Here is a 115,343-nt window from a genome sequence, read left to right as displayed (position 1 = left end):
TAGGTCATAACGTGCAGATAGGCTATTTTGCGCAGAACCAAGCAGAATATTTAGACGGTAATAAAACCGTTTTAGATACAATGATTGATGCTGCCAATGAAAGCAATCGTTCTAAAGTGCGAGATATTTTGGGTGCATTCTTGTTTAGAGGCGAAGAGGTAGAAAAGTACGTAAAAGTATTATCTGGTGGTGAACGTAACCGTCTGGCATTAGCAAAACTATTGCTTCAACCATTAAATGTTTTAATAATGGATGAGCCTACCAACCACTTGGATATTAAGTCTAAAAATGTGCTGAAAGATGCGCTTAAAAAATTTGAAGGCACATTAATTTTGGTATCTCATGACAGGGATTTTCTTCAAGGGTTGACCGAAACGGTTTATGAGTTTAAAGACCAAAACATCAAGGAATATTTAGGAGGTATTGATTACTATTTAGAGCAACGCAATATTGAAAATCTCAGAGAAGCCGAAAAGCGAACAGTTGTTGAGGATAAGCCTAAAGAAAGTAATAAAAAAAGCTACAAAGACCAGAAAAAAATAAAGTCGCTAAATAACAAACTTAGCAGCATTGAAGCTAAAATCAACCAGCTTGAAAAAGCCATTAAACAAGACGACTTTAAACTTGAAACAGATTACGATAATACAGCTTCTGACCCTAATTTCTTCGATGCGTATCAAAACAAGAAAAAAGAATTAGAACAATTAATGGAAGACTGGGAAGATATAACGCTGCAAATAGAAGAATATTCAGCACAACATTAAGATTATTTTAACGGCTACACATAATGATAACAATAACTTTGCAAGTTATTGATGACCGCTTTCATTATGACCAGAAAAATTATTCTTTCCATTTTAGGTATCGCTTTAATTGTAGGTGCATTTCTTTTTGCAAACTATCTTATTGCTAATAAAAACAAACCAAAGCCAATAATACCAAAGGTGGTTAAAACCGTTTTGGTAGATACAGTTAAAAATTCAACCATTCCTGTGGTAATTTCTGCCAATGGAAACCTAACAGCAAAACAGCGCGTAGAATTATATTCTGAAGTGCAAGGTGTTTTCAAAACAGGAAATAAGTTATTCAAACCAGGTCAAAAATTTAAAAAAGGTGAAACTTTAATTCGTATTGATGCATCAGAATATTATGCAAGTGTTCAATCTGCTAAAAGTAATTTGTACAATAGTATCGCTGCAATTATGCCAGATTTGCGATTAGATTTTATAGATGTTTATCCAAAATGGCAAGCCTATCTAAACAATTTCGATTTAAATAAAACCACACCAAAGTTGCCAGAAATTTCTGGTGAAAAAGAAAACTATTTCATTACAGGACGTGGTATTGTTAGTGCGTATTACAACGTTAAAAATTTAGAACAACGCCTAGCCAAATATAGAATATCAGCACCATTTACAGGTATTCTTACAGAAGCCTTGGTTACAGAAGGTACTTTAATTAGAAGCGGACAAAAACTTGGTGAATTTATAGATCCTTCAGTATACGAGATGCAAGTAGCAGTGAGCAAATCTTATGCAGATATCATTAAAGAAGGCGCTAAAGTTGAGTTAAGCAATTTAGAAAAAACTAAAACTTATCAAGGCACCGTGGCTCGTGTTAATGGTAGTATTGATGCAACAACCCAAACAATTACGGCATTTGTAGATGTTAAACACCAAGATCTAAAAGAAGGTATGTATTTAGAAGCTAACCTTGATGCTGAGGAGGTTGAAAACGCGATAGAAATTGACAGAACTTTGTTGCTAGATAGTCAAGAAATATATGTTGTTAAAGACAGTCTTTTAGATGTAATTACCGTGAAACCAGCGCATTTTTCAGACAAAACAGTAGTATTAAAGTCAGTGCCAAATGGTACCATCATTTTAAGAAAACCTGTTCCTGGTGCTTATGCAGGTATGCAAGTTAAGGCGGCCACAACCGATACCGTAGAATAATGAGAAAAATAATTGAATATTTTATAAGGTACCACGTTGCAGTTAACGTTTGTATACTTGCATTCATCATTTTTGGTGTTATTGGCGCTTTATCATTAAAGTCTTCTTTTTTTCCATTGGTTGAGTCTAAAATCATTAATGTTGCCATTACATATCCAGGTGCTTCACCTCAAGAAATAGAAGAAGGTATTGTGCTTCAAATTGAAGATAATCTTAAAGGCTTAAAGGGTATTGATAGGGTTACTTCAACATCCAGAGAAAACAGCGGAACAATTACTGTAGAGATCGAAAAAGGTGAAAACCTAGATTTTATGTTATTGGAGGTTAAAAATGCAGTTGATCGTGTGCCTTCTTTTCCAACAGGAATGGAACCTTTAGTGGTTTCTAAACAAGAAGCCATTAGAGAAACAATATCTTTTGCAATCAGTGGAAAAGAAATTCCGTTAGCTACCCTGAAGCAATTAGCAAGACAGGTTGAAACCGATTTAAGAGCTATAGATGGTATTTCTCAGATTGAAATCTCTGGTTTTCCGGATGAAGAAATAGAGATTGCTGTTAATGAAACTGATTTACTAGCATATAATCTTACTTTTAACGACGTAGCCACAGCTGTAAGTAACTCAAATATTTTGGTAACAGGTGGTAATGTAAAAACCGTTGCTGAAGAATATTTAATTAGAGCAAATAACAGAGAATATTACGGTAAAGAGTTGGCCAATATCATTGTAAAAGCGTCGTCTGATGGTAAAGTAGTACGCTTAAAGGATGTGGCAATTATTAGAGATCGTTTTTCTGAAACACCAAATGCGACTTATTTCAATCAAGAATTGGCTGTGAATATTTCGGTAACAAGTACTAATAACGAAGATTTAATAAGCTCTGCTGATAAGGTTAAGGCCTATATTGAGGAGTATAATCAAAAATATGAAAATGTCCATTTGAGTGTCGTTAGAGATTTATCTATTACGCTAAACCAAAGGACACAGCTGTTAGCAGAAAATGCTGTTGTTGGTATGCTCTTGGTTTTAGTGTTCTTGTCTATTTTCTTAAATACCAGACTGGCATTATGGGTGGCTTTTGGTCTACCTATTTCATTCTTAGGAATGTTTATGTTTGCAGGTCAGTTTGATGTTACAATAAATGTATTGTCTCTCTTCGGAATGATCATCGTTATTGGTATTCTGGTAGATGACGGTATTGTAATTGCCGAAAACATATATCAGCACTACGAAAAGGGAAAAAAGCCAATTCAGGCTGCTATTGATGGTACATTAGAAGTAATTCCACCAGTCGTTTCGGCCATAACAACAACTGTTTTAGCGTTCTCATTATTTTTCTTTTTAGAGAGTAGAATAGGCGAGTTTTTTAGTGAGGTTTCGGTTATTGTAATACTAACCTTAGTAGTCTCGCTTGTAGAGGCATTAATTATTCTCCCTGCGCATTTAGCACATTCAAAAGCCTTAAGAATTAAAAAAGAAGAGCTGCATAGCAAAAAATCATCCAATGGATTCTTCTCCTTTATGCGAGGACTCAACCGTTCTGGAGACCGCTTTATGTCATATCTGAGAGATAAGGTGTATGCACCAACATTACGATTTGTAATGGAATTTAAATTATTGGCACTTGGTATTTTTGTCGCACTTTTAGTCCTAACTTTTGGTTCTCTAGGTGGCGGAATTATTGGTGTGACCCTTTTTCCTAGAATCGCAAGTGATTCTGCAAATATTGAGTTAGTAATGCCTGCTGGCACCAATGTAAGAGTTACAGATTCCATCATTTCTATGATCGAAGAAAAGTCGTTTATCGTTAATGAAGAACTCACGGAAAAGTATCTAAAAGGTACCGGAAAGCAATTGTTTGAAAATACCATTGTATCCATTAACAGTAGCTCGTCAGCCAATTTGAGAATCAACTTATTACCAGGTGAAGAACGACCAGATGAGATTCAATCTTTTTTAATTACAAAACGATTAGAAGAATTGGTGGGACCAGTGATCGGAACCGAACGATTAATTTATGGTTCAGGTGGAAACTTTGGTGGTAGTCCTGTATCTGTATCATTACTAAGTAATAATATTTCAGAATTAAAGGCGTCTAAGGACGAACTTAAAAAATATTTGCAGTCTAATCCGTTGTTAAAAGATATTGGTGATAATGATCCTGCTGGAATTAAAGAGATTAGATTAGAATTAAAGGAAAGCGCTTACTTGTTAGGCTTAGATTTAAGAACAGTTATGGCGCAAGTACGTTCTGGATTTTTTGGTGTCCAAGCGCAGCGTTTTCAGCGTGGGCAAGACGAAATTAGAGTCTGGGTGCGTTACGATAAAAACAATCGTAGTTCTATTAACGATTTAGATGATATGCGTATCGTAACACCAACAGGTGAACGCGTAACGCTTAAGGATATTGCAACGTATAGCATAGAACGTGGAGATGTAGCCATTAATCACTTGGAAGGGAAACGTGAAATTCAAGTGTATGCAGATTTAAAAGATCCAAGCGCAAGTGCTACAGATATAACTGAAGCCATTAAAACTGAATTTATACCACAATTACAATCTAAATATCCAACCATAAATGCCTCATATGAAGGACAAAATAGAGAAGCAGGTAAGTTAACAAGTTCATTAGGAGTTGCAGGTCCAATAATTTTGATATTAATCTATATTACAATTGCGTTTACGTTTAGAAGTTATTCGCAACCGTTATTATTGATTTTATTAATTCCGTTTAGTTTAACAGCCGTAGCTTGGGGACACTGGTTGTTGAATTTTCAGGTGAATGTGTTGTCGCTTTTAGGAATTATCGCTTTAATAGGAATTATGGTTAATGACGGTTTAGTACTTATTGGAAAATTTAACAATAATCTAAAAGAGGGAATGACCTTTGATAACGCACTTTCCGAAGCAGGTAAATCGCGTTTTAGAGCTATTTTCCTAACGTCATTAACAACCATTGCAGGCTTAGCACCATTATTATTAGAAAAGAGTAGACAAGCTCAATTTTTAAAACCTATGGCAATTTCTATTTCGTTTGGTATTGCTTACGCTACTGTTTTAACATTATTGGTATTGCCATTATTCTTATCGTTTAGTAATAACGTTAAGAAAAACACTAAATGGTTGGCCACTGGAAAAGATGTTACTAAGGAAGAAGTAGAACGTGCTATAAAAGAACAAAAAGAAGGTAATGAGCATTAAACAATTCTATATAATATTAGCAGCCTTATGTGGGCTAAATCTACAGGCTCAAAATATATTAACAAAAGAAGAAGCGGTTTCAAGTGCCTTAGAAAATAATTATGGTGTACAAATCGCCAAGAATGATGTGGCTGTTGCAGAAAATAACACCAGTATTTTAAATTCGGGTTATCTGCCTACAATTACGGGTAATGCTGGTGCAACGTATAATTTAGATAATACGGAAGCGGAATTCTCAAATGGTGAAACCACTGTTTTAAATGGTGCTGAGAGTTCTAGATATAATGCTAGCGTTAATCTTAACTATACCTTGTTTGATGGTTTAGGTAGACGTTACAACTACAAACGTTTAAAAGAACAGTACCAATTATCCGAATTGCAAGCACGAGAAACTATCGAAAACACTATTATTCAAATGTTTTCGGTGTATTACAATGTGGCACAGTTATCCGATAACTTAAACACGTTAGAAAAAGCTATAAATGTTACCAAAGATAGATTGGTTAGAGCTGAGTACCAGTTTGAGTATGGACAAAACACAAAACTCGAAGTCTTAAACGCAGAAGTAGATATCAACAATGACAGTATAAATATCATCAACATAAAACAACAATTAAAAAATGCTAAGCGAGACTTAAAATTGGTGTTAGGCGAAACATTTACAGAAGATTACAATGTAGAAACCGAAGTGGAATTTACATTACAATTTCAAAAGGATAGTTTATTTCAACAAGCAAGAAGACGCAATGTAGCCTTACTGCAGACAGAAAAAAATATTGAAATTAGTAAGTTAGATATTAGTTCTGGTAAGTCAGCCTATTTACCTACTGTAGGACTCACAGGTACTTATGGCTGGAACACAAATAATAATAATGCAGCCGCCTTCGTAGCCGTGCTGACTAATACAGGTTTGTCAGGTGGTTTAAATTTAAGCTGGAATTTATTTGATGGAGGTGCAACCATCAACAGAGTAAGAAATGCAAAGATTAATCTTGAAACACAACAACTTCAAAAAGAAAATATTCTATTAAGCATTGAGCGTGATTTTAATAATGCATGGGATGATTATATGAACAAACTCGATATTTATAACATTCAAGATAAAAATATTATTACCGCTCAGAATAATTTTGATAGAACTCAAGAGAAATTCAAAATTGGTCAAGTCAATTCTATTGAATTTAGACAAGCACAAATCAATTTATTGAATGCAGAATTAAGCCGAAGTCAAGCAAAATATGATGCCAAATTGGCTGAGTTGACTTTGCTTCAAATTAGTGGTGAGTTGTTGAATGTTCAATTTTAAAAACGGTTAAAAATGGAAGAACACTTTTTTCAATGTCCTTATTGTTGGGAGCAAATTTCTATGCTAATAGATGTGTCTCAAAACCAGCAAACTTACATTGAGGATTGTGAAATTTGTTGTAATCCTATTCAAATATCAGTAACTGTAGAAGCACAACAAATAGTCAATTTTCAAGCTGAAAACCTAGAACAGTAGAAAGTGTTAAATATCTGTAAATCAGTATTTTAAAAATTTACACTATGTAGTTCGTCGAAAAAATTTGCAGTTCACAGCATAAGTATCTATATTCGAATAGTTTATGTGCCCCTCCACAAAATCTAGCTATTATGAAAACTTTAAAATTAACCCTACTATGTTGCTTGCTTTCTGCATTTACATTCGCCAACGTATCTCAAAGTCAAAAAGACGCACTAGTAGCACTTTACAACACAACCAACGGAGACGCTTGGAACACATCTTGGGACTTAGACCAACCAATAACTGAGTGGTATGGCTTAACCATTGAAGACGATAAAGTTGTAGCTATTAATTTAAGCTTCAATAATCTCAATGGTGAGTTACCCAGCGAAATTTCAGAGTTAACATCTCTTAAAACATTAAACCTGGCCTTTAACAAGTTACAAGGTGAATTACCTAAATCATTAACAAATATGAGTAATTTAGAGACGCTTCAATTGTTCTCTAACAACTTTTCAGGTGCTTTACCATCGGATATAGGTAGAATGGAAAGCCTCAAAACATTAGAATTGTATAATAATAATTTTTTTGGTGAGATTCCTAGTTCTATAGGTGATTTATCTAACCTAGAATATTTGATATTAAGTAGTAACCAATTAATAGGTAGGCTACCTGCAAGTATCTCTAATCTAAAATCCTTAAAGGTCTTAAGTTTATTTGACAACAGTCTCTTAGGAACCGTTCCGTCTTCAATAGGTGAGTTAAAACAACTAGAAGAGTTGGTTCTATCTAATAATGCGTTTTACGGAAATTTGCCAGGTGAACTAGCTGAGCTATCAAATTTAAAAACATTGTTATTAAGTAATAATGGCTTTAAAGGAAATTATGCAGCTTTAAAGGATAAATTACCAAATATTGTTGACTTTGATTTAGACGAAGTAAACATGAAAGGTGCGCTTGCAACATTAGATACTGAAGAGGATGACGATTAATATTACGGTTTGCCATATAAATGAGTTAGAAAAAGTGTTCAAATAAAATGAGCACTTTTTTTAGTATAAAAACTTGTCAATACTAAAAAGCGTTGTATATTTGCAGTCCAATATCGCGGGATAGAGCAGTAGGTAGCTCGTCGGGCTCATAACCCGAAGGTCACTGGTTCGAGTCCAGTTCCCGCTACAACAAGCCAAATATTCAATTCGATATTTGGCTTTTTTAATTGACTTATCCGGTTTAAACGAACGTATCAACTTAGAAATAGTTTACATTGTGCCCCAAATGAAAAATAACTACCAAAGTATATATTCATCCGTTTTGCAACATAGTTTATCTAAGCTATTGGCTTTTTGATTATACGGAATCAGAACGTCAAAAGTTAATCAGTTGATGCTTAATGATTTTCATTAAGTACTTCTGTTAAGGAAGTCTAAGTAATATGCTTAACACAAAATATATCTAACATCTTCTCTTCAATATTGTCTATGAAGGTTATAATTATTTAGTATTCAGTCATCTAAATCCAAAAAAAAATCGTATTTTATATTGAGCGCAAGTATACCAAATATTAGGAGCACAGTAACACTAATTGTGCGGTACAGTTTCCCACTAATTAAATAAATGTTAACATGAAAGATCGGCATAAAAATAACCAGCGCACAGGAAAACTATACGGTTTCGAAGAAGAATATTTTTCAGAAATATTTAACTCTAGTCCTGCCGCGAAGGCTCTATCAGAGTATGAAAGTGGCGTCATTTTAGATGTTAACGAATCCTGGGAGAAATTTACAGGTCACAATCGTTCAGAGGTACTTGGTAAAACAGGCATAGAACTAAACATTATAAATCCAGCACATTTAGAAAACCTGCAAGAGATGCTCAGCGAGTCGGTTTTGATAAGGTCATACAGAATAGAAATCAATCGCAAAAGTAACGAGAAAGCCTATGGGCTTGCAACGTTTCAATTATTGGAAAATGAGAATTCCAAGTTAGTGCTAACCTCTATTGTTGACATAAGCGATCTCGTAAAATCTACCAAAGAGCTTAAGGTATTAACAAATTTTTCAGATCGTCTTTTAGAAAGCGTTTATGAGGCCGTTTTTATACTCGACAAAGACCTAAAGTGTATAAGAATCAATAAAGCTTTTAAAGAATTAACTGGTTACACAGAAAAAGACGTAATTAATAAAAAAGCACCTTTCCCACATTGGCCACCAGAAGAATATGACAATATTAAAGAATACTTTTCAATATTTTTAGCAGGTGAGCTAAGTAGAGACCAACTTACCTTTAAAAGAGCTGATGGAGAGCGCTTTCAGGTTCGTATTTCTACAACCGAAATCTTAGATGAAAATAATGAGCTTTTAGGTTATGCCTCAACAGCTGTTGATATTTCTGAACAGGTTAAGCATCAAAATTCTTTGATCGCTAAATCAATAAAAGCTAGGGAAAAAAAGAATTCCATCTTAGAATTACTCAATCTAAAAGACGAAAATTTTGATGAGTTTTTAAAGGCGGTGACCAAAATCTCAGCTAATGTACTAGACGTAAATCGCGTTAGTGTTTGGAAATTTAGTGATGATAAAGCTAAAATAAAATGTCTAAAAGCATACCATTCGGAAGAAGAGGAATTTTTAAACCATGATGTTCTAAAGACAGAAAATTACCCTAACTATTTTGATGAATTGCATGAACAGAAAATAATATCGGTATATGATATTGCTACAGATAATGTCATCAACAAAGAATATAAAGCTCAATATCTAAATAAATTTAATATAAAGTCAATGCTCGATGCTTTCATTATGGGAACGGAACAGCCTTTTGGCGTGATATGTTTTGAACAAATCGGACAAAAAAGACAATGGATTCCTGAAGATGAACAATTTGTAACTACAATTGCAAGTGTTATTTCTCTAGCCTTAGAGCACAACCAGCGTAGAAAAGTTCAACAAGAACTTGAGCATACAAACAAAAAATTAACATCATCTTTAGCAGAACTTAACAAACTAAAACAAGATTTAGAACACCAAAATGTGTATTTGAGGGAAGAGATTGATTTGGTCTTCAATTATGAAGAAATGGTTTATGGCAGTGCTATATTTAGTAATGTACTAACAGAAGTAGAACGTGTTGCAAACACTGACGCTACAGTCTTTCTGTATGGTGAAACAGGCACAGGTAAAGAATTAATTGCAAGAGCTATTCATAATAATAGTGATAGAAAACAAAAGCCATTAATAAAGGTAAACTGTGCTGCAATACCAAGCGAATTAATTGAGAGTGAGTTGTTTGGGCATAAAAAGGGATCTTTTACTGGTGCATTTAGTGATAAGATTGGAAAATTTATGCTTGCAGATGGTGGTACGCTTTTCTTAGATGAAATAGGAGAATTACCTTTAGAAATGCAGCCTAAACTACTTAGAGCTATACAAGAGTTTGAGATAGAACCTATCGGAGATTCAAAGATCCATAAGGTAGATATAAGGATAATCACCGCTACCAACAGAAACTTAAAAGATGAAGTAAAAAATAAGCGGTTTAGAGAAGACTTATATTACAGAATTAATGTATTTCCTATTCATGTACCGCCTTTAAGAGAGCGCCAAGAGGATATACCTATTTTAATAGAGCATTTTGTCAACAAGTTCTGTAAGAAGTACGGAAAAGATATTAAACTTATTTCGCAAGAAACCAGAGATGCTCTCTACAACTATGATTGGCCAGGTAACATAAGAGAATTAGAAAACCTTATAGAACGTTCAGTGATTTTAAGTAACAAGAGCTCCCTATTTGTGCCAGGATTTATTACCTCAGATAATGAAAGTCCAATAGATTTAACAGCGCTAAGCCTTAATGAGGTACAACGGTTACACATTAAACAAACATTAAAAAAATGTAATTGGAAAATAGATGGTCCCAATGGTGCAGCAGAGGTTTTAGATATAAAGCCGAGTACACTTAGGGATAGGATGAAAAAGCTGGGAGTCATTAAATCCTAAAATCCTAATCACGGTATTTCGTAAATTGTATTTTACAGCAACAAAAGCCCACGACACATCGTGGGCTTCGTTTTTTAATTAAAAAAAATAAATATCTGTAAATCAGTTGATTAATAATTTTTAATTGTTAAAATTTTATTATTGGCACAGCATTGGCAATAGAGACTACAAACAAATTATTTATACGTGCCAATTACAACAATATATGATTTTGAAACCGTGAGACTATGGATCGATGAAGGGATTCTGTTTTGTCAATTTTTGAATACAAGTATGAGCTATAAATTGATGGAAAAGGATGTTGTCAATTATCTAAAAACCATACATCAACTTACTGAGGGTAGAAGTGTTCCTATGGTAGTAGATCTGAGAAATGTGGTAGGAAGTTTTTCCGTAGAGGCGGTTAAATTAATTAGCAACAATGAAGCCTTTCAACAAAATACAACACGTCAAGCATTTGTAATAAATACATTACAGAGTAAACTGCTAGTGCTCGCTTTTAAAAGAATTTATGAACCTCACAAACCATTTAGAATTTTTGAAGATGTAAATAAAGCTATGGAGTATTGTGCAGAGGATAATGATATAGGAAAATGAAAGTACAAAAACTTGAAAAAATAAAATTCGAAGAAATTAGTCTTGAGGTTTTAAAGGTGCTAGGGTCGCACTTAACATTTACCATTACAGATAATGTTGGTCGTGTAATTTATGCAAACGATAACTACTGCAATCTTATCGGTAAACCAAAAAATTCTATTCTTGGCTACGGAAACGATATTTTAAAGTCTCATCTGAGTACTGATAAGGTATATAAGGAATTGTGGAGTGCCATAAATAACGGTCATTCTTGGAAGGGTGTTTTGTGCCATAAATCTAACGATTCTAAGAATCTTTGGTTAGAAACGGCACTATATCCTATGCAGTCCCAAAACGATAATCAGAAATATATTTCTATTTACGAAAACATTACAGATTATTACGAGCTTCAAAATATTTCTGACACAAGAGTAAGGGAAAATAGAGTCGCAATTAAAAATATTAGTGACATAACTATAGCCATCAATAGTAGAGCAAAAATCTTAAGAGCAACAGATAACGAAATAAGTAAAGACTACGATAGTATTGTGGGATCTTACGTATATGATTTCTTAGATAAGGATTATCACGATGCTATCAGGTCTAAAATAAAAGAAGTCTTTTCTAATAAAATGCCTTTAGATTTTCAATTTACATCTTGCGCCAGTAGTTCTGGTAGTCAGCTTTACATTTCAGATATAGAGCCCGTATTTAACAAGTCTGGAGAAGTTACGCATGCTAATATCACTACAGAGGTAAAAACAAAAGATGTAAGAATTTTGAAGCGACTTAAGGACATCGAAACCAAATATAAAGCTGTTTTAAAGTCGTGTGAGTTTGGTATCATCATTGTCACTGATGAAGATGGTACTATAAAAGAATGGAACAAGGGTGCACAACTAGCATTTGGTTATACAGAATCAGAGGTTATAGGTAGGTCTTTGACTATGCTCATTTCAAAAAAGTATCTAGAAGAAGGCATAAAAGAACTCTTAAAAATTAAAGAAACCACAGGTGGTCATACAAGAGGTGAAACCACTGAACTAGTTGGGTTTAAAAAAAATGGTGAAGAGTTTCCGGTCGAACTGACTATTCACGAATGGTATTGTGGCAAGGATCGTTATTTCTCCGCTATAATGCTCGATGTTTCTAAGCGAAAAAAGCTAGAAAAACGTTTAATACAAAAAACACAAGATTTAGAGTTGTTTTTATACCGTTCTGCACACGATTTAAAAGCTCCTATATCCTCTGCAGAAGGCCTAATTGAGTTAATAAAACATGAAGATATAGATGACAGTACCAAAGAGCTTTTAGAAATGCTCAGCACTACATTAGACCAAGGAAAACTTCTATTTGATAATCTTGCCTTTGCTGCCTCTATTTCTGAAAAGAAAAATGAACTTAACATTATAGACTTTGAAAAGGAAATTAACAAAGTATTAAAAATGTTAAGTGGGCTAGATAATTACGAGCATATCGATTTTCATATTGAAATTGAGCAGACCAAAAGATTTTTATCAAACAGAGAATTGTTTTGTTCAATATTACAGAACCTCATTCAAAACGCCATCATTTACAGTAAAGCACCAAGTGATGATTTTTGTCCCAAAATTAATATCGATGTAAAACAGATAAATAATCAGGTACAACTAATCGTATCAGACAATGGCGTTGGTATAAGTGATAAAAATAAAGATAAAGTTTTTGATATATACTATAGAGCCAGTAACGAAGGTAAACAAGGTACTGGACTTGGTCTATATATCGTAAAATGTATTGTTGAAGACTTGCAAGGCTCTATTTCAGTAGATAGCCAATTAGGTGTCGGTACAACTTTTAAAATAGCAATCCCAAATCAAAAAAAATAAAACCGAAATGATTAGAAACGTTATGATAGTAGACGATAATAAAATCGATCTATTTGTCACAAAAAAGATTATTGAAAAATATAATCCAGAGATAAAAACCAGAAGTTTTACTAATGGTGATTCTGCACTTTACTTTCTTGAATTATGCCATAAAGACTGTGGGTCTGATGTGTTGGCTGTACCAGAACTGATACTGGTGGATATAAATATGCCACAAATGGATGGTTTTGAATTTTTAGAAAAGGTAGAAAGACAATTTAATGGACAAAGCACAAAATTTAAAATTTATATGTTAACCTCATCACTGTATGCAGAAGACATATCCAAAGCTAAAAATAATACGCTATGTGCTGGTTACTTGTGTAAACCATTAACAGTAGAAAAGTTTGCTAAGGTGTACGAAGAACACTTGAGCAACATGCAGTATAAGAAAACATCTTGAAGAAAACTTTAGACATGACAAAAAAAACTACCATAATAATAATAATAATGCTCTTGCTATTATTTCAAGAGCAGGTTATAGCGCAAATAAGTAATCTCGGCGATTTTAAAATTGTTTCAGGTACAGAAGTAAGCTTCACGTCTAATTATGAGAACTCAGGGAATCATAATTCTGATGGTAATCTTTATCTCAATTCAAATTTTGTAAATAATGGTACTACGACTGCAAATGGTGGGACAACATTTTTTAAGAGTATTACCAACGATAATCAAGAAATTACAGGGTCAACAAATCAAATCAACTTTTACAATCTAGAGGTTGATATGACATCACCATCAGCAAAAGGATTGTCTATTGCAGATGCAATAGGATTACATCTTGGGAATTCTCTACATATTAAAAATGGTGATTTAAGACTTTTGGGTGAGTCACAACTAATTCAGGCTAACTCAGGATTAGACATCAACACCATTGGATCTGGAAAATTACTTATAGATCAACAAGGTGATAGTTCGGTTCACAGATTTAATTATTGGTCTTCACCAGTAAATCGCACAGGAGATTTCTCTATTTCTACGTGTGTTTTTGATGGTACAGATGCCAGCCTAAATCCATTCAGTCCGCAACCTGTGGGTTTTAACAATGGATTTCCTTACAATGGTTTACCATCTGTTACCGATGGCAGCGGAAATGTTACTACACCACTTACCATTAACAAATATTGGCTTTACACATACGCTATGGGTAACGGAACGTATGCAGATTGGTTGTCTATAGATGAAAATTCAGCCCTCAGCCCAGGACAAGGGTTTACAATGAAAGGTACTGGTGCATCTTCATCTCAACAGAATTACGTATTTTATGGTGATGCAAACAATGGTGATTACAGTTTTAGTATAAACTCTGGTGAAAGTGCTTTATTAGGCAATCCGTATCCATCAGCTTTAGATGCTCAGCAATTTTTAACTGATAATGCTAGTGTTGTTGATGCGCTTTACTTTTGGGTAGATGGAGGGTCTAACACACACTATTTAACGGATTATCTGGGTGGTTATGCCGTAAGAAACCTCACAGGTGGTGTAACACCATCTGTAGCATCGTCTTTAATAAGCGGAATCGGTAATTCAGGGACAGTAACAGCTCCTTCTCAATACGTATCCGTTGGTCAGGGCTTTTTTGTTCAAGCCTCAAACTCTGGTACAATTCAGTTTAATAATGCCCAAAGAATTTTTAAAACCGAAAGCGCTTCTGAAACCACATTCTATCGAAATAGCGAGAGTACGACTTATACAAATAAATACATAAGAATTGGTTACGAAGATCCTGAAGGTTTTCATAGACAGTTATTATTGGGCTTCATGCCCAACTCACAGGCAAACGAGAATTTCAACCATGGTTATGATGCTCTAATAAATGGATTAAGGGAAGATGATTTATTCTTTGTAATAGAAGATAATATAAACAGTCCATTTGCCATTCAAGGTGTTGGAGATTTTAACGAGCAAATGGAATTTGATCTAGCACTAAAAGTTTCCGAAACAGGTATTCACAGCATAATGATAGATGCTCTTGAGAACTTTGATCATCCTATATTTCTGCGAGACAATTATACGAATACCGAATACGATTTAACAGACGCTAATTATGAATTTAATCCGCAACAAGGGGATTTCTATAATCGCTATTCGCTAGCTTTTCTGCCAATGAGTGCTTTAGATGTAGAAGAGAATACTATGTCTAAACCCAAAGTGTACTATAATGGTGTAAATGCAATTGAAATTTATAATTACCAACGAGCAACTATCGATAAAATAGAGATTTATAATACACTAGGACAATTGGTTTTAACGAAGGTAAATGGTATAAACGATAAAGAAAGGATTAGTATTCCGTTTACCGAAAGTAAAGGCGTTTATGTCATTTTATTAAAAACAGAAAATACCCAAATAACTACAAAAATTTTAACCTACTAATTATGAAAAAGCTTAATTCTAAACTAATTTTAATCAAATGTTTGGTTTTGATGTTAACCAGCTATAGTGCTATGGCACAAGTTGGTATCGGAACTTTAACACCAGATGCATCTTCGATGCTCGATATTAATTCTACATCAAAAGGATTACTAGCACCAAGAATGACGAGTGTTCAACGATTGGCTATTACAAGCCCTGCAAACGGCTTATTGGTATTTGATACTACAGATAATGCCTTCTATTTCTATGATACCAGTCAATGGACTAAAATTGATTCTAAAGTCAGAAATAATCATAAATTAATTAAATCTGTCTCCGACTTGAGTGACGAGCTAACCAATGGTGGAGGTACAGAGTATCTCTTAGATGAAAACACCTTCTATGAAATAAATGGAATTATAAATTTAGCTTATCCTATAAATCTTAATAATGCCTTTGTATCTGGTATGGACACGTATGAGGACGTCTTAGTTAAAACCGGTGGAACCATGTTTTCTAGTACAAAAGGTGGTGTGATAAAGAACGTAACCCTTTCTGCTCCTAGTGGGACGGTTTTTGCACTTAATGGAACAACTTCTGAAAATCTAATTGTAAGAGATGCTGTTATTGCAAATTCTAATGCAGTTGGTACCATTTCTGGTTTCAAAATGGTATTTTTTAGTATCATTCAATTTCTAAATAATTCTGATGGGCTTACATATACAGATATTACTGATCTTTTAATTAGTAATACAGGATGGCAATCCAATAATTCTGGAACTTATGAAACGTACACAGGTACTTTTGAATTTATTCAAAAGCAAGGCGGTTTTATGGTTTTGAATGGAGCTGCTTCGGGTATAGACGTAAGTAGTAATCCAACCGTATTAAATGCTGTTTTATCAGATGTCAGTTTTTCGGGTACGAGTACGCAGTATGTTGATGGGTATACCGTAGGGTCATATACAGGATATAACTTTAATAATGCATGGAACGTAAACTGTCCTGGAATACCCGTTGAATCTGATGAGGTTAGTGGTGGTAATATTTATTATGACGGTACTATTACAACAGGTTTTGTTCAAAATATTACAAATAATAGTCCTTTAAATTTGAGTGGAAACGGTAACTCTAATACCACGACCTTGGTAAATGATTTAAGAACGATGTCAACTCAAGACAACAGAATAACCTATACGGGTAAAGAAACGAGAACATTTCAAGTAAATGCAGCTTTATCCATTAGAGGTAACTCTGGTGTTGGTGATTTTTATGCTTTTTTCATCAGAAAAAATGGTTCAAACACATTAACTGAGACTAATACACTAATGCGTGTAAATAATACGTCCGATATATCTAGTAATTCAATATCAGGAACTGTTGAGCTTGCGCCAAATGATTACATCGAAATTTGGGGACAAAGACTTACAGGATCGGGAACAACTTCCATAACAGTGTTTTCTTTGAATTTGAGTATCAAATAAACTTACTTAAATTGATTGTAGAGTTATAGTATAGATATTCTTACAGCAATTTTAAATTTTGTGTTAGTTATAAAGCTCCATTTTTGGAGCTTTATTTTTTATCAATAGTAATGATGCCTATTAAAAAAGTTTGTGGCTCTTATGTTTATCATCGTGTAAATAACAAAAAAGAATGACTAAAATCATGCTAAATTTAGATAATGATTATTAAATTTAGTTATGAAAAATATATTATTACTTACTGATTTTTCAGATAATTCTGTTAATGCTTTACGCTACGCTTTAAAGTTGTTTAGCGGTACTACTTGCAATTTTATCGTATTACATGTTGAAGTTGCCAATACCTTTTTAACGGATGATTTAATGGCAAGTGGAAATAAAAGTATTTACGATTCACTGGTTAAAAAGCCTAAGAGCAGATTAAAAAAAATTGTTACAGATTTAAAAGCTTTATCTAATCATGAAGATTATAAATTTGAAATGCTTATTGATCATGATGTATTTATAGATTCAATTAATCAGGTAGTAGCATCTAGAGCCATTGACTTAATCGTTATGGGAACCAATGGTGTTACAGGTGCTAAAGAAGTAATTTTTGGCAGTAATACTATTAATGTTATTAGAAAGGTTGCTTGCTCTACACTAGCTATTCCCGAGGATTTTGAATATGCCTCACCAAAAGAAATTTTATTACCGCTAGATTTGAATAATTCTCTTAGTAGTGATGCGTTTTTAAATCTTTTAACCTTTGCAAAAAAGCATTCTAAAAAATTACATATTTTAAGGATAAAGCCAAACAATGAAGTTTCAACAGAGGAACTTAAAGATCAAAAACACATTGAAACCTATCTAAGCAGTTTTAGCTACGAATATCATGTTGTTAACGACGCGTCTATGGATCATGTCGTAAACTCATATACACAAACACATAGTATAAATTTAATTGCTTTAATGGTTCAGAAAGAAAGTCTTTTCGAAAGGTTCTTTACCGGTTCATCAACAACGGCGATTAGTAAAAAACTAAGAGCCCCTTTGTTAGTCTTTCATGTTTAAATAATAGCTTAATTATTTTGAATTTAGAAGAAAATACTATTCATAATAAAAACACGTGGTTTCATAAATACCAGGCATATTTAGGTGAATTTGTGTACGGAGGTATTGATGGAGCTGTAACTACTTTTGCTGTGGTTTGTGGTGCTGTGGGTGCTGGTTTAGACAATACCATTATCATAATTTTAGGCTTTGCTAATTTATTGGCTGACGGTTTTGCCATGTCTGTTGGTGCTTATCTTTCATCTAAATCCGTAAAAGATAATTACAATAAACATAAGGCGATAGAGTATTGGGAAGTAGAAAATGTTCCTCATTTAGAGCGAAAAGAAGTTGAAGATATTTATAGAGCAAAAGGCTTTGAGGGTGAGCTTTTACAACAAGTTGTTGATACTATTACAGCAGATAAAGATCGTTGGGTAGACGTTATGATGAAAGATGAGTTAATGATGTCTGAAGAGACCAAGTCGCCTTTAATGATGGGATTTGTAACGTATGTGTCTTTTATTTTTATAGGCTTAATTCCGTTGTTAATCTACGTTTGGGATTACTTTAGTACGTTTTCAGGAAATCTTTTTCTTTGGACGAGCATCTTTACCTCAATAGCTTTTATAGTGATAGGGTTTTTAAAAACCTATGTTACTGAGACCAGTAAGCTAAAGGGTATTTCAGAAACCTTAATTCTTGGTGCTTTAGCTGCAGTGGTTTCATATTATGTTGGCGATATATTAGAAGGTTTAATTCTAAAAAACTAACGTTTTAGCTTATTTTCTTTTGTTTACTCAATGCGATTGGGTTTAATAGCTGCTCAGTTTCTAAGGCTTCAATCATTAATTCTATATAATCATTTACGGTTTTGTCTATAGATTGTGGGTCTACTATGTTTATTGAACCTTTCCACAGCAATTCTCTTTCTTTGGTTGGGCAGATACAGAACACAGAGGTTTCTGCATGATATACTTTATATTCTTCATAATACTCAGGATTGTAAAAACTATCCTGATATCTTAAATAATCTTCTTTAAATTTTATAAAGGTTTCATCGTATACATCAAAGTTTTTGGTATATGCTATTTTATCTTCAGAGCCTACTATTTTTGAAAAAATGATAGTGTCAAACCCACTTTGTAAAAGTTGTTGTTCCAAACTGTCTAATTCATTTTGGTTTAGCTTTTCGGTTTTAAAAGATTTAGGAAAAACTTCAAAACTTGTGTAAGCATCTGTACCTCGCATTAAGAATTCTTCTTTGAGTTTATTCTCAAATTTTTGCTTGGCCTCAATATTAGATGTAATGCCAACAACTAAAACTTTAGAAGGAGCATAGGATTCTATCTCCGGATTTTTCCAGCTATCGCTTAGTTGCGTTGAGGTACAGCTACTTACAAGTGCTGCTAAAAGTAGAATGATAAGTGTTTTCATAATGGTCTATTTCTTATCTAATAATCGGTTTTGCTTACCTTCTTTCATAACCATTTTTATAAGGTTAAAAAGTTTAGCTTTTGTGGTTCTGTAGCGTTTTCTAAACTCTTCTACGAGCTCAGTAAGATTGCGATGTTCTTTTTTATAGGCTGTTTCTTCTTTAATCTGGTCTATACCGTCTACCATAATTGATAGTTCTTTTTCATGAGACTTAACAGCGTTGATTAAAGTCTCGGTTTGTTCAACAATTTTAGTGAGTTTATCGATTAACCGTTTACTTTCTTCAAAATGATTGTTGTCTAAAATCTGAAGTGTATACGAACGAATCAAGTCTTCAAAAAACCATTGCTCTTCTTTACAAAATTCTAATTCTGAAAGCCATTTTTTAGATTCAAAGTGCATTTCATCAGCACTTAACCATTTGGTGTGTTTGGCATTTGTATGTATCGTTTTCATAATTCAAAAGTTTAAAATAGCAGAGTGTAGAGTTCAAAAAAAACATACACTCTGCTTAATTAAGAGATTTTAGATAACTTCAACCTTTTTCGGTTGTTGTGTTTTAGCCTCTTCTTTTTTAAGAAGATTAAGCTTAAGGATACCATTTTTATAGGTGGCCTTAACCTCTTGGTCTGTATTAACAGATTTAGGTAGGGTTATAGATCTTTTAAAAGAGTTATAGCTAAATTCTTTGCGTGTAAAGTCTTCTTCTTTTTCTTCTGTTTCATGTTTTTTCTCACCACACACGTTAAGAATATTATCATCTATAGTGACCTCAAAATCTTTTTTATTGAAACCAGGAGCTGCAAACTCTATTTCAAAATCATCATCGTGTTCCTTAACATTCATAGCTGGCATTAAGCTATCTTCTTCAAAAAAGTCGTTGTTAAAGAAATCGTCGCTGCTTAAAAAATTTTTTAAGCCTTCATTTGTCCAACTAGGGAACAAGCGTCGTCTGTTGTTAAATTTAATTAGTGACATAGCTCTAAATTTTTAGTGTTAAACTTCGATTTTACTGTTTCTAATTTACTGAGCTAATGGTGATTCTGAAATGATTTTAATCAGTTTGAAGCGTGTTGTTTTTAAATTAAATAATTAACTTTTCTACATCAGTCAATTTTGGAATTTTCACATGCCAACCATAAGTACTTTTAATTTTAGTCCTAAAAACATCTAAGGCTGTAGGCTCTCCATGAATAAGATAAACCATTTCTGGAATGTTTTTAATATTCTTCATCCAATTAAGTAAATCCTCTTGATCTGCATGTGCCGATAAACTTTCAATAGTTTTTATTGTGGCTTTAACTGGATAGTATTTTCCGAAAAACCGAATTTCGTGTACACCTTCTTTTAGTTGTCGTCCTCTGGTACCTTCGGCTTGGTAACCAACCAAAAGTACAGTAGTTGAAGGTTCATCTATAAGCTGTTGTAAATATGTGAGTACGCGTCCACCTGTAACCATACCACTACCCGCAATTATAATTTTAGAGCGTTTATCATCTATAGTTTCCCAAGTTTCTCTGTAAGACTGTACGATGTTTACATGATTGCACATCGCGTAGTATTCTTCAGTTGTTAACCTATGCCAGTTAGGGAATCTTTTAAAGACATTGAGAACATTGTTGCCCATTGGACTATCTATAAAAATAGGAATGTCTGGGATTCTTCGTTGCTTATATAATTGCCATAGAATGAACATTAACGTTTGCAAACGCTCTACCGCAAAACTAGGGATGATGAGATTACCTCTTTTATTAATTGTTTCTTTGATGATGTCTTCTAAAATAGTTTCTACGTCCTCTTCTGGATGTAACTTGTTGCCATAGGTGCTTTCAATAAATAAGTAGTCTGCCCATTCTGGTGTTTTAGGGTTTTTGAGTAAGTAATCGTTAGTGCGTCCTATGTCTCCAGAAAATACAAACCGTTTACCATTAATATCCAATTCTATAAATGTGGCACCAATGATATGACCATTGTATTGAAAGCGATATGAGATGTTTTGAGTCAATGAAATCCATTTATCATCTTCTTCTGTATGAAATAATTTAATAGTCTGTTCTGCTTCTTCAACGGTATAAAACGGTAAAGCAGGCTTGTGTTTGGTGTACTTTTCTTTATTGGCTTTTTCTGCTTCTTCTTCGTGAATTTTAGCACTGTCTTTTAGAATAATTTCGGCAATAGCAAGTGTAGGTGCTGTACCAACAATTTTACCTCTAAAGCCTTGTTTTAAAAGTCTTGGTAAATAGCCAACGTGGTCTAAATGTCCATGCGTTAAAAGTACAATATCAATGGACTTAACATCGATAGGAAGATTAGACCAGTTAAGTTCTCTCAACGTTTTTAGACCTTGAAACATACCACAGTCTATCAAAATATTTTGCTCTGAGGTTTCTAACAAAAATTTTGACCCTGTGACTACACCAGAGGCACCTAAAAAATTAACCTTTACAAACTTTTCCATGTCTATTCAGTTTTAATTGTACAGAGATCTGCGATTTCTTTTAGTATTTTATCTTTTCTGGCATCAGAAATTCCTAAATGATCTAGGTAGAATTTATCGTGTGTCAGCTCTCTGCATAAAACCACATTTCTACTTAACAAAAATTGTTTTTCTCTGTCAGAAAGTAATGTAGAGACCGTAATAGGATATAATCCTAAACGGTCAATACGGTCTTTTAATCCGTCGTTTTCAGGATAATCCCAACTTAATAAATAGAGCCCACAACACTTACTGTATTGTATGGCATCTTCTGAAAATCTTGTATTAGTAACAACCCAACCTTTGGTTAGTATAGTTCCATTTTTGGCATTCGCATTCCAATGTGCTTTAACATCTTGGTAGCGCGAGTTAATGTATAAAGGTATTTTTACATTACAATTAATGCCTTGTTCACCATGAAATTTACATTCAATGATTGTAGTTTCGTTGTCTTTGTGTGCAACAACATCAATCTCGTGTGTTACACATTTGCCTTGTAAAATTTCACCAATTTTTACTTTACAGCCAGAATATTTTAAAATCGCACCAACAAATCGTTCAAAAGGAAAACCTGTTGGTCCTAACTCATAAATTGCCTTTTTGAGTTTGTATTTTGAGGCGTAATGGCTTTTCTTTTTCTTTAGTAAAGCAAATGCTCTATTATATATTTCTTTGGTAGAAATACCTTGGTAAAGCTCGTCTCTAACTTTATCTATGATCTGGTCTATAGTCTCTTTATCCGCACCAGTTCGTTTTAAGGAAGAACGTAACTTATTAAGTGAAAATTTTACTCTATCACCTGATGATTTGGTTATAATTATGCTTTCGTTTTCCATTTTTATTCATTTAAAAAAGCTGCCAAAACATGATTGGCTCTGGCAGCTTTACTGACTAATAAAATTTGTTGGAAACTAATTCAACTTAAAATAATCACGAACCCAAGCGATTATCTGATTGTTGGTCATGCTATCAGTTTTTACAACATCCTTTACTTTTGTGTTTAGTGCATTATAGTTTTTGTCTAATTCTTTTTTGAACTTTTCATTTGTGCCAGCAGGTCCAAAAATGACTAATGAATCGGTATCTTTTATTTCCTCGACAATATTTTTGAAATACTTTTTAAATTGTTGTTTTTCGCGTTCTAAAAACTTACTGTCCTTTGTAACATCTTGTGGTCCACTTTTAAATCGCTGACCAGATCCTCCCTTGGCTTTAAAATGTTCAATTTCGGACGATATGGTTGAGAAACTTTCTTTTCCATTGTCTATCGTTACGATGTGTGCCTTGTCTTTGTCTATCCAAACTCCTGTATACTTCATGATGGTGTATTTTTAATTTCTGAGGTCGTGCATAGCTAAAATTGGGACATTGAGATGAAATGATATTTCCTTAACCAATGGATTAGAAAGTATGCTTCCAAAAAACTTATGTTTTTTATTTATAAAGGCTACCATATCACTATCTCTACTTTCTACAAATACATTAATTGCAGCAATTACCGAATTGTACGATAATGTACGATTCTCAAATGACGTATCTTCTAATATTTCTTCTAGAAGTGCTTTATTTTCTTTTTGATTGTCATCTAATTCATCTTGCTCTTTTACATGCAATATAATGATTGAAGCTTCAGACTTTTTAGCAATATCAGTAAGGTAAACCAACTCTCTGCGTTTGTATGGCACTTCAAAACCTGTTGGAAAAACAATTTCTTTAGGTAGCTTTATTTCAGCTTTCATTGGTACTACAATTACAGGGCAATTACGAACCTTTTCCATTACATAAATTGCTGTACTACCAAAGGCAGTAGCTCCAGAGTGTGTTTCGCCTTTAGTACCCATAATGATCATTTCAATATCCTTTTTATCTACGATGTCTTTAATGGCATCAATAGTGTTGTTAAACATTGATACTGTTTTGAAATGATGTTTTGGATTCTTTTTTTTACTCAAAACCAGTTTATCTAAAACTTTGGCCAATCCGTTTTCAGAGTCCCATTTTTTAGACTCATATATCTCGCTTCCGGTTTGTGGTTTCATTAAACTTTCAACTAAATTTCCAGTAGCAGAAAATACATTGAGGATATAAAAATCTGTGGGCTCATTTTTGTATAGCTCGGTAGCATAATCTATAGCATGCCAAGCATTGTCCGAAAAGTCTGTTGGTAATAATATCTTATGCCTCATGATGCTTTGTTTTAAGTTGTTGTGTTTTGAGTTAATCGTTTACTAAGCTGAGGACGGAATTACAAAAAACGGAATTGTAGCATGAAAGCCTATCTTTTTTATTACAGGTTCATTTATAATGCTTTCTATAAAACTGTGTTCATAGTTTATCATTACTAAAATGTCTATGTTTAGCTCTTCTATAAAGTCCTTTATAGCATTTTCTTTCTTTGTATAATCTGGCATCCAATGAAAACTATGCGGATTATCTTCTAGATAAGCTTTTAGCATTGCCAGATTGTAGTCTTGCTGATGGCTAAGGTTTTTCTCTTCGTTAATATGTAATATTCTAATCTTAGAATCGTGAAGCTTTGAAAGGTTTTTAAGAGCTAGCAACTCTTCACCATAAAATCGATTAAAATCTGTTGGAAACGCTATTTGTTTCGGTGCTTTAAAATCATATTCATGAGGAATCAAAAGGATAGGACAGGATTTTACATGTTTAATGATTTTTACGGTATTACTACCCATAAAGATTTCTTTGGCTCCCGTAGCACCTTTGGTTCCCATTATAATAAGATCTATATTATATTTTTCCGATGCCATATCAATGGCATCATCCATGGCATCAACACTTAGTAAGGTTTCAAAACTATGGTTAAGGTTATCGTTTGTCTTTTCTGCCGTGTTTTTAAGTTCTAATAAATCTTGCTTTGCATTATCTGCAATAGTTCGCAGCAATTTGTTTGAAATATTAGACATTGTAGAGGCTTTCATTTTACATGAATGCAGAAAATAGAATTTACATTCTTCTTTCTCGTAAAGCTTAAGCGCATAAACAGCGGCACACCAAGCATTGTCCGAAAAATCCGTAGGTAATAGTATTTTTTTCATAGCGAGTAGCTTTAGTTTATTAGTAAAAGTTATAGCAAACTTTTATATTTTGAAATGATAAAAATCAGTCTTAATTATATCTGTGATGGAATAACCATAAACGGAACATTAAGATGAAAACCGATATGTTTTATGTTGGATTTAAAGAATAGATTTTCAAAAAATGAATGCTTATTGTTAATCATCACCAATAGGTTGATTTTTGTTTTTATTTGAAATTCTGTAATAGCTTTTGGTATATTTTGGTTTTTGATATTATGAAATAGGTGCGCAACACCTTTAAACTTTGTTTCTAGTTTTTGCCTATTTTTTTCTTGTTTATCTGTTAAGGCTTCACCATAGTACACATGCATAATATTAATACGAATGTTGTAAAGAGTTGCAATGTCTATGAGTGGTTGTATGTGTTCATCTTTAAAATCTATTTCATAGTCTGAAGGAAACAAGAGTTCGTGTGGTTTTTCAAAATTAAAATCGCTAGGAATTGCAATTACAGGACATTTAGCATTGTTAAGTACGTGCATGGTGTTAGAACCAAACAAAACTTCCTTAACACCAGATGCACCTTTGGTTCCCATAATTATAAGATCCATAACGTTACCTTCGTACAATTCGCTGATCTCTCCTGTAAGTGTGTTAAATGACGAAATGGTTGTAAATTGATGATTAGGATTAGGAAACTCGGTTTCTATTTTTTCAACTAATTCTTGCAGTCTTTTTTTGCTGGTTTCCTTAACCGTTTCCATAAGTTGAAACTGAGGTGTACTGTATTGCATAAATTCTACCTGATAAACAATAGGTGTATAGGTATTTAATAAAATGAAATTACATTTTGTGTTTTTATACAATTGTAATGCGTATGCAATGGCATTCCAGGCATTATCAGAGAAATCCGTTGGTAAAAGTATTTTTTTCATGACGATAGATTTTTTAAAAATTAATAACGTCTAATGTTTTGCAGCGCCAAAAACGGAATGTCTATTCTCAGCGTAATTTCATCGAGTTTAGACTTAAAGAATATATTTTCGAAAAATGAATGTCGCGTATTAACCATGACTAACATATCTACATTATTTTCATCTACGTAATTACAAATCGCATCTGTAATACTTTGGTCTTTAACCGTCTTAAAATTGATTTTATTTTTACATAACTCATCCCTAACAAAGCTTTGATTGTTTTGTTGTCTCATGGATAGTTTGTCACTTTCTGAAACATAAAGCATATCTATGACGGCTCTGTATGGTGCTGCTAGTTCGCAAAGTAATTTTAGCTCTCTTCTTTTATAAGGGATTAGGTAATTGGTAGGAAAGAGAATATGTCTTGGTTGAATGCCAACATAGTGCTCTGGTATGGCTAAAACGGGACATTGTACGTATCTTAAAACTTGTAATGTGTGGCTGCCAAAGGTCAACTTTCTGTCGTTAGTGTTGCCACGAGTGCCCATAACAATAATGTCTATATTTTCTTCGTCTACAATCTTGTCTGCCTCATCTACTAACATATTATTAGAAGAAATAGTAGAATAGCTATGTCTTGGATTTGGAGAAATATCCTTTATTTCTTTTAAGATTTTATCGAGATTTGATTGCGATTTCTCTGCAACGTTTTGTGTAACTTTTACAAGAGTTTCCGTCTTAATGCGTTCTTCGTCTTCAAAAATTTCATCTTGGTAAGCATGCATTATAAAAAATCTGCTCTTATCGTATTTAAACAACTCGCAGGCATATTTCAAGGCATTCATTGCATTTTCGGAAAAGTCCGTAGGAATTAGAATATTTCTCATGATAAATCGTTTTATAGCTCTTTAAAGCTAAGGCGTTTAGCGCCATTTTACAATGACATTTATCATACATTTTTTATAAGGATAAAGGTAAAAAGAAACAGGAAGCATTAACTTCCTGTTTCCGTAAAGTGTTTAATTCTATAATTCACCTCTTATTTCAAATAACCCTAAATTCCTCTGACTACAAAGAATTATAATGGATCGCTTTTTATTCAACCAAAGCATTAAACACTTTTTTTACATTCATAAGCCCTTAATAAAATATGAATGCTTTTACTAAGAATTTCTGCGCTTTTATTGTAACAGAATAAATGTAACTATTGCCCCTGTTTTACAAAATGAGGAATATCAGTTTTGGTACAAAATTATTGAGAACCCATGTGCCAAAAAAAGCCAGAGGTTGTTCTGGCTTTTTCCGTGATTAATAGCATGTGATTTTAAATTTCCCTATGTTTTAATATCACACGATAAACATAAATAACCTTTTAACTTTATAAAATGATAAATATCAATTTTGGCTAATATGGAATTACTTTATAAACGATATTTAATAAAAATAAACCCACTAAAAATAAAAGCATATAAATGAGTTGCACCATTTTAACGTTTGTGAGTATCAACCACGACACGGTTTTATTTGGAAAAATAAAGAGTGCTAAGCCAGAAAACAGAAATGACCATCCTATTAATGTAATAACTAGTTTGTAGTTTAATTCCCAATAGTTATGTAAGATTACTGTCGTTAGTCCCAAGGTTATACAAATAAAAGCTGCTAGGATTAAAAACTTTTCATCTTTTAGATTATTAAAAATCTGCTTTATGCGTTTGGGATTAAAGCTTAAAATGAAAAAGAAAATTATAAGATACCAGCCCCAAAATTTTGTAAAGAATAGTGAATTTTCCATGGTTTTATTAATTTTTTTCGTGTAAGACCAATAGTGGTTTATTTATATGATAGCTTATTTTTTCAACTCTACTGTGAAAGAATATTTGTTGAAAATAGTTGAGGTTCTTTGCTACCATACAGATAAGATCTATGTCCCTACTTTCAACAAAACACTGAACAGCATCTTCTATTTTTTTATTGGATAAGTAGTGAAAGCTACTTTCAGTATTGTTAAAATAGTCTTCTAATAGGGTTTTATGTTGTTCTTGATCGGCTGTAAGCTTAGTTCTGTCTTTATTAATGTGAAGAAACCTTACAGAGGTATTAAATTGATCTATAATTTCGCTTAATGGATGGAGAATATTTAGATTATACCCTAAATTTAAATCAGTCGGAAATGCAATTTCCTTTGGCGAAACAAACGTGGCATTTTCTGGTACAGCTAAGGTGTTACATTTTACTTTGGTAATAACATCAGCTGTATTTGTACCGAGTATAATTTTTTTTAGACCAGTAGCTCCCTTGGTACCCATAACTATAAGATCTATCTGCTTTTCTCTTATAGTTTTAGATATAGTTTCAATAAAAAAACCATTATCGGTAAGTGTGAAGAACTTATGTTTTTTATTGTTAATATTAAGTTTTGATATACGTTTTAGTAAACCACGTAATTTATTCTTAATAGGTTTTGTATATGTATCTTCAAGATAGTAAGAATCGTACGTCATCGATTCGTTTAAAGGAATAAAGTTGTTTAAACTGTTAACATGTAGTAAGTAAAAATCACATTCAATTGTATCAAAAAAATGAATGGCATACTTAATTGCATTCCAAGAGTTCTCAGAAAAATCCGTCGGTAAAAGCACATTTTTCATGATATGAATAATTTAATATTTTAAAAGTAGGCGCTAAAACCGATTTATAAAATGATTAGAATCATTTTAGATAAGTGTAGCTATTTAATTTTTTTGAGCCCATCAATATCCAAAACGACGATGTTTCTTCCTTCAGATTTAATTAATCCTTGATTTTTAAAATTGGTTAAAGTCCTGATAAAGGTTTCTGTAGCGATACCAGCAACACTTGCCAGGTCATTTCTAGATATTTTTATTGGGTCATTTGGTCTGCGATTTATTCTTTCAGCAAACTGAAGAATAGTATTGGCTGTTTTTTTATTCACAGAACTGTAAGCCATTTCTAATAACTGATTCTTAAACTGAGACAAATCGTCTGTTAGATGATCAATTAATGCAATGGCTAGTTTATTGTTATTCTTTAAAATTTCTGACAATTGTAATATTGATAAGCCAACCAATTTGGTCTTTTTTATAGCTGTAGCGGTTTCTTTATGTGGTAAATTATGGGTAAAAGATGTATAACCAAACAAATCATCTTCTTTGTACAAACTTGTAGCTAGTTCTTTGCCTTTAGTATCTAATTTATGGCATTTTACAGCACCTTTGGTAATGAGATAAATAAAATTAGAATGGTCGCCTTCTCTATAAATGATATCTCCTTTGTTAAATGTAAACTCATTGCCATAATCGTCAAAGAAGTTCTTTAAGTCATTGAGGTTGATTAGTTCATCCTTTTCAGAGTAATTATGAACGTTATCTTGTTCTTTCTCCTTAAGGATACTGGCTTTAGCTAATCTGCTTTTAATGGCACTTACCAACTCATCTTCGGTAAAAGGTTTAGTAATGTAATCATCTGCACCAAGATTCATACCTTTTCTAACATCTTGGTGTTCTGTTTTTGCAGATAGAAAGATAAAAGGAATATGTTTTGTCTTGTTGTTTTTGGTTACCTCATTTAAGACTTCATAACCATCGAGTTCTGGCATCATTATATCACAAACTATAATGTCTGGTATATTAATGTTTATAGATTTTAAGCCAAGTTTTCCATTTGGAGCAGTAAGGACCTCAAAGTCTGAAAGCTCTAAAAGCTCAGCTATGTTTTCTCTTAAAACCGAATCGTCTTCTATAAGTAAAACTTTAGTCATGCTTTGCCTTGTTTGGGATTTTTAGTGTTACTAATGTTCCTTTGTTCTCTAAACTTTCAATTTTTATACTTCCTCCCAAATTATCGAGATGTGTTTTTACAATGCTAAGACCAATTCCTGTTCCTTGTAAGTTGAGCACATTTTCGGCTCTGTAATAGCGCGTGAAAATATTTTTTAATTCTTTTTGTGGTATACCAATGCCTTGGTCTTCGATTTCAAAAACAGTATTGTTTTTATCTTGGTGAATTCTGATATCTATTTTTGAATTTTCACGAGAATATTTTACTGCATTTTGTAAAATATTAGATAAGATGATTTCAATAATCCTTTCATCTTGATACATTGACATACCATCGATATCGTTTGGGTAGTTAATACGTTGTCCTTCTTTTAAAAGCATGTTAGAACTATAAATTACTTCATTGATTACTTTGCTTAACCTAAAGTCTGAAAACGAGTAGTTATATGTGCCAGTTTCTAATCTTTCGATAGATAAAAAGTCATTTAATATGGTGTTTAGGTAATTTACTTTATCTTTTAAGATAGCCAAGTGTTTATCTCGTTTTGGTTGCTCCTCAGTTAGTTTGTACTTTTCTAAGAGCATTAAAGATGTCGCTATACCACTCAAAGGTGTTTTAAATTCATGGGATACAAGCGACAAGAATTTTGTTTTTAACTCGTTGAGTTCTTTCTCTTTGCTTAATGCTTCTTGTAGTTGCAGTGTTCTTTCTTGTACTGTTTTTTCTAGCTTTATGGTATAGTTTTTTTGCTCAGTAATATCAACAATTATAGCAACAAAAACTTTTTTATCTTTCAATAGAGAAAGCTGTAAATGTACCATTACAGGATAGGACGTACTATCTTTTCTAACATGAATAGTTTCAAAATCTATCTGCTCTTCCTGCTTCTTTAGAAGTTTATTAATGTATTTTTTTCTAAAAGTTGCTTCGTCTGTACCTAGTTTTAAATCTACTGGAGTCATGGATTTTAGCTCATCTAAAGAGTAACCTATATTTTTTAATGCACCTCTGTTTGCATTTATAAAGTGGAGCGTTTCAGCATCAAAAACATAAATTTCATTTAAAGACTCATTAAAAATTGTAGCTAAATGATTTTTTTCTTCTTCGGCTCTTACGCGCTCAGTTACGTCATTTTGTACACCAATAAAATGGGTTACAATACCTCTTCTATTTGTTATAGGAGTGATGTATAAATCATTATAAAATATAGTACCATCTTTTTTGTAATTTCTAAGTGTTGCAAGACAACTTTCACCATTTTTGATGGCCTTTCTTATCTTGGCTAATGCTTTTTGGTCTCTATCGTCGCCTTGAAGAAATCTACAGTTTTTATTTAAAATTTCTTCCTTAGTAAAACCTGTCAGCTTTTCAAAAGCTGCATTGTGATAGATGATAGGATTATCTGGTTTTAAAGCATCGGTAATTACAATTCCATTATTTGCAGAATCTAAGGCCTTGGTTCTAAGCATAAAGTTAAATTCGCTCTCTTTTTGTTTAGAGATGTCCTTAACCAAAGCCATAACATAGGTTTTGTTGTATATGCTGTATGGGTTGAGCTCTACTTCTATTGGTATAACATTGCCATCTTTTTTTAGGCCATAAACATCTGTGGTCTTACCCATTTTGCTGCGCTGATATTCTTCTATAAAGCGTTCTACATTTTCACTATGTACTTTACGGAATTTTGTGGGAATAAGAACCTCTATTGACTTGCCTTTGATTTCGTCTTTGCTGTAACCAAAAATAGTTTCTACCATACCATTTGCTTCCATGATATGCTGCTTTTCGTCAACAATAATAACAGCTTCAGAGATGGCATCTAGAAGAATATTGAATATTTCTTGGTCTTGTTTAATCATACCAAACAAGTGATTAGTGTATCCTTTAAAGATACGTAATTAAAAGCGATTATTTTATGATAATGATCAATATCATTCTTTATCTCGTAAGATTTAAATACCTTAGTTTATTGCTGATTTTTATTAAGATGAATAAGGACTTTTTAATACATTTAGGATATGTGTTTTATGCCATTGCCAAGGCAGATGATAACTTGTCTTTTGAGGAATACGTAAAATTATCTCAAAGTCTAAAAAAGCGATGGCATCATCTTACTGAAGCAGAAAGAGAGCTGATAAAAAATCAGTTTAATGCATTGCAAAAAGAAAACATGTCTGCCCAAGATAGTTTTTCAGTTTTTATTGATTTTCTACACAGAAATCCTAAATTGTTTACAGAAGAATTAAAAAAACTTATCCTTAAGACTGGTAATGAGATTGCTTATGCATTCGCCAAAATCAATAAATCTGAACTAAACTTTATGGCAAAACTGAGCCTTGAGTTTAAGAAATTACCACAATAAATACTTTGGTTTTAACTCGTAAGATTGACCAAAATCATTTTATAATACCTTCCTCAATATTAGCTTTATAGAGTTAATCTTTAAAGCAAATAATCATGAAAAAGTTGATAGTAGTTCTTGTTGTTTTTATGATGTTACCATTAACTGTAATATCCCAAGATATAAAAAATATTGATTTTATTTCACCATTTTATGATGGACTAGCAGCTATTGAAAAGAGAGGAGAATGGGCTTTTATTGATGAGACAGGTAACATAGTTGTTGACTATAGAAATGATGTTGTCTTAAATCGTTTTGGTGATGAGAGCTACCCTATTTTTAATTCAGGTAGATGTCTTATTGTAAAAAAAGAAGAAGGTATATCTTACTTTGGTTTTATTGATAAGGTTGGTAATACAATCATTGAGCCTCAATTTTTAAATGCAACAAGTTTTAATAACGGAATGGCCATTGTTTTACAATTACATAAAAATGTTATTGGAAATAATGACGTTTTAGATAAACAGATGATAGACTATTGTTACACAAAAAATGTCATAAACATCAATGGCGAAGCAATAATGTACCTTTCTGAAAAACCAACGCATGTAACCTTATCTAAAGATTACATTAGAGTTCCACCTAAGATTGATGCAAAGTTTATCTCTGATAAGCTAATAGCTGTAAAGAGTGATAACAACTCTTGGTCAATAAGAAAATTAGAATCTTCTCAGTAAAATATTATGAGTAATAAGGAATCTCTTAAAATCATAGATGTAACACCAAAAAATGTAAACCAAGAAACCTTATTCTGTATAAAGGATATTAAAAAACCAGGTTTTGAAAGTAAGCGTAAATGGTTTATGAAGCGTTATGATGAAGGGTTACGGCTTAAGATTTTAAAAAATGAAACCGATAAAATGATTGGTTTCATCGAGTTTGTGCCAATATCCAAAGCTTGGAGACCTGTTGAAGGTGATAATTTCCTTTTTATCCATTGTATGTATGTGTACTCCAAAAAAGATAGAAACCTTGGTTTTGGTAAATTACTCATTGATGAAGCAGAAAAAGTTGCCAAACAGCTCAACATGTCTGGTGTTTGTGTAATGACAAGTGATGGCTCTTGGATTGCTAACAGAACCATATTTGAGAAGCATGATTTTATAGAAGTAGATAATAGAGGGCGTTTTGAATTACTATCTAAAAAATGGGATAAAAATGCAAATCATCCCAAGCTTATAGATTGGACTGAACACCAAAAACAATATCAAGGCTGGCACTTGGTTTATGCAGACCAATGTCCATGGCACGAAAAATCTGCTTTTGATCTTTTTAATACAGCTTTGGATTTTGGTATTGATTTAAAGCTGAGCAAAATTGAAACTGTAGAACAGGCAAAAAAAGCTCCTTCTGGTTTTGGTGTTTTCAATTTGCTTCATAATGGTAAGCTTTTAGAGGATCATTATATCAGTGCGACACGTTTTAAAAATATTCTACGAAAAGAGCTAGGATAAATTAATAAGAAATATTTCTTGATGAGATTGCTATTTACAATTGTTGTGAAGTGTAAAAGTGTAAAGAAACGCTTCTAAGTTGATGAATATCATTGTGCTAGATCAATGATTTCCTTTCCTTTGGTTAAAACTTAAAACATGTTGTTAACCATTACCATACTACTGTTTTTATCATTAATTATATACCTATTGTTAGTGCCAATGGTTTTGGTTGTAGACACAAGTAATGATCAATATTATGTTCAAATGAAAGGTGTCGCTAGGGCTGATGTGATTAAAGATGATAAAGAGATTTTTATAATAAAACTAAAGCTATTCTTTTTAAAATTTTACATCCATCCATTAAAAGCCAAAAAAGAAAAGAAATCAGAAATAAGAAAAGCAGGAAAGGTTGATAAAAAAATAAAGAAATTAAGTTTTAGAACAGTAGTAAAAATAATGAGATCCTTCAAAGTGCAGAAGTTTTATATGAACATAGATACAGGTGATTGTATTACAAACTCAAAATTGTATCCAGTATTTGCTTTTTTAAACTACCAGTTTGGTGGGTTTCATATTAATTACAAAGGTCAAAACGCATTAGTATTGGCTGTTGAGAATAGACCAATACGCATTATTAAATCATTTTTTAACATTTAAAACATCAAATTATGGAACTACATTTAGAAGAATTATTAGGACAAGTGACAGATTTTATGAAAACGGAAGCTAATGCAGATACTGTAATTGGTAAAGAGTTTCAACTAGGAGAATTTAAGTGTGTGCCAGTAATAAAGGTAGGCATGGGATTTGGTTCTGGTGGAGGAGAAGGCACAGAGACTAAAGGAAAAAAAGGAGAAGGTATGGGAGCTGGTGCAGGTGTAGGAATAGAGCCTTTAGGATTTTTAGTAACAAGAGAAAATGAAATTTCTTTTATCGAAGCTGGTAAAGCTCATGGTCTTTCTGCTGCTTTTGAAAAAGTGCCAGATTTAATTGAAAAATTTGCTGATTATAAACATCACGAAGCTATGGCTAATTAAAGATTTTCATTATAAAATCTGAATTTAAAAACTGGGTAGATCAATGCTGATCTATCCAGTTTTTTTATTTAAATCCTGATCATAGCAATACTTAAAATATGAGTACAGTTTATTATAATAAAGGTTAGAATTTTTAATCCTAAATGCTGGTTTGTTGGTTTTCAAATATTTGAAAATAAGTAATCTAAAATGATTTGCGTCATTGTGCAGATATAACGTAAATAATACTTTAGGCAACGTTTAATAACGAGTATTAATTTAAAATATAATATCATGAAATGTTCAAGATTTAATTTAGTAAGCGTGTTGTTTTTAGTAATTACAACTAACGCTTTTTCTCAAAATGATTGGGCAGTAGAATTTAGGCCAAATCTAGATTTTCCAACAAAAGATATTGGAGAAATAGAACCTAAAACTGGTTTTGGTTTTGAAGTTGCTGTTTCTTACAGTTTTACGGAACACCTTGGGGCTTATGTAGGTTGGGGCTATAATACATTCAAGACTACTTCAAACCTTACTGAATTCGACAATGATGTAGATATGACAGGTTACTCTTTTGGACTTCAATTTTTTCACCCGTTTTCCGATGAGTCCAAATTTTCCTATGTAATAAGAGCTGGTGGTATTTATAATCATCTTGAGTTTGAGGATAAAGATGGCAATATTTTTGAAGACACAGGGCACGGTTTGGGTTATGAGTTTGGCGTTGGTATCGACTATACATTTTTAGAGACATGGCATGTACGCCCTCAAATAGGATATAGAGCATTGTCTAGAGATATTGAGTTTGGCGATATTAAATCTGATGTTGACCTCAATTATATTTCTTTTGGGGTTGGTATTTTAAAAACATTCTAAAGTGAATAAATGAGACATGCTATTGCCATATTATTAATTGTCCATGGTTTAATTCATCTAATGGGTTTTGTAAAAGCCTTTTATTTAACTGATATAAGGCAGCAAGTATTAGGTATTTCAAAACCCATTGGGTCGTTATGGCTCATAACTTTTATACTTTTCACAGTTTCATTAGTTCTATATCTAACTAATAAAAAATGGTTTTATATTGCTTTTTTAGCAATAATTCTTTCTCAAATCTTAATAATTATGGCTTGGCAAGACGCCAAGTTTGGTACTATTGCTAATATTATAATCCTTCTAGTCAGTCTTTCTGCTTTGGGAAATAATCAGTTTCAGAACATGGTTGACAAAGAGGTTACAGCGCTTTTAAAAAACGAAGGAATAAACGATTCTAAAATTATAACTGAAAATAATCTTGAAGCTCTACCACATATTGTTAGAAAATGGCTAAGCACTTCAGGCGTTTTGGGGCGCGAGAAAACCGAAACAGCCTATTTAGAACAAAGAGGGCAAATGAAAACATCGTCCGAAGGTAAGTGGATGAGCTTTGAGGCCAAGCAATATTTTAATATAAATAATGCTTCTTTTGTGTGGTGTACTAATGTAAAGGCCATGCCATTTATTAATTTAGCAGGGCGAGATAAACTTATTGATGGAGAAGGAGCAATGCTTATTAAATTGGCAAGTTTATTTCCAGTTGTAAACGAAAAAGAAAACCCAAAAATTAACTCTGGAGCAATGATTCGTTTTTTAAGTGAGATGTGTTGGTTTCCGTCTGCTGCATTGAGTGAGCATATATCGTGGCAAGAGATGGATAATAATAGGGCTAAAGCCACACTTACTTACAAAGAGCAGTCAGTTTCAGGTATATTTTCTTTTACTGAAAAAGGTGATTTACTGTCATTTGAAGCCAATCGATATTATGGTGGAAGTACAGATTCCAAAGAAGAAAAGTGGTTAATACACATGGAAGAATACAAGTTATTTAATGGTCTGAAAATCCCCAATAAAAGTAAGGTGTTATGGAAATTTGAAAAGGGTGATTTTCATTGGCTTACAGTAGAGATTACAGATCTAAAATACAATCTCCAATAATTTGAACGTTTTCAAATTCTGTGTGTTCATTGTTTTTGAGCCTCTTTCTTTTCTTGGCGCTCTAACTTTCTAAAATAGCCACGTGTTAAGAAATTATGCTTCAAAGCCTCCATGTTTTCATTAAACTTTTCGGTACCCTCGTTAATGTTCTTAATTGTAGATTTTAAATCATTAACCAACGCTGTATCTCTTACAATGTAGTCGTATGCTCCTTCGCTAGAGTTTAAATCACTTACAACAGTATTGATGTTGTTTAAAATTGAATTGATCTCATTACTGGATGTTTCAAGATTATTTACAATATTTTTTAGCTGCTTTCCTGAAATTGAATCATTCAATACCATGCCCAAAACAGAATCATCGTTAGTTCTTAAGGAAGAAATAATATCGGTTAACTCATGTATGGCATTTGTTGCGCCTCTACTTGCAGTTTTAAGATTATAGACGGATTTTTTAAGATCTTGTGCCATTATGGTGTCGTTTAATAACATGCCAATAGTGCCTTCACCTTCTAGCATCTCAGACGTGATTTTCAATAAATCAACAGTTAATAAAGCTGCATTTTCTGAGCCAACACTCAAAGTACTAAGGATATCATCAGCACCAATTTTACTGAAAGATTCAATAACATCACCATTCTCAATAACGTTAGCCGTACCCTTTCCAGGAACAATATTTACAATCATATTACCCACCAATCCATCCGAACCTATGGTAGCTATAGCATCTTTTTTAATGTGTTTTATGATTTTTTTATCAATACCCATATCTATTTTTATGGTAGAATCATTTATCATGTTAATGGCTCTTACGGTACCAATATCAATGCCAGAATATCTAACGTTGTTACCGTTTTGTAGACCATTTACATTCTGAAAATATGCACTAATAGTAAAGGTTTTTTTAAACATATCTTTTCCTTGACCAATCATATAAACAGCAACAATAAATAAGATGGTGCTGATAATAACAAATATGCCAAGTCTTGTTTTTTGTGATGCTGATCTTTTCATCTGTTTCAAATTTTCTAGAACCCTTGATTCTGTAATTTATTATTTCCTTTAGTAGTATTGTTTGCTCATCAAATGCCTATTATAGACTTTCATGATTCATGTTTAAAAAACGCTTTGACCTTTGGGTCTTCTGAAGCAGAAAGCTCTTTAAAGGTACCTTCTGCATAATCTTTTCCATCGATTAGTAAAATCATCCTATCTGAAATAACTCTAGCACAATCCACATCATGTGTAATGATGAGTGCTGAGGTGTTATATTTTTTTTGAATGCTCTGCATTAACATAATGATTTCCTTTGCCGTAATAGGATCTAATCCACTTGTTGGTTCGTCATATAGTATAATTTTTGGTTGAAGGATTAAGGTTCTAGCTAATGCCACGCGTCGTTGCATTCCACCAGATAATTCGGAAGGCATTAAATCTATGGCACTAGCCAAACCTACATTTTCTAATGCTTTAATAATCATACTTTCGGTATCTGTATTTTTTTTTAATTTTTTTGAATGACGACGCAGCGGGAATTCCAAATTTTCGCGAACGCTCATAGAATCATACAATGCACTGCCTTGGAACAAAAATCCGATATCAGCTCTTAAAATATCAAGCGCTTCTCTGTCTAGTTTGGTGATATCGTGTTTCATTACAGAGATTGTACCACTGTCAGCTTCCATAAGACCTACCAAACACTTTATCATTACCGACTTGCCAGAACCAGATTTTCCCATGATAACGAGATTTTCACCTTGGTGTAACACAAGATTAAAACCATTCAATACATGATTGTCGCCAAAGCTTTTGTGTAGATCTTTGATTTTTAGAACAATTTCTTTTTCTGATATGTCTGTATTTCCATTCATAAGTCATAAAAAATATCGGTAACAAAAACAGCTATAAAATCTATAATAAACAGTAACAATGATGCCAACACAACTGCAGAGTTTGCCGCTTTTCCAACGCCTGCTGTTCCCTTTGTGCTGTAATAGCCTTTATAGCAACCCACAATACCTATAGCTAATCCAAAAAAGAATGTTTTAATGGTTGCCGGAATAATATCTCCAAATTCTAAAGAATTAAAAACCTGATTGAAATAAAGCGTAAAAGACACGTTACCTTTTACATTTTCTACCAAAAACGAACCGAATAATGCCAAGGCATCACCAAAGATTACGAGCAAAGGAAGCATTAAGGTTACTGCCAAAACTCTTGTAACTACTAAAAATTTAAAAGGATTGGTGCCAGAAACTTCCATAGCATCTATCTGTTCTGTAACTCGCATAGAGCCCAATTCTGCACCAATACCAGAACCAATACGACCAGCACAAACCAGAGCAGTAATAATTGGACCTATTTCTCTAATTATTGAAATGCCAACCATTGATGGCATCCATGATACTGCACCAAATTCCATTAAAGTTGGTCTGGTTTGAAGCGTTAATACTAAACCAATTATAAATCCTGTAATGCCTACTAAAAGTAGTGAGCGATTTCCCATATTATAACATTGGTGAAGCAATTCTTTAAGCTCATAAGGTGGTTTAATGACTTCTTTAAAATATCTAATAGTAAAAAATGAGAGGTCACCAATCTCTGTAAAAAAAGATCTTAATTGTTTATTTATGGAAGTAATTTGTTCCATAGTATACTGAGCTTAGTGGTAGAGCACTACGAATTAACCAGTTAATTCATTGTTGTTTACCTTGTTGTTTTCCCAACAATCTAGATTGTAAATGGTAGTTTCTGCAATGTTGGTTAGAGCTTCATTGGTTAAAAATGCCTGATGGCCAGTAACCAATACATTTGGCAAGGCTATTAACTTTAATAGATTATCATCGTCTGGTATATTATGAGACAAATCTTTAAAAAAGATACCTTTCTCATTTTCATAAACATCCATAGCATAGGCAGCAATTTTCTTGTGGTCTAAAGCCTGTATAAGATCATCTGTATTAACAACAGCACCTCGAGCAGTATTAATGAGGTATACATTTTCCTTCATTACATCAAATAAGTCTTCATTAATCATATGATGAGTTTCACTATTTAGTGGTACATGAAGCGATATGATGTCTGACTGCTCGCATAAATTTTCTAGAGGAACATATTGCAATCCATAGCGTTCTGTTAATAGATTGTTTTCTTCAATATCACTGCCTAATAATTTACATCCAAATCCATGCATTATTTTAGCCATAACAGAGCCAATTCTACCAGTGCCAACAATACCAATTGTTTTACCATTAAGGTCAAAACCTGTAAGGTGATTTAAGTCAAAATTAAAACGTCTAATATTGTCGTTTGCCTCAATAAGTTTACGGTTTAATGCTAAAAGTAGTGTCACTGCATGTTCTGCAATAGCGTTTGGTGAGTATGCTGGTACATTAGCTACTTTTATACCTTCTCGTTTGGCAGCTTTTATGTTAACATTGTCATACCCAACAGAGCGTAAGCATATGTACTTAACACCAAAACTTCGAAGTTTTTCTAAGGTTAAGAAGCAGGCTTCGTCTGCAGAAAAAATAGAAACAGCATCATAACCTACAGCACTAATAGCTGTAGAGGATGATAAAGCTTCTTTTGTAAATGTCATAGAGTGCTTTTTATGGTTGGCTTTTTCTAAATAAGCTTTCTCAAAATCTCTGGTGCTGTAAACAAGAACTTTCATGGTTAAAGTTTTTTATGTCAATTGTAACATCGCAACCCATTATTTTTTAAATGTTTGGGTTTCGTTGCTTATGCCGGAATCACCATAAATGGTGTCTGTAAGTGCATTGCAATTTTTGAAATCGTTGGTTTAAAGAACAGATTTTCAAAAAATGTATGTTTGTTATTTATCATCACAAGTAGCTCAGACTTATGTTCTTGCTGATATTCATAAATAACATCTGCAATGTCTTTCTCTTCTAAAATGTCGTATGTGGTGTTATAATCTGTAAATGTTTCTTTGATGAATTCTTTATGTATTCTTTGAAGAGATGTGAGTCCTAATATTGAAATATGCAGAACATTTATATTACTCTTGTGTAATTTTAATATTTTTAGAATTGGTTGAAAATGCTTGTTTTTGAACGCAAGATTTAAATCTGAAGGGAACAATATATTTTCCAAGCCAACAAATTTATAATCATCTGGTACAGCAATGACTGGGCAACAACGTTTGTTTATGACTTGTGTAGTATTGCTACCAAAAACCACTCTGTCTGAATCTGTTTCACCTTTTGTACCCATTACAATGAGATCTATATTGTTATCAGATACTGTTTTAGAAATGCGGTCAGGTAAAAAACCTTTCACAACCTCCACGTCAAATTCTTGGTCATTACCATATTTTCGCATTAACGAAAGTGCAAATTCGTAAAGACGTTCTTTAGATTCTTCCTGAAGAATTTTATGTATATCCTTTCCGATGAGTCCTTTTTCTATTTGATATTCATATGAAAAAATGACTGGAGGATAGCAATGCAAAAAGTGAAATTTACAGTCTTCATTTTTATACAATTCTAAAGCGTAGATAATAGCATTTTCAGAATTTTGTGAAAAATCGGTAGGTAATAAGATAGATAACATAATCAAAGGGTTTTATTGTTCTTAGTATTTAAAGTTATGACTAAGATTTAAAACTTCCCATGATATTTGTCAGCTAAAAAATTAGTAAACAATAGTTTAAGTTTGACTTTTTGTGTAATAAAAATGAGACTGTCTGAAAAGTTAATGCTTTGTCAATCTGAACTCGTTTCAGATTCTAAAATAATTTGAAAATCAGTTCATTGAGATTCTGAAATGAATTCAGAATAACAGATTAACACACTTTTCAGACAGCCTCATTGATTATTGCTTTAATTATAACAATGCTAAGCCGAATAGGTTTGTTTTACAACAGCATTAGAAGATCCAAATTGATATTCTGGACTGTGAAGCATTTTGTGGTAAAGATGTTCGTTTACCTTAACTGGGATTTCGAGATTAGGGAATTTGATATGGTAAATATTTCCCTTTTGATTAACTAATCTAACTTCAATAGGTTGTTTCTTCATAATCTAATTGTTTTAAAAATTAAACCATAAAAATTATTACACCTGCTTTTTTTCGATTGTCTTAGTTTTCTTCTCTTTTGGTTCTGTGTTTTCTGGTGGGATAATATATCTGTTCTGGTTGTTAAAAAAGTTTTGTCGCATAGCTTCCATTTGTTTCATTATTTCGTCCATATTTTGGAAACCAGGTGGTACACGATTAGAAAAGAAATCATCTTTAAAAAAGTCATCAGAAAAAAACTGTTTCATTATCGAATCGCGTTCTGCGAAATCATTTAGGTTAGGAGACTGTAGCATAGAAAAACGCTTTTGCATCATGGTGTGCATTTGGTTAAAAATGCTATCACTTTCTACATCTTTTATATTCCCAGAAGAGGACCAACTATAAATAGAATCGTAACGAATTATATTGCCATTTTCGTCTACTTCTTTATTGACTTTCCAATTACCTTTTGGTCTTTGAAGGCTGTCTTTTTGAATTTCTATATCTGAAGAATTTTTAGAAGAATTCTCAGTGTCTTGTGCGTTACAACTTGTAGCTAAAATTGCTACAAATAAAAAGAGCATTACTTTTTTCATTTTTTACAATTTTAAATTAGACTTCAGTTTCTAAAAATCAAAAAAAATGCCATTTCAGTATGAACTTACATTTTGTCAGTATGTCTTATTTTTGCAACTATGACAGATAATTTTGTGAACGAATTTTTTGGTATTGGCATACAAAATGGTAAAACACCGGAGAATCTTGGAGTACTATGGCGATCAGCACAAAACTTAGGCGCCAGTTTTATTTTTACCATTGGTAATAGATATGCTAAACAAGCGTGTGATACACATAATGCTGTAAAATCAATGCCTTATTTTCATTACAATACGTTTGATGAGTTTTTTAATAATTTGCCTAAAGGTGCCAGGTTAGTAGGTATAGAATTAACAGATGAAGCAGTAGATTTAGAGACATTTCATCACCCAAGAAGATGTGTCTATCTTTTAGGCGCAGAAGACCATGGACTCTCCAAACAAGCCATAGATAAGAGTCATTTTTTGGTGAAATTTAAATCGCAACTAAGCCTTAATGTATCTGTTGCTGGTAGTATCGTAATGTACGATAGAGGTATTGAAAAGCCTAGGTCTTAGCGCTTCTATTTCTCAGCATAAAATAAAGAATAAGCACAATAGCAATAATCGAAATTATCCAAACCCACCAGTTATTGCTAACTTCTAGATTAATTGCTGTAGTATCACCTATTAAAACCAAACCAGCCCAATATTGAGGTGCAACAGTTCTGCCTTCTGCAATAGAAATATATTTAAGTTTTGCAGCTTTAAGTGCCTCATCTTTCTTCATACCTTTTGAAATATTTTTATAAAAATATTCTAGAATCTGAGTGCTCGACTGTTCATCGATTTTCCAAAGACTGGTCAAAATACTTTCACTGCCAGCATAGTTAAAAGCATGTGCTAACGATATCATGCCTTCGCCAGGTTGATAACTTGGTTTACCTGTTTCACAGGCTGTTAAAATGGCAAGATTAGAAGCTAGATTCTGGTTGTAAATTTCATAAGTGTATAATGAGTTATTCTCATCATCCGTGTTTTTTGCAAAGATTAATCTCGAAAATTCAGGAGAAATGTTATCCGATTCTGCATGTGTGCCAATATGTATGATTTTGTGTTCTCTAGCATTTTCCGTAAAAATACGTTTTGAGGCTTTTTCATTTAAAAACGAATTACCGTCAAATAACCTCGAATAACTTTTAGCTAAATCTTTTGCGAAAGGCTGTGGTATTAGCTTCAAATATCCGTAATCCAACTCTACCGAATCCTTTATGGTAATTTTGTAGTTGGTTTTCATAGCTTCGTTAAACTCTGGTGCAAAACCAATAAAATTAGAATCATAGCCAATGGGTTGGCTATTTTTATCTACAAGAAATAAGCTATAATTATATGAAATAGTATGCTTAGCCAATAAACTATGAGTACTAAAATCTTTATAATTCTCACAATTTTTTGAGGTCAACAACTCAAAGCTTAGGTTAAAAAGTTCCTTGTCTGGTATTATTATAACAGCTTCTGTTTTTAGTTCATTTTCAATAGGTTTCCAGAGGATGCTATATAACGCTGATTGAAGTTGAAACGTAGGTTGAAGCCTTTCTGTAGTATCATTGAGTTGCGATATTAACGTTTTAAGATATTCTGACTTTAACTCAACCATATTAACCGAGGAAGAACTCACTACAAACGCAAAGAGCCTATCTTCAATAAACATATACCTTACAACAGTTGACGATTCCGGAATGTTCTGTTTTATATTATTTAATGATTGTGAAATTGAAGCATATTTTAACTTGTAATATTTAGGAAAGTCTTCTTCTAGTTCGCCTAAAAAGTTCAACCATTTCTTTTCATTATCTATATAAGTATTCATAGATGAATTTTCGTCTAAAAAGCTATTAAGATTTTTTTTAAGATTCTTTTCTTCCTCTAAAATTTCTTTGGGTAAACTGGCAGTTAATTGTGTTGATTTTGAGTTGAGTCTATTTCTAATTTTATGATAAATCATGGATTCGTGGTGACCTAACAAATTTTCGAGGTATTTCTCATTTTTTGTGAGTTGATAAAGTTCTAAATTTAATTTTTTAGCAATTTTGAAAACATCTGCATTATCTTGTATTAAGATGGCTACTGCATTATCTCCAGAGAACATAGACTTCCGGTTTTCTAAGAGTTTTATTGCATTTTCAATTTCTGAAAGCTGTGCCTTTAAAAAAGTTTCATCTTTTGTAGAGTTTAATTTTAGGCTAGTCTTTACTTTGATTAAAATAGCACTCACTTTGTTGCTTTCTGCATTTAACGTGTTGAGTTTGCTATTTTTGATAAAATCTTTAGAGCTGATTAGTTCTAAAGCTTTATCGCTATACAGTAGAGCGTTGGTGTAATCTTGGCATTGGTAATAAATATCTGCTAAATTCAATACCTGGTAATATTCTAAAAGTGTTTTTTCACCTTGATTGGTTTTAATATAGTCCAAGGCTTCATTTGCCATAGACAGTGCTTTTTCTTTGTTGTTTATTTCTGTGTAGAAATTAGAGGCATTAATTGTGAAGTTTAAATATTGCTCATCATAATAGTTTCCCAGAGAAGACTTATAGTGGTTTTCACTTTTTATAAAATAGTTTTGAGCTATGTCATAATGCTTTAGTTCTGAGTGAATTAACGCTTTGCCATAATAAGCGTCTGCCAACCAAAAATTATAATCACCATTATTGTTTTCGAGGTGTTCTATACCTTCATTTAGTAATCTTTCAGCTTCTTCGTAATTCTTGAGAGCCACTTCTACCTTTCCAAGAAGGACTTTTCCTTTGGCTATTTCCGGGCTTTCTGGTGGAAGGCTTTTAATCTTCAACTTAAAAGCGTAGTTGAGTAACTGTTTAGCTTTTTTATAGTCACCAATATCTTTGTACAGGCCTGCATAATTTTCTATAGCCTGAAACAAGAATTCTTGGGCATGAGTTCGTCTTGCATCGCTAATATCTTCTTTTAGAAAAGCATTAAGATTATTTACTGTAGTACGCATAGCGCTAATAGAAGCATCTATATCTCCTTTTATGTTATAAATACCAGCAATGTTATTGTTTAATGATGCGGATCTGTAATATTTATTCCATGGTGTTTGCTCGAGAGATTGTAATGTCTTATCTGCATTTTTGTAATAATAGATAGCACTATCAAATTTAGAAGCATACCACATCATGGCTCCCAAAGAATTATAGGTTATATAATAGCTGTCTTCTGTTGAGGTAGCGTCACTTTTTAATGAACTCAAAGCTTTTTTGTGATATTTAGTAGCAGTTGTTAGATCTCCCAAGCGTGAGTAAAACACACCTAGGTTACTTTCAATCATAGCTAAATCTTTACCCGTCGCTTCGGGCATTTTCTTGGTAATCCTCAAAGCTTTTAGATTATAATCTTTTGCAGTTTCAGAATCACCAATAGATTCATAAAAAGATCCTGTTTCTAATGCTAATTGTCTGAGTACTTTTTTGTTGGTAGTTAATACTTTAATTTTAGCTTCAAAGTCTTCAATAATTTTTATTGCTGATTTTGTGTTGTTGAGTTTAGATTCAATTTGACCCAAATAATAAACATAATCTGTTAGCTCATAAAACTTTTTAACTCCTATGAGTGAATCCATCTGCTTTTTTGTGAATATTTCGGCGGCTTTATACTCTTTGTTTTTTAAAAACTCATCTAATGTTTTTAGATTGTTTTCATGAGAATTTTGAGAATGTAAACAACTAAAAATACTCACTAATACCAAAAGTAAAAGTGTTATATAATTACATTTGTACATTTTGTTAGTTCAGTTTTTTGAGTAGGTCTTTTGCTTTGGTAAAGTCAGATTTGCTCAGGTATTCTATAGCTTTTTCTTTGTTGTTGTTTTTTAAATATGCCAAACCTAAATAATAGAAAGCATCATTTTTAAAGACAGAATCATCATTATTTGCTACTTCTTTTAAATAAGAAATCGCATCACTTTCTTTTTTATCAGCTAATAAGGCAGAACCTATAAAATAGTTTAAAGTATCGTTCTCAACTTTTGTTTTTAACTGCTTGGTCCATGTATTTAAGGCCTCTTTATAATGGCCTTGCTTATAAGATACCATCGCTTCATAAAACTCGTAATTATCTGTACTGCTCATCGTTGTTGGTAAGCCAGGATCTGGTGAATAAAAATCAGTATATAATTGATCGTTGGAATTTCTATTTAAAAACCAAAAACTTCCTGTAGCAATGATTAAAGCAGCAGCAACTGCAATTTTCCTCCATTGTAAAGATTTTACTTTTGGATTAAATTGAATAGTTTCTTTTTCCTGAGTTGTAATATCTTCATGAAATTCATTCAACTGTTCCTTTAATGCTTGTGTTTCTATACCTGTTAAAACAGTTTTGATATCTTCAACTTTTGCAGCGAATCCTTCTTCGTTCTGTAATCGGTTTTCAAAAATTAGTAAGTCTTCTTTAGAAAGCGAATTGTTCAGATAGGCTTCAATACGTTCAAATTCTTCTTGTGATATATCTTTTATATCCATTGCTATTAATTATTCTTTAGGGCTATTTGTCTCAATTTTTGCATACAACGGTATTTTTTATTTCGTGTTGAGGCAGCATCCAATTGCAATTCCTTGCCAATGTTTTTCATTGATTTCTTTTCGAAATAAAACTTACGTAGTAAACTTTTGCAAGCATCACCTAAATTTTTGAAGGCATGCATTACATCTTCTAATCGTTTATCTTTTAAAATGTCATCATCCATGCCATTGTTTTCTTCATCTTTTATTTCAAAATACGACATTTGAGATGCTACAATTGTTTTTTTATAGCCTTGAGAGCGCAATACATCCATCCATTTATTCTTGGCTATGGTGTATAAATAGCCGTTAATAGACGACTCGTTTTGAGGAATGAATTTATCTTGTTTTACATTTTGCCAAACCACCAAAAAAGCTTCTTGATATATGTCTTTTGCATATTCTTTAGTGCCATTATTTTTTAAAACCAGAATTTCTATTTTCGGGTAGTTATTGGCGTAAATGCGTTTTAGTGTAATCGTATCATTACGCTTTATGGCATCAACCACTTGTAGTGTATTGTTGGTTTTTAATGTTTCCCTCATGTTAATAGCTAATCATGAGAAAGATACGATTATTTCATTTTAACACAAATAGCTGTTAGGTCAAACAACAATTTAATCAGATAAAATAATTCTATCTGATTAAATTCGTTATTAAATCTGTTTTAAAATCATTATCATTCACCAACAATTATGGTAACTCTAGCTGTAGCAACAACAGCTTCACAGTTGGCTATTGCATCATCTAAGTAAATTAGCGAACCACTTCCAGTACTAGTATTTGCATGGTAAACACCTGGCGAATATTCTGTTAGATGGCTAGAGCCAGAACCTACATTATTTCCAGTTGGCAAGTTAGATTCTGGTGTCCAAGAATATGTTCTTCCTACATTAGATGGTATAGGGTCTGGAGCATAATCTAAAATTTCTACATGATAGCTAATAGCATCTTCAACAGCATTTATTTCAAAATAATTAACTATGCCATAACCGCCTGCACCTTCCCACCATCTGCATTCAATATCTACCTCATAAATTATTACCTCAGGTTCTGTTGTAAAAAAGTATGATGCTTGTGATGTACCGCCATTGCCGTCTCTTGCTTCGACATAGCCTTCGTATAATGTTTCAGGTTCTAGACCTGAAAAGCTATAGGATAAAGTCGTTCCTCCGGATGCTATTTCTTGTCCTTCTAAAATTATAGCATAGGTAACATCGTCTCCATCTGGATCTAGAGATTCGGTCCATTCTATCGTTGCACCATCAAATCTAGTTTCTATTGTATTTGCTGAGAAAATACCTGGAGCTGTATTGTTTATATCATCACCATTATCAGAACATGTCATTAATAGAAATGCTAAGAGAATAAAAAGGTAATTGTGTTTTTTCATAATGATTGATTTTGAGGTTTATTTTCTTTCTTTTTAATCGAAAAGTGCTAATAATGTCATCATAATTTCTTTTTTGAGATTGTGTTCTTGCCAAACCAGGTACCTCCAATAACCAATAATAAAATACCAGACAGTTGCACGAAGTTAAAACTAGAAGTTGGTGCATCCATATCAAATTCAAAAACAGATTTTCCATAAGCGTCCTTATCTACTTTGATGTTTTTGGCATCATTTGGAAGTTCAATTATGAAGGTCTGTTGTAGGTTGCCACTATATTCAATAGGACTACTTACTAACATATACTTGTTTTCTGTTAATTCAGTAAGCTGTGCATTTTTTTGGTCAGTATCTACGATCCATTTTCCACGTTTGTTAATTTCACATACTCCATAAGCATTAAGGCTAAGGTTAAAAGAACGGTTCATATCGTCTTTGTCTAATTTAAAATCATCCAAGAAATAGGCTGGCATAGAGCGTTCTATATCGCGTTTTAATGCTGAAGGGTTATTACCGTAGTTACTGTTCCATACCTGCCATTGTTGGGCATTCATAGTCATGGAAACCGTTAGTTTAGCATTACCAATAGAGTCTATTCGCATTTCTATTTTTTGCTGAGATTGAGCATTACTGTTTGTACTGAAAAACAATATGCAAACGATTATGATTTTTATTAAAATTTTCATGATGATTAGATTTATTGGATACTGTTATACACTTGATTAATTATTCCTGAATTTTGATTGTATAGGTAATCTGGTGCACCTACGGCCACAATTCTGATGCCTCCCTGTCGTCTAACGGCTTTACCAATCCAATTGAAATTTCCATTGGCAGAATAGGTTACTCCAGAGATGGAATTCCCATTGATTTGATATTGCATTTGCATACCAAAGTTTGTTAAATATTGGTTGACGGTAGCCATACCTTGTTGAGTGTTGGAAACAGGAATATCATAAATTGTAACTGTTGTCATTTGGTCTGGTGCTACAACCTGTGCAGTAACAATTGGTATTTGCGGAACGGGATTCATCATGGTTTGCCAACCCGCTGGTATTGAAAAAGAAAGCGGATTATTTGTACGAAGGTTGTTATCGGATAATCTAATGTCATTTCCTTGGTTATTGGAGCTTACTTGCTGTCCACCAGACCAAGACGCCACGATATCATCTACTTTTTTTCGCATAAAATCATTATCCTTTAAATCCATAGAAGTTACGCCTTGATTATTAACATTATGAATATCAACAAAGGTATATCTTGGATCTCCCATTTGTGCATACTTCATAAACTCTTGCAACTGCTCTTGTCCTTTCTTAAAAGCAGCTTCAGCACTTGCTATTCCGCCTAAACCTTCACCATTAATTCCTGTAGCTTCAATAGCATAGTATTGGCCGTTCATTCTAAAACCTGGATAGGCATGTCCTGGGATAAAAAATATTACTGGATCTATCCCAGCATTAGATAAAATGCTTGCATATAGGGTGCTTAATTCTATACACAAGCCTGTGTTGCCAGTGATTACCTCGCGCGGCAATCTTACTTGTTGCACTAAAGACTGCACATCTTCGGTACTTTTTGGTACACCTTTAGTACTGCTGTACACCATATGCGATAGTCTTGTGGCTTCATAGATGCCCATTAAAAACCTAACAGCATCCTTCTCGCTTTTAGAGATGCCTGCCGCTTCTCCTTTTAATATTTTTTCTTGAAGATTCTGAGTGTAATATTTTACAACTGGATCATTGGGAGTTACAAAACAGGCAATAAGAGCATCATTATCATAGATGTCCGCATAAGAACTTATTTCTTCTGCTTTAATTCCTGTGTACACATACTCATTTCGGTTAGTGAGTTTAAATGTGAAATCTTCCTCTATCACATCATCCTCAGCGGCACCATCCCAAGAAATTTCTATTTCTGCCTTTTCAACAGATTCAGTAGTTTTCTCGGTAATTTCATTTTTAAATTTTGGGTAGCACGGCACTACTAAGGTTTGCCCAGGAAACATCTCACCAGAAACTGTTAATTCTGTCCACTCGATGTAATTTGGAATACGATACTTAACTGTTACATCTTCTAAAGTTTCAGATGAATTATTTGTGATTTTTGCTTTAAAGAGGTAGTATTTCCCATCCATAGCTTCTGGGTTAGAATATACTCTGTGTGCGGCAGGCATTATAAAGGCAGATTTCTCAATGCTAATGTCAATATCATCAGCATTCCCTTTTTTAGATCCAAAAAAGCTAAAAGCGGTTAGAGCAAGACCGATTAAGAATACAGCTAGTGGTACGGCTAGTTTTTTCATTGTTAAAATAGTTATTTGTGATTATTTGTTACGGTACGTTAGGATCGTTATCATCAGGATCTCTTAGAATATCAAATCCATCCATGTCATTATCTACAATACCACCACTTTCGTTAACGTAGAGTTGATAGTTAATAGGTAAAAATGTATTGGCAACTTGAGCATCGTATTCAGCTTCTGGTGCAGTAACTACAGAAACTGTAATGTAAGTTGAGCTTGCAGCATAAGTTGTAATAACCCAAACTTGTGCTATACGACCATCAAAGCGAAGCAGTCTCGCATTAAATTCCATGGGAATTGTAGCAAAAACCTGCTGTTTGAATTCCGAACAAAGGACTTCTGGAGTACCATTAAAATTATAAAAATTGAACATGGTATCAATCTCATTGGCTATAAAATTTTGAGATGGAATTTGTTGTCCAATCACTGAGCTCAAAGGTACCCAACGAAAGAGAACTTCATTATCATTTCTAAATACATTAACACCAATGGTTTGGGTTTGCGGATCTGTTAACTCAAAAGCAGTAAAGCCTTGTGGAATGGTGAAACCTAAGAGTGGTTGTAGGCTATGGATAAATTGCTGACCTGGATTTTGAATTATAGGTACCTGCGATAAACCAGTTGGTCTAGCATTGGCGAAATCCCAATATAAACCCGTGTAACCTACAGCATTGATACATGAGGATTCGCGATTGTCAATATTCTGGGTATTGTTGTTGTCATCCGACGAGCAGGCTGTTAGAACACATATTAAAATTAATAAGATTAGGGTTTTAAAGCGATACATAAGAAATGGTTTTTGATTCATTTCTTATGTATCGTCGTTATTTTAAAATGTCATCATTAATAATATTACCTTTGTTAAAATTTTAATACATGCATAAAGCTGGTTTTGTAAATATTATTGGTAATCCAAATGTGGGTAAATCTACCTTAATGAATGCTTTTGTTGGAGAAAAGCTGTCCATTATAACCTCTAAAGCACAAACGACTAGACATAGAATTTTGGGAATCGTCAATGGTGAAGATTTTCAAATGTTGTTAAGTGATACTCCAGGCATCATGAAACCAGCTTATGAGTTGCAAGCCTCTATGATGGATTTTGTGAAATCTGCTTTTGAAGATGCTGATGTATTGATTTACATGGTAGAAATAGGCGAGAAGGAACTTAAGGATGAAGCCTTTTTTAAGAAAATTACCAACTCTAAAATACCAGTATTATTACTGCTGAATAAAATAGATACTTCTAATCAAGAACAACTAGAAGAACAAGCAGAGCTGTGGCAGAGTAAGGTGCCAAATGCTGAGTTTTATCCAATTTCTGCACTTAACGGATTTAATGTTAAGAACGTATTTCAAAGAATTATTGAATTATTACCAGAGTCTCCACCATTTTATCCTAAAGACCAATTAACAGATAAGCCAGAACGTTTTTTTGTTAATGAGGCTATTAGAGAAAAAATATTGCTTCACTATAAAAAGGAAATCCCATATTCTGTTGAAGTAGATACTGAAGAGTTTTTTGAAGAGGAAAATATCATCAGAATTCGTTCTGTTATTATGGTAGAACGCGATACGCAAAAAGGAATTATTATTGGTCATAAAGGTTCAGCTTTAAAACGTGTTGGAGTAGAAGCCAGAAAAGATTTAGAAAAGTTTTTTGGTAAGCAAATTCACTTAGAGCTGTATGTAAAGGTGAACAAAAACTGGAGATCTAATCAAAAACAATTAAAACGTTTTGGTTATAACCAAAAGTAGTTTAGGTTATAGCGTGTATATCTTTACTTCGCAACGTATCTCGCATAAAGTGGTGTAGCTGATGCATTTGCTCCATACCAGCTTTTTTACCAAGTCTTCCACTAAAATAAAGAGCAAACCATACCACTACCATAAGTAAGGTAACAAAAAGTTGTATGGCAAAACTACTTCCTAAAGACCAATTAACGTAAGCCCAAATTCCAAAGCCAATAAAGAAACCAGCAACAGCAAAATGAAGAAACATAAACATGGTCCAAACCGTTGGGTTAGGACCAAATAGACCATAAATGGTACTTAGCTGTTTATTGTCATAATCCTCATTAATTTCAAGATGTAACTGTGGAGACCAAAAGTGCTGCTTAGCTTTAGGTATCTTTATAAACACATGGTCATCAACACGAGTCACGATAAATTCAGATTGACTTTTCCCTTCTTTTTCAAATAGTGACAGCAGGCTTTCATTGCTATGACTAACATTGAATTTAAATCGAGGTCTTAAAACAATTTCGTTAGAAAGTTCCATTGCAAAAAGATATAAGAACCAATGTACATATTTTCTTGGTTAAACTCAAAACTGAATTTCCAATTCCGAATTCGGAAATCATAAATAGTAAATCTAAAATTAAACCCTACCTTTGCTACCGCTTACAGGATATGTAATGCAGATTAAATAAAAAATTTATGGGAAATATAGTTGCAATAGTAGGAAGGCCAAACGTTGGTAAATCAACATTTTTTAATCGCTTAATTAAAAGACGCGAAGCTATAGTTGATGCCGTTAGTGGTGTAACAAGAGATCGTCATTATGGTAAAACCGATTGGAATGGAAGAGAGTTTTCTATCATTGACACAGGTGGATACGTAGTGGGAAGCGATGACATCTTTGAAGCCGAAATTGATAAGCAGGTAGAGCTAGCAATAGATGAAGCTGATGCTATCATTTTTATGGTCGATGTAGAAACTGGTGTTACTGGTATGGACGAGGATGTGGCTAAACTATTGCGAAAAGTGGAAAAACCTGTTTTCCTTGTTGTAAATAAAGTAGATAATAATAAACGTGCAGAGGATGCTGTTGAATTTTATTCGCTTGGTTTAGGTGACTATTATACCATTGCTAGTATAAATGGTAGTGGAACAGGTGATCTGTTAGATGCTGTTGTGGAAGCCTTGCCTGAAAAGGAGGACATTGAAGAAGAGGAGTTACCAAGGTTTGCTGTTGTAGGCCGTCCTAATGCTGGTAAATCATCATTTATAAATGCTTTAATAGGTGAAGATCGCTATATCGTTACAGATATTGCAGGTACAACAAGAGATTCTATAGATACCAAGTATAACCGTTTTGGATTTGAGTTTAATCTGGTTGATACTGCTGGTATTCGTCGTAAATCTAAAGTAAAGGAAGATTTAGAGTTTTACTCTGTAATGCGTAGTGTTAGAGCTATTGAACATTGTGATGTGTGTTTATTGGTTTTAGATGCAACACGAGGGTTTGATGGACAAGTACAAAATATTTTTTGGTTAGCTGAGCGCAACAGAAAAGGAATTGTAATCCTTGTGAATAAATGGGACTTGGTTGAAAAAGATAATAAAACTGTCAAGGAATTCGAAAAGCATATAAAACAAGAAATTGCTCCTTTTACAGATGTGCCAATAGTATTTATTTCGGTATTGAATAAACAACGTATTTTTAAGGCTATAGAAACTGCTGTTGAGGTCTATAAAAACCGAACTAAACGCATTAAAACAAGTGTGCTAAATGAAACACTGTTGCCAATTATAGAACACAACCCTCCACCTGCTTACAAAGGAAAGTATGTGAAGATAAAGTATATAATGCAGTTGCCAACTCCACAGCCTCAGTTTGCATTTTTCTGTAATTTGCCTCAATATATAAAAGATCCATACAGGCGATTTTTAGAAAACCAATTAAGAGATCATTTTGATTTTACAGGCGTGCCAGTAAGCGTGTACATGCGTAAAAAGTAGTATCTTTACTTTGCTATGATAAAGCTTGTGCAATACTGGTTTTTGTTGTTTTGCATTGCTAACTGTTTTGTTGGTATGGCACAGAGTCCTCCGCAGATTGATTTTGAAGGCGAACAACTATACTGTGGCGAAGCACCAATGCCTATAATTACAGATATTAGTATAAGTGGAGGAGAAGTAACTTTAGATGAGATTTTTGTTCAGATTGCTACAGGTTGTAATTTAGCTGACGGAAGAACGTTTAAGGGACACTTTGCATTAAAACGTTAACTGAATTTTATTATTCTTTTAAGAAAATTCATACGATTTATGCTTTAATTGCGTTAAAGCATTAGCTGTTACATTAACCATCAATCAATCTCTATGAAAAAACTAAGTTTAGTTTTTGCACTAATCTTTACATGTTTTATATTCTCTCAAGAAAAAACTTTTGAAATCACAGGTACACTCATCGCCGAAGACTCTAATCTACCCATAGAATCTGCAACTATTTACTTAGAACGAATTAAGGACAGTAGCGTTGTTACTTATACCATTTCAGATAAAAATGGTTTTTTTAAAGTAGAAGGAAGAACCTTTGATGATCAACTTAATTTCTTTGCTTCTTATGTAGGTTATGGTACTTATGTAAAGAAAATAGATATTGATAAGGATAAAATAGACTTAAAAACTATCTCTATGCAGTTAGATAATCAACTCAAAGAAGTACTTATAAAGTCTACTGCCCCTATAACCATAAAAAAAGATACTCTAGAATTTAATGTAAAGTCTTTTAAAACAAAGAGAGATGCTACAGTAGAAGATCTTTTAAAAAAATTACCAGGAGTAGAAGTAGATGAAGAAGGTAAGATAACAGTAAATGGTAAAGAAGTGAATAAGATTTTAGTAAATGGAAAACCGTTTTTTGGTGACGATCCAACTATTACTACAAAAAATTTAACCAAAGATATCGTAGAAAAAATTCAGATTGTAGATACTAAGACCAAATCTGAAGCATTCTCTGGTGAAGCAGGAAATAGCGAGAATAAAACCATTAACCTTACCATAAAAGAAGAGAATAATAAAGGTGTTTTTGGTCGTGTTGCTGCTGGTGCAGGAACAGATGAGCGCTACGAGTACGCAGGTATGGTCAACTTTTTTGACAATGACAGACGACTGAGTGTACTTTCTGGTGGAAACAATATTAATTCACCCGGATTCAGTTTTGGTGAGTTAAATAAAATGTTTGGTGGTGCTAATTCTATATCTATAAATAGCAACGGTTCTTTTAACTTTGATGGCAGATCTTTTGGTGGAGGGCAAGGTATTACAACATCCAGAAGTACAGGGTTAAATTATGCAGATGTTATTGGTGAAACCGTAGATGTTTCGGCAGATTATTTTAATTCTTCTAGTAATTCTGAGAATGAAACCTTAACAGAGCGTGAGACAATTTTGGCAGACTCAAGGTTTTTTACAAATACAAGATCTAAGTCAAATAATGATACAGACAGCCATTCGGCAAATCTCGAATTTGAAATAGAAACAGATTCTACATTTCAACTTAATATAGAGCCTTCGTTTGGATATTCTAAAACCAGAACTTTTTTTAATAGTAATGACGAAACCTTAGATGAAGACTTTGTGCTTACCAATCAATCTTCGGTTAATTCTGATGTAGAACGCTATGCTCGCGATTTTTCCGCAGATATCTCGGCAACAAAACGATTTGGAAGCAGAGGTGCGTTTATAAGGGCAGAGATAGGAACACAAGTAAGTAAGCAAGAAAGTGACGATTTTCTCAATTCGATAGCAGAGATTTTTGGTACAAATCCTGAAACAATAATAAGAGATCAGTTTACAGATGGTGTAAATGATAGTTATGGTTTTTCGACAGAATTAACCTATAGACTACCAATTATAGCTAAAAAGTTATTTCTAAATTTTGAGTACGAGTATTCAAGAGATAAAGAGAATAACAGACAGAGCACTTTTGATTACAATGAGATTTCGCAAGGTTTTGATGATTTTAATACTGCCTTAAGTACCGATTTTGAATATACAGATTCAAGAAGTATACCTAGAATTGGTGCAACCTATAGCGGAGAAAAATTCTATTCAAGATTAGATATAGGTTATAATATTCGTACCTTAGAAAATAACGATTTATTACGTCCTCAGTTTAATGTAGAACGTCAATTCAAAAATTTACAAGCGAGTTATAGAGTAAACTATAGATTCAGCCCTAAGGCATCAATTTATGGTAGTTATTGGCTTAGAAACAATCCGCCAGCTTTAAGACAGCTACAGGCATTTACAGATGTATCTAATCCTCTAAGTGTTATAATTGGTAATCCTAACTTAGAGCCTTCAAACAGACATAGTTTTTATGCAGGTTATAATGGGTTCGATTGGCAAAAACGAACAGGATTTTATGCCAATATAAATGCTAATTTCACAAATAATCAAGTGGTTTCTAAAACGGTTATAAATCCTGAGACTTTAGTAAGAACAACAACGTATGAGAATGTTGATGGTAATTCTAATTTTGGTGTGTCTGCGACATATAGCAAAGAAATAAAATTAGACACCTTAAAATCTGTAAAGTTCAACTTTCGGACACGCTACAACAGAAGTAAAAACATCAACTTTAATAATGATGTACAATATGCAAGTAGGGTAAATACAATTACTCCTAGATTGGGAGTGGATTTTATCTGGAATAAGGTGATGGAAATAAAGCCATATTACGAGATTAATATATCTAACAATTCTTATGATATTGATGCTTTTGAAGATAGAAACTTTACACGCCATAACGCAGGATTAAGAACAGCAACATATCTACCCAAAAAGTTTGAATGGGAAAACGATATTAGATTTAATTATAATCCAGACGTTGCTGAAGGATTTCAAAAAAGTGCTTGGTTTTGGAACTCATCCTTAACCTATAGCATTCTTAAAGATAAAGGCTTGATTTCTTTAAAGGTATATGATTTACTTAACCAAAACACCAATGCAAGACGTGTAGCAACGCAAGATTATATACAAGATTCTCAAAGTACAGTCTTAAGACAATACTTTATGCTAGGTTTTAGTTATAAGTTTAATAGCTTGGGCTCAAAAGGAGAAACTAGTGATGACGATTTCTTTTTATTCTAGTTAATTCCACAACAAAAAAAGTGAGTCTATAGCTTTGTTAACACCATCATAGTATTTGTTTTCTTTAAACTTAGGGATCATAATACTATCTATTATGATTTTACATTCATAGTCTGAAATTGTTTTTTCTGTGCCTAAACCAGTATTGATAGCAATTTTTCTATCATACTTAGAAATTGTAATGAGCAGCCCATTATCTTTTTCCATAGTGCCAATTCCCCAAGAATTTGACACTTCTTTACCAAACTCCATGATATTCATATGTTTTGGGATAGAATCTACAGTTAGAATAACAGTTTGATTAATAGTTTCCTGTTCAAAAAGAATTATTTTATTAGTTAACGAATCTTGCTGTCTTTTAGAAAACAATTCAGCAGTATCATAAACTACATTTTCATTAAGGTTTTTAGGTGTATCTGTAATAAGACTCGTTTTAGCTTCCTTGCAATTCAATAGAATAAAAGAAATAAAACATAGAATAAATAACCTGCTGTTTAAAGTCTGAAGCATAAATCTAAAACAATATAAAAATTACCAACCACCAGAGGCACCACCTCCACCAAAGCTTCCGCCTCCGAAGCCACCACCAAAGCCTCCACCACCAAAACTTCCGCCAGAAGAAGAACCACCAAAGATACCTCCTCCAGATGATCCTCGAGAGTAGCTCCCACGTCCCATATTGCTTAGTATTATAGCTTCAAGGATACTTCTGGCATCGTCATCTCTTCGGTTGCCTTTATTGCCACCTCGTCCACCACCTCGTGTTTTTGAGATAGCTATAATAAAAATTATAAAAAAGATAAGTAGTATGATGAAAAAAGCAACCGGAAACTCACTATTGTTACTTTTTCTAGAGCTTTTGTATTCACCTTTCATGACTTCAAAAATGACATCAGCACCTCTGTTTAGTCCACCGTAATAGTCATTGCGTTTAAAGTAAGGGATAATTTCTCTATCGATTATACGTTTGCTTAAAGCATCTGTAAGTAAGTGTTCTACACCTTTACCAGTGTTAATAGCGATTTTTCTATCGTTTTTTGCTAAAAGAATAAGTATGCCATTATCTTCCTTTTCTTGTCCGATTCCCCATTTTTCGCCCCATTGTGCACCAAGATAATTTATATATTCTCCTTCTGTAGAATTAATTATTACAACTACAATTTGTGTTGAGGTTGTATCGGAATATCGTATAAGTTTATCTTCTAAACTCTTTTTTTGAGCAGTACTTAGTAGTCCAATTTCGTCATAAACACTTGTTTGAAATTTAGGGACAGGAGGAATTTCGTATTGGGCTTCAATAAGTTGGCAAGCAAAAAGAAGTGTGAAAAAGCATATCACTTTTAAGCTTAGGGCTAACTGTTTACTGTTTACTAAAAACTGCATACTACATTTTATCCTTTAGAAATTGAATTATCTAATTCGTTATGATCACCATGTTTCCAAGGAAAATGTAAAGCAAGAGCTTTACCAGCTTCAATAACACCATCTATAAGCCCTTGTTTAAAGTTGCCATTTTTAAATTGAAAAACAATCTTATCTCTTGTAGAATTCCAAAAGTCCTCACCAACAATATCATTGATGCCTTTGTCTCCATAAATAACAAAGGCCTTATTGTCTACTGCCACATAAATGAGCACTCCATTCTGTTCCTTTGTGTTGTCCATTTTTAAGTAATGAAAAACTTCCAGGGCATGTTCGTATATATCCATGTTGCACTTTTGTTCTATGTGTACACGGATTTCACCAGAAGTCTCACGTTCTGCAATACGAATAGCTTCAATGATTTCCTGCTCTTCTTGCTGTGTTAGGAAATCTTCAATGTGTGGCATGTTATGAAAGGTTAAAAGTTAAATTCTACATCTGGAACTTTTTCACTTCCAGGATCTGCTTTATATCTAGCCATCTCTTTAAAACCAAACCAACTTGCTAAAAGTTTATTTGGGAATTTAGTTGTGTATATATCATACTTATTTACAGCTTCATTATAACGATCTCTTGCAATGTTGATTCGGTTTTCTGTGCCTTCTTGTTGCGCTTGAAAATCTCTAAATTGCTGAGAAGCTTTTAAGTCTGGGTAACGTTCAAAAGAAGCTATCAATCGGCTAAAAGAACCACTTAATTGACTTTGGGCTTGTTGAAATTTCTCTAAATTTTCTGGTGTTAAATCATCAACATTAATATTCATCGAGGTAGCCTTAGATCTCGCTTCTATAACTTCATTTAATGTTTTTCTTTCAAAATCGGCAGCACCTTGTACTGTTTTAATTACTGTACTATAAAGATCATTTCTTCTTTGGTAAGTACTTTCTACATTAGACCAAGCTGTTTTAGCATTTGCTTCTAGCTCTACTGATGTATTGTTAATGCCAACTGCCCATTGGTAGATACCAAATCCAATTATAGCAATAACAATCAGAGGGATTAACCATTTTTTCATAATTGATAAGTTTTAAAGTTGTGTTTTTATTTTGATAAGCTGTGCTTTTATGCTTTCTAGCTTTTCAATAATTTCAAATTTTTCGAGCGATTGCTTCTTTTCTTCTTTTAGGTGAGTTTTTGCTCCTTCAAGCGTAAAGCCTCTTTCTTTAACAAGATGGTAAATAAACTTAAGATTTTTTATGTCCTCTGGAGTGAACTTTCTATTGCCTTTAGCATTTTTTTTAGGCTTAATAATATCAAATTCCTTTTCCCAAAACCGAATTAAAGAGGCATTCACTTTAAAAGCTTTAGCCACTTCACCAATACCGTAATAGCGTTTTTCTGGTAAATCTATATGCATTTTAATCGAGGGATTGGTTTTCTAGAGAGGCTTTTCTTAGCAATTCATTAAATTCGGTTGCAGATAGGTTGCCATAATAGAAGTTAATAGGATTTATACGTTCACCATCTTTAAAAACTTCGTAATGTAAATGAGGTGCTTCTGAACGACCTGTACTACCAACATAACCGATTAAATCACCACGTTTTACACGTTGATTAACACGTACATTATACTTATATAAATGTGCATATAAAGATATATAACCATAACCATGGTCTATACGAATGTGTTTACCATAACCAGAAGAACTATTATCTGCACGTTTTACAATGCCGTTTCCAGTAGCATAGATTGGTGTCCCTCTTGGTGCTGTAAAGTCCATCCCAAAATGGAACTTTCTTGCTTTAGTAAAAGGGTCTGTTCTGTAACCATAACCTGAAGCCATCCGCGTAAGGTTTTCATTTCTTACGGGTTGTATGGCAGGTATGGCTTCTAAAAATTTTTCTTTGTCTTCAGCTAATTTTGCAATTTCATCTAATGATTTAGATTGTACAACAATAGCTTTTTCTAATATATCTAAGCGTTTGTTACTCTCTGCAATAAGTTGAGAGTTGTCATAGCCTTCAAATTTTTTATAACGGTTCACACCACCAAATCCTGCGCGTCGTTGTTCTTCAGGAATAGGATTAGCTTCAAAATACAATCTGTATATGGCATTATCGCGTTCTTCAACATTTTCTAGAGCTGCAATAGCATCATCCATACGTTTGTTCAATAATTCATATTGAATTTGCATGTTTTGAAGCTCTCGCGCCAACTGACGCTCTTTAGGAGATTCAATGTATTGGCCTGCAATAAAGACGAATAAAAAGGCAAAAAGTGCAGAGGCTACTAAAAAGACAAAAGCGTACTTAAATGTTGTGCGCTTTTTTCGCTTTATCTTACGATAAGAAAGCGTCTCAGCGTCATAATAATATTTTACCTTAGCCATGTTCTAATTTATACTATTTTTGCAGCAATTACACTAGTGTAACAGCTTAATTACATTAGTGAAACGACCAAACCTACAAAAATATTTTCATTACAAATTTAATAAAGTAATGAAATATATTTGTAGAAGGTTTTCTCTGACAAAAAAATTATATTAAAAATTAGCAGAGAAAAGATAAAAAATTGTTTTGCATTTGCGACAATAACATAATAATTAGCATAATTTCAGTATATGACGTCTCAAGATATTCGTTCTAAGTTTTTAAGTTTTTTTGAAGGTAAAAAACACCTTGTAGTGCCATCTGCACCAATGGTCTTAAAAAATGACCCTACCTTAATGTTTGTAAATTCTGGTATGGCACCTTTTAAAGAATTTTTTCTTGGTAATAGTGAACCAAAAAATAACAGAATTGCAGATACTCAAAAATGTTTAAGAGTTTCTGGTAAGCATAATGACTTAGAAGAAGTGGGTTACGATACGTATCATCACACACTTTTTGAAATGCTTGGTAACTGGAGTTTTGGAGACTACTTTAAGAAAGAAGCCATTGCTTGGGCTTGGGAGTTACTAACCGAAGTTTATGGTATAGACAAAGGTATTTTATATGTCACTGTTTTTGAAGGGAGCGATGATAGCGATAAACTAAAAATGGACCAAGAGGCTTACGATATTTGGAAACAATACATTTCTGAAGATCGTATTCTTATGGGAAATAAGAAGGACAATTTCTGGGAAATGGGAGACCAAGGACCATGTGGACCATGTAGTGAAATCCACGTAGATATTCGTTTGGCTGAAGAAAAAGCTAAAGTTGATGGTAAGTCTTTGGTAAACATGGATCATCCTCAGGTGGTAGAAATCTGGAACTTGGTATTTATGCAATACAACCGTAAAGCCAATGGATCTCTAGAAGTACTGCCAAATAAGCATATCGATACAGGAATGGGCTTTGAACGTTTGTGTATGGTGTTACAAGGCGTGCAATCTAATTACGATACAGATGTGTTTACACCAATAATTCGTGAGATTGAAACCATTACCAACAAGGATTATGGTAAGGATGAAAAAATAGATGTAGCCATTAGGGTTATTTCAGACCACGTAAGAGCTGTAGCGTTTTCTATAGCAGATGGTCAGTTACCAAGTAACACAGGCGCAGGTTACGTTATACGTCGAATTTTACGTAGAGCAGTGAGATATGGTTTTACATTTTTAGATAAAAAAGAACCATTTATTTACCGTTTAGTAGATGTGTTGAGCAAAAAAATGGGAACTGCGTTTCCTGAGATTAAAGCTCAAAAACAATTGATTGAAAACGTAATTAAGGAAGAAGAAGCCTCTTTTTTAAGAACACTAGAGCAAGGTCTTATTTTGCTGAATGGTATTGTTGAAGAAACAAAAGGCGATACAGTTTCGGGCGAGAAGGCATTTGAATTGTACGATACTTATGGTTTTCCTATAGATTTAACGGCTTTAATTTTATCTGAAAAGAATTTAAAATTAGATGAAAAGGGATTTGAAGAACAACTTCAAATTCAAAAAAATCGTTCGCGTAAAGCAAGTGAAACTTCTACTGAAGATTGGACGATTTTAGTTGACGATGCTGAGCAAGAATTTATCGGTTATGATGCGCTTGAAGCAAATGTAAAAATTACACGCTACAGAAAAGTCACTTCAAAAAAAGAAGGTGATTTGTATCAGTTGGTGTTTAATCTCACTCCATTCTATGCAGAAGGAGGTGGACAAGTTGGTGATAAAGGGTATTTGCAAGACAATCATGGAGATACAGTTTACATCGTAGACACCAAGAAAGAGAATAACGTCATTATTCACTTTACTAAAAATTTACCAGACGATCTTAACGATACGTTTAAAGCTGTTGTAGACCAAAAACAACGTTTTAGAACCGAGTGTAACCATACAGCAACACACTTATTGCACCAAGCATTAAGAGAAGTGTTAGGAACACATGTTGAGCAAAAAGGATCTGCAGTACATTCTAAATATTTACGATTTGATTTTTCTCATTTTTCTAAACTAACAGTTGAAGAATTAAGAGATGTTGAAAACTTTGTAAATGCACGTATCGACGGAAAATTAGCATTGGAAGAGCAAAGAAATGTACCAATGGATCAAGCAATTTCTGATGGCGCAATGGCGCTTTTCGGTGAAAAATATGGCGATACAGTTCGAACTGTGAGATTTGGACAATCCATAGAGCTTTGTGGAGGTACACATGTGAAGAATACAGGAGATATTTGGCATTTTAAAATTGTATCTGAAGGTGCAGTTGCAGCCGGAATTCGCCGTATAGAAGCAATAACTTATGATGCTGTTAAAGACTTTTATTTTGAAAATAACAGAGCGTATTTTGAAATGAAAGATCTATTAAACAATGCTCAAGAACCTGTAAAAGCACTTCAAAATTTACAGGACGAAAATGCGAGTTTAAAAAAGCAGATAGAACAATTATTAAAGGATAAAGCTAAGAACTTAAAAAGTGATCTTAAAAATGAAATCACAGCGCTTAATGGCGTGAATTTCATTGCCAAAAAAGTAGATTTAGATGCTTCTGGTATTAAAGACTTATGTTTTGAGTTAGGCGGTGAAGTAGATAATCTTTTTGCTTTGTTTGGCGCAGATAATAACGGAAAGGCACTCTTATCTTGCTACATATCTAAAAACCTAGTTTCAGAAAAAGATTTAAATGCAGGTCAGATTGTTAGGGAATTAGGTAAGCACATTCAAGGAGGAGGCGGAGGCCAGCCTTTCTTTGCAACAGCAGGTGGTAAAAATCCTGCAGGTATTGAGGAGGCTTTAGAAGCTGCAAAGAATTATCTATAGTTGTCATCCTGAACTTGTTTCAGGATCTCATAATTTATGAAGCTACAAACCAACATAAAACTACAAAAACAACCACATCATCAAATAGATTACACGTCTAGATTGATGTTGTTAGGCTCATGTTTTTCTGAGAATATTGGTAGTAAGTTCGAGTATCATAAGTTTCAATCAGAGGTAAATCCATTCGGTATTTTATTTCATCCTATGGCTATAGAAAACCTAATCACTAGAAGTATAAACGAAGATTTTTATAGTGACCTAGAGATTGTAAGTCAGAATGAAATTTATAGCTGTTTCGATGCGCATTCAAAATTAAATACGCTTTCTAAATCACAATTACTTAAGAGTTTAAACACGCAATTAAGTGAAACATTAGATCAGGTTAAATCTGCATCGCACATAATAATTACACTTGGTACAGCTTGGGTTTATAGAAATAAAGCAACTGATAAAATTGTTGCTAATTGCCATAAAATACCTCAAAAACAGTTTCTAAAAGAGTTGATGTCTGTTGAAGATATTGTTGCCTCATTAGAACGTATAATTGCTTTAGTACGAAGTGTAAATCCAAAAGTCAATTTCATTTTCACGGTATCTCCAGTAAGGCATCTCAAAGATGGTTTTGTAGAAAACAATAGAAGTAAAGCCCATTTATTGTCAGCAATTCATCAGATTATAGAGCCCAGAAATCAACTGTTTTACTTTCCATCGTATGAAATTATGATGGACGAATTGAGAGATTACAGGTTTTACAATCAAGATATGATTCACCCAAATGATTTAGCGATAGACTACATTTGGGAAACGTTTAAAACCGTTTGGCTAGCGGAAGATGCCGTAGAAATCTCAGAAAGGATAGCTAGTATTCAAACTAAAAAAGCGCATCGTCCGTTTAATCCAAATTCTAAAGCACATCAAAATTTTTTAGATAATCTTCAAGAAGAGATAGCACAGATTCAGAAAGAATTTCCTCATATTAAATTCGATTAAATATTACCGAATAGGTAGTTTCAATCTTTCTTTTACCATCTCAAAAGACTTTTTGCTTGCACGTTCCCAACGATAAATGTTATACTTTTTTGTTTTTGTGTTGTTTTGTTTTTCCTCTTTTTCTCGAAGTATTTTAAGCCAATCAAAACGTTTTCTTACAATTGATTTAATCAATTCATCACTGTTTTGTAACTGTTCTAGTGTGTTTAGGGCAGCAATAGATACATTTTTAATTTTGTCATCAATAGCAATTAATAATACAGGAATGGAAGAAGGTTGACCAACAAATTCTAAAGCTTCAGCAGCTAGCTGCCTTGTTTTATAATTGCCATGAATTAATGCATATTCTAGCTTATTAACCGAGTTTGTACCAATCCAATAGTTTATAACCTTCTCTGAAGGTTGAGAAAGTTTCATTTTTAATAACCAATATGAAAACTGATAAAACATAACTAACATTTTTGGTTAATTATAGGTAGTAGATTCCTGAGTTTTGTTACATAAAGATTATCAAATATAAGGCTGAATAGTTTCGTTTTAACAATTTAAATAATTAAAAATCAGTGTTTTGAAAAAACATACGTAATTCATCGTATGTTTTGCCATCATCTTATTGTTGAGATTTGCCTCAGAATTAACCAATAAATTAAATCAACAATGAGAACTTTAAAAAACTTTATGTTATTAGTATTGACATTATCATTAGCAACATTTACATCATGTAGCAGTGATGATGACGGTGGAAATGGTGGTAATGCTCCATCAGGAACTTTAGTCGCAAAAGTAGATGGTACAAACTACGAATCTTGGGAAATATCTTCTTCAGCTACTATAGCAAACAACGGAAATAACTTAATAATTATAGCTTCTAATAGCGATGGTAATGCGTTTTCGTTTACAATTTGGGGTTATGAAGGTGTAGGAACTTATGATTTAGACGGTTCTAACATTAGTAACGTAAATGTAGCTTCTTACACAGAAACTGATGTAGATCTTAATAATCCACAAAATTCAACTACAGAAATTTGGCAAGCACCATACGATAATTCTATGGTAGGATCATTAAGTGTTTCTGAAGAAACAGATGATAAATTAATAGGAACTTTTGAGTTTACCTGCAAAAATCTTAATGGAGATCAGTCTGTAAAAACAATCACAGATGGTTCGTTTAATCTGAATAAACAAGTTCAGTAATAGTTTGTATAATGAAAACACTATTGACTCAAATTAAAACTTTAATGATGTTAGTATTTTTTGTAAGTACTACATCATTGCTTGCTCAAGAAAATCCAGACCAAAGTTATGATCTTGGAGCAAAGATAAATGAGATGACATTAACAGTAGGCGGTGTGCTTGTTGTAGCTACTAACGATGGTCTTACAGGTATAAAACCAGAGCAGAGCCAGCCAGTATTTACCTTTAACAATTTTGGGAAACTGAAACCAGAAGAAACTAACTTTATTGCAGGATCACCTTACATTGTTGTTTCTCAAGGAGCAGGATCAAAATTTGCAGGTGTTTCAAAAACCAAACGTGCAGTTATAGACTACATGCAAGGTAAAGTGATTTTTAATTCAGATGACGACAGCTGGAACCAGATTTATACATGTGATGTTGTACTACCTCAGAATAAACTTATTGTAAGTGGAATTCAAAAAATAGGAAGCAAAGCCGAGAAGATGACTCCAAAGGTTGCAGTCTATGATCTTAATACATCAAAATTAGATTATAGTTTCTTTTTGGATAAACCAGGACGTGTTGGTGTTGCAAAAGATTTTAGTGTAACAGGAACACCTTTATTATTAAAGGATTTCTTAATTATACCAACAGCTCAAGGTCTAATTGCAAAGTCACACTCAGGAGAAGATCTTTGGACCAATAAAATTAAACGTGTTACTTGGCTGGTAGCAGACAAAACCGAACAAGAAATTTATGGTTTTGAAACTACTACCAACGGAAAAAACACAAGAATACACAAAATTGGTGTTAAAGGTGAAGAACTTTGGGAAGACGACCGAAAAGTAAAAGGGATTGTATCTAAATTTGAAATTTTACCTCAAGGCTTGGCTGTTGTAAGTGATGTTGCAGGTGGAGATGGTGCATTTGCTGCCAAATCCGAATCTAAAATAACCATGTTTAGTGCAGCAACAGGAGAAGACCTTTGGGAAAAGGCACCAAAAACAAAGGGCTATGTGCAGCATTTTTATATCATGGAAGATGGTATTTTGTTTGGAATCTACTCTGGCGGAATAAATAAAATTTCATTTGATGGAAAAACACTGTTTAAAAAACCTTTAAAAACAGGTGAAAATATTATGATGATGGCACACACACCACAAGGATTAATTTATATTACAGGTGAAGATGCAAACATTGTAAATCTAGAAACAGGCGAACAGGTTTGGGACAAACCACTAAAATATAAAAATTCTGCTTCTGTAGCTTCTACTTACGATGCAACTAGCAATAGATACCTTATTGCAGCCGGAAATGTCTTATATGCTATAGATGCTAATTCTGGAGATGTATCAGAGCTTTCTGAAGTGAAATTTGAAGAAAAAGAGTCACCAAATACCATGGAGATAAGAAATGGAAATATCTTTTTAAGCTCTTCTCAAAATCTAATGGCATTAGATAGTAATGGCTCAGAAATGTATCATAAATATTACAAATCTCCAGGTAAAAGTGGATTTATGAAGATTGTTGGTGGAGTTGTAGCAGCAGCATCACTTGTAGCAACAGTCTCTACGGCTTATGCAGCAGGAATGAATAATAATGGTATAGGAATAAATAACTTAAGAAATTATAACGACTATGGAAAAGAAGCCAAGCGTGCTTCTGATATGTTTGCCTCTATAGCAGGTGCATCTTTTGATATGATGTCTCAACGTTTTAAAGCGTCTGCTGCTACAGAAGATTCACAATTTGTTTTAACAAAATTAGATAGTGGAGTAGGCTTGGTTAAAGTAAATAAAGACACTGGCGAAATAGATAAAGAAATTTTGCTAAAAGACAAAAAGCCAGAGTATAAAGTAGATGATTATGGTGGTTATCTTTACTACAAGGCAAATGACAAAACCATTTATGCGTATAATCTTAAAAAATAAAAATCATCGTTAAGGTGTGTTGAGATTAAGCGTAGCAATATTAGTTACGCTTAATCTTCTTAAAATGTGTCTTAATCGAATAAAAATCAGATTATTAATAAAAACCTATATATTGATAATGCTATTAATCAATTTCTTTAAAAAAGCACCAGTTATACTAACTACGATACGTAGAATATTTCTGGTGCTTTTTTTATTAAATTTTATGAAGAAAAAATTCATCCTTTTACTGTGTTTCTTTTTTAGCCTAGTAACTTACTCTCAAAATCTAGATAGTTTACTTACCGTTGCACGCCAAACAAAAAACGATTCTGTTAAAATTAGAATGTACAATAAAATAGCTTTTGGGTATATTTTTAATAATACAGACATGGCACTTAAAGTACTTAATGAAGGAAAAGAATCTGCCAAGGCTGCAGGTTTTAATTTCGGTCTAACAGAGTTAGTAAATACTTATGGTATATATATGGATGTTACTGGTAAATCGGACTCTGCAGCTTATTATTTTGAAAAGGCACTAACGATGAGTAGAGATTTTGGGTTTAAGAACATTGAATCCATGTGTATCAATAATTTGGGAATGTTTAATTGGAATAGAGGCAACTACGATGAAGCTTTAGATTACTTCTTTCAATCCTTAAAAATGGATGAAGCTCAACAAAGTGAAAAATCCACATCCACATCATTAAATAATATTGGGCTTATTTATCAAGAAATGAATCTTAACGGCAAAGCTCTTGAATATCATAAAAAAGCATTAAAGGTCAGGGAAAAGTATAACCTTGAAAATGAGCAAATAGCATCACATAACAACATAGGTATTAACCTAAAGGATTTAGGTAGAATAGATGAAGCGATATTGTCTTATAAAAAAGGATTAGCGTTGGCCAAAAAACTCGATAACCGAATAGAGTACTATAAAATTTTAGATAATCTGGCTAATGCATACTACGATAAAGGGAATAAAGATTTAGCATTAGAAACATATTTAGAAGCTTTAAAAAAGAAAGAAAATTATAATGGTGATGAGCGTGGAATGCTCTCTACGTACAATAATATAGCAACACTTTATAACGAAAAAAGTTTACCAAAAATAGCCAAACATTACGTAGGAGAAGGCTTTAATTTGGTAAAGAAATATCCAGAAATAGAATTGGTTTCCGCAGATTTGTACTTAACACTCGCAGAAAGCAATTACATGCTTGGAAACTACGACAAAGCCAGACAGCAAAAGCGAACCTATATAAAATTAAAAGACTCAATATTCTCAGAAAAAAATGCCCAAAAAATAGCAGATTTAGAAGTAAAATATGAAACTGAAAAAAAGGAAAAAGAGATTCTTATACAACGTGCAGAATTAGCAGAGCAAGATTTGGTCATTCAGAAGCGAAACTATCAACTATACGGATTAGCCCTGTTAACATTAATACTAGGCTTAGTAGGTTTCCTGTTCTACAACCAACAGAAGCTAAAAAATCATCAGCTACAAAAAGAAAATGAGCTTAAAGACGCTTTAATAAAAATTGAAACTCAAAATAAGCTACAGGAACAGCGTTTGCGTATTAGTAGGGATTTGCATGATAATATAGGAGCACAACTCACTTTTATTATTTCATCTATAGACAATTTAAAATATGGCTTTGATATTAAAGATGAAAAGCTAACTCATAAACTTAAGACGATAAGCGATTTTACATCAGGCACTATTTATGAATTAAGAGATACCATCTGGGCAATGAATAAGGATAAAATTACTTTTGAAGACTTACAGATTCGTATCTCAAATTTTATAGATCATGCAAATCTTGCTGCCCAGAACATAAAATTTAATTTCAATGTAGAGGATTCAGTAGATAATACTATGGCTTTCTCTTCTGTAAAGGGCATGAATATTTATAGAATAATACAAGAAGCTATAAATAACGCTGTTAAATATGCAGATGCATCAACCATAAATGTCAATCTTTCAAAAATTGATAATAAGATGTTTATTAGTATAAAAGATAACGGAAAGGGCTTTGATGAAAATAACGTAAAACTTGGTAACGGAATAAATAATATGAAGAAACGTGCTGATGATATTAATGCACAATTTGCAATACAATCTAGTATTAATGAAGGCACAGACATAATATTACAGGTATAAATACGATAAAGTGCGTATAGTATTTAACAATTTTTTTGAGGATATTTAAAATCTAATAAAAACCAAATGATTACAAGAATAGCTATAGTAGACGATAATACTTTTCTTATAAGAGCAGTCGAAGAGAAACTTTCTTTTTTTGAAGATTTAGAGGTTAGGTTTATAGCTATGAATGGCAAGGATCTTCTTATAAAATTAGAAGAAAACAATAATGTAGATTTAATACTAATGGATATTGAAATGCCTGTAATCAATGGTATTGAAGCTACAGAACAGGTAAAACAAAAGTATCCTCATATTAAGATTATAATGCTTACTGTTTTTGATAATGACGAAAACATTTTTAATGCTATAAAAGCAGGAGCAGATGGCTATTTATTAAAAGAAATTAATGCAGGAGACTTACATTCTGGTATTTTAGAAACTTTGAATGGAGGTGCAGCAATGAATCCTTCTATAGCTTTAAAAACACTAAAACTTCTTAGAAACCCTTTTGTTGAAGAAAAAGAAAAAGAGGAAATAAAATTAACGAGTAGAGAAGTAGATGTTTTAGAGCAATTAAGTAAAGGCTTAAGCTATAATGCGGTTGCAGAAAATTTAATCCTTTCTACAGGAACTATTAGAAAGCATATTGAGAATATTTATCGCAAGCTACAAGTTCATAACAAATTAGAAGCTGTACAAAAAGCTAAACGAAATAATATTATTTGACTACAATAAATAATTGTTACCATCCTGAACTTGTTTCAGGATCTCAAGATAAAACAAGTTTAAATTTTTAAGATTTTACCCTAACACTCTCAGGAACTAAAACTGTATAATCACCATTATTTCTAATAACATCTCTTACTATAGAAGATGAGATGTAAGAGGTTTTGGCAGCTGTTAAAAGAAAAACCGTTTCAATTTTCGAGAGCTTTCTATTAGTATGTGCAATCGCTTTTTCAAACTCAAAATCAGCAGGATTTCTTAGACCTCTTAAAATAAATTTAGCATTTATTTCTTTGCAATAATCTACGGTAAGGCCTTCATATGTAGTAACTTTTACTTTTGGTTGGTTTTCAAATGCTTTTTCAATAAAGGCTTTACGTTCTTCTAACGAAAACATATATTTTTTATCAGCATTTATACCAATAGCAACCACAACTTCATCAAAGAGTTTCACACCTCGTTTAATAATATCGTAATGTCCATTGGTTATTGGGTCAAAAGATCCAGGAAAAAGCGCACGTTTCATTTATGATACTTCTTTTGTTGTCTCAAAGATAGTTATTAATTCTTCATAGCTTCATCAATAGCGTTACTAAACAAATCTGCCATACTTATGCCAGCAGCTTCGGCTTGTTGCGGTAAAATACTTTCTTTAGTTAATCCAGGTACAGTATTTACTTCGAGAAGATGAGGTTCATCATCTTTAAAAATAAATTCACTTCTAGAAAACCCTGCCATACCTAAAACTTTATATATTTTCTTGGCTACAGTTTCAACTTTAGTTTTATAGTCTTCAGAAATTCTAGCAGGCGTTATTTCTTGAGATTTACCTTCATATTTAGCTTGATAATCAAAAAAGTCATTTTCAGATACAATCTCTGTTATTGGTAGAACAGTAATTTTACCTTTATACGAAATCACACCAACGGAAACTTCCGTACCTTCTAAAAACTGCTCAATAATTATTTCATTATCTTCCTTAAATGAGTTTTCAATTGCAGCTTTTAAATCTTCTTTTTTATACACTTTAGAAATGCCAAAACTACTACCAGCTTTATTGGCTTTTACAAAACAAGGTAGGCCAACTTTAGTTATTATAGCATCTTCATTAATAGCATCTCCTAGATTAAGGTAATAGCTTTCAGCTGTTTTAATGCCATAAGGTTTTAATGTTGATAGTAGGTCTCGTTTGTTAAACGTTAACGCTGCTTGATACATGTTACAGCTGGTTTGCGGTATATTGAGTAATTTAAAATAAGCTTGCATGTAGCCATCTTCGCCAGGTGAGCCATGAATGGCATTAAAAACACAATCAAAATTAATTTTACTGTTATTCACCATAACTGAAAAGTCATTTTTATCAATTGGGAATTCGTTATCATTTTCATCAACGTAAACCCACTTGTTTTTAAAAATATGGATGCGATATGCGTTGTACGATTCTTTATCTAAAGTTTCGAAAACAACATTGCCACTCTTTAACGAAATCTGATATTCGCTAGAGTAGCCTCCCATAATTATGGCGATATTTTTTTTCATATTTAAGACCTAAAAACTAGGCAATGTAAGTTGAACAAGATATAACGTAAAAGTATCATTTATTTTCAATAATCTAAATGAAACACAGCACACGTATATTAATTTTATAACGTTAGATTATTTATTTAGATTTGTCAACAAGATAACAGCCTATGAGTATTGTGAAATTTTTAACCAGTAAAGTGTTTTTTAAGCAATTAGCATTGGCTATTGTTGCAATTGTTGTTTTATGTTTACTAATCTTGACATCTCTAAAAAGTTGTACTAACCATGGTGAGTTTGTAACAGTACCTGACTTAAAAGGAAAATCATTAGAAACTGTTGAAATAGAATTAAATGACAACGATTTAAGAATGGAGATTCAAGATTCTGCAAATTATAATCCTAATTATCCCAAGTATTCAGTGATAGAGCAAAACCCTGTGGCAGGTGCACAGGTAAAAGAGAATAGAAAGATTTATTTAATTCTCAACCCTTCTGGTTACCGTAAAGTCGAGGTTCCAAATATTTTAAAACGTACCTTTAGACAAGCAAAACCTCAGTTAGAAGCACTAGAGTTTAAAATAGGAAACATTACTTACATTGATAACATCGGAAAGGATGTTGTTTTAGGTCTAAAACACAAAGGAAAAACCTTAAAACCAGGTACACTATTACCGCTAACATCTACAATAGATGTAGTGTTAGGAAATGGAAAGCGCTAAAATATGGCAGATATCGTAGATATGTCTGAGGCAGAAGACGAGCTTTATGAGCATTATGCTTTTAAGGTTGAGAAAGGACAGCAACCACTTCGTATTGATAAATACCTAATGAATTTTGTTGAAAATGCCACACGAAATAAAATTCAACAAGCAGCAAAAGACGGCAGTATTTTTGTAAACGGAACACCTGTAAAATCCAATTACAAGGTAAAACCAAACGATCATATAACTGTAAAATTCGAGCATCCACCACATGAGTATTTGTTGGTTGCAGAGGATATTTCTATTGATATAGTTTATGAAGATGATGAGTTGTTGGTGGTTAATAAACCTGCAGGTATGGTAGTGCATCCTGGTCATGGTAATTATTCTGGCACATTAATCAATGGATTAATCTATCATTTTGAAAATTTACCAAACAATTCTAGCAATCGTCCTGGTTTGGTACATCGTATAGATAAAGATACAAGCGGACTTTTAGTAGTTGCTAAAACCGAACATGCTATGGCACATTTGTCTAATCAGTTTGCAGAAAAAACTAGTGAACGCGAATATGTGGCTATAGTTTGGGGAAATATTGAAGAAGAAAGCGGAACGGTTGAAGGTAATATTGGTCGTCATCCCAAAAACCGACTTCAAAATACGGTTTATGAAGGAGACGAAGCTTATAAAGGGAAACCAGCAGTAACACATTATAAAGTTTTAGAACGCTTAGGTTATGTTACCTTGGTGAGTTGTAAGCTCGAAACAGGGCGTACGCACCAAATCCGTGTACACATGAAGCATATTGGGCACACGCTTTTTAATGACGAGCGTTATGGTGGAGAAAAAATCTTAAAAGGCACAACCTTTACCAAGTATAAGCAATTTGTAGAAAACGCATTTAAGGTATTGCCGAGACAAGCACTCCACGCTAAAACCCTTGGTTTTGAGCACCCAACAACTGGCGAATGGTTAAGCTTTTCAACCGAAATACCTGAAGATATGCAGCAGTGCATAGAGAAGTGGAGAAGCTATACCAAGCATCAAAGTCAGTAAGGACGTAAGTTTTTTATCATGCTGAATTTATTTCAGCATTTTATTAAATTTTAGAACGAGATTCTGAAACAACACTTCGACTGCGCTCAGTGTGACAGTTCAGAAAGACAATTTACATTGGACTTTTAAGGAATAGACATTCCTTATTGAACTATCTAGATTAGTTGTTGATAATACTTGAAACTATTCTAATTACATCGTATTTTTACTCTTGAATGAAATTGTTTAATTAATGCGTTTCCCGTTGTTATGGGAACGACAAAATAGTGTCGATGAAACTAATACTATCACCAGCAAAATCTTTAGATTACGAAAGCAAATTGCCAACTACAAAAACTTCTGAAGGTTGTTTTTTAGCAGAAGCAGAAAGACTAAATAAGTTACTGAAAAAGAAGTCTGCAAAGAGTTTGTCTAAACTCATGCATATTTCAGACAATTTAGGTCAGCTTAATTATGAGCGTAACCAAGAATGGGAATTACCATTTACAAAAGATAATGCCAGGCAAGCCATTTATGCTTTTAATGGCGATGTGTATAGAGGTTTAGACGCTTATACAATTGACACAGAAAAGTTGGATAAGGTACAGGATACGGTTCGTATAATTTCTGGTTTGTATGGTATTTTAAAACCTTTGGATTTAATACAGCCGTACCGATTAGAAATGGGAACGAAAATGCCTGTTGGTAAGAATAAAAATCTTTACGATTTTTGGCAAAAGAAAGTGACTAAAGCACTTAATGACGAGTTGGACGAAGACGAACTGTTTTTAAATCTTGCTAGTAACGAGTACTCAAAAGCCGTGGATAAAAAAGCATTGAAAGTACCTGTAATTGATGTAAACTTTAAAGAGTTTAAAGATGGTAAGTATAAAACCATTGCCATTTTTGCAAAATTAGCGCGTGGATTAATGACAAGGTACATTATTGACACAGATGCAAAAACATTAGACGACGTTAAAGGGTTTAACTATGAAAACTATGGTTATAGCGAAGAATTATCCTCTGAAAAAGAGCTAGTGTTTACGAGATAGTGTTTCTTCACAAACATCCATATTCACCATTTATAAACCATGATACCGAAAAACTAATTGTTGGCACTTTACCACCTCCAAGATTTTCTACAGGAGATTTATTAGAACAAGATGTTGATTTTTGTTATGGAAGTTATTACAATTCGTTGTGGCTGTTTATAGAGAAGATTCATAACCTTAATTTTAGATACGACAATTCTGAAGAAGCCATAACACAACGCAAACAGTTTTTGATTAAAAACAAAATAGGTGTTTGCGATATTGTAGCATCATGCGAACGTGAAAAAATTGATGCCTCAGATTTAGGAATGAATAATGTGAAATTGAGAGACCTTGTTGGTTACATAAAACACTATCCAAATATTAAAACAATCTTATTCACAGGTGGGAACAGCAAAAATGGACCAGAATATTTCTTTAGAAAGCATTTAAGAGACTACAAGTTAAAACTTGAATTAGTTACCAATGAAGTGCCAAGAATCCATAAATTTACGCTATGTCATCCTGAACTCGCTTCAGGATCTCCTAAAGAGCATGAGAGAACTATAAAAACCGTCTCACTAACTTCAGCATCTGGAGCAGCGAATATATCAATAAGCAGACTACCATTATATAGACAGTTAAAGGCCAGTAATCCTGAGTTTAATACGTTTGATTTTAGAGTGATGCAATATTCTGAGTATTTATAACTTAGGTAGTACTTTGTTCTTTTTCTTATCAAGATAATGACGTAGAACACCACCTTTTACAGTATTAACATCAAACTCAACAATAAAAGCTTTTGGATCTATCTTATCGACAACACGATACAATTTTTTTATATCTATACGATTAACAATAGTATGTATAATGTCAAAGTCTTCTGTTTTTCCAGAACTGCCTAAGCCTCTTGTTCCTTTATAAAGTGTCATACCAGTACCCAATTCTTCTGTTATAGCAACTTCAATTGCTTCAAATTTTTTTGAAACAATAGTCACACCAATAAAATCTTCAAATCCTTCTATGATTAGATCTGTAACTTTTGCAGTCACGATGTAGGTTAATATGGAGTAGAGCGCAACTTCTACTGAAAGTACCAACGCGGTAATACTAAATAAAACTATATTGAAAATTAAGATAATTTGGCCAATACTAATACCAAATTTATCATTTAGATAAATACCCAAAATTTCAGAACCGTCTAAAACAGAACCATTTCTTATGGCAATCCCGATACCAGCTCCAAGAAATAAACCACCAAAAATGGATATTAAGAGCTTATCCTCTGTAATTGTACTAAAGTTTTCAAATTGAATAAAAAGCGCTAAGCCTAGAATACTAATTATGGATTTTATGACAATTCGTTTTGAAACCGTATAAAAACCTAAGATTAAAAAAGGTATGCTGAAAAGTATCAGTAGTATAGAAATATTAATGTCTAAAACAGAACTTATTAAAAGTGCGATACCAGTAACACCACCATCTAAAAAACCATTAGGCAATAAAAAAGCTTTTAAACCAATACTTGCTAATATGATACCAAAAATAATTTGAACATATTCTGAAATAATTTTCATGGATTTTGCGTGTTTCAATAATTCCTATTTTTATTAAAACTAAAAGGTACAAAATCAAAACAATTAATTGGTTAAAAAAGAAAGAAGCTACCTAAAAAGTTAATGTTTTGTCAATCTGAACTCGTTTCAGATTCTTAAAAAAAATCAGCTTGTTGAGATTCTGAAATAAATTCAGAATGACCAGATTCTCCTACTTTTTAGATAGCCTCTTAAAATACATTTAGTGTTTACCATGCTTGCGCTTTGGTCTTTCTTTTTTATGGTTTTCTACAAAGGCTTTATACTCGTCTAAATCAATAGTTCCGTTACCATCCTTGTCCATTTCTGAAAAACGTTCTTCAATGCGTTTTTGCTTCATTACTTCTTTTCTGGCAGTAAATTCTTCTTCTGATAATGAGCCATTAGAATCGGTGTCTAATTCTTTAAAGTGTTCGCCAATTGTTTCTTCCTTTATTTCTTCTCGCTGACGTTTGTCTTTAAATTCATCTAATGATAATGCGCCATCATCATTAGCATCTAATTTTTGAAATAACTCTTCAGGACTTGGTTTGTGTTTACGTTGTCTTTCTTGTGCCTCTGTAAATGATACAGCGCAAATTGCGATAACTAATACGCCTAATTTTAATGTTTTTGAAATCATATTTTTTTGTGTTTAAATACTGAAACACGCTCAGTATATGTTAATGAACACTACTATGACTTCCTAGTTTTAAAAGCGTTTAATTGTTAGGTTTATTTTGTGATATTTTTAACGAAGTTGCCTTAGACCTTCGTATACGATAATGCTCACGGCATTTGATAGATTAAGACTTCTAATGTTTTCACTGTACATTGGTATTTTGAACAAGTCTTCTTTTCGTTCTTTAATTAAAGGTTTTGGAAGACCAACAGATTCTTTACCAAAAACAAGAAACATATCATCTTCAAAATTAATATCCCAATGCGATTTGGTGCCATGACTGCTCAGAAAAGCCATTTTTTTATCTTCATTTTGGTTGAAGAATTCTTCTTTGTTTTCGTAATAAATAACTTCAAGATGTTGCCAATAATCAAGTCCAGCACGTTTTAGGCGCTTGTCATCAATTTCAAAACCAAAAGGTTTTACCAAGTGCAGTCGAGATCCTGTAGCCAAAGCTAAACGACCAATATTGCCTGTGTTGTTTGGTATTTCGGGTTCTACAAGGACAATGTTTAATGCCATAATAATTGTCATTCTGAACTGTCACACTGAGCGCAGTCGGAGTGTTGTTTCAGAACCTTACTTTTTAAGTTTAACGATTATCAATCTCAACAATAATACAAAAGGAAATCCATGGAGCAATACATCAAAATAATCCATTGCAGTCATACCATTAGCACCTCCTATAAGCCATCTTAGCTTACCAACAATATGTGGCTCTGGGAAAAATGGAGCTAAGCCAAGTGTTAGACATAGAAGAATAACTAATTTCCAGTCGTTTATTATTTTTTTCATATAAGAAAGCCTGTTCAAAGATATGAACAGGCTCTATTATTTTTATGGTTTAATCCTTATTTTTTCTTCTGTTGATCCTTAATGGTACTTTCATCAATATCAAATTCATTTGTTGATTGATTGACATTACCAGTAGGATTTGTTGGATTGTTTTGTTCTTTTGTTGGTTTAAACTTTCTCTTATCTGCTATAATTCCCATAATTTATTTGTTTTTTGTGTTCTTTTTTAATTTAAGGAATTATAGCATTTTTAGGTCCCAAAAGCATCTTAAAATCTAAGTTTTAATTGTTAAAAACTATTAATTCTTGCCAAGTATAGGGTTAACAAAGTTGTTTAAATAGTTTATCCCGTTTTCAGAAATATATTTAATAAAAGCGCTACCAATAATAGCACCTTTGGTATGAGTTATAGCTTGGGTGAATGTGTCGTTATTTGATATTCCGAATCCAACAATTTGCGGATTGTTTAAGTTCATTTTTGAAATACGTTCAAAATAATTGGTTTGTGTTTCTCCAAACCCAGATTGCGCACCGGTTGTACTCGCAGAGCTTACCATATAAATAAATCCATTTGAAATAGAATCGATATATCTAATACGTTCTTCTGAAGTTTGAGGTGTAATTAAAAACACATTGATAAGACCATATTTTTCAAAGATAGCTTTGTATGCCTCGTCATAAACATCTGCAGGTAAATCTGGAAGAATTAATCCATCGATACCGATCTCTTGGCATTTTTTACAAAAGGCTTCAACACCATATTGCAACACAGGATTAAAATAGCCCATAATGATTAACGGTATCGATACAGACTGCCGTATATCCTTAAGTTGTTCGAATAGTTTTTCAGTAGTCATACCATTTTTTAGTGCAGCTGTCGAGCTGGCTTGTATGGTTGGTCCATCAGCAAGTGGATCGCTAAAAGGTAGGCCGATTTCAATCATATCAACACCACTTTGTTCTAAATTTTGAATAATAGAAACGGTATCATCAATATTTGGGTAACCTGCTGTAAAGTATATAGACAGTAGTTTTTTGTCTTCGTTTAGTTTTTGGTTTATTCTGTTCATTTTATGCCTGCGAAAGCAGGTATCTTTTTAATTAAACTCTAACTTCAATTCATAAGATGCTGAATCTAGTTCAGCATTCGGACTAAAGTCCGAAATAATCAATATAGTTTTGTAAATCTTTATCACCACGGCCAGATAAGCTGATGACAACAATATCTTCTGGTTTAAAGGTCTTGTGTTTAAATACAGCTAAAGCGTGGCTTGTTTCTATGGCTGGTATTATACCTTCTAGCTTGGTCAATTCTAATCCTGCTTGCATGGCTTCGTCATCTGTTGCAGAGTAAAATTCACCACGACCAGATTTGTATAAATGCGAATGTAATGGACCAACACCAGGATAATCTAATCCTGCAGAAATAGAGTAAGGTTCTGTGATTTGACCATCGTCAGTTTGCATTAATAAGGTTTTGCAACCATGAATTATACCTTCTTTGCCTAATGCTGAAGTCGCAGCGCTTTCACCAGTATGAATGCCTTTACCTGCAGCTTCAACAGCAATGATACCAATGTTTTCATCGTCTAAAAAGTGATAATATGTGCCTGCAGCATTACTGCCGCCACCAATACAAGCCACCACATAATCAGGATTTTCTTTACCTTCTTTTTCTTTGAGTTGCCATTTTATTTCTTCTGAAATAACAGATTGAAATCGCGTCACCATATCAGGATAGGGATGTGGACCAATAGCTGAGCCAATAATGTAATGTGTATCAACTGGATTATTAATCCAATCCCTAATCGCTTCGTTGGTTGCATCTTTTAGTGTTCTACTTCCTGACAATGCAGGTCTCACTTCTGCACCTAGCATTTTCATACGAGCAACGTTTGGAGCTTGTCTGGCAATGTCAATTTCTCCCATGTAAACAATACATTCCATTCCCATTAGTGCACAAACTGTGGCTGTAGCAACACCATGTTGTCCTGCACCAGTTTCGGCAATAATTCTGTTTTTGCCCAAGCGTTTTGCCATAAGAATTTGTCCTATGGTATTATTAACCTTATGTGCACCAGTGTGATTGAGATCTTCACGTTTTAAATACACCTTGGTATTGTACTTTTCAGAAAGGCGTTTGGCAAAATAGAGAGGGGAAGGACGACCAACATAATCCTTAAGTAATTGATTAAACTCTTCTTGAAAAGATGGTTCTGCCATTACTTTTAGATAGTTTTGGCGTAGTTCTTCTACATTAGGGTAGAGCATTTCTGGAATAAAGGCACCACCAAATTCACCGTAGTAACCCTTGTCGTTGATGTTGTATGTGTTTTTCATAGTTTTTTGTTAGCCTGAACTGTCACACTGAGCTTGTCGAAGTGTTGTTTCAGGATCTTATTTTATTTTGTCAGATCGAATTAAATCTGATGGAATTTTATATCAGAACCAAATACTTCTCGATACAATTTTTTCATTCTTCAAAAATCACTCGAAGTGACGTATTTTTTAAATTCTTCTAGTTCTTCAAAAGCCTTCAAACCAGGCTTAATTTCAAATTTGCTATTGATGTCTATAGCATAGCAATATTTAGATTCCTGCCTTCGCATGAATGACAAAACCTTGTCCATTTCTTCTAAGCCAATACCACCACTTAAAAAATATGGTTTTGTTGATGGATACGCTTTTAATACATCCCAATTAAAGGTGTATCCGTTTCCACCAGGTAATTTTCCTTTGGTGTCGAATAGAAAATAATCTACTACATCTTCATAAGGTTGCAGTTGACTAAAGTCGAATTTATCTTTGATGCTGAAGACTTTGATGATTTCAATTGGTCTGTCATTGCGAGTCCTGACGCTTTTTGTCAGGGCTTGGCAATCTGTCTCTTTTGATGAGATTACTTCGTCGCTCCGCTTCTCGTAATGACGTTTTAGGATTTTACAATAATCAGGAGATTCATTACCATGCAACTGAATCGCATCAAGTCCAAATTTTTTAATTTTCTGAATAATAACGTCAATTGTTTCATCAACAAAAACACCAACTTTTTTGATTGACTTTGGCAAATCTGGAATGACACCTTCAAAATTACGAGGTGATTTGTCGTAAAATATAAAGCCAAGATAGTCTGGTTGCAGTGCTGCAACTTCGGCTGTATTATATTTCATTCCACAGATTTTGATTTTCATAATTTCTGTCATTGCTGCAAAGGCAGGAATCTTTGTTTTGTTTTAGACATGCTAGGTTTTAAAAACCTGCTAGGTCTTTTATAAATTTTGTTGCACTCTCTCCTGGATTATCAGTTTTCATAAAATTTTCACCAATTAAAAACCCTTTATAACCATAAGGTTGTAATTCCTTTATGGCTTCAATAGAACTGATACCACTTTCTGAAACTTTTACAAAATCATCTGGTATGTGGTTGCTCAATGTTTTTGATGTTTCTAAGCTTACTTCAAAAGTTTTTAAATTTCTATTATTAACTCCTAACATATCAATAGATGGCATAATGGATTTTTGAAGCTCTTCTAAATCATGAACCTCAAGTAAAACATTTAGCTTTAAGCTTTTCGCGAATTCTGAAAATTGCTTTATTTCTTCCTTAGTCAGGATTGCAGCAATCAATAAAATGACATCTGCACCGTAAGCTTTGGCTTCTAAGATTTGATAGGTGTCAATAATAAATTCTTTGCGTAATAGTGGCAAATTGCAACTGGCTCTAGCTAATAATAAATCGTCTAAAGAACCACCAAAATATTTTCCATCTGTAAGCACAGACATGCCACAAACACCAGCATCTTCATAACCCTTAGCAACATCTTGCACATCCAAGTTTTGGTTGATCACAGCTTTAGATGGTGAACGTCTTTTATGTTCTGCAATAATACCAGAAGTGCTGTTTTTTAGACTTTTAGAAAGTGAAATTGTTGATCTTTCAAAAAGCACTGAAGTTTCCAATTGTTTTAAAGGAATCAGGCTTTTTCGAAGTGCAACTTCTTTGCGTTTGTCAATGACTATTTTATCTAGGATGTTCATGTTTCAGTATTCAGTATTCAGTGTTCAGTGTTCGGTACTAAGTATTTAGCAATCAGTGTATTATGTTCTTATTACTTACTATACACAGATTTCTTATTTATCGCTCAACGTAATCAATTTTTCAAGGCTAGATTTTGCAAGACCACTTTTTAAGGATTCTTCAGCCATTGCAATACCTTCTTTGTGTGTAATTTGTTTTACCGTTGCTATGGCCAAACCAGCATTTGCGCAGACTACGTTATTTTGAGCTTTGGTTCCCTTTCCGTTAATAATTTTTTTGAAAATTTTAGCTGCTTCTTTTACAGTAGATCCGCCATAAATATCTGAAGCATCGATTTGTTCTAAGCCAATGTCTTGAGCTTCAAATAAAGTTTCGGAAGTATTGGTAATTGTTTTTGTTTTTCCCGTTAACGAAATTTCATCATAACCATCCAAAGCATGTACTATAGCGTAATTTTTATCAGTTTCTTGGTATAAATAACCATAGAGTCTGAGTAATTCTAAATTAAAAACTCCAACCATTTGATTTTTTGGAAATGCAGGATTTACCATTGGACCTAGCATATTAAAAAAGGTTTTTACACCAAGCTCCTTACGTATTGGTGCCACATTTTTCATGGCAGGGTGAAAAAGAGGTGCATGCAAAACACAAATGCCTGCTTTATCTAAACTGCGTTTTAAAAAATCGATGTCATTAGAAAATTTTATACCTAAATGCTCCATAACGTTAGAGGATCCTGATGCAGATGAGACACCATAATTTCCATGTTTTGTTACGTGTACTCCAGCACCAGCAGTGACAAACGAGGATAGGGTTGATATATTAAACGTATTTTTACCATCACCACCTGTACCACATAAATCAATAGTATTATAACCATCTAATTCAACAGGAATACATAGTTCTAATAAGGCATCTCTAAAACCACGAAGTTCTTCTGTAGTAATACTTCGCATCATGTAGACGGTTAAAAAAGAAGCAATCTGGCTTTGATTGTATACACCACTTGAAATATTCACTAAAACGCTTTTGGCTTCTTCTGCTGAGATGCTTTCTTGATTTATTAGTCTGTTTAAAATTTCTTTCATAGGCCTATCCCTAACCCTTTCCGAAGGAAAGGGAATTTAGTTTGTTTAATTAAATATTATTTAAGTCAATTTTTTCCATCTTTTTGTCTTTTTAAGTCCTTCCCTTTGGGAAGGATTTAGGAAGGGCTTTTAACTATTCACCCAATTTTCTAAAATCTTTTTCCCATCAGGTGTTAATACAGATTCGGGATGATATTGTACACCCTTTACATCATAAACTTTGTGCCTTAATGACATAATTTGCCCATTGGTATCAAATGAAGTAGCTTCTAATACCTCTGGTAAATTGTTGCTCACTACCCAAGAGTGATATCTGCCAACTTCAAAGGTTTTATCTATGCCTTTAAATAATGGCTCATCATCAACAGAAAGCGTTACATGTGTTGCAACACCATGATAAACTGTATCTAGATTTTCTAGTGTGCCACCAAAAACTTCACCAATAGCTTGTTGTCCTAAACAAACACCGAGTATACTTTTTGTTGGTGCGTATTTAGTAATAATGTCTTTTAAAAGTCCGGCTTCTTCTGGTATTCCAGGACCAGGTGAGAGCACTATTTTATCAAATGCATCTACGTCTTCAAGTGTTAATTTGTCATTTCGTTTTACAGTGACTTCACAATTTAAGTCTTCTAAATAATGAACTAAATTGTAAGTGAAACTATCGTAATTGTCGATTACTAAAACCTTTTTCATAAGCCTATCCCTAACCCTTTCCAGAGGAAAGGGAATTTGTTTTTTGATATATTAATATTTGTTTTTATTGTCATCCTTAATCAATTTTTCACTAATCACTAATCACTAATCACTAATCACTAATCATATTTCTTTAGCAAGTTCAATAGCTTTTGTTAAAGCACCTAACTTATTATAGACTTCCTGTAGTTCGTTTTCCGGACTGGATTTTGCGACCAATCCGGCACCTGCTTGCCAGAATAGTTTGTGGTTTTTACTTAAAAATGTTCTAATCATAATGGCATGGTTAAAATTGCCTTCAAAATCCATAAAACCAATAGCACCACCGTAAAAACTACGGCTTGTTTTTTCGTATTTTTCTATGAGTTGCATTGCCATGTGTTTTGGTGCACCACTCAATGTTCCTGCAGGGAATGTATCTGCCACGATTTGCATAGTATCAGTTTCTTTATTTTTGGTTCCAGTAACCTTGCTTACTAAGTGAATAACGTGCGAAAAGAATTGCACCTCTCTGTAATTTTCTACCGTAACATTAGAACCATGCCTACTAAGATCGTTTCTTGCGAGGTCAACCAACATTACATGTTCGCTGTTTTCTTTGTCGTCGTTAATAAGCTTTTCTGCCAGTTCTGCATCTTTAAGGTCATTTCCTGTTCGTTTAAAGGTACCTGCGATAGGATGTATTTCGGCTTTCCCTTCTTTAACGATTAGTTGTGCTTCTGGCGAACTTCCGAAGATTTTAAAACTTCCGTAATCAAAATAGAATAGGTAAGGGGAAGGGTTAATGCTTCTTAATGCTCTGTACACATTAAATTCATCTCCACTAAATTCTTGGGAAAATTGTTTAGATAATACCAGTTGAAAGACATCGCCTCTGGCACAATGTTTTTTAGCTAGATCAACATGGTGTTTATATTCTTCATCGGTTAGGTTAGATTGAATATCTCCTTTTTCATTGAAGTTATAAGATGCATATTGCCTTGTCTGAATAATTTGATGTATCTCATCAATATTATTATCAGTATCAAAACAATGTGCAAAAATGTAAGCTTCGTTTTTAAAATGGTTAATGGCAATGATGTTTTGATATACAGCATAATAAATATCTGGAATATCAATAGAATTTTCTTTCTTAGAAATTTCAATATCTTCAAAATACTTTACGGCATCGTAAGCGGTATAGCCAAAGATGCCGTTATTTATAAATTTGAAGTCTTCATTAGAATCTACCTTAAATCGTCGGGTAAATTTGTTGATTTCTTCTACCACACCTATAGATTCTGCAAAGTTGTTTTTAGAACTTCCGTCTGGATAAGTTTGTGAAATTAAACCATCCTTAACTTTAATGGAAGCAATTGGGTTGCAACAGATATAAGAAAAACTATTGTCATTGGCATGATAGTCGCTACTCTCTAGCAAAATGCTATTAGGAAATTTATCTCTAATCTTAAGATAAATGCTTACGGGAGTAATGGTATCTGCAAGTATTTTTTTGTAATGTGTGTATAGACTGAATGTTTTCATTTATGATTTAAAATTAAAAAAGGCTTGTCGTGAATGACAAGCCTTTTTCTATAATATTACATACAAGGTTTCTTTCACGAACGCGCGTTTGCAAAATTCCACCACCAAGTATGATTTGTTATTGTTTTCATTGATGCATCAAATATAGAAATGAAAATCTTTATTTCAAACTATATCATAAAAAAGATTCTTGTCTTCATGTAAATTATTTACTAAGACAAGAATCTTTATAACAAGGATTACTATTAATCCTCAGGGAATTAAAACTTTAATTCTACGTTTATATCAAATTCATCATAGATAGCTTTATCTTTTAATGTTTCTAATAATGAAGGCGATTTGTAAGTGATTTTGTGCTTTGTTCTGTCGATTTTTAAATTTGCGGTTGCAGAGTTTTCAGTAACAGTCATAGGAAAAGAAATAGATTCTGTTATTCCTTTTATGGTAATGTCGCCTTTAACATTGTATTCTCCGTTGTCACCACTCACCGAAGTGATTGTTAAAGTCGCTGTTGGATATTCTTCTACACCGAAGAAATCATCGGATTTTAAATGACCATCTAACTTCGCTTTATAGTCACCAGATAAATCTGTAGTGTTAATAGAAGTCATGTCGATAGTAAAAGTGCCACCTTCTAAAGCCTCTCCATTAAATGATAAAGAACCTTCTTTTAGTTTAATTGTTCCTTCGTGCTCACCACCAACTTTGTAACCTTTCCATGTTACTTTACTTGTTGATACATCTACTTTTTTGTCTTTTAAGATTGTAAATGACATAAAAGATAATGCTAAGACAAATAGCATGGCGAATTTTGAATTTCTGTTTTTCATAATAATTATTTGTTTTTAAGTTTTATTAAAAGTTTATTTAATTGTTCTAGTTCTTCGTGTGTAAGATTATTGGTTAACTTGTTTTCAGTAGCCTCTACAATTGGATCAACTTCTTTTAAAGCATTTAGGCCGTTTTTTGTAATTATTATTTCAACCTTTCTACGATTGGTTGGGCATATATTACGATCTACAAATCCCTTTTTTATAAGCTTATCTACCAATCGTGTTGTATTACTCATTTTACTAACCATGCGTTCTTGAATGTCTTGAAGATTGATAGGATTTCCCTTTTGACCTCTCAGTATCCTTAAAACATTAAATTGTTCTATAGATAAATCATAAGGTTTTAATTGTAGTAGAATTTCGTCTTTAATCCACATGGATGTGTGAAAAATATTAATAATACTTGCTTTGGCTAAAGGTATATCTGCGTTAGATTTTAATATTTTTTTTAACTCTTCCATATACAATAATTGTATATACAAATATATGGTCTTGTTTTATATTTACAATTAATATTTTGTTAATTATTCAATCTTAAATAATTCTATTAATAACTTTATAAAATGAAGCGATTAATCATATTATCTCTTTTAATTATTTGTTCTTGTAAGAACAAGGACAAGGATGTAAGTTTATCAGATAAATCTAAGAGTGTTTTAATTACAGAAAAGAAAACCAAGAACACTGTAGATTTTGATTTAGAAATTTATGACTACGATGGCTTAGAACCATTAATCAATAAAAGCGACGATAAAGTACATGTGGTTAACTTTTGGGCAACTTGGTGTGCTCCTTGTGTAAAAGAATTACCATTTTTTGAAGAAATTAACCAAGAGTATAAAGATAAAAATGTAGAGGTGCTTTTAGTAAGCTTAGATTTTCCGAGGAATTATGAATCTAAATTGATACCATTTATTGCGAAAAGAGATTTACAGTCAGAAGTTGTAGCCTTTGATGATGTAGATCAAAATAAGTGGATACCTGCAATTCATAAAGACTGGTCTGGTGCTATACCAGCTACAATAATCTATAATAAAGAAAAACGACTGTTTTATGAAAGGTCGTTCACTAAAGAAGAATTAGAAACAGAACTAAAACAATTTTTAAATTAATAAGACTATGAATACACTAAAATTACTTGCAGTAATGGTGTTAACGCTTACACTATCTGCTTTATCTTTAACCACAGAAGAAGGTGGTTATAAAATTGGTGATGTTGCCACCGATTTTAGTTTAGAAAATATTGACGGTAAAATGGTGTCTTTGTCAGATTTTAAAGACGCAAAAGGTTTTATTGTAGTTTTTACTTGTAACACTTGTCCATATGCTGTAGCTTATGAAGATAGAGTAGAAGCTCTAAATAAAAAATATGCATCTAAAGGTTATCCTGTAATTGCAATTATGCCAAACAACACAGATGTAAAACCTGGTGACAATATGGAAGCTATGAAGGCAAGAGCAAAAGCAAAAGGATTTACCTTTCCGTACTTAATGGATAAGGGTCAAAAAATATATCCGCAATATGGTGCTACAAAAACACCACATGTATATTTATTAGAAAAAACTAAAAAAGGAAATATTGTTAAGTACATTGGTGCTATAGATGACAATTATAAAGATGCTAGTGCAGTAAAAACTAAGTATGTAGAAAATGCTGTAGACGCTTTATTACAAGGTAAAGAAATTGAAGTTAAAGAAACACGCGCAATTGGTTGTACCATAAAAGTTTAGGTATAATAGAACTGTAAAAAAAACAGAAAATATGTTAAAATTAAATCCGAAGTTGTAACACTTCGGATTTTTTTACGTCTATATCATAAGGAAATGTTAATTTTGTCTAATCAAAATTGCTAAAAAAATTGAATTTATCTCAAAAAGATTGGACAAAACAACTAGAGGAAGACAATAATTCTGTTGTTTTAGATGTTAGAACGCAAGACGAAGTTAATGAAGGCATTATCCCAAATGCTATTCATATAGACATATACAGAGGTCAAGGTTTTATCCATGAAATAGATCAATTAGATAAATCCAAGAATTATTATGTATACTGTAAATCTGGAGGTAGGAGCGCACAAGCATGTGCCATAATGAATCAATTGGGTTTTAAAAATGCTTATAATTTGGTTGGAGGTATCACAGATTGGCAAGGCGAGGTAACCTTTAAGTAATAAAATTAATCTAAAAAAGCTGTTTGCATATGAAAAGATTAGTAATAATAGGCTGTTTGTTAATGGCTGTTAGTTTTGGTACGAGCTGCGTGGACAGCAAAATAGAAGATGCTGAGGTAAAACTTGTAACCGCAGAAGAGATGCAATCTATACTAGAGTTAGAAGATGTGCAATTAGTAGATGTTCGTACTCCAAAAGAGCATGAAGAAGAGCGCATAGCTAATTCTCAAAATATAGATTATAATTCTCCTACTTTTGAAGAAGACATAGCAAAATTAGATAAAGCAAAACCTGTAATTTTATATTGTAAAGGTGGTGTAAGAAGTGCAAAATGTGCGCGAAAACTTAAAGATGCTGGCTTTCAGAAAATTTATGATTTAGAAGGTGGACTTTCAAAATGGAAGCATTCAGATAAACTAAAGATTGAAGTAAAGTCATAAAAATTAAAACCGAACATTTGTTCGGTTTTTTTTATTCCTTGGTCATAATTCTTAAGGTTTTTATAAATTAGACGACTCTTAAGAAAAAATAAAAGCGCAAAGTTTACATTTGCCTATTAATGCTTTATTTATGACAGCAAAAAAAGTCTTTCTATTTAGCCTACTATCCTTATTTTTTTCATTCAATTTATTTTCTCAGGAATTAGAACCTGTTAAATGGGATTATGAAGTTGAAAAAGTTTCTGACACAGAATTTATACTAATTTTTAAAGCCAATGTAGATAAAGGTTGGTATATCTACTCACAAGAGCAACCATCTGAAGAAAGCTTTGCTCCAACAACCTATTTTGAATTTCAAAATGTTGAAGGTAACTATCAATTAGAAGGAAAAACCTCCGAACCAGATGTGCCAACAATTTATGATAAGATTTTTCAAGAAGAAGTAAAAAAGTTTAAAGACGAGGTTATTTTTAAGCAAAGAGTAAGCCTAATTAATAAAGACTTAAAACAGATTGACGTCAAGGTAGATTATCAAACCTGTGATGATTCAAAATGTATACCTAGTGATTTTCTATTTAATTTTTCTTTAGATGGTTCAGAAATCGTTAAAGAAGACATTGTTATTGACGAAAAAAGTAAACAGCTATCAGAAGGTCTTAACCTAAACGTAACGGGTTGGGATAATTACAAAGCGGAAGTTATTGAAGAGAAAAGTAATCTATCAATTTTCTTTCTTGGTTTTATAGGAGGTTTAATAGCCTTGTTGACTCCATGTGTATTTCCTATGATTCCTTTAACGGTTTCATTTTTTACAAAAAGTGCAGGTGACCCAAAAAAGGGCTTGTTCAACTCGTTATTATATGGATTCTTCATCTTTTTAATCTATGCTCTGTTAAGTATTCCATTTCATTTACTAGATACTTTAGATCCTGGAATTTTGAATAACATTTCAACAAACGTTACGCTTAATCTTATCTTCTTCGCTATTTTTATTGGATTTGCTTTTTCCTTTTTTGGATACTACGAATTAACCCTACCACAATCATGGAGTGCTGCTATGGATAGTAGAGCAAATAAAATTGGAGGTTTTATCGGTATCTTTTTTATGGCGCTAACACTTGCAATTGTGTCATTTTCGTGTACAGGTCCAATCTTAGGAACGCTTTTGGGTAGCTCATTAACAGCAGATGGTGGTGCAACTCAACTTACCATGGGAATGAGTGGTTTTGGTTTAGCCTTAGCTTTACCTTTTACGCTTTTTGCAATGTTTCCAAAGTGGTTAAATTCTTTACCAAAATCTGGTGGTTGGTTAAATACCGTCAAAGTTGTTTTAGGATTTATAGAATTGGCATTAGCACTTAAATTTTTATCTAATGCAGATTTAGTTCAACATTGGGGACTTTTAAAACGTGAAATATTTATCGGAATTTGGATAATAATAGGCATAGGATTGTCCTTGTATCTATTTGGAAAAATTAAGTTTCCACATGATGGTTCTTTGCAAAAATTGAGTAAAGGAAGATTAACTACAGCGTTTTTAGTAATAGCTTTTGTCATTTACTTAGTACCGGGATTAACCAATACAAAATGGGCGAATTTGAAGCTGCTAAGTGGTTTTCCTCCACCAATGTTTTATAGTATTTATGAAAAAACATCAGAGTGTCCTCTAGACCTTAATTGCGATAAAGATTTAGAGAGTGGTTTGGCATTAGCTAAGGCAGAAAACAAACCAATTTTATTAGACTTTACAGGTTGGGCTTGTGTAAATTGCCGTAAAATGGAAGAACAAGTTTGGAGTACATCCCAAGTGTATGATATTTTAATGGAAGACTATGTTATCATTTCGCTTTATGTGGATGATAAAAAGAAACTACCAGAAGATGAGCAATTTCAATACTTAAGAAGTAATGGGACTGTAAAAGAAATAGAAACTGTTGGTGACAAGTGGCAAACACTACAAACTATTAATTTTAAGAACAACTCTCAGCCATATTACGCATTACTAGATCATAATTTTGAATTGCTAAATTCTACAAAAGCATACGAGCCAGATGCAGATGCTTATTACGAATGGTTAAAAACCGGTTTAGAGAATTTTAGGAAGTAGTAATTATACTTCAAAATAAACATCTTCAAACGGAACTCTAAAACGAGGACCGTAGATGCCTTTGTCGTCTCTAATGCCGCAGCCAATAATCATGTTGATTTCAGCACCTCTAGGAAGATTTAAGATACGTTTTACTCTAAGTGTGTCACTACCTTCCATAGGGCAGGTATCATAACCGATAGCAGCCATACTAGTCATAAAATTTTGAGCAGCTAAACCAGCACTTTTATGTGCTACAATACGCATATCGCTTTGTCTAACTTGCCTGTAAATAGGTTTAAAAAGTCCAACAATCTGAAAGATGATATATTTTAGAATTCCAAGAACACCAAAAAAGTCAGCATAAACTGTTGGTATTAATTTCTTGTAATAGTTGGTAGCCATCTTTTTTCGTTTTGATTCTCGTTCAGTTAGATTTTCTTTATCATATACCTTATTTAAAAAGGCAACATTGGCCTTAGCGCGTTGTCTCCATAGATCTTTTCTGGTAATCACAACAACTAATTGCTGCGCTGTTTTTGCTGCACTTTGGTTAAAACAAGCTTTAGCTAATTTTTCCAATACATCTTTATTAGTGATATGATAAAATTCCCAAAGTTGAAGATTACTGCTTGTAGGTGCTAAAGAAGCATTAACCAAGCACTGTTTTACCTTGTTTGTATCAATAACTTCATCTTTATATACACGTGTAGATCTTCTATACGCTATAGCTTCAGAAACCGTTTTTTCCATTTAATTAACATTTAGCTTTCAAAATACTAAAGTTATACTAAATGTCAGAGTTTGTGCTTTAAGAATTCAAAAATCTCTTATTTTAAAAAGAAAATTATGAGCACAATAACAACCATAAATCCGTACACGCAAGAAGAATTAAAAACATATAATCTAATTGGTGATGCCGATTTAAAACAGAAGTTAAATCTTGCAGATAAGCAATTTCAAAGTTGGAAAACAACTGAAATTCAAGATAGGTGCAGCCTAATGTATAAAGTTGCAGAACTTTTAATAGAACGAAAAGAAACCTATGCCAAACTAATGGCTAAAGAAATGGGTAAACCGATAACCCAAGGTATTTCTGAAATCGAAAAGTGCGCTTGGGTATGTGACTTTTATGCTAAAAATGCCGAAGACTTTTTAGCTGATCAATTAATAGAAACAGAAGCTGAAGAAAGCTTTATTAGTTACGATCCGTTGGGAGTTATTTTAGCAATTATGCCTTGGAATTATCCGTTTTGGCAAGTTATGCGTTTTGCAGCACCAACACTAATGGCTGGTAACACAGCGCTGTTAAAACACGCGTCAAGTACCACGCAGTGTGCTTTAGAAATTCAGAAGCTGTTTGAAGATGCAGGTTTTCCTGAAGGTTGTTTCCAAACCTTATTGGTTTCGCACAGTCAGATTGAAACTATTATAAGCGATGATATTGTAAAGGCTGTAAGTCTTACCGGAAGCGAAGGGGTAGGTCGCAAAATTGCTGAAATAGCAGGTAAAAATCTAAAGAAAGTAGTTTTAGAACTTGGTGGAAACAATGCCTGCATCGTTCTTAAGGATGCAGATTTAGATAAGCATATAGAGACTATGGCTTGGGCACGTATGCAAAACGCTGGTCAGAGTTGTATTGCAGCCAAGCGCTTTATAGTTGTTGAGGATATTTATGGCGAGTTCTTATCTAAATTTAAAGCTAAAGTAGAATCTTATGTCGTAGGAAACCCAATGGATAAAAAAACAGAAATAGCAACAATGGCTTCTGTTGGTTCGGCTGAAGATGTAGGAGAACAAGTGAAAAAATCTCTAGACAAAGGTGCTAAAGTTCTTTATGGAAATAAACGAGAAGATGCACGCTACCAACCTACAATTTTAGAAAATGTCACTGCAGAAATGCCGGTTTTTAAAGAAGAGGTTTTTGGTCCCGTGGCTGCAATTATAAAAGTTAAAGATGAAGATGAAGCATATGACATGGCATCAAAATCTAGATTTGGTCTGGGTAGTATGGTATTTACCAAGAACATAGATAAAGCCAAAAAACGAATAGGAGACATCGCTGATGGAGCATTCTTTATTAACGAACTTGTAAAATCCGACCCTAGATTACCTTTTGGTGGAACAAAAGCTTCTGGTTATGGAAGAGAACTTTCTAAAGAAGGCATTATGGAATTTGTGAATGCTAAAACGGTATATATTAAAAAATAAAATTGTAAAACTTGTCACCTATCCAATAACCAAGGCCTAAAACCATAGGGTAGCCTAAGAACAACCATAATGCATCTATAAATGTTAAGGATTTAAAGGCTGAGAATCCGTCACTTGAGATTAAATCAATAAAACTGTACCACGATTTTATACCCAGTTTTAAGACAATGCCATTGGCTAAAATAGCAATCACAAGTATGGCAATTCCTATAAGATATATTCTAAACATCTTTTAATTTATCTGAATGTAATTTACGTAATTTAGATAATTTAGGGTCTATTACAAAGGTACAATAGCCATAATCAGGATTATTTTTATAGAAATCCTGATGTTCTTTTTCGGCTTCAAAAAATGTTTGAGCTTCAGTAATTTCCGTTACTATAGGCTTTTCAAAATAAACCGCTAATTCATTAAGAATGAGTTTAGCAGTTTTTTTCTGTTCTTCATTATGATAAAAAATCACAGAACGGTATTGCGTACCTCTATCTGCACCTTGCTGATTTAACGTTGTTGGGTCATGCGTTGTCATAAAAACTAGTAGTATATCTTGAAATGAAATTACATTGGCATCAAATGTAATCTGCACCACTTCAGCATGCCCTGTTAAACCTGAACAAACTTCTCTGTAGGTTGGTCTGCCAGGAACAGTTCCTCCCATGTAACCCGAAACTACTTTTTCTACACCTTTTACTTCTTCAAAAACAGCTTCTGTACACCAAAAGCAGCCACCGCCAACGGTAGCAATCTGTATGTTCTTACTCATTTACACTTTCTTTTTCTAAAACCATAGATTCTGAATTTATGCAATACCTTAAACCACTTGGTTCTGGACCATCCGGAAACACATGACCTAAATGCGCATCGCAAGTATTGCACATTACCTCTACACGTACCATTCCAAAAGACGCGTCTTTTTCATACTTAATAGCATTTTCCTTAATAGGTTGTGTAAAACTTGGCCAACCAGTGCCAGAGCTAAACTTTATGGTTGAGTCGAATAATGGTGTACCACAGCATACACAATTATATTTACCAGCATCATAGGTAGTGCAAAGCGCGCCACTGTGAGGTCGTTCTGTGCCCTTTTGTCTTGTAATTCTGTATTGTTCTGGTGTTAATTGGTCTTTCCACTCTGTATCCGATTTTTCAACACGTTGATCTGGAGTTGGGTTACCGTTAACTGCAAAATTTATAATGTCTTTCCAGGTGAGCATACTGTTGGTTCCTTTCTTTTCTAAATTAATAATATGCTTTTATAAAGATATTAATATAGTCGTTGTGTTTATTAATTTCTTACAGATTTTAAACTAGCCTTTTGTTTCTGAAAGCAATACCAGAACCAGTTTTGAGATAACGTTCAAAGTCATAAGCTTTTTGTTTGTTTTCAAATTCTATGAGATTCACTAATTTAATAGGAAGTCGACTTTTGGTATAAAGGACTTCCTTATTATTATGCGCTTTTAGTCTATTATCGATATTTGTAGTGAAACCAGTGTAATAGGTATTGTCTGAACATTTTAGGATGTAAACAGAATAAGATAATTTCATAAGATTTAGTTTAAATAAAGTTATGAAATATAGTGGACGAGTCCACCGAAGCCCTAGAAAAGTTTGATGGTTTAAGTTTAAAAGTATAATTAAAGCCCTACTTCGCTTTTCGTTTCCTCAAAGCTTCGTAGGGCGAAGGTGGAGTCGGAGAGAATCGAACTCTCGTCCAAACAAGTAACCAAAGGGCTTTCTACACGTTTAGTCTTTTCTTGTTTTTTCGATGCAAAGCTGGCTAAAGACAGCCTACTTTACACTTAGCTTTTTAATCTCAAAAGGGCATCAAAGCACTACCCAATCTTGGTCAATTTTTACGATGCCTCTAAAAAGAACGCCACTAACCAAGGCTTTCTGGAGACATTTAGCCTTCCTACCTTGTAGGAATGTAGCTTGAAATCTTACTATAATTCAGATTAAGCAGCTAAAGCGTAGTTATTCTCGCCGTTTAAAATTTGGTCTAGCCTTTAACGTGTTTCAAAACCATTACACGACGTGCTTACCATTTAATTAATCTCGCTGTCAAAACCAGTCGACCCCTTAATGAGATAGCAAAACTATGTTTTGAGCTATCGAATTAACCCTGAACTTGTTTCAGGGACTCATCGTTAAATGATAAAATAATTTGGGCGTTACTCTACTACGTTACAACTTCGTAGAGTCGGGCTGTCCGCTGTATCTTTTTTACTTTAATCACTTCGACTACGCTTAGTGACCATTAGTAAAAAAGGATGCCGCTTCCATCCCTAACGCACCTACCAATGAACAGTAACCATTGCCCAAAGGTGTGCGAAATTACTAAAATTATTAAATCAAAAGCCATACCAAGACTATTTTATCAAAGCATTAAGAAAAAATGTCAGTATTAATATCTATTTTCAAGCAAATCAAAATAACAATGATACAGAAAGGAACAGTAGTAAAGTGGAAATGGGGAAACGGAACAGCCAGAGGCGAGGTGCAAGAAACCTACACGGAAAAAGTAACAAAAACCATTAAGGGTAGCAAAGTAACGCGAGATGGTGAAACTGGCGATAAAGCACTGTACATTAAACAAGATGATGGCGATTACGTACTAAAAAGTGAAAGTGAAGTAGAACGCGCAGATTGATTTGTAAACACCTTTAAATAAACTTATTTTCGTGCAAAATTATTCCATTTATAGTTTTCAGTGTCAGTTTCCAGTCACAAAAAATAAGTAAACGAATAAAAGGTTAAACAAATCCACATCAGTATGAAATTCGCCATCATAAAAGAACGTAAAAATCCACCAGACAGACGTGTTGTATTCTCACCAGAAACTTTAGCAGAAGCAAGAGAAAAGTTTCCAGAAGCTGAGTTTGTTGTTGAGTCTTCGAATATACGTGTGTTTCCAGATGAGGCTTATGCCAAATTAGGATTTACGGTAACAGATGATGTATCTGATGCAGATGTGATGATTGGTGTAAAAGAGGTCCCAGTTGAAAATTTAATTCCGAATAAAAAGTATTTCTATTTTTCACATACCATTAAAAAGCAGCCATACAACCGAAAGTTGCTAAAGGCAATGCTTGAGAAAAATATAGAAATGTACGACCACGAAACCATAGTTAAGCAGAGCGGAGCTCGTTTAATTGGTTTTGGGCGTTACGCTGGTTTGGTTGGTGCATACAACGGTTTTAGAGCTTTAGGACTTAGAGACGGATTATTTAATCTGCCAAAAGTTGAAACACTTGCTGACTTGGAAGAAGTAAAAGCTGAATTGGATAAAATCACAATTCCAAATATAAAAATATTACTCACTGGAACCGGAAAAGTAGCTTATGGAGCTAAAGAAATTTTAGATCATTTGGGAATAAAAGAAGTAAGCGATGCTTTATATCTAACATCTGAATTTACAGAGCCAGTTTATGTCATGGCAGATGTAATGGAATATGCCAAACGTAAGGATGGTAAAGTTGGAAATAAGCAACAGTTCTACAAAGACCCAACAGGTTACGAGAGTAATTTTATGCCTTACGCTAAACAAACGGATTATTTTATAGCAGGTCATTTTTATGGTAATAATGCACCATATTTGTTTACACGAGAAGACGCCAAGCATCCAGATTTTAGGATTAATTTAGTCGCTGATGTGTCTTGCGATATTGATGGTCCTGTGGCTTCAACCATTCGTCCATCAACCATAGCAGACCCATTTTATGGTTACAATCCACAAACCGAACAAGAAGTTGCTTTTGATGCTAAAGGTGCTATTACGGTTATGGCAGTAGATAACTTGCCTTGTGAATTGCCAAAAGATGCCAGCGAAGGTTTTGGAGAAACGTTCGTAGAGCATGTTATACCAGCTTTTTTCAATAATGACGAACGAGGTATTTTAAAGCGTGCAAAAATTACAACTGCAGATGGTAAGTTGACAGAGCGTTTTAAATATCTACAGGATTATGTGGATGGAAAATAACAAAAGCGAGCTTTTTTATATAAACTCACTTTTGTTATTTATCTCTATCTAAATTAAGGGTTAGTTTTTAGTAACGCTACCATGGCATCTATCTCGCTCACAATTTTTTCTGCTGAGCCACTATAGCCAACAGATTTAAATTTTATCTTTCCACTAGGGCCAATTATAATTTTGGTTGGTATCCCAGAAATTTTATAGGCATTGGCCACCTTATATTTAGTGCTGTTTTCTTCCTTAGGGTCAATGAGAACATTAAAATTATAATCATTATCCTCAATGAATTTGGCAACATCTTTAAGCCTTGTTTCACCATCTTCAAAGGTGTCAACGAAGAAAAATTCTACATTTTCGTTGTCTTTGTATTTATCCACTACTTTTTGCATACCTGGAAAGGACTGTATACAAGGGCCACACCATGTTGCCCAAAAATCGAGCACTACAGTTTTTCCTACAAGAGATGATAGGGTTATCTCTTCACCATCTAAATTTTTTAATGTAAAATCAATAGCGTCCTCGTCTAATAATGTTTTTCTTAAGTTATCAAGTTCCTTTTGTTTGGCTTTTGCCTCTAAGTCGGCAATAAGAGTTTCGGGATTAGTTTTATTATCAGATTTTGATAGGGCCTCCTTAAAATAAGTTTTGAGTTTAGCTGTACTATTGCCCTCTTCTATGTATGTTTTAGCAATTTCTATGGCTTTATCGTATTGTTGATCTGCTACTAAAAATTCAATATAACACTCATTCATTTCGGGATTAGAATTTTTGCTTACAGCTTTAGCTTGATATTTGATAGCCGCTTTAAGATCTCCTTTTTTAAAAGCTAACAAGGCGTATGTATCTGCATACATATTATAGCTGTTTTCTAGGCTATTTTTGTATTGGTTAGGGCTGTAATAATCTGGTTTTTCTTTGAGTTCTTTTTGTTCTGCTTCGATTAAGCTAAGAGATTTTAGAGATAGCTCTGATGCAATTTCAAGATTTTGGCCCTTTTCTGCATTGGGCCATGCAATGGAATTGAACAATGAAGCTTTGTCCGTATTGTTTTTCATTAAGGCGGTATAGTTGTAAAAAGCTTCGGTATTCCCTTTATTGAAATGTTCCATAGCTAATGCTCTAACAATATAATTTGCATAATCAGAATTTAATATTCTGTCCTTATTAGACGCAAAGAGGGCTTCTTTGGTGCTTAGTTCTTTGACCTCGAAAAACGCATCAATTTTTGATCTTAGGGCCAAATCGCTTTCTGGATACTTTTTAGAAACAAAACTAATAATGCTATCTGCTTTAGCTTTGTCTCTTAAAGCTCTATAGGTATTAGATAGAGCTTCATAATCTTTGAGTGTCATTTCTGTTTTAGATGAATAGTGAGAAATGTAGTTGTTACCAATAGTTTTACCTTTGTCTATATCAACTTCATTGGCTAAATAAATATGATTTTGATACCAATTATCAATTAACTTAGGATTGGTGTCTAGAGTTTCATCTAAGGTGTTTAATATTTCTTTTGGGTCACTTTCTAAACCAAATTGCTCACCGTAGGTCATGGTGTAATACGCTAAAGAAGCCTGAGAATCTGAAATGAGATTTCCGCTTTTATCTTTCACCTTAAACAAAAAGCCTTTTTTATTGTTATGATTATATTTATTATCAATTTTGAAATTAAATGCAACTCCAGAAATACTATCTGCAATAGTTATGGTTGCTTTGTTTTCTACAAATGTTAAGTCATCTGGAAACGCTTTGTTGTGCTGTATTTTATGGTAAAAACTATTTTCTAAGTTTCCGGTGCCAACATATGTTATAGTAAAAGGTTCATTTTGAGTGATTTCTTTTGAAGAGAAGTTAAAGTCACCAATAGTGATACCATTTTCAACTTTTTTTTCACTTTTACATGATACAAAAGTGACGATTACTGATAGTACTAAAATTATTTTTTTCATAATGAAATTGGTTTTAGTTGTTAGATTGAAGTCTAAATGCTTAAAGCTTAAAAGATTATTACAGATAAAGTTAGTTAAAACGATTTATTGTCTTAGTCATTAAATGTTAAAATGTAATGTGCTTTAACAGATCTGCCTCTTAATTATTGTCTTCTACAGCGTTTTAAACTTTAATTGTATGAGTATTTTTATTAGTTCCATATGTTATTGTTTACACGTCAGTTCGAGTGGTTTTAATCTCGAAGATATTCGTGATTAAAATTGTATCGAGAACAAGTTTGGTAGAATTTACTTCTCGATAGTTCTACTGAGCACTTCGGCTATACTCAGTGTGACACTTGTCGAAGTGCTAATTTTATTCATTAGCAATCATAACATTCACTCGAAGTGACACTTTTTTTTAATTGTAAATAGTATTCTATGATTAAAACTGTTGAAATTCCTAAGGTGTAAGCTACTAAGTCTCCAAATTGAAACGTGCTTCCAAATATGAGATTTGCAGCTGTACTGTTTTCTAAATTAAAGTAGGCTAAGAATGGTGTGAGCTGAAGCAACTCTATACCGTAAGCAATAAAGAGAACGACCAAGGCTGAGGCCCTCACACTCATATTGGTACATCCTCTAAATATTGCGTATAGTAAAATAACCACGAGATAGTCGCCAAAGGTGTAGCGGATAAATCCGGTTTTTATGATAAATGCTATCGCTAGTTCAATTAATAATAAGAAATGAGCTATAGCTAGGTAGTATTTGTTGAATTGAAGTTTCATTTTATAACGATTTTTTCTCCTAAAAACTTGGGTTGTACATTAAAAACTAAATCGAGACTAGCTTTAGATCTCGCCAAATATTCTCTGAAATGAGAATTGTAAACATCCTTGGCATTAAAGCCTACAGCATCAATACTAAAATGTTTTGCAATGTATATAGCACGTTGATTGTGGAATTTCTGTGAAATAATAGTGAATTTGGTTTGACCAAAAATTTCTTTGGCTCTCACAACAGAATCTAAAGTTCTAAAACCTGCATAGTCCAAAAAGATTTTATCTTCAGGAATACCTTTGGCTATTAAATCATTCTTAAAATCGGAAGGCTCGTTGTAATCTTTTCTACTATTATCGCCACTTACCAAAATGTATTCGATTTTTCCTGACTTATAAAGCATTACTGCGGCATCAATTCGATATTTATAGAATAGATTAATAGTTCCACTAGTAGCATATTTTCCAGTGCCAAGTAATAAACCAACTTTGTTTTTCGGAATGTCGTTTACACTATCATAAACTTGATGTCTGGTTTTGAAACTCATCCAGTGATAAGTGCCAAAAATACCAATGCTCATAAGTATAATAATTAGTAGTGTAATTTTAAATAGCTTCATGATTAGCTGATTTTAAGTTGAATACGTTGTGATTTAGAAAAAATAGTTTTTCTAAAATCTTCAATAGAAACATGTAATAGTTTTTTATAATCAAAATGATGAAAAGGATTAGCGCTCTTACCAGTTTTATAAGATCTGTAATAGTATGCATAATAATCTGGTAGGGTAGTAACACCAATTATGATTGCTCCATATAAATAAAGACTTCGTTTTCCATTACCATAGCACAGACATTGTAGTGCAATTTCATCTTCAACTGTTGTACTATAACCGCATAGTACATGGTAGCAATCATGACGTTCTACTTTAGGAATCAGTTCAAAATTATTTTTATCTAAAAACTCACCCAAATGTCTTCCAAAAGAGGGTTTAGGCATTTTAAGCAAATCGAGTTTTGAGATATTCCATGATTCATGATGTTTAAATAGCCTTGTATAGATGCGTTGGGAATTTTCAAACAGCCAAATGATAAGTTGTTTTCTTAGGTGCTTTATTGTTTTAAATAGGTTGTTCATGGTAGATGGGTTTGATTTGGTTCAACGGCAAAAGATTTTTTAGAAGGTTTAATTTTTCTTCTCCACAGAAATAAGGCTAAAAAATAAACTGATGAGAAATAGTAAATAACAAGGATTGAATTGTTGAAAGTGATAATAAATCCTATACAAATTGATGTTAAAACAATGATGTAGTAAGGGAAACAGCGTTTAAAAATGTATTTGGCATTTGTAGATGTATTGAACGACCAAAACACACAAGCAATACTAATTCTTATGATGGTATAAGTTGCCAACAAAATAAATGATATGCCAAAAATTATTAATGCAACCATGTTACTTGCGGTTTAGTTTTAAGTTATCGTATTGAAGCTCTTGCCAGGAATTAGTATATAGTTCCATAGTGTAGTTTTTATACTTTTCCTCAATGCGATGAATACTTTTGTTTTCAATTCCTTTAGTTTCTATTTTTTCTTTTAATAGTAATGTGTTGTTGTCAGACAAGTCAATCAGATAATTAATATCCATTGATTTGGCGTAGTTAAAATTGTAGTTGGTAATATGATAGTCCCAATTAATCATTGCTGCGATAACCAATACAATAAATGCTGCCTTAGTATTTAATCGAAATAGATACCAAATGTTTTTTGTTTTGTCTATTTTTATAAGTGTAGTAACAAGTCCTGTTAAGGTTAAAATAAGGTAGACTAAAACACCAATACGCTTATAGGTTAACCCAAAATAATAGATATATTGACTGTTTTTTACTGCAATGCTTAGCACTAATATTGCATTTAAAATAATCCATGTAAAGGCTAAATGTTTTACCGTCTTATTCTCTTTGTAAAAATTAAGATTACCTCTAAAAACATAAAGCAGAATAATTATTGCAATAACTATAGATGCAATTAAGGCGTTAATGCCACTATGCACCTGACTTGAGAAAACCGAACCACGAACTTCTTCGTTTGTTAAGATAAAGGCGATATCTGTTATTAGAAAAATAACAATAAGTACGTTGAGTAAGGCAATTAGGATAATGCCTAGCTGGTTTTCTTGTTTTAAAACTGGAATAGAAAAATCTTTTGTTTTAAATAGAAGGTTGCCAGTTTTTAAGTCCTGTGATGTTGCAGGCTCTACTACAATTGGGTTGTGAATATTTAAAAATAAATAATAACCAAGGCCTGCAACTAATAACCATTGAATGTTGATATAACTAAAGTCAATCTTTTCTATAAGGTTATTAAAAATGGGATTTCCATTTTGGTACAGGCCAATAAATATGATGACAATCGCTGCAGGAATTAAAATGATTTTAGCCAAATGAACGTAATCAATTTCTTTTTGGGATTCTACGGTTTGCTTGGCCTCGTTTACTGTGAAATTCCGATGAAATAATCCCGCAACAGTTGTATATAATCCATTGAGCCAGTTTACATAAATAGATGAGTTATTTTGAGACAATAATCCAATGAGTGTAAAGAATGATACACTATTTGCTATAATAGCAAGAGCAGAGTCGTGAAAAAAGACTGCAAGTCCTGTTGTAAGATAAATACCAGCAAAGCCTATATTCTTTTTGCTCTTAAAATCATCACTATTATTTATGGCAAGAATAATGACAGATAGCAAACTGAATAAAAAAAGATTAAGCCCAATTTGCTTATCGTAGAACAAAATGCTAAAGAAAAATGCTGAGGTAAGTAGAAGAAATTGTTTCATAGTTTTTATTATTAAAAGTACTTTGAAAAACAAAGTAAAATGATAAAAAAATATGCGTCGTATTGAGCACACCCAAAATATTATGTCTTTTTTATAAGCTTTTCTAAAGCTTCAATATGTTTTTTAAATTCGGTTTTACCCAGTTTTGTTGCGCTGTATCTGGTATTTGGTTTTCGGCCAATAAATTGTTTTTCAACTAATATGTATTCTGCATTTTCTAATGCTTTTGTATGGCTTGCCAAGTTGCCATCTGTAGCACCTAATAATTCTTTTAATGTTTTAAAATCAGCATACTCATTTACCATAAGAACAGACATAATACCTAGTCGTATTCTATGATCAAAAAGTTTATTTATGTTATTGATGATGCTCATAATATTTTCTGAGTAGGCAGGAATCTCAGTTTTTTAGTACAAATGTTTAAACTCACTATTAATCAAAATGGTATCATTCATTATTTTAATGTTTATAATATGTTCAGTTTGATAGCCATTGGTATAATAGCCAAAAGCTCTTGTTATTGTTTGGTTAGTTGTTTCATTTTTAAAAGAAATAAGATAGCTACCATCAGTTTTTACTTCATTCATATTAATATTATGCCTTAAGCTTTCGCCTTGTTTTATTCTTATTAATGCTTTCTCACTATCTGGTAATATTGATAAAGAATCTACGTCAAAATTACTTTTGTTAGTAATTAAAAATTTCCCTGTATTGCTATTACAAGCAAAAATAAGGGTAAAAAGCATTAGTACTATTAATGATTTGAAGCGTTTCATATAGATTTCTATTTAGAATCATACTTAAAATGCATCCAAGTACCATAAACAATATGCATTATTCCGAATCCTATAACCCATAACCAAAAGCCATAACCAGGATAATAACTGGCAATTAATCCAAGTACGATTTGAATATATCCTAAATATCTAATATCACCTAAACTATACTTTGAGGCACTCACTAAAGCTAAACCATAAAATATGAGCATTAAGCCACCAGTTTGCCCATATCTTCCTTGATCTAAAATAATAAGGCAATATATACCACCTACAACAAGTGGTATTAAAAAGTTGAGTAGGAGTCTACGCGATGAATTATCCCAAATTTTTTCATTGTTTTTTTTTGCTTTACGTGTTGTAAGTATAATTCCAGTTATTACACTGAGAATAGCAACCATTGCTAGCACTGCCATACAGGTCCAAAATACCCAACCATGAAAAATGTAAAGAAGACCTCCGCTATGGTTTATAACTAACCAATAGGCAACAGCAGCACCAATTAAAGCGTATACTCCTGCTAAAATGCCAGATAAGCCACTTAGTGATATGAAGCGCGACGATTTATTCATTAAATCTTTAATCTCGCTAATGTCTTTTAGATAGTCTTCGTTGCTCATAATTAAAAGTACTTTGAAATACAAAGTAAATAAATAAATTTGATTTTAACAAAACAATTTTAGAAGATATTAACTAAATTTATGTTTTAAGAATTAAGAATTAGGACATTATGATAGGACTTCTTTTAACAATAGCAAATATTTCTGGTGGTATACTACTTGGACTAGCAACGTTAGATAAATGGGATGGTGAGAGTAACTTTTTTAATAAAATAGCTGGGTTTTTAACGCCATTTCAGACCGTAATTGGAGGTGCACTTGTTGTGCTGCCAATTTTAAAATTTAGCGTAATTGGTATTGTGAGTGTTTTAGGAGGTGTATTGTTGCTTACTCATGTTTTTGGTAAAGTGCCAGCTCTCGAATCAAGCCTACGCAAGTTATCTGAGAAGTTAATGCCGTTTAAGGCTATAATTGGTATTGCACTTTTGGTTTTGGGAATTTTGGGATTGTTTTAAATGATTTTAAATGATAGGCAAGCTTTATAGTCACTAAAAATTACTAGTTTTTCTCCCTTAGTTTTATTGTAAGGGATTTGTGCGATGTACTTTTCGCCTTTTTTTACAAATGTTATTGGTTCTAGATTTAATGAATCTTCGCTAAACTGATAGTAGTATTGATTTTCCTCATTTATTGTATCGAATTCTATTAGTATGTTTTCTTTTGGTTTTATTAGTCCTTGCATTTTTGTTAGTTCTAAGCCAGAATTATAATAACCAGCATGAATAATTGGTGCGTAAAAGAAAGCTGATTGATTAATGATAATATCCAGTAATTGCCATTTATCATTTTCAGGTCTGTGGCTCCATATAAGTTGTTTAGGATTAATTAAAAAATAGACGTCCCTGAAACTAAATTCATTAGGTCGGTCTGGTCTACTACCTGTAGACCAAGTAGCATCAATTAATTGCCATTTGTTATCTAGGAAAACCGCATTCCATGCATGGTTAGTGTCTTTAGATATCCATCCAATATCTCTTATTGTTGTTTTAGCATAACCAGAAATAACTACACATTTAATATTTAATCTTTCTAAACTAAACTTTAATAACTGAGAATAGCCTTCACATACAGCTAATCTTCTCCTTATAGCTTTCTCTGCATAATTTTTTTGGTATTGACTTAATCTTTCTTCACTAGAGAAAGACATAGAACTATTTCTCTGGTTATTAGCACTTTTATAATCATACCTTACATTATTTGATATCCAATAATAGGTTGCTCTAATCTTTTCTAAATCAGTTTTAAAATCCGATTTGATTTTATTTGTAAATATTTCAATCGATTCAAACTTGTTAGGATATGTAGACACTATAGAATCAATTTTAGTATAGTCCTGTGTGAAGCTAAACCAAGTTGAAAATAAAAATATGACTAGTAAGATTGTTCTCATATTACTAAATTAGTCAAAAATTATTCCAATTTTGAATCCATCAGAAGCCTATATCCTAAAACAAGAGGAGCCTTATAAATCTATCTTGCTGCAACTTCAAGTCATCATTGAAGCAGTGCTGCCAAATGCAGAACTACTTTACAAATGGCGAATTCCATTTTACTATAATAATGGTATTCCTATTTGTTTCCTTAACCAATCTAAAGACTATGTGGATTTTGCTTTTTGGCATTTTGAAAAACTAGAAAAATATACAGAGCACTTCATTGACACAAATAGAAAATCTATTCGCTCATTACGTTACAAATCTGTAGAAGATATTAATGACGAGGTAATAGTCTATGTGCTGGAAAAACAATTAGAAATTAATACGAATCCGTTTAAGCTTATTCTCGGTAAGAAAAAATAAAAACCTACTTGTCATAGTTATTAATTAGTTTTAAAGCCTAATTTTAGTTTTTGTAAAAGATTTTTTGAGTATCTATTCATTGGTTTTTCAAACCAAATAAAACTAAAATGACTAACTACAACAGTCATTATAAACATAAAGACTATAAGTAATACGTCGTTCTCAAAATCAAAAAACTTAGAATTGATTTTTAATGTATATCTAATTATTAGTTGATGAAATAAATAAAAACTAAAACTGATATGTCCAAGATGCATAAAGAATTTGTGTGATAATAGCTTAGATAAGCTTCCGCTTTGAAATGCAAATACAATAATTAATAAGCTCATTGGTATCCAATAATAATAGGAATATCTTGCAACTTCTGGAATGAATTTATGGAATGCTATAAATATAACGAATAACAGAATTGTTATAATCTCTAAATAGGTGAAATTAATGTGCGTTTTCGTCTCTTTATAATGTTTAAAAACTATGTATAAAAGTATTCCAATAATAAAATCAACAATCCTAAATAAAGGGTTTATATAAAATAGTTGATGATGATAAGTTTCAGGAATTATTAGCGATAAAGCAGGTATGAGAATTATTATTAACGGTACAAAAACCTTGAAGTACTGTTTATGTTTTGAAAAGAATACAATAATTAGAGGGAAAAGAAGGTAAAAAAACATTTCGTTTGAAATGCTCCAAGATGGTGAATTAAACGAATAATAGATAAATCTATTCGGAACAAAGCTTTGTGTTAAAGTGACGTTTGTTAATGCTTGTATACCATATAGAAGTTTATCTTGTGCAAACTCATAAAATGTTAAAGGTATAGCTATTAAAAAAGTTAACAAATGCAAAGGAAATATTCTTGCTATTCTAGCATTGTAAAACGATTTTTTAGATGTTTTACCATTTAGCAATTCATCTTGGTATCTATAAGTGAGTATGAAGCCACTCAGAATAAAAAAGAAGCTTACGCCTATGTAACCTTGATAAAATATATTATTAAATATAGAAGCTAGAGTACTATCTTTTTCTTTGACAAAGCCAAGATGCGAGACAAAAACCATCAATGCAAACACAAATCGCAAAGAAGTTAATGGTTTTATCATAAACAGTTGATTTGCCATTTAACAACTAATGTCTCAGTACAAAAGTAGATTATAAAGAATTAATGGTCGTCCTAATTGCGACCAAACGCGTCAGTAACCCTTCAAGATTATCTAAATGTAACATATTAGCACCATCACTTTTAGCATTAGCAGGATCAAAATGTGTTTCTATAAATAGTCCATCTACATTATTTACCACACCAGCTCTTGCAATGGTCTCTATCATATCTGGTCGTCCACCAGTGACTCCAACAGTTTGGTTAGGTTGCTGTAGAGAATGTGTTACATCCAAAACCGTAGGTGCATACTGACGCATTGTTGGTATACCTCTAAAATCTACAATCATATCTTGGTACCCAAACATAGTGCCTCTATCGGTAATCCAAGCTTTATCGCTACCAGAATCTTTTATTTTTTGTACAGCGTGTTTCATAGATTCAGGACTCATAAACTGCCCTTTTTTAAGGTTTACAACCTTACCTGTTTTAGCAGCCGCAACAACTAAATCTGTTTGTCTCACTAAAAAAGCAGGAATTTGTAAAACATCAACATATTCAGCAGCTTTAGCAGCATCAGAAACTTCATGGATGTCTGTTACAGTTGGGATATCGAAAGTTTTCGAAACTTTCTTCAATATTTTTAAGGCTTTTTCATCCCCAATTCCTGTAAAACTATCAATCCTACTACGATTGGCTTTTTTAAAGCTACCTTTAAAAACGTAAGGTATTTCTAGTTTGTCAGTAATCGAAACCACTTTTTCTGCAATACGCAATGCCATATCTTCACCTTCAATAGCACAAGGGCCACAAAGCAAAAAGAAATTATCAGAATTTGTATGTTTTAATTTAGGAATTGTTGTCAAAACTTATGGCTTAAATGTTAGGCTGCAAAGATACTATTAATATGTATACGCATAGCGCTCTTATAATCTTCTTAATTTAGTTGGTAATAATATATTCAACATTTAAAATTTCAAAGTTATCCGATACACCAACGTTATTTGTAGGTTCTTCTACATTATACGTAAAGACACAATTAGAATTTGCAGGTATTTCTAGACAAGAATTTGAAGCGTCATTCATGTAGTAAGCCGTAGAAAATTCAATATTAGTAAACACAGTAAAGTATGGAATTCCATTAACATCAAAATCGTTATTGTTATTTAATTGAATTTCAAATTGTAATAACGAAGAATTGTTTCCTGTGTCTGGCTCGTAATTAAAACTTAAAATTTGATAAGAAAAATTCTCAAGTTTAGGAGGATCAATAACCTCTGGGTCTTCTGGCTCAGGAAAATTACAAGGCACTTCTTGTTCAATATCATTGTAGTAATATTGATTGCCAACTAAATACACTTGTTGTAAAGTGATGGTTTTGGTGCATTCATCTTCAGATGAGCATCCGAAAAAAGTTATAATTAATATGTTTAAGCATAAGATTTTTAACTTTTTCGAAAGAAAATTGATTTTTTTCAAAGTATAATTTGGGTTTATTAGACTTTAAAGATATAAAAATCAAAAAACCTTTTTAATACTATTTCGTATAATCCACAGTGACATTACAAAGTTTCCAAAAACTAAAACGCCACCATAAAATAATAAGCGTTGAGCTGATTCTGACCAATTCATAATATTAAGTATATTAAACAAATAGGCAAGTATTAAGTAAGAAGATAAGCAAACGAATACAATGCCTAGAGAAAAATTAAGTTTTCTATTGGGCTTTATAAGTTGCCATAAAAATGGAATAGCAAACAATAAAATAGGATATGCAGAAATACCTTCGCTTCTATTAACCATGGTAAACCAGTAAGCAACTATGCTAATAAAATAAAGATATGGAATAAACTTGGTGTACTTGCTAATTGCATTCATCTGTTTTAAAAATTAAGGGTTCAGACGTAAATAGCCCAATTAGCGGTTGATGAGAAGGCTTTTACTATTAATCAATTCTATAACTACAAGATACAAACTGAAATTGTCTCATTTTTAAAATATAACATATAATTAACGATTTGAAAGGAATATGATGTACCTTTGCGCGCTTAAAATCAGCATCAGTTATGACGAAGATTAAAAACATTGCAATTATTGCGCACGTAGACCACGGAAAAACCACCTTGGTAGATAAGATTATGTACCATTGTCAATTGTTTCGTGAAAACGAAAATACAGGAGATTTAATCCTTGATAACAATGATTTGGAACGTGAAAGAGGTATTACCATTACGTCTAAGAACGTTTCTGTGGTTTACAAAGACACTAAAATCAATATTATTGATACACCTGGTCACGCCGATTTTGGTGGTGAGGTAGAACGTGTGTTAAATATGGCTGATGGTGTATTACTTTTAGTAGATGCTTTTGAAGGACCAATGCCTCAAACACGTTTTGTGTTACAAAAAGCTATCGATTTAGGTTTAAAACCTTGTGTCGTGGTAAATAAAGTAGACAAGGAAAACTGTACACCAGAAGAAGTACACGAAAAAGTGTTTGATTTAATGTTTGAACTTGGTGCAGAAGAGTGGCAATTAGATTTCCCAACAGTTTATGGTTCTGCAAAGAACAACTGGATGAGTGAAGACTGGCAAAAGCCAACTGAAAATATTGAGCCTTTGTTAGATATGGTGATAGAGCATATTCCTGAGCCAAAAATTGAAGAAGGTACAACTCAAATGCTAATTACTTCTTTAGATTTTTCAAGCTTTACAGGACGTATCGCTATTGGTCGTTTAACTAGAGGAACGTTAAAGGCTGGTCAACCAATTTCTTTGGTAAAGAGAGATGGTTCTATCGTAAAGAGTAAGATTAAAGAGCTTCACACTTTTGAAGGTTTAGGGCGTTTAAAAGTAGACGAAGTACAGACTGGGGATATTTGTGCCATTGTTGGTTTAGAAGGTTTTGAAATTGGTGATACTGTTGCAGATTTTGAAAATCCTGAAGGTTTAAAAACCATTGCTATTGATGAGCCTACAATGAGTATGTTATTTACCATTAACGATTCGCCTTTCTTTGGTAAAGATGGTAAATATGTAACCTCTCGACATATAAAAGAACGCCTTACTAAAGAGCTAGAAAAGAACTTGGCGTTAAGAGTAGAGGAGACTGATAGTGCTGATAAGTTTATGGTGTTTGGTCGTGGTGTATTGCACTTATCAGTTTTAATTGAAACAATGCGTCGTGAAGGTTACGAGCTACAAATCGGTCAACCACAAGTGATCATTAAAGAAATTGACGGTGTAAAGTGCGAGCCTTTTGAAGAAATGACGATTGATTTACCAGAAAATGTATCTGGTAAAGCCATTGAAATGGTAACGATGCGTAAAGGTGAAATGCTAAGTATGGAAGCCAAAGGCGACCGTATGGTGTGTGAATTTATAGTACCTTCTCGTGGTATTATAGGTTTACGTAATCAATTACTAACAGCAACAGCAGGTGAAGCTATTATGGCGCATCGTTTTAAGGAATATCAACCATTAAAAGGTGGAATTCCTGAACGCTTAAATGGTTCTTTAGTATCTATGGAAAACGGTACTGCAATTCCGTATTCAATTGATAAATTACAAGAAAGAGGAAAGTTCTTTATAGATCCAGGAGAAGATATCTACGAAGGACAAGTTATCGGTGAGAATTCTCGTGGCGATGATATGACGGTTAATGTTACTAAAACTAAAAAGTTAAGTAACGTACGTTCAGCAGGTGCAGATGATAAAGCTAAGATTGTACCTGCAATTAAGTTTTCTTTAGAAGAAGCTTTAGAATACATACAAAAAGATGAATACGTTGAAGTAACACCAAATCATTTAAGACTACGTAAAATCTTATTGAAAGAGGTAGATCGTAAGCGAAACAAGAGTTTGTAGAAAAAGACCTGTCATTCTGAACTTGTTTCAGAATCTAATGGTATGATTGAGTACTATTTAAAAGAGAAATGCTTTAGGGCGTTTCTCTTTTTTTCTTATAAATTTGAATTAATCAACAAATCATTTATGAAGCTCTTAGATCGTTTTTTAAGAGATTGGCGAATTAAAAAAGCTGAGCGATATATAAAACCTTACGATAGAGTTTTAGATATTGGAGCTTTTGATATTACTTTTTTTGAAAGACTCTCGCGGAAGCCCATCGATTTTGGAGTTGGTTTAGATCCATTGTTAAAGGATGTAATTATTAAATCTAGATATAAGCTCATACCAGGTAGGTTTCCTCAAGATTTACCCCAAAGAGAAAAGTTTGACTGTGTAACCATGTTAGCTGTTTTAGAACATATACCAAAAAAAGAACAATCCGAATTAAATGATAGGTTATATGATTGCTTAGAATTAAATGGGAGAGTAATAATAACCGTTCCATCGCCTTTTGTAGATAATATTTTAAATATTTTATCTAAGTTGAGGCTAATTGATGGTATGTCTCTAGATGAACATTATGGATTCAGGGCCAAAGAGACTCCTAAATTATTTAATTCAGAACAATTTAGACTTCTTAAATATAAGCCTTTTCAGTTGGGTCTAAATAACTTGTTTGTATTTGAAAAAATAGATTAGTTTTACTTTTTCAATCCTAATACACTAAAAAATAAACTAAACAATATTGTTTGTATACCTAATTGCAAAAATGTAATTGCTGGAATAATTAGGCGTAAAGTCGTAGATGTGTCTAGACTTCCATATTCTGTGTTTTGCCATATAGACAACCCTTTAAGACTTAATAATATTCCAACAAGTAAAAATATAAACCCAATGATTAAACCTTTTTCGAGATTTATAATTTTAAAAAGTTTATTGTAACGATTAGACTTTGGTAACAGTTCATTTTCAACAGCAAAGACTTTTGTTAGACCATAAAAAATGATGAATTGAAATCCTACTAATAAGAATGATGATGCATATAATAGAGTATGAACATCTAAGGTTATATTGTTAAACTCTATAGGTTTTAAAATTAATAGTAAGGATAATAGCATTCCAACAAATGCTAATAAAATACCAGGATAAAGAAACACCCAATTAGGCGCATAGAGCATTAAAAAACGCAAATGCCTCCAACCATCACTCCAGGTTTTTAAATGTGGTTTTCTACTTCTGCCATCTTTTTTTAAGGTCGTTGGTACTTCGGTAATAGACAAGTTATTTAATTTTGATTTTACTACCATTTCTGAGGCAAACTCCATTCCTGAAGTTTTGAGATTCATTTTATTGTAAGCAGCTATTGAAAACCCTCTTAAACCACAATGGAAATCACCAATGTTTATCTTAAAAAATAATCTTCCTATAAAAGACAAAACTGGGTTGCCGAGGTATTTGTGCAAAAACGGCATAGCGCCTTTTTCAATACCACCTTTAAAGCGATTTCCCATAACCAAATCATAACCTTCTCGTAACTTGTCAAGATATGGAGAAAGATTACTAAAATCATAACTATCATCCGCATCTCCCATAATAATATAAGTGCCGTTTGCAGATTCTATACCTGCTTTTAGTGCACTTCCATAACCTTTTTGTTTGGCGTGTACTACAATAGCATTATTAGTTTTGGCTATTTCAATCGAGCTATCAGTACTACCATTGTCAGCGATAATTATTTCTCCATCAACTTTTTGAGTATCAAAATAACTTTGAGCTTTTTTGATGCAAGTCTCCAAAGTTTCAGCCTCATTAAGACAAGGCATTACAATAGATAATTCAGGATTTTTTTCCACTTCTTTTAAGGTTATAAATGCTAATAAACAACAAAAAAATTAAAGCATAGTTATAAAATAAGTATCGTTGAATAGAATGTGAAGCGAAAGCAATAAACATAGCATTGGATAAGATGAGTGACGATAATAAGAAAATAATTAGGTAATCTCTATTACTTGTAATCCATGATTTTATAAGACTTGTAAAGAATATAATCACAATTAACCATAATAACAATTGTGATTTAAATCCATAAGTGATATTAACATAGTAGAGTTTTAACCACTGTTGAAAATTATTTAGGATCAAAACTTTAGTGAAATCCTTACAAGCCGCTTCTGTTTCAAAAAAAGAGTAAGCCACAATTTTATCAATATCCCAACCCTTAGGTCTATGATTTTTAAAATAGTAATCTACTCCTTGTTGCCTTATAGTTTGGTTACAAATCTTCGGTAGATTATTATGGAAAAACATATAAGCTTCCTCAGTTGAGAATTCTGGTCTAACTAATAAATCTTTATGTGTCAAAGTGTCAAAACTTCTTATAAAGATTTCTCTATAGTTTTTGTCCTTTATGAGTTTATAATCTGACTTTTTAGATAAGTAAATAGGTGCAGTGGATGCGCTTGTGTAGCCTAAAGGAGTTGGCTTAAAGAAACCGTCTTTTAACTTATGGTAAGTACGTTCACCAAGACCAGCTATAAGAATTACACCAAACAGAAGTATAAGACTTATTAGATGCTTATTTCTTAAAATCTGTTTTCTGTACATAATGAAATAGGTTCCAGCGAAGATTAAGGTTGAAAACATAAATTGACTTCTTACCGAAAACAGTAAGAGATAAACAAGAATATAATATTTAAAATAATGCCGTTTATTGTTGAATAGTATTTCTATTCCAATAGAAATGAATAGAAGATACAATCCGTAACCAAGTCCTTCAGAAACTAAATTATTTAGAATACTTAATGGTGGAAAAAATGGGAATAATAAGATTATTAGTATTGAAAGTTGTAAAAGTAAACTCAGCTTAAAAAGCTTTGAAACTTTCAAAAAGAAATAATGCACGGCGCTAAGGCTAAATATAGTATGAATAACAACAACAGCACTATCCCAATGCGACCCAAAAATAGTTGTAAAGAGTTTAAAAAAAACAACATAACCCATTTGCCTGTAAGGCATGGCATTTAAGTAGCTGTAAGTGTCTGGCGAATATATAGGCTCGCTTTGTACACAAAATAAAAAAACACCAAAGTAAATAGGATAAAGTAAGTATGTTGATTTTTTTAGATGCTTTGTGCTGGTTTTGTACATATCTAGATTCTATTATCTATGTATGTGTAAAGGTATTAAAACTAGTAATTAAATATGCTTAATTAATTTTTTCAAGTGAGGTAAATTTGTTTTAAAAAACCGATTACTAAATCGTTAAATAAATAATTAAGATTATTTTTGATAGATGCAAAACTTCAAGGTTTTACAATATAAACCATCTCATAAAAATGATTGGGATAGATTTACTCTAGGAAGTAATCAACAAACATTTTTATTCCTTAGAGATTTTATGGACTATCATAGCGATAGATTTCAAGATTATTCCTTAATGTTATTTAAGGATGATGAATTAATAGCATTGTTGCCAGCAAATAAGGACAAAAATACTGTGTATTCTCATCAAGGTTTAACTTATGGTAGTTTGATATACAAATCAACTTTACAGAATCAAGAATTTATTGGGATTTTAAAAACGGTTTTAGAACATCTGCTTGAAAATGGAATAAAAAATCTTGTCATAAAAGAGTTACCCTTTGTTTTTTTGGATAACCAAACCAATAATCCATTAGCTTATTTGTGTTTTAAACTAAAGGCACAACTACAACGCATGGATATGCATTCTACATTAGAACTAAAATTCAAACTTTATAATAGAAGTAGAAAAAATGGTTACAAAAGAGGTCAGAAAAATAATCTGATAGTTAAAGAAGTTGATGAATTTAAAGAGTTTTGGAATGAAATATTAATGCCCAATTTAGATAACAAGCATGATGTAAAACCAGTACATAGCTTGGAAGAAATTCAACTTTTAAAATCCAGATTTCCAGATAAAATAAGACAATTCAATGTATACCATAATGATATAATTGTAGCAGGTACTACAATTTTTGAAACAAAACATGTAGCACATAGCCAGTATATTTCTGGGAATTCGGATAAAAATACACTAGGAAGTTTAGATTTTTTACATCATCACCTTTTAGAGGTGGTTTTTGCTGATAAATCTTATTTTAACTTTGGCATTTCTAATGAAAATGACGGTCAAAATATAAATGAAGGGCTGCAATATTGGAAAGAAGGTTTTGGAGCGCGCTCTACAACTCAAGGATTCTACAAGATTGATACAGAAAACTATAAACTCTTAGAGAATCTTTTTATATGATTAATCCGTTGAGAGTTTTAATTGGCTATTGTTCAAACAACCGTCAGTTCGAGTTTTTTCTGCAAGAAAAAGTATCGAGAATAAGTTTTTTTACAGTAAAATTCGATTCTCGATGCAATTTTTCATCATTTCATTCTGAAAAACCACTCGAATTGACGAATTTTATTCAAAATGCAAAACAGGTAT

General features: G+C 32.8%; 123 protein-coding genes, 1 tRNA gene and 1 other RNA gene (2 of these 125 cut by a window edge). 51 read left to right on the top strand and 74 right to left on the bottom strand.

The genetic code is table 11. The annotated features are described in order from the left end of the window. From FC091_RS05315 to FC091_RS05245, 15 genes are all read left to right on the top strand, one after another. A protein-coding gene (locus FC091_RS05315) for an ABC-F family ATP-binding cassette domain-containing protein (protein WP_138433234.1) crosses the window boundary here: on the top strand, positions 1-764 show its 3' portion. Its footprint begins 1,153 nt before the window's first position; 764 of the gene's 1,917 nt are visible here — the last part of the coding sequence; its start codon lies beyond the left edge, outside the window; the stop codon is at positions 762-764. Between the two features lie 66 nt (positions 765-830). After that, complete coding sequence (locus FC091_RS05310; RefSeq protein WP_138433233.1) at positions 831-1,955, top strand: efflux RND transporter periplasmic adaptor subunit; 1,125 nt, start codon at positions 831-833, stop codon at positions 1,953-1,955. Next, positions 1,955-5,155, top strand: coding sequence for an efflux RND transporter permease subunit (locus tag FC091_RS05305; protein WP_138433232.1), 3,201 nt, complete (start codon positions 1,955-1,957; stop codon positions 5,153-5,155). Before FC091_RS05310 ends, FC091_RS05305 begins: the two co-directional genes overlap by 1 nt. Continuing rightward, positions 5,145-6,461, top strand: coding sequence for a TolC family protein (locus FC091_RS05300; RefSeq protein WP_138433231.1), 1,317 nt, complete (start codon positions 5,145-5,147; stop codon positions 6,459-6,461). The genes FC091_RS05305 and FC091_RS05300 overlap by 11 nt, the downstream gene beginning before the upstream one ends. 12 nt (positions 6,462-6,473) lie before the next feature. Beyond that, positions 6,474-6,656: a CPXCG motif-containing cysteine-rich protein gene (locus tag FC091_RS05295; protein ID WP_138433230.1), complete on the top strand. Its 183-nt coding sequence runs from the start codon at positions 6,474-6,476 to the stop codon at positions 6,654-6,656. A 131-nt stretch (positions 6,657-6,787) separates the two neighbouring features. Continuing rightward, positions 6,788-7,630 carry a leucine-rich repeat domain-containing protein gene (locus tag FC091_RS05290; protein WP_246035804.1) on the top strand — a complete coding sequence of 281 codons (843 nt, stop codon included), beginning with the start codon at positions 6,788-6,790 and terminating at the stop codon, positions 7,628-7,630. 114 nt (positions 7,631-7,744) lie between these two features. Continuing rightward, a tRNA-Met gene (locus FC091_RS05285) sits at positions 7,745-7,817 on the top strand. A 446-nt stretch (positions 7,818-8,263) separates the two neighbouring features. Further along, positions 8,264-10,636 carry a sigma 54-interacting transcriptional regulator gene (locus tag FC091_RS05280; RefSeq protein ID WP_138433229.1) on the top strand — a complete coding sequence of 791 codons (2,373 nt, stop codon included), beginning with the start codon at positions 8,264-8,266 and terminating at the stop codon, positions 10,634-10,636. Between the two features lie 186 nt (positions 10,637-10,822). Next, positions 10,823-11,233, top strand: coding sequence for a DUF7793 family protein (locus FC091_RS05275; RefSeq protein WP_138433228.1), 411 nt, complete (start codon positions 10,823-10,825; stop codon positions 11,231-11,233). Further along, positions 11,230-13,080, top strand: a complete 1,851-nt coding sequence (locus FC091_RS05270; protein ID WP_138433227.1) for a sensor histidine kinase — start codon at positions 11,230-11,232, stop codon at positions 13,078-13,080. The genes FC091_RS05275 and FC091_RS05270 overlap by 4 nt, the downstream gene beginning before the upstream one ends. 7 nt (positions 13,081-13,087) lie before the next feature. Continuing rightward, positions 13,088-13,522 (top strand): response regulator, encoded by a 435-nt coding sequence (locus FC091_RS05265; protein ID WP_138433226.1) that lies wholly within the window; start codon positions 13,088-13,090, stop codon positions 13,520-13,522. Positions 13,523-13,536: 14 nt separating this feature from the next. Then, entirely contained in the window at positions 13,537-15,495 is a 1,959-nt protein-coding gene (locus FC091_RS05260; protein ID WP_246035803.1) for a T9SS type A sorting domain-containing protein, read from the top strand. Positions 15,496-15,497: 2 nt separating this feature from the next. Then, positions 15,498-16,958 (top strand): cell wall anchor protein, encoded by a 1,461-nt coding sequence (locus tag FC091_RS05255; protein ID WP_138433225.1) that lies wholly within the window; start codon positions 15,498-15,500, stop codon positions 16,956-16,958. Positions 16,959-17,177: 219 nt separating this feature from the next. Continuing rightward, positions 17,178-18,011: a universal stress protein gene (locus FC091_RS05250; protein ID WP_138433224.1), complete on the top strand. Its 834-nt coding sequence runs from the start codon at positions 17,178-17,180 to the stop codon at positions 18,009-18,011. A gap of 17 nt (positions 18,012-18,028) precedes the next feature. Then, positions 18,029-18,763: a VIT1/CCC1 transporter family protein gene (locus tag FC091_RS05245; RefSeq protein ID WP_138433223.1), complete on the top strand. Its 735-nt coding sequence runs from the start codon at positions 18,029-18,031 to the stop codon at positions 18,761-18,763. Between the two features lie 4 nt (positions 18,764-18,767). Here FC091_RS05245 and FC091_RS05240 read toward each other — a convergent pair whose 3' ends face one another. From FC091_RS05240 to FC091_RS05175, 14 genes are all read right to left on the bottom strand, one after another. Continuing rightward, positions 18,768-19,427, bottom strand: a complete 660-nt coding sequence (locus tag FC091_RS05240) for a hypothetical protein (RefSeq protein ID WP_138433222.1) — start codon at positions 19,425-19,427, stop codon at positions 18,768-18,770. A gap of 6 nt (positions 19,428-19,433) precedes the next feature. Next, positions 19,434-19,883, bottom strand: coding sequence for a hypothetical protein (locus FC091_RS05235; protein WP_138433221.1), 450 nt, complete (start codon positions 19,881-19,883; stop codon positions 19,434-19,436). Positions 19,884-19,952: 69 nt separating this feature from the next. Then, the gene (locus tag FC091_RS05230) at positions 19,953-20,405 is read right to left on the bottom strand and encodes an Hsp20/alpha crystallin family protein (RefSeq protein ID WP_138433220.1); all 453 of its coding nucleotides are present in this window, start codon (positions 20,403-20,405) and stop codon (positions 19,953-19,955) included. Positions 20,406-20,511: 106 nt separating this feature from the next. Further along, positions 20,512-21,885, bottom strand: coding sequence for an MBL fold metallo-hydrolase RNA specificity domain-containing protein (locus tag FC091_RS05225; protein ID WP_138433219.1), 1,374 nt, complete (start codon positions 21,883-21,885; stop codon positions 20,512-20,514). A 2-nt stretch (positions 21,886-21,887) separates the two neighbouring features. Continuing rightward, positions 21,888-22,739 carry an ATP cone domain-containing protein gene (locus FC091_RS05220; RefSeq protein WP_138433218.1) on the bottom strand — a complete coding sequence of 284 codons (852 nt, stop codon included), beginning with the start codon at positions 22,737-22,739 and terminating at the stop codon, positions 21,888-21,890. Positions 22,740-22,814: 75 nt separating this feature from the next. Further along, entirely contained in the window at positions 22,815-23,222 is a 408-nt protein-coding gene (locus FC091_RS05215) for a hypothetical protein (RefSeq protein ID WP_138433217.1), read from the bottom strand. 12 nt (positions 23,223-23,234) lie between these two features. Continuing rightward, on the bottom strand, positions 23,235-24,089 hold the full coding sequence (locus FC091_RS05210) for a universal stress protein (RefSeq protein WP_138433216.1): 855 nt from the start codon (positions 24,087-24,089) through the stop codon (positions 23,235-23,237). A gap of 42 nt (positions 24,090-24,131) precedes the next feature. Further along, positions 24,132-24,962, bottom strand: a complete 831-nt coding sequence (locus FC091_RS05205; RefSeq protein WP_138433215.1) for a universal stress protein — start codon at positions 24,960-24,962, stop codon at positions 24,132-24,134. Positions 24,963-25,036: 74 nt separating this feature from the next. Then, the gene (locus FC091_RS05200) at positions 25,037-25,879 is read right to left on the bottom strand and encodes a universal stress protein (RefSeq protein ID WP_138433214.1); all 843 of its coding nucleotides are present in this window, start codon (positions 25,877-25,879) and stop codon (positions 25,037-25,039) included. A 20-nt stretch (positions 25,880-25,899) separates the two neighbouring features. Then, positions 25,900-26,748 carry a universal stress protein gene (locus FC091_RS05195; RefSeq protein WP_138433213.1) on the bottom strand — a complete coding sequence of 283 codons (849 nt, stop codon included), beginning with the start codon at positions 26,746-26,748 and terminating at the stop codon, positions 25,900-25,902. A gap of 518 nt (positions 26,749-27,266) precedes the next feature. Continuing rightward, entirely contained in the window at positions 27,267-27,653 is a 387-nt protein-coding gene (locus FC091_RS05190) for a hypothetical protein (protein ID WP_138433212.1), read from the bottom strand. A 7-nt stretch (positions 27,654-27,660) separates the two neighbouring features. After that, the gene (locus tag FC091_RS05185) at positions 27,661-28,509 is read right to left on the bottom strand and encodes a universal stress protein (protein WP_138433211.1); all 849 of its coding nucleotides are present in this window, start codon (positions 28,507-28,509) and stop codon (positions 27,661-27,663) included. 80 nt (positions 28,510-28,589) lie between these two features. Beyond that, on the bottom strand, positions 28,590-29,639 hold the full coding sequence (locus tag FC091_RS05180; protein WP_138433210.1) for a response regulator: 1,050 nt from the start codon (positions 29,637-29,639) through the stop codon (positions 28,590-28,592). After that, complete coding sequence (locus tag FC091_RS05175; RefSeq protein WP_138433209.1) at positions 29,632-31,518, bottom strand: sensor histidine kinase; 1,887 nt, start codon at positions 31,516-31,518, stop codon at positions 29,632-29,634. The genes FC091_RS05180 and FC091_RS05175 overlap by 8 nt, the downstream gene beginning before the upstream one ends. A gap of 128 nt (positions 31,519-31,646) precedes the next feature. Here FC091_RS05175 and FC091_RS05170 point away from each other — a divergent pair, with 128 nt between their 5' ends. From FC091_RS05170 to FC091_RS05140, 7 genes are all read left to right on the top strand, one after another. Beyond that, on the top strand, positions 31,647-32,021 hold the full coding sequence (locus tag FC091_RS05170) for a tellurite resistance TerB family protein (protein ID WP_171032469.1): 375 nt from the start codon (positions 31,647-31,649) through the stop codon (positions 32,019-32,021). Between the two features lie 95 nt (positions 32,022-32,116). After that, a complete protein-coding gene (locus FC091_RS05165; protein ID WP_138433207.1) occupies positions 32,117-32,737 on the top strand; it encodes a WG repeat-containing protein in 621 nt (206 codons plus the stop codon). A gap of 6 nt (positions 32,738-32,743) precedes the next feature. Next, positions 32,744-33,514, top strand: a complete 771-nt coding sequence (locus tag FC091_RS05160) for a GNAT family N-acetyltransferase (RefSeq protein ID WP_138433206.1) — start codon at positions 32,744-32,746, stop codon at positions 33,512-33,514. A 138-nt stretch (positions 33,515-33,652) separates the two neighbouring features. Next, the gene (locus tag FC091_RS05155) at positions 33,653-34,153 is read left to right on the top strand and encodes a hypothetical protein (RefSeq protein ID WP_138433205.1); all 501 of its coding nucleotides are present in this window, start codon (positions 33,653-33,655) and stop codon (positions 34,151-34,153) included. 11 nt (positions 34,154-34,164) lie between these two features. Then, on the top strand, positions 34,165-34,533 hold the full coding sequence (locus FC091_RS05150) for a GerW family sporulation protein (RefSeq protein WP_138433204.1): 369 nt from the start codon (positions 34,165-34,167) through the stop codon (positions 34,531-34,533). 273 nt (positions 34,534-34,806) lie between these two features. Continuing rightward, positions 34,807-35,391 carry an outer membrane beta-barrel protein gene (locus FC091_RS05145; RefSeq protein WP_246035802.1) on the top strand — a complete coding sequence of 195 codons (585 nt, stop codon included), beginning with the start codon at positions 34,807-34,809 and terminating at the stop codon, positions 35,389-35,391. Positions 35,392-35,400: 9 nt separating this feature from the next. Continuing rightward, on the top strand, positions 35,401-36,489 hold the full coding sequence (locus FC091_RS05140) for a DUF6544 family protein (protein ID WP_138433203.1): 1,089 nt from the start codon (positions 35,401-35,403) through the stop codon (positions 36,487-36,489). Between the two features lie 26 nt (positions 36,490-36,515). On the opposite strand, the gene FC091_RS05135 is transcribed toward FC091_RS05140, so the two are convergent. The 7 genes from FC091_RS05135 to FC091_RS05105 form a co-directional block, all read right to left on the bottom strand. Further along, positions 36,516-37,502 carry an MlaD family protein gene (locus FC091_RS05135; protein WP_138433202.1) on the bottom strand — a complete coding sequence of 329 codons (987 nt, stop codon included), beginning with the start codon at positions 37,500-37,502 and terminating at the stop codon, positions 36,516-36,518. Positions 37,503-37,591: 89 nt separating this feature from the next. Next, entirely contained in the window at positions 37,592-38,359 is a 768-nt protein-coding gene (locus tag FC091_RS05130) for an ABC transporter ATP-binding protein (protein ID WP_138433201.1), read from the bottom strand. Continuing rightward, positions 38,356-39,138 (bottom strand): MlaE family ABC transporter permease, encoded by a 783-nt coding sequence (locus tag FC091_RS05125; RefSeq protein WP_138433200.1) that lies wholly within the window; start codon positions 39,136-39,138, stop codon positions 38,356-38,358. Before FC091_RS05125 ends, FC091_RS05130 begins: the two co-directional genes overlap by 4 nt. 33 nt (positions 39,139-39,171) lie before the next feature. Next, the gene (locus FC091_RS05120) at positions 39,172-40,164 is read right to left on the bottom strand and encodes a 2-hydroxyacid dehydrogenase (protein WP_138433199.1); all 993 of its coding nucleotides are present in this window, start codon (positions 40,162-40,164) and stop codon (positions 39,172-39,174) included. Positions 40,165-40,232: 68 nt separating this feature from the next. Further along, positions 40,233-41,066: a universal stress protein gene (locus FC091_RS05115; RefSeq protein ID WP_138433198.1), complete on the bottom strand. Its 834-nt coding sequence runs from the start codon at positions 41,064-41,066 to the stop codon at positions 40,233-40,235. A 284-nt stretch (positions 41,067-41,350) separates the two neighbouring features. Beyond that, the gene (locus FC091_RS05110) at positions 41,351-41,533 is read right to left on the bottom strand and encodes a hypothetical protein (protein WP_138433197.1); all 183 of its coding nucleotides are present in this window, start codon (positions 41,531-41,533) and stop codon (positions 41,351-41,353) included. Positions 41,534-41,569: 36 nt separating this feature from the next. Further along, positions 41,570-42,109: a hypothetical protein gene (locus tag FC091_RS05105; protein WP_138433196.1), complete on the bottom strand. Its 540-nt coding sequence runs from the start codon at positions 42,107-42,109 to the stop codon at positions 41,570-41,572. Positions 42,110-42,208: 99 nt separating this feature from the next. On the opposite strand from FC091_RS05105, the gene FC091_RS05100 reads away from it, so the two are divergent. Beyond that, positions 42,209-42,667, top strand: coding sequence for an RNA methyltransferase (locus FC091_RS05100; protein ID WP_138433195.1), 459 nt, complete (start codon positions 42,209-42,211; stop codon positions 42,665-42,667). On the opposite strand, the gene FC091_RS05095 is transcribed toward FC091_RS05100, so the two are convergent. The 7 genes from FC091_RS05095 to FC091_RS05065 all read right to left on the bottom strand — a co-directional run bounded on the left by FC091_RS05095 (position 42,657) and on the right by FC091_RS05065 (position 51,168). Continuing rightward, positions 42,657-45,725 (bottom strand): CHAT domain-containing protein, encoded by a 3,069-nt coding sequence (locus tag FC091_RS05095; RefSeq protein ID WP_171032468.1) that lies wholly within the window; start codon positions 45,723-45,725, stop codon positions 42,657-42,659. The two genes, FC091_RS05100 and FC091_RS05095, sit on opposite strands and share 11 nt — an antisense overlap. Before the next feature lie 163 nt (positions 45,726-45,888). Beyond that, entirely contained in the window at positions 45,889-46,623 is a 735-nt protein-coding gene (locus tag FC091_RS05090) for a tetratricopeptide repeat protein (protein ID WP_138433193.1), read from the bottom strand. 5 nt (positions 46,624-46,628) lie between these two features. Then, a complete protein-coding gene (locus FC091_RS05085) occupies positions 46,629-47,207 on the bottom strand; it encodes an RNA polymerase sigma factor (protein WP_138433192.1) in 579 nt (192 codons plus the stop codon). Between the two features lie 134 nt (positions 47,208-47,341). Continuing rightward, a complete protein-coding gene (locus tag FC091_RS05080; protein ID WP_138433191.1) occupies positions 47,342-48,055 on the bottom strand; it encodes a fibronectin type III domain-containing protein in 714 nt (237 codons plus the stop codon). Positions 48,056-48,114: 59 nt separating this feature from the next. Then, positions 48,115-48,738, bottom strand: a complete 624-nt coding sequence (locus tag FC091_RS05075) for a hypothetical protein (protein WP_138433190.1) — start codon at positions 48,736-48,738, stop codon at positions 48,115-48,117. 11 nt (positions 48,739-48,749) lie between these two features. Next, entirely contained in the window at positions 48,750-50,360 is a 1,611-nt protein-coding gene (locus FC091_RS05070) for a hypothetical protein (protein ID WP_138433189.1), read from the bottom strand. 28 nt (positions 50,361-50,388) lie between these two features. Further along, positions 50,389-51,168 carry a hypothetical protein gene (locus FC091_RS05065; protein WP_138433188.1) on the bottom strand — a complete coding sequence of 260 codons (780 nt, stop codon included), beginning with the start codon at positions 51,166-51,168 and terminating at the stop codon, positions 50,389-50,391. 68 nt (positions 51,169-51,236) lie between these two features. Here FC091_RS05065 and era point away from each other — a divergent pair, with 68 nt between their 5' ends. Further along, positions 51,237-52,118, top strand: coding sequence for a GTPase Era (gene era / locus FC091_RS05060; RefSeq protein ID WP_138433187.1), 882 nt, complete (start codon positions 51,237-51,239; stop codon positions 52,116-52,118). A gap of 1 nt (position 52,119) precedes the next feature. On the opposite strand, the gene FC091_RS05055 is transcribed toward era, so the two are convergent. Further along, entirely contained in the window at positions 52,120-52,641 is a 522-nt protein-coding gene (locus FC091_RS05055; protein ID WP_171032467.1) for a GTP-binding protein, read from the bottom strand. A gap of 158 nt (positions 52,642-52,799) precedes the next feature. Here FC091_RS05055 and der point away from each other — a divergent pair, with 158 nt between their 5' ends. From der to FC091_RS05040, 3 genes are all read left to right on the top strand, one after another. Then, positions 52,800-54,104 (top strand): ribosome biogenesis GTPase Der, encoded by a 1,305-nt coding sequence (gene der, locus FC091_RS05050; protein ID WP_138433186.1) that lies wholly within the window; start codon positions 52,800-52,802, stop codon positions 54,102-54,104. A gap of 75 nt (positions 54,105-54,179) precedes the next feature. Then, entirely contained in the window at positions 54,180-54,374 is a 195-nt protein-coding gene (locus FC091_RS05045) for a hypothetical protein (protein ID WP_138433185.1), read from the top strand. 93 nt (positions 54,375-54,467) lie between these two features. Next, on the top strand, positions 54,468-57,245 hold the full coding sequence (locus tag FC091_RS05040; RefSeq protein WP_138433184.1) for an outer membrane beta-barrel protein: 2,778 nt from the start codon (positions 54,468-54,470) through the stop codon (positions 57,243-57,245). On the opposite strand, the gene FC091_RS05035 is transcribed toward FC091_RS05040, so the two are convergent. The 6 genes from FC091_RS05035 to FC091_RS05010 form a co-directional block, all read right to left on the bottom strand. After that, positions 57,246-57,698, bottom strand: a complete 453-nt coding sequence (locus tag FC091_RS05035) for a TPM domain-containing protein (RefSeq protein ID WP_171032466.1) — start codon at positions 57,696-57,698, stop codon at positions 57,246-57,248. It lies immediately after the preceding gene. A 78-nt stretch (positions 57,699-57,776) separates the two neighbouring features. After that, a complete protein-coding gene (locus FC091_RS05030; protein ID WP_138433182.1) occupies positions 57,777-58,628 on the bottom strand; it encodes a TPM domain-containing protein in 852 nt (283 codons plus the stop codon). An 8-nt stretch (positions 58,629-58,636) separates the two neighbouring features. Continuing rightward, positions 58,637-59,074 carry a TPM domain-containing protein gene (locus FC091_RS05025; RefSeq protein ID WP_138433181.1) on the bottom strand — a complete coding sequence of 146 codons (438 nt, stop codon included), beginning with the start codon at positions 59,072-59,074 and terminating at the stop codon, positions 58,637-58,639. Between the two features lie 11 nt (positions 59,075-59,085). Next, the gene (locus tag FC091_RS05020) at positions 59,086-59,682 is read right to left on the bottom strand and encodes a LemA family protein (RefSeq protein ID WP_138433180.1); all 597 of its coding nucleotides are present in this window, start codon (positions 59,680-59,682) and stop codon (positions 59,086-59,088) included. A gap of 12 nt (positions 59,683-59,694) precedes the next feature. After that, on the bottom strand, positions 59,695-60,024 hold the full coding sequence (locus FC091_RS05015; RefSeq protein ID WP_138433179.1) for a MerR family transcriptional regulator: 330 nt from the start codon (positions 60,022-60,024) through the stop codon (positions 59,695-59,697). 1 nt (position 60,025) lies between these two features. After that, complete coding sequence (locus tag FC091_RS05010; RefSeq protein ID WP_138433178.1) at positions 60,026-60,997, bottom strand: M23 family metallopeptidase; 972 nt, start codon at positions 60,995-60,997, stop codon at positions 60,026-60,028. Positions 60,998-61,228: 231 nt separating this feature from the next. Between FC091_RS05010 and alaS the strand changes: the two genes are divergently transcribed. Together alaS and FC091_RS05000 are read left to right on the top strand one after the other, a co-directional pair. After that, positions 61,229-63,841, top strand: a complete 2,613-nt coding sequence (gene alaS / locus FC091_RS05005) for an alanine--tRNA ligase (RefSeq protein ID WP_138433177.1) — start codon at positions 61,229-61,231, stop codon at positions 63,839-63,841. 36 nt (positions 63,842-63,877) lie between these two features. Then, on the top strand, positions 63,878-64,831 hold the full coding sequence (locus FC091_RS05000) for a GSCFA domain-containing protein (protein ID WP_138433176.1): 954 nt from the start codon (positions 63,878-63,880) through the stop codon (positions 64,829-64,831). 3 nt (positions 64,832-64,834) lie between these two features. On the opposite strand, the gene FC091_RS04995 is transcribed toward FC091_RS05000, so the two are convergent. Then, entirely contained in the window at positions 64,835-65,248 is a 414-nt protein-coding gene (locus tag FC091_RS04995; RefSeq protein ID WP_138433175.1) for a HEAT repeat domain-containing protein, read from the bottom strand. Positions 65,249-65,488: 240 nt separating this feature from the next. Here FC091_RS04995 and FC091_RS04990 point away from each other — a divergent pair, with 240 nt between their 5' ends. The 4 genes from FC091_RS04990 to FC091_RS04975 all read left to right on the top strand — a co-directional run bounded on the left by FC091_RS04990 (position 65,489) and on the right by FC091_RS04975 (position 70,795). Then, positions 65,489-66,025, top strand: a complete 537-nt coding sequence (locus FC091_RS04990; protein ID WP_138433174.1) for a DUF6252 family protein — start codon at positions 65,489-65,491, stop codon at positions 66,023-66,025. Between the two features lie 11 nt (positions 66,026-66,036). Then, entirely contained in the window at positions 66,037-67,938 is a 1,902-nt protein-coding gene (locus tag FC091_RS04985) for an outer membrane protein assembly factor BamB family protein (protein ID WP_138433173.1), read from the top strand. A 205-nt stretch (positions 67,939-68,143) separates the two neighbouring features. Further along, positions 68,144-70,084, top strand: a complete 1,941-nt coding sequence (locus FC091_RS04980; RefSeq protein WP_171032465.1) for a tetratricopeptide repeat-containing sensor histidine kinase — start codon at positions 68,144-68,146, stop codon at positions 70,082-70,084. A gap of 66 nt (positions 70,085-70,150) precedes the next feature. After that, positions 70,151-70,795 (top strand): response regulator, encoded by a 645-nt coding sequence (locus tag FC091_RS04975; protein WP_138433171.1) that lies wholly within the window; start codon positions 70,151-70,153, stop codon positions 70,793-70,795. Between the two features lie 67 nt (positions 70,796-70,862). Here the strand turns inward: FC091_RS04975 and coaD are convergent, their stop codons facing one another. Continuing rightward, positions 70,863-71,321, bottom strand: coding sequence for a pantetheine-phosphate adenylyltransferase (gene coaD / locus FC091_RS04970; RefSeq protein ID WP_138433170.1), 459 nt, complete (start codon positions 71,319-71,321; stop codon positions 70,863-70,865). Between the two features lie 35 nt (positions 71,322-71,356). Continuing rightward, entirely contained in the window at positions 71,357-72,334 is a 978-nt protein-coding gene (locus FC091_RS04965; RefSeq protein ID WP_138433169.1) for a D-alanine--D-alanine ligase, read from the bottom strand. Between the two features lie 152 nt (positions 72,335-72,486). On the opposite strand from FC091_RS04965, the gene FC091_RS04960 reads away from it, so the two are divergent. The 4 genes from FC091_RS04960 (at position 72,487) to FC091_RS04945 (ending at position 75,796) form a co-directional block, all read left to right on the top strand. Continuing rightward, a complete protein-coding gene (locus tag FC091_RS04960; RefSeq protein ID WP_138433168.1) occupies positions 72,487-73,038 on the top strand; it encodes a PASTA domain-containing protein in 552 nt (183 codons plus the stop codon). A gap of 3 nt (positions 73,039-73,041) precedes the next feature. Further along, a complete protein-coding gene (locus FC091_RS04955; RefSeq protein ID WP_171032464.1) occupies positions 73,042-74,076 on the top strand; it encodes an RluA family pseudouridine synthase in 1,035 nt (344 codons plus the stop codon). A 272-nt stretch (positions 74,077-74,348) separates the two neighbouring features. Then, complete coding sequence (gene yaaA / locus FC091_RS04950) at positions 74,349-75,107, top strand: peroxide stress protein YaaA (RefSeq protein ID WP_138433167.1); 759 nt, start codon at positions 74,349-74,351, stop codon at positions 75,105-75,107. Continuing rightward, on the top strand, positions 75,107-75,796 hold the full coding sequence (locus FC091_RS04945; protein WP_138433166.1) for a uracil-DNA glycosylase family protein: 690 nt from the start codon (positions 75,107-75,109) through the stop codon (positions 75,794-75,796). Before yaaA ends, FC091_RS04945 begins: the two co-directional genes overlap by 1 nt. Here FC091_RS04945 and FC091_RS04940 read toward each other — a convergent pair. The 14 genes from FC091_RS04940 to FC091_RS04880 form a co-directional block, all read right to left on the bottom strand. Beyond that, entirely contained in the window at positions 75,791-76,663 is an 873-nt protein-coding gene (locus tag FC091_RS04940; RefSeq protein WP_076617325.1) for a YitT family protein, read from the bottom strand. The genes FC091_RS04945 and FC091_RS04940 overlap by 6 nt on opposite strands. A gap of 220 nt (positions 76,664-76,883) precedes the next feature. Next, positions 76,884-77,303: an EF-hand domain-containing protein gene (locus FC091_RS04935; protein ID WP_138433165.1), complete on the bottom strand. Its 420-nt coding sequence runs from the start codon at positions 77,301-77,303 to the stop codon at positions 76,884-76,886. Positions 77,304-77,411: 108 nt separating this feature from the next. Beyond that, on the bottom strand, positions 77,412-77,864 hold the full coding sequence (locus FC091_RS04930) for a tRNA (cytidine(34)-2'-O)-methyltransferase (protein WP_138433164.1): 453 nt from the start codon (positions 77,862-77,864) through the stop codon (positions 77,412-77,414). Positions 77,865-77,921: 57 nt separating this feature from the next. Continuing rightward, positions 77,922-78,137: a hypothetical protein gene (locus FC091_RS04925; protein ID WP_138433163.1), complete on the bottom strand. Its 216-nt coding sequence runs from the start codon at positions 78,135-78,137 to the stop codon at positions 77,922-77,924. Positions 78,138-78,193: 56 nt separating this feature from the next. Then, entirely contained in the window at positions 78,194-78,337 is a 144-nt protein-coding gene (locus tag FC091_RS15185; RefSeq protein WP_171032463.1) for a hypothetical protein, read from the bottom strand. A gap of 99 nt (positions 78,338-78,436) precedes the next feature. Continuing rightward, positions 78,437-79,207 (bottom strand): tryptophan synthase subunit alpha, encoded by a 771-nt coding sequence (gene trpA / locus FC091_RS04920; protein ID WP_138433162.1) that lies wholly within the window; start codon positions 79,205-79,207, stop codon positions 78,437-78,439. Between the two features lie 82 nt (positions 79,208-79,289). Beyond that, a complete protein-coding gene (gene trpB / locus FC091_RS04915) occupies positions 79,290-80,477 on the bottom strand; it encodes a tryptophan synthase subunit beta (protein ID WP_138433161.1) in 1,188 nt (395 codons plus the stop codon). A 140-nt stretch (positions 80,478-80,617) separates the two neighbouring features. After that, on the bottom strand, positions 80,618-81,328 hold the full coding sequence (locus FC091_RS04910; protein WP_138433160.1) for a phosphoribosylanthranilate isomerase: 711 nt from the start codon (positions 81,326-81,328) through the stop codon (positions 80,618-80,620). Between the two features lie 58 nt (positions 81,329-81,386). Beyond that, positions 81,387-82,175, bottom strand: coding sequence for an indole-3-glycerol phosphate synthase TrpC (gene trpC / locus FC091_RS04905; protein WP_138433159.1), 789 nt, complete (start codon positions 82,173-82,175; stop codon positions 81,387-81,389). A 93-nt stretch (positions 82,176-82,268) separates the two neighbouring features. Beyond that, a complete protein-coding gene (gene trpD, locus FC091_RS04900) occupies positions 82,269-83,264 on the bottom strand; it encodes an anthranilate phosphoribosyltransferase (RefSeq protein ID WP_138433158.1) in 996 nt (331 codons plus the stop codon). A gap of 129 nt (positions 83,265-83,393) precedes the next feature. Further along, positions 83,394-83,960 carry an anthranilate synthase component II gene (locus FC091_RS04895; protein ID WP_138433157.1) on the bottom strand — a complete coding sequence of 189 codons (567 nt, stop codon included), beginning with the start codon at positions 83,958-83,960 and terminating at the stop codon, positions 83,394-83,396. Between the two features lie 123 nt (positions 83,961-84,083). Further along, on the bottom strand, positions 84,084-85,484 hold the full coding sequence (locus FC091_RS04890; RefSeq protein WP_138433156.1) for an anthranilate synthase component I family protein: 1,401 nt from the start codon (positions 85,482-85,484) through the stop codon (positions 84,084-84,086). Positions 85,485-85,744: 260 nt separating this feature from the next. After that, entirely contained in the window at positions 85,745-86,314 is a 570-nt protein-coding gene (locus tag FC091_RS04885; RefSeq protein WP_138433155.1) for a YceI family protein, read from the bottom strand. Between the two features lie 5 nt (positions 86,315-86,319). Beyond that, the gene (locus FC091_RS04880) at positions 86,320-86,778 is read right to left on the bottom strand and encodes a MarR family winged helix-turn-helix transcriptional regulator (RefSeq protein ID WP_138433154.1); all 459 of its coding nucleotides are present in this window, start codon (positions 86,776-86,778) and stop codon (positions 86,320-86,322) included. Between the two features lie 102 nt (positions 86,779-86,880). Between FC091_RS04880 and FC091_RS04875 the strand changes: the two genes are divergently transcribed. From FC091_RS04875 to FC091_RS04855, 5 genes are all read left to right on the top strand, one after another. Next, positions 86,881-87,429: a TlpA family protein disulfide reductase gene (locus FC091_RS04875; RefSeq protein WP_138433153.1), complete on the top strand. Its 549-nt coding sequence runs from the start codon at positions 86,881-86,883 to the stop codon at positions 87,427-87,429. Between the two features lie 7 nt (positions 87,430-87,436). After that, positions 87,437-88,048, top strand: a complete 612-nt coding sequence (locus FC091_RS04870) for a thioredoxin family protein (RefSeq protein ID WP_138433152.1) — start codon at positions 87,437-87,439, stop codon at positions 88,046-88,048. 128 nt (positions 88,049-88,176) lie between these two features. After that, positions 88,177-88,488 (top strand): rhodanese-like domain-containing protein, encoded by a 312-nt coding sequence (locus tag FC091_RS04865; protein WP_138433151.1) that lies wholly within the window; start codon positions 88,177-88,179, stop codon positions 88,486-88,488. Positions 88,489-88,517: 29 nt separating this feature from the next. After that, positions 88,518-88,928, top strand: a complete 411-nt coding sequence (locus FC091_RS04860; protein WP_138433150.1) for a rhodanese-like domain-containing protein — start codon at positions 88,518-88,520, stop codon at positions 88,926-88,928. Positions 88,929-89,058: 130 nt separating this feature from the next. Beyond that, positions 89,059-91,035: a protein-disulfide reductase DsbD family protein gene (locus FC091_RS04855; protein ID WP_138433149.1), complete on the top strand. Its 1,977-nt coding sequence runs from the start codon at positions 89,059-89,061 to the stop codon at positions 91,033-91,035. A 3-nt stretch (positions 91,036-91,038) separates the two neighbouring features. On the opposite strand, the gene FC091_RS04850 is transcribed toward FC091_RS04855, so the two are convergent. Further along, positions 91,039-91,767 (bottom strand): nitroreductase family protein, encoded by a 729-nt coding sequence (locus FC091_RS04850; protein WP_138433148.1) that lies wholly within the window; start codon positions 91,765-91,767, stop codon positions 91,039-91,041. A 96-nt stretch (positions 91,768-91,863) separates the two neighbouring features. On the opposite strand from FC091_RS04850, the gene FC091_RS04845 reads away from it, so the two are divergent. After that, positions 91,864-93,225 (top strand): NAD-dependent succinate-semialdehyde dehydrogenase, encoded by a 1,362-nt coding sequence (locus FC091_RS04845; protein WP_171032462.1) that lies wholly within the window; start codon positions 91,864-91,866, stop codon positions 93,223-93,225. On the opposite strand, the gene FC091_RS04840 is transcribed toward FC091_RS04845, so the two are convergent. The 5 genes from FC091_RS04840 to ssrA form a co-directional block, all read right to left on the bottom strand. Next, positions 93,215-93,454, bottom strand: coding sequence for a DUF7672 family protein (locus tag FC091_RS04840; RefSeq protein WP_138433147.1), 240 nt, complete (start codon positions 93,452-93,454; stop codon positions 93,215-93,217). The genes FC091_RS04845 and FC091_RS04840 overlap by 11 nt on opposite strands. Further along, positions 93,447-93,989: a peptide-methionine (S)-S-oxide reductase MsrA gene (msrA, locus tag FC091_RS04835; RefSeq protein ID WP_138433146.1), complete on the bottom strand. Its 543-nt coding sequence runs from the start codon at positions 93,987-93,989 to the stop codon at positions 93,447-93,449. Before msrA ends, FC091_RS04840 begins: the two co-directional genes overlap by 8 nt. Beyond that, positions 93,982-94,440 carry a peptide-methionine (R)-S-oxide reductase MsrB gene (gene msrB, locus FC091_RS04830; protein ID WP_138433145.1) on the bottom strand — a complete coding sequence of 153 codons (459 nt, stop codon included), beginning with the start codon at positions 94,438-94,440 and terminating at the stop codon, positions 93,982-93,984. Before msrB ends, msrA begins: the two co-directional genes overlap by 8 nt. Before the next feature lie 88 nt (positions 94,441-94,528). Further along, complete coding sequence (locus FC091_RS04825) at positions 94,529-94,774, bottom strand: GIY-YIG nuclease family protein (RefSeq protein WP_138433144.1); 246 nt, start codon at positions 94,772-94,774, stop codon at positions 94,529-94,531. A gap of 136 nt (positions 94,775-94,910) precedes the next feature. After that, positions 94,911-95,308, bottom strand: a transfer-messenger RNA (tmRNA) gene (gene ssrA, locus FC091_RS04820). Between the two features lie 358 nt (positions 95,309-95,666). On the opposite strand from ssrA, the gene FC091_RS04815 reads away from it, so the two are divergent. Next, positions 95,667-95,879 carry a hypervirulence associated TUDOR domain-containing protein gene (locus tag FC091_RS04815; RefSeq protein WP_138433143.1) on the top strand — a complete coding sequence of 71 codons (213 nt, stop codon included), beginning with the start codon at positions 95,667-95,669 and terminating at the stop codon, positions 95,877-95,879. Between the two features lie 123 nt (positions 95,880-96,002). Beyond that, on the top strand, positions 96,003-97,208 hold the full coding sequence (locus tag FC091_RS04810; protein WP_138433142.1) for an NAD(P)-dependent oxidoreductase: 1,206 nt from the start codon (positions 96,003-96,005) through the stop codon (positions 97,206-97,208). 53 nt (positions 97,209-97,261) lie between these two features. Here the strand turns inward: FC091_RS04810 and FC091_RS04805 are convergent, their stop codons facing one another. From FC091_RS04805 to FC091_RS04765, 9 genes are all read right to left on the bottom strand, one after another. Continuing rightward, positions 97,262-99,148, bottom strand: coding sequence for a TlpA disulfide reductase family protein (locus tag FC091_RS04805; protein WP_138433141.1), 1,887 nt, complete (start codon positions 99,146-99,148; stop codon positions 97,262-97,264). Positions 99,149-99,510: 362 nt separating this feature from the next. Further along, positions 99,511-99,918: a ribosomal maturation YjgA family protein gene (locus FC091_RS04800; RefSeq protein WP_138433140.1), complete on the bottom strand. Its 408-nt coding sequence runs from the start codon at positions 99,916-99,918 to the stop codon at positions 99,511-99,513. Beyond that, entirely contained in the window at positions 99,915-100,529 is a 615-nt protein-coding gene (locus tag FC091_RS04795; protein ID WP_394344063.1) for a SanA/YdcF family protein, read from the bottom strand. The genes FC091_RS04800 and FC091_RS04795 overlap by 4 nt, the downstream gene beginning before the upstream one ends. Before the next feature lie 2 nt (positions 100,530-100,531). Next, positions 100,532-101,044, bottom strand: a complete 513-nt coding sequence (locus FC091_RS04790; RefSeq protein WP_138433139.1) for a Coq4 family protein — start codon at positions 101,042-101,044, stop codon at positions 100,532-100,534. Next, on the bottom strand, positions 101,041-101,358 hold the full coding sequence (locus FC091_RS04785) for a hypothetical protein (protein WP_138433138.1): 318 nt from the start codon (positions 101,356-101,358) through the stop codon (positions 101,041-101,043). Before FC091_RS04785 ends, FC091_RS04790 begins: the two co-directional genes overlap by 4 nt. 1 nt (position 101,359) lies before the next feature. After that, a complete protein-coding gene (locus FC091_RS04780; protein ID WP_138433137.1) occupies positions 101,360-102,745 on the bottom strand; it encodes a DUF4153 domain-containing protein in 1,386 nt (461 codons plus the stop codon). An 80-nt stretch (positions 102,746-102,825) separates the two neighbouring features. Beyond that, positions 102,826-103,119, bottom strand: coding sequence for a winged helix-turn-helix domain-containing protein (locus FC091_RS04775; RefSeq protein ID WP_138433136.1), 294 nt, complete (start codon positions 103,117-103,119; stop codon positions 102,826-102,828). 33 nt (positions 103,120-103,152) lie between these two features. Further along, complete coding sequence (locus FC091_RS04770; RefSeq protein ID WP_138433135.1) at positions 103,153-103,521, bottom strand: hypothetical protein; 369 nt, start codon at positions 103,519-103,521, stop codon at positions 103,153-103,155. An 8-nt stretch (positions 103,522-103,529) separates the two neighbouring features. After that, complete coding sequence (locus FC091_RS04765; RefSeq protein ID WP_138433134.1) at positions 103,530-104,141, bottom strand: hypothetical protein; 612 nt, start codon at positions 104,139-104,141, stop codon at positions 103,530-103,532. A gap of 110 nt (positions 104,142-104,251) precedes the next feature. Here FC091_RS04765 and FC091_RS04760 point away from each other — a divergent pair, with 110 nt between their 5' ends. Beyond that, positions 104,252-104,596 (top strand): hypothetical protein, encoded by a 345-nt coding sequence (locus FC091_RS04760; protein ID WP_138433133.1) that lies wholly within the window; start codon positions 104,252-104,254, stop codon positions 104,594-104,596. On the opposite strand, the gene FC091_RS04755 is transcribed toward FC091_RS04760, so the two are convergent. After that, on the bottom strand, positions 104,593-105,531 hold the full coding sequence (locus tag FC091_RS04755; protein WP_138433132.1) for a transglutaminase domain-containing protein: 939 nt from the start codon (positions 105,529-105,531) through the stop codon (positions 104,593-104,595). The genes FC091_RS04760 and FC091_RS04755 overlap by 4 nt on opposite strands. Before the next feature lie 31 nt (positions 105,532-105,562). Between FC091_RS04755 and FC091_RS04750 the strand changes: the two genes are divergently transcribed. After that, the gene (locus FC091_RS04750) at positions 105,563-105,940 is read left to right on the top strand and encodes a DUF1801 domain-containing protein (protein WP_138433131.1); all 378 of its coding nucleotides are present in this window, start codon (positions 105,563-105,565) and stop codon (positions 105,938-105,940) included. A gap of 20 nt (positions 105,941-105,960) precedes the next feature. On the opposite strand, the gene FC091_RS04745 is transcribed toward FC091_RS04750, so the two are convergent. From FC091_RS04745 to FC091_RS04730, 4 genes are all read right to left on the bottom strand, one after another. Then, on the bottom strand, positions 105,961-107,043 hold the full coding sequence (locus FC091_RS04745) for an acyltransferase family protein (protein WP_138433130.1): 1,083 nt from the start codon (positions 107,041-107,043) through the stop codon (positions 105,961-105,963). A gap of 49 nt (positions 107,044-107,092) precedes the next feature. Next, positions 107,093-107,896, bottom strand: coding sequence for a 3-deoxy-8-phosphooctulonate synthase (gene kdsA, locus FC091_RS04740; RefSeq protein WP_171032475.1), 804 nt, complete (start codon positions 107,894-107,896; stop codon positions 107,093-107,095). Between the two features lie 85 nt (positions 107,897-107,981). After that, positions 107,982-108,518 carry a hypothetical protein gene (locus FC091_RS04735; protein ID WP_138433128.1) on the bottom strand — a complete coding sequence of 179 codons (537 nt, stop codon included), beginning with the start codon at positions 108,516-108,518 and terminating at the stop codon, positions 107,982-107,984. Positions 108,519-108,557: 39 nt separating this feature from the next. Beyond that, entirely contained in the window at positions 108,558-108,917 is a 360-nt protein-coding gene (locus FC091_RS04730) for a hypothetical protein (protein ID WP_138433127.1), read from the bottom strand. A gap of 188 nt (positions 108,918-109,105) precedes the next feature. On the opposite strand from FC091_RS04730, the gene typA reads away from it, so the two are divergent. Both typA and FC091_RS04720 read left to right on the top strand, forming a co-directional pair. After that, entirely contained in the window at positions 109,106-110,905 is a 1,800-nt protein-coding gene (gene typA, locus FC091_RS04725; protein ID WP_138433126.1) for a translational GTPase TypA, read from the top strand. Positions 110,906-111,031: 126 nt separating this feature from the next. Next, the gene (locus FC091_RS04720; protein ID WP_138433125.1) at positions 111,032-111,586 is read left to right on the top strand and encodes a class I SAM-dependent methyltransferase; all 555 of its coding nucleotides are present in this window, start codon (positions 111,032-111,034) and stop codon (positions 111,584-111,586) included. 2 nt (positions 111,587-111,588) lie between these two features. Here the strand turns inward: FC091_RS04720 and FC091_RS04715 are convergent, their stop codons facing one another. Both FC091_RS04715 and FC091_RS04710 read right to left on the bottom strand, forming a co-directional pair. Then, complete coding sequence (locus tag FC091_RS04715) at positions 111,589-112,740, bottom strand: glycosyltransferase family 2 protein (RefSeq protein ID WP_246035801.1); 1,152 nt, start codon at positions 112,738-112,740, stop codon at positions 111,589-111,591. Continuing rightward, positions 112,724-114,034 carry a hypothetical protein gene (locus FC091_RS04710; protein ID WP_138433124.1) on the bottom strand — a complete coding sequence of 437 codons (1,311 nt, stop codon included), beginning with the start codon at positions 114,032-114,034 and terminating at the stop codon, positions 112,724-112,726. Before FC091_RS04710 ends, FC091_RS04715 begins: the two co-directional genes overlap by 17 nt. A gap of 145 nt (positions 114,035-114,179) precedes the next feature. Between FC091_RS04710 and FC091_RS04705 the strand changes: the two genes are divergently transcribed. Next, positions 114,180-115,157 carry a GNAT family N-acetyltransferase gene (locus FC091_RS04705; RefSeq protein ID WP_171032461.1) on the top strand — a complete coding sequence of 326 codons (978 nt, stop codon included), beginning with the start codon at positions 114,180-114,182 and terminating at the stop codon, positions 115,155-115,157. A 184-nt stretch (positions 115,158-115,341) separates the two neighbouring features. Beyond that, a protein-coding gene (locus FC091_RS04700) for a DegT/DnrJ/EryC1/StrS family aminotransferase (RefSeq protein WP_138433123.1) crosses the window boundary here: on the top strand, positions 115,342-115,343 show a 2-nt sliver of it. 1,120 nt of this gene lie beyond the right edge of the window; only 2 of the gene's 1,122 nt are visible here; the start codon is cut by the window's right edge — 2 of its three bases fall inside, at positions 115,342-115,343; its stop codon lies off the right edge, out of view.

The sequence above is a fragment of the Winogradskyella algicola genome, from assembly GCF_005869935.1.
Classification (GTDB): Bacteria; Bacteroidota; Bacteroidia; order Flavobacteriales; family Flavobacteriaceae; genus Winogradskyella; species Winogradskyella algicola.
This window is presented reverse-complemented; position numbering and strand designations above follow the sequence as displayed.

Coding starts and splice junctions, on each gene's coding strand:
- FC091_RS05020 (WP_138433180.1), bottom strand. CDS start 59,682: ATGAAAAAATGGTTAATCCCTCTGATTGTTATTGCTATAATTGGATTT.
- FC091_RS05305 (WP_138433232.1), top strand. CDS start 1,955: ATGAGAAAAATAATTGAATATTTTATAAGGTACCACGTTGCAGTTAAC.
- alaS (WP_138433177.1), top strand. CDS start 61,229: ATGACGTCTCAAGATATTCGTTCTAAGTTTTTAAGTTTTTTTGAAGGT.
- FC091_RS04850 (WP_138433148.1), bottom strand. CDS start 91,767: ATGGAAAAAACGGTTTCTGAAGCTATAGCGTATAGAAGATCTACACGT.
- FC091_RS05110 (WP_138433197.1), bottom strand. CDS start 41,533: ATGAAGAAACAACCTATTGAAGTTAGATTAGTTAATCAAAAGGGAAAT.
- typA (WP_138433126.1), top strand. CDS start 109,106: ATGACGAAGATTAAAAACATTGCAATTATTGCGCACGTAGACCACGGA.
- FC091_RS05180 (WP_138433210.1), bottom strand. CDS start 29,639: ATGACTAAAGTTTTACTTATAGAAGACGATTCGGTTTTAAGAGAAAAC.
- FC091_RS04855 (WP_138433149.1), top strand. CDS start 89,059: ATGACAGCAAAAAAAGTCTTTCTATTTAGCCTACTATCCTTATTTTTT.
- msrA (WP_138433146.1), bottom strand. CDS start 93,989: ATGAGTAAGAACATACAGATTGCTACCGTTGGCGGTGGCTGCTTTTGG.
- FC091_RS05045 (WP_138433185.1), top strand. CDS start 54,180: ATGGCACAGAGTCCTCCGCAGATTGATTTTGAAGGCGAACAACTATAC.
- FC091_RS05205 (WP_138433215.1), bottom strand. CDS start 24,962: ATGAAAAAAATACTATTACCTACGGATTTTTCGGACAATGCTTGGTGT.
- FC091_RS05130 (WP_138433201.1), bottom strand. CDS start 38,359: ATGAATGGAAATACAGACATATCAGAAAAAGAAATTGTTCTAAAAATC.
- FC091_RS04940 (WP_076617325.1), bottom strand. CDS start 76,663: ATGAAAATTATTTCAGAATATGTTCAAATTATTTTTGGTATCATATTA.
- FC091_RS05065 (WP_138433188.1), bottom strand. CDS start 51,168: ATGAATCAAAAACCATTTCTTATGTATCGCTTTAAAACCCTAATCTTA.
- FC091_RS04960 (WP_138433168.1), top strand. CDS start 72,487: ATGAGTATTGTGAAATTTTTAACCAGTAAAGTGTTTTTTAAGCAATTA.
- der (WP_138433186.1), top strand. CDS start 52,800: ATGGGAAATATAGTTGCAATAGTAGGAAGGCCAAACGTTGGTAAATCA.
- yaaA (WP_138433167.1), top strand. CDS start 74,349: ATGAAACTAATACTATCACCAGCAAAATCTTTAGATTACGAAAGCAAA.
- FC091_RS04780 (WP_138433137.1), bottom strand. CDS start 102,745: ATGAAACAATTTCTTCTACTTACCTCAGCATTTTTCTTTAGCATTTTG.
- FC091_RS05225 (WP_138433219.1), bottom strand. CDS start 21,885: ATGGAAAAGTTTGTAAAGGTTAATTTTTTAGGTGCCTCTGGTGTAGTC.
- FC091_RS05185 (WP_138433211.1), bottom strand. CDS start 28,509: ATGAAAAATGTGCTTTTACCGACGGATTTTTCTGAGAACTCTTGGAAT.
- FC091_RS05140 (WP_138433203.1), top strand. CDS start 35,401: ATGAGACATGCTATTGCCATATTATTAATTGTCCATGGTTTAATTCAT.
- FC091_RS04805 (WP_138433141.1), bottom strand. CDS start 99,148: ATGAAAAAAATAATTTTAGTACTATCAGTAATCGTCACTTTTGTATCA.
- FC091_RS04760 (WP_138433133.1), top strand. CDS start 104,252: ATGATAGGACTTCTTTTAACAATAGCAAATATTTCTGGTGGTATACTA.
- FC091_RS04795 (WP_394344063.1), bottom strand. CDS start 100,529: ATGAAGCTATTTAAAATTACACTACTAATTATTATACTTATGAGCATT.
- FC091_RS05145 (WP_246035802.1), top strand. CDS start 34,807: ATGAAATGTTCAAGATTTAATTTAGTAAGCGTGTTGTTTTTAGTAATT.
- FC091_RS05265 (WP_138433226.1), top strand. CDS start 13,088: ATGATTAGAAACGTTATGATAGTAGACGATAATAAAATCGATCTATTT.
- msrB (WP_138433145.1), bottom strand. CDS start 94,440: ATGCTCACCTGGAAAGACATTATAAATTTTGCAGTTAACGGTAACCCA.
- trpC (WP_138433159.1), bottom strand. CDS start 82,175: ATGAACATCCTAGATAAAATAGTCATTGACAAACGCAAAGAAGTTGCA.
- FC091_RS05255 (WP_138433225.1), top strand. CDS start 15,498: ATGAAAAAGCTTAATTCTAAACTAATTTTAATCAAATGTTTGGTTTTG.
- FC091_RS04895 (WP_138433157.1), bottom strand. CDS start 83,960: ATGAAAAAGGTTTTAGTAATCGACAATTACGATAGTTTCACTTACAAT.
- FC091_RS04825 (WP_138433144.1), bottom strand. CDS start 94,774: ATGAAATTATCTTATTCTGTTTACATCCTAAAATGTTCAGACAATACC.
- FC091_RS04985 (WP_138433173.1), top strand. CDS start 66,037: ATGAAAACACTATTGACTCAAATTAAAACTTTAATGATGTTAGTATTT.
- FC091_RS05025 (WP_138433181.1), bottom strand. CDS start 59,074: ATGCCACACATTGAAGATTTCCTAACACAGCAAGAAGAGCAGGAAATC.
- FC091_RS04800 (WP_138433140.1), bottom strand. CDS start 99,918: ATGAAACTTCAATTCAACAAATACTACCTAGCTATAGCTCATTTCTTA.
- FC091_RS04885 (WP_138433155.1), bottom strand. CDS start 86,314: ATGAAAAACAGAAATTCAAAATTCGCCATGCTATTTGTCTTAGCATTA.
- FC091_RS04925 (WP_138433163.1), bottom strand. CDS start 78,137: ATGAAAAAAATAATAAACGACTGGAAATTAGTTATTCTTCTATGTCTA.
- FC091_RS05080 (WP_138433191.1), bottom strand. CDS start 48,055: ATGAAAAAACACAATTACCTTTTTATTCTCTTAGCATTTCTATTAATG.
- FC091_RS04955 (WP_171032464.1), top strand. CDS start 73,042: ATGGCAGATATCGTAGATATGTCTGAGGCAGAAGACGAGCTTTATGAG.
- FC091_RS04995 (WP_138433175.1), bottom strand. CDS start 65,248: ATGAAACTTTCTCAACCTTCAGAGAAGGTTATAAACTATTGGATTGGT.
- FC091_RS05310 (WP_138433233.1), top strand. CDS start 831: ATGACCAGAAAAATTATTCTTTCCATTTTAGGTATCGCTTTAATTGTA.
- FC091_RS05210 (WP_138433216.1), bottom strand. CDS start 24,089: ATGAGGCATAAGATATTATTACCAACAGACTTTTCGGACAATGCTTGG.
- FC091_RS05300 (WP_138433231.1), top strand. CDS start 5,145: ATGAGCATTAAACAATTCTATATAATATTAGCAGCCTTATGTGGGCTA.
- FC091_RS04810 (WP_138433142.1), top strand. CDS start 96,003: ATGAAATTCGCCATCATAAAAGAACGTAAAAATCCACCAGACAGACGT.
- FC091_RS05150 (WP_138433204.1), top strand. CDS start 34,165: ATGGAACTACATTTAGAAGAATTATTAGGACAAGTGACAGATTTTATG.
- FC091_RS05125 (WP_138433200.1), bottom strand. CDS start 39,138: ATGGAACAAATTACTTCCATAAATAAACAATTAAGATCTTTTTTTACA.
- FC091_RS05170 (WP_171032469.1), top strand. CDS start 31,647: ATGAATAAGGACTTTTTAATACATTTAGGATATGTGTTTTATGCCATT.
- FC091_RS04840 (WP_138433147.1), bottom strand. CDS start 93,454: ATGTTTAGAATATATCTTATAGGAATTGCCATACTTGTGATTGCTATT.
- FC091_RS05165 (WP_138433207.1), top strand. CDS start 32,117: ATGAAAAAGTTGATAGTAGTTCTTGTTGTTTTTATGATGTTACCATTA.
- FC091_RS04890 (WP_138433156.1), bottom strand. CDS start 85,484: ATGAAAACATTCAGTCTATACACACATTACAAAAAAATACTTGCAGAT.
- FC091_RS05090 (WP_138433193.1), bottom strand. CDS start 46,623: ATGGATATAAAAGATATATCACAAGAAGAATTTGAACGTATTGAAGCC.
- FC091_RS05260 (WP_246035803.1), top strand. CDS start 13,537: ATGACAAAAAAAACTACCATAATAATAATAATAATGCTCTTGCTATTA.
- FC091_RS04935 (WP_138433165.1), bottom strand. CDS start 77,303: ATGATTTCAAAAACATTAAAATTAGGCGTATTAGTTATCGCAATTTGC.
- FC091_RS04910 (WP_138433160.1), bottom strand. CDS start 81,328: ATGAAAATCAAAATCTGTGGAATGAAATATAATACAGCCGAAGTTGCA.
- FC091_RS05120 (WP_138433199.1), bottom strand. CDS start 40,164: ATGAAAGTTCTTGTTTACAGCACCAGAGATTTTGAGAAAGCTTATTTA.
- FC091_RS05070 (WP_138433189.1), bottom strand. CDS start 50,360: ATGAAAAAACTAGCCGTACCACTAGCTGTATTCTTAATCGGTCTTGCT.
- FC091_RS05250 (WP_138433224.1), top strand. CDS start 17,178: ATGAAAAATATATTATTACTTACTGATTTTTCAGATAATTCTGTTAAT.
- FC091_RS05135 (WP_138433202.1), bottom strand. CDS start 37,502: ATGAAAAGATCAGCATCACAAAAAACAAGACTTGGCATATTTGTTATT.
- FC091_RS04730 (WP_138433127.1), bottom strand. CDS start 108,917: ATGAATGCAATTAGCAAGTACACCAAGTTTATTCCATATCTTTATTTT.
- FC091_RS05105 (WP_138433196.1), bottom strand. CDS start 42,109: ATGAAAAAAGTAATGCTCTTTTTATTTGTAGCAATTTTAGCTACAAGT.
- FC091_RS05220 (WP_138433218.1), bottom strand. CDS start 22,739: ATGGAAAACGAAAGCATAATTATAACCAAATCATCAGGTGATAGAGTA.
- FC091_RS04990 (WP_138433174.1), top strand. CDS start 65,489: ATGAGAACTTTAAAAAACTTTATGTTATTAGTATTGACATTATCATTA.
- FC091_RS05295 (WP_138433230.1), top strand. CDS start 6,474: ATGGAAGAACACTTTTTTCAATGTCCTTATTGTTGGGAGCAAATTTCT.
- FC091_RS05230 (WP_138433220.1), bottom strand. CDS start 20,405: ATGTCACTAATTAAATTTAACAACAGACGACGCTTGTTCCCTAGTTGG.
- FC091_RS05235 (WP_138433221.1), bottom strand. CDS start 19,883: ATGAAAACGATACATACAAATGCCAAACACACCAAATGGTTAAGTGCT.
- FC091_RS05000 (WP_138433176.1), top strand. CDS start 63,878: ATGAAGCTACAAACCAACATAAAACTACAAAAACAACCACATCATCAA.
- FC091_RS05280 (WP_138433229.1), top strand. CDS start 8,264: ATGAAAGATCGGCATAAAAATAACCAGCGCACAGGAAAACTATACGGT.
- FC091_RS04975 (WP_138433171.1), top strand. CDS start 70,151: ATGATTACAAGAATAGCTATAGTAGACGATAATACTTTTCTTATAAGA.
- FC091_RS15185 (WP_171032463.1), bottom strand. CDS start 78,337: ATGGGAATTATAGCAGATAAGAGAAAGTTTAAACCAACAAAAGAACAA.
- FC091_RS04790 (WP_138433139.1), bottom strand. CDS start 101,044: ATGAACAACCTATTTAAAACAATAAAGCACCTAAGAAAACAACTTATC.
- FC091_RS04980 (WP_171032465.1), top strand. CDS start 68,144: ATGAAGAAAAAATTCATCCTTTTACTGTGTTTCTTTTTTAGCCTAGTA.
- FC091_RS05290 (WP_246035804.1), top strand. CDS start 6,788: ATGAAAACTTTAAAATTAACCCTACTATGTTGCTTGCTTTCTGCATTT.
- FC091_RS04745 (WP_138433130.1), bottom strand. CDS start 107,043: ATGATAAAACCATTAACTTCTTTGCGATTTGTGTTTGCATTGATGGTT.
- FC091_RS05270 (WP_138433227.1), top strand. CDS start 11,230: ATGAAAGTACAAAAACTTGAAAAAATAAAATTCGAAGAAATTAGTCTT.
- FC091_RS05215 (WP_138433217.1), bottom strand. CDS start 23,222: ATGAAGTATACAGGAGTTTGGATAGACAAAGACAAGGCACACATCGTA.
- trpB (WP_138433161.1), bottom strand. CDS start 80,477: ATGAAAAACACATACAACATCAACGACAAGGGTTACTACGGTGAATTT.
- FC091_RS04965 (WP_138433169.1), bottom strand. CDS start 72,334: ATGAAAAAAAATATCGCCATAATTATGGGAGGCTACTCTAGCGAATAT.
- FC091_RS04785 (WP_138433138.1), bottom strand. CDS start 101,358: ATGGTTGCATTAATAATTTTTGGCATATCATTTATTTTGTTGGCAACT.
- FC091_RS04930 (WP_138433164.1), bottom strand. CDS start 77,864: ATGGCATTAAACATTGTCCTTGTAGAACCCGAAATACCAAACAACACA.
- FC091_RS04845 (WP_171032462.1), top strand. CDS start 91,864: ATGAGCACAATAACAACCATAAATCCGTACACGCAAGAAGAATTAAAA.
- FC091_RS05160 (WP_138433206.1), top strand. CDS start 32,744: ATGAGTAATAAGGAATCTCTTAAAATCATAGATGTAACACCAAAAAAT.
- FC091_RS05030 (WP_138433182.1), bottom strand. CDS start 58,628: ATGCAGTTTTTAGTAAACAGTAAACAGTTAGCCCTAAGCTTAAAAGTG.
- FC091_RS05115 (WP_138433198.1), bottom strand. CDS start 41,066: ATGTTATCTATCTTATTACCTACCGATTTTTCACAAAATTCTGAAAAT.
- FC091_RS05010 (WP_138433178.1), bottom strand. CDS start 60,997: ATGGCTAAGGTAAAATATTATTATGACGCTGAGACGCTTTCTTATCGT.
- FC091_RS04705 (WP_171032461.1), top strand. CDS start 114,180: ATGCAAAACTTCAAGGTTTTACAATATAAACCATCTCATAAAAATGAT.
- FC091_RS04875 (WP_138433153.1), top strand. CDS start 86,881: ATGAAGCGATTAATCATATTATCTCTTTTAATTATTTGTTCTTGTAAG.
- FC091_RS05095 (WP_171032468.1), bottom strand. CDS start 45,725: ATGGATTCACTCATAGGAGTTAAAAAGTTTTATGAGCTAACAGATTAT.
- FC091_RS04755 (WP_138433132.1), bottom strand. CDS start 105,531: ATGAGAACAATCTTACTAGTCATATTTTTATTTTCAACTTGGTTTAGC.
- FC091_RS05085 (WP_138433192.1), bottom strand. CDS start 47,207: ATGAGGGAAACATTAAAAACCAACAATACACTACAAGTGGTTGATGCC.
- FC091_RS04770 (WP_138433135.1), bottom strand. CDS start 103,521: ATGAAACGCTTCAAATCATTAATAGTACTAATGCTTTTTACCCTTATT.
- FC091_RS04860 (WP_138433150.1), top strand. CDS start 88,518: ATGAAAAGATTAGTAATAATAGGCTGTTTGTTAATGGCTGTTAGTTTT.
- FC091_RS04815 (WP_138433143.1), top strand. CDS start 95,667: ATGATACAGAAAGGAACAGTAGTAAAGTGGAAATGGGGAAACGGAACA.
- FC091_RS04710 (WP_138433124.1), bottom strand. CDS start 114,034: ATGTACAAAACCAGCACAAAGCATCTAAAAAAATCAACATACTTACTT.
- FC091_RS05055 (WP_171032467.1), bottom strand. CDS start 52,641: ATGGAACTTTCTAACGAAATTGTTTTAAGACCTCGATTTAAATTCAAT.
- FC091_RS05195 (WP_138433213.1), bottom strand. CDS start 26,748: ATGAGAAATATTCTAATTCCTACGGACTTTTCCGAAAATGCAATGAAT.
- FC091_RS05015 (WP_138433179.1), bottom strand. CDS start 60,024: ATGCATATAGATTTACCAGAAAAACGCTATTACGGTATTGGTGAAGTG.
- FC091_RS04775 (WP_138433136.1), bottom strand. CDS start 103,119: ATGAGCATCATCAATAACATAAATAAACTTTTTGATCATAGAATACGA.
- FC091_RS05075 (WP_138433190.1), bottom strand. CDS start 48,738: ATGAAAATTTTAATAAAAATCATAATCGTTTGCATATTGTTTTTCAGT.
- FC091_RS05190 (WP_138433212.1), bottom strand. CDS start 27,653: ATGGAAAATTCACTATTCTTTACAAAATTTTGGGGCTGGTATCTTATA.
- FC091_RS04880 (WP_138433154.1), bottom strand. CDS start 86,778: ATGGAAGAGTTAAAAAAAATATTAAAATCTAACGCAGATATACCTTTA.
- trpA (WP_138433162.1), bottom strand. CDS start 79,207: ATGAACAGAATAAACCAAAAACTAAACGAAGACAAAAAACTACTGTCT.
- FC091_RS05240 (WP_138433222.1), bottom strand. CDS start 19,427: ATGAAAACACTTATCATTCTACTTTTAGCAGCACTTGTAAGTAGCTGT.
- FC091_RS05100 (WP_138433195.1), top strand. CDS start 42,209: ATGACAGATAATTTTGTGAACGAATTTTTTGGTATTGGCATACAAAAT.
- coaD (WP_138433170.1), bottom strand. CDS start 71,321: ATGAAACGTGCGCTTTTTCCTGGATCTTTTGACCCAATAACCAATGGA.
- FC091_RS05155 (WP_138433205.1), top strand. CDS start 33,653: ATGTTGTTAACCATTACCATACTACTGTTTTTATCATTAATTATATAC.
- trpD (WP_138433158.1), bottom strand. CDS start 83,264: ATGAAAGAAATTTTAAACAGACTAATAAATCAAGAAAGCATCTCAGCA.
- FC091_RS04720 (WP_138433125.1), top strand. CDS start 111,032: ATGAAGCTCTTAGATCGTTTTTTAAGAGATTGGCGAATTAAAAAAGCT.
- FC091_RS04765 (WP_138433134.1), bottom strand. CDS start 104,141: ATGAGCAACGAAGACTATCTAAAAGACATTAGCGAGATTAAAGATTTA.
- FC091_RS05200 (WP_138433214.1), bottom strand. CDS start 25,879: ATGAAAAAAATACTTTTACCAACGGATTTCTCTGATAATGCCTGGAAT.
- FC091_RS05175 (WP_138433209.1), bottom strand. CDS start 31,518: ATGATTAAACAAGACCAAGAAATATTCAATATTCTTCTAGATGCCATC.
- era (WP_138433187.1), top strand. CDS start 51,237: ATGCATAAAGCTGGTTTTGTAAATATTATTGGTAATCCAAATGTGGGT.
- FC091_RS04870 (WP_138433152.1), top strand. CDS start 87,437: ATGAATACACTAAAATTACTTGCAGTAATGGTGTTAACGCTTACACTA.
- FC091_RS05040 (WP_138433184.1), top strand. CDS start 54,468: ATGAAAAAACTAAGTTTAGTTTTTGCACTAATCTTTACATGTTTTATA.